Here is a 115,343-nt window from a genome sequence, read left to right on the forward strand (position 1 = left end):
CCTTTCGCTGGGCGCTGGGTTAACGCTGCAACTCTATGCGATGAGCGGCAGATATGGAGAGCATGGTCTGAGCAAAAGAATAGCGCAGCGCAGTATCCCCAAAGTGATCAGCAACCGCTCCAGAAAGGTTTTTATCACCAATGATAGAAAACAAATATAGCAGCGAGGTAAATACCATAATAAATAATCAATATAGAATGTGCAGATGGAAAAGAGGCTCGAAGATTTATTACCGATTATGGGTGTGGAAAAGGACGCTATCCTTTCAAAAAGCGGGGATATCACCATCTGCTACCAGGTGGAGCTGCCCGAAATATTTACGCTCTGTAACCAGGACTACGAAGCGCTTCACAATGCCTGGATCAGGGCGCTGAAGGTTTTGCCCGACAACACAGTTTTTTGTAAACAAGACTGGTTTATCGACAGCAGCTACAGGCCCGACTTTAGCCGCGAAGATAAAAGCTTCCTTGCGCTCAGCAGCGAACGCTTCTTTTTTGAGCGGCCGCTTCTGGATCACAGCTGCTATATCCTTCTGACCAAAAAGCCGGATGGCAGAAAGCTATCGAGCTCACTTTTTTCCAATTTGACAAGGGCCAGTATCGCGCCCGACCAAACGCTGAGCGAGGAGATGTTTGATAATTTCGAAGACGCCTGCGGTCAGTTCAAAAGCATTATTGAGGCCAGCGGCTTTGTAAAGCTGGAACGAATCGGCCAGGATGGTCTTCTAAGCACAGCAGACGGTGCGGGCATTATAGAGAAATATTGCAGTTTGGCAGATCAGGCCGGGTTCATCCGCGATATGCAGCTGAAAGGCGGAATTCAGATCGGGAATGATCACGCCCAGCTCTACACGCTGGCAGATGCCAAGGATTTACCTTCACTGTGCGGGCCGAGGGTAAACTATGATAAATACAGCACCGACAAAACCAAGTTCAGTATCGGGTTTGCCTCCCCTGTCGGCCAACTGCTGCCGTGCAACCACCTGTATAGCCAGTACATTTTTTTGGAAGATGGTCAGAAAGCCATACAGCGACTGGAAACCAAAAGACTCAGATTGCAGTCGCTGTCAGCGTACTCCCGAGAGAACAGTATCGCACGGGATGCGGCCAATGATTTTCTGAACGAAGCGATCTCAGAGCACAGAATGCCTGTCAAGGCACACTTTAATGTGCTGGTATGGAACGATCAGAAAGAGAAGCTGAAAGAAATCAAAAACCTGGTATCTGCCGCGCTTGCGCAGATGGATGCGTCTGCCAAACAGGAAACGGCCGGCGCTGCCCAGATTTACTGGGCAGGCATTCCAGGCAACGCGGCTGACTTCCCGATGAATGACAGCTTTGATACATTTGCCGAGCAGGCCTGTTGCTTTCTGAATCTGGAGACGGCATACCGAAGCTCGAAAAGTCCTTTCGGCATCCGGCTCGGCGACCGTCACAGTGGAAAGCCAGTCCATGTGGATATCTCAGATGAGCCCTGGTCAAACGGGATTATTACCAACAGGAACAAGATCGTGATCGGTGGCAGCGGCTCTGGTAAGAGTATGTTTATGAACCATATGCTGCATAGTTACTTGCAGCAGGGCTCGCATATCGTGATCGTCGATGTGGGCCACAGCTACAAAGGGCTCTGTGATATGGTAGGCGGCTACTATTTTACGTACTCTGATCAGACCCCGATCCGGTTCAACCCCTTCTTTATCGAAGAGGGCGATATGCTGGACACAGAGAAAAAGGAAAGCATTAAAACGATGCTGCTTGCGCTTTGGAAACGCGATAACGAGGAGTTTAAACGCAGCGAGTATGTAGCAATCTCCAATGCACTTACTGGTTACTACGAATATCTGGCGCAAAATCCTGATATATTCCCCTGCTTTGATTCCTTCTATGAGTTTCTGTATGTCGAGTTCACCCAGATACTTGAAAAAGACCGGGTCAAGGAAAAGGATTTTGACATGGACAACTTTTTGTTTGTGCTCCGCCCCTACTATGACGACGGCGAGTTTGCCTACCTTCTGAATGCGAGAGAGAACCTGGACGTACTTAGTCAGCCATTCATCGTCTTCGAACTAGACAAGGTGAAGGACCACCCGATCCTATTCCCGGTAATTACTTTGATTATCATGGAGCTTTTTATTTCCAAGATGAGAAAGCTCAAAGGGGTCCGCAAGGTGATCTGTATCGAAGAAGCCTGGAAAGCGATTGCCAAGGCGGGCATGGCTGAATTCATGAAGTATTTGTATAAAACAGTCCGTAAATATTTTGGGGAAGCGGTTACTGTTACCCAGGAGGTGGACGATATCATCTCCTCTGATATAATCAAGGAGGCGATCATCAATAATGCGGACTGCAAGATCCTTTTGGACCTTAAAAAGTTTCAGAACAAGTTCGAAGACATTCAGGCTGTACTGGGTATGACTGACAAAGGACGCGCGCAGGTATTGTCTGTAAACAAAGCCAATGATCCCACAAAACGCTACCGCGAACTTTACATTGAGCTGGGCAATTCAGTGATGAAAGTCTACCGTTATGAGCCTTCTCCACAGGAATACTACGCCTACACAACCGAACAAAAAGAAAAAGTGCTCGTCGAGCAGTACGCGCGAAGATACGGCAGCATCCAAAAAGGCATAGCGGCGCTGGTCGAGGATTTAAATCAATAAACCAAAGAATTGATTATGAGAAAATACATCAGGATTTTTCTGCTGTCGGTTTTTATTGTCATCGCCGGCGCCCCGATGCAGCGGGCAGAGGCAGCATGGTGGGAAGTGGTCCGACAGGTAATCATCAGGGTCATCAAAGCGATTGATCTGGGCATTCAGCGTCAACAGAATAAAATTATCTGGCTTCAAAATGCGCAGAAAACCCTGGAGAATACCATGTCAAAACTACAGCTGGATCAGATCACAGAGTGGACCCAGAAGCAGCGGGATCTGTACAAAGAATATTTCGATGAGCTTCAAAAAGTCAAATCGCTGATCACCTACTACAAACGCATCCGTGATATCTCTGACAAACAGTACCGGTTGGTGCTCGAGTACAGAAGAGTCTGGTCCATTGTGCAGTCTGATAAACATTTCACGCCTCAAGAGACAGGCCACATGGGAAGGGTCTACAATGGGATACTTTCAGAAAGTGTCAAAAACATCGATCAGATCACACAAATCGTCAAAGCCTTTCAAACCAGTATGACTGATGCGAAAAGAATTGAGATCATCGATGCAGCTGCCGAGCGTACAGAACGTAATTACAGTGATCTGATCCGGTTCAACAACCAGAACATGACCTTGAGCTTGCAAAGGGCCAGATCAGACCGCGACGCCCAGGTAGTCAAAGCGCTTTACGGTCTGCCATAAAAATGGAAATCATGAAACGAATTGTTCTGGTTTTAACGCTACTGACGGCTCCAAAAACAATCAGCGCGCAGGTAGTCAAGGAAATATTCCAGCAAAAACAAACGCAGATCGAGTATCTGGCCAACCAGATTGCAGCCCTGAAAGTGTACATCGAATTCCTGCAGAAAGGCTACAGAATCGCTGACCAGGGCCTGAGTCTGATCGGACAGATCAAAGATGGCGACTTGAAGCTGCACAGGGATTACTTCGCATCGCTAAAAAAAATAAAGCCTATCATCAGCACTGATCCCAAAGTCAAGGACATTGCTGATTTGTATGCGCTCAGCTCCGGCTCGTTTACCGGTAGTCTGAGCAAAGCAAGGGCGAAAGGGCTTTTCACCCAGCCGGAGATGGACAACATGCAAAGGGTCTATGACAGGCTGATGGATGACTGCTCGAGCAAGTTTGACGAGCTGGCCTTGGTACTGCAGCCAGGCAAGCTGGAAATGAAGGACGATGAGCGCATCAGGCGGATTGATCAGATTTTCGTCGGTATGCAAAACAATTACAACTTCAGCAAAGGCTTTGTGAATGCAGCGCTTGTGATGGCGAACTCCAGAAAAACGGCTGCTGATAACGGTGCCATCATCGAAAAGACAATCAACCATTAACTTTTTAAACTCATGAAAAAGATACTTGTACTTCTTTTTATTCTCGGCGTAGGACTCATCAAACCGCCCGCGGCAAAAGCGCAGGCCCAGGAGATCGCACAGCTGGTTTTGAACATTGAGAAACTATCTCAGTTCAAACAGATCCTGGAAGATCTCAAAAAGGGTTATGACATTCTATACAAAGGCTATAACACGATCAAAAATATCAGCGAGGGTAACTTCAAGCTTCACAAGGGATTTTTAGATGCGCTGATGAAAGTCAGCCCTGCTGTCAGAAACTACCACAAGGTATCAGGGATCATAGACAAGCAGATCATGCTGATCCGGCACTACCGGAGCACCTACGACCGCTTCAGAGAGGAAGGCAATTTCACTGAGGATGAGCTGGCACACATGGGAAGGGTTTACTCGAATCTTGTAACGCTGAGCCTTCGCGGCATCGATGAGCTCACGACAGTAATCACGGCCGACAAGCTGCGCATGTCAGATGATGAAAGACTCAAAGCGATAGACGGAATATATGAAGAGATGGATGAAAAGCTGGCGTTCTTAAAACACTTCAATGCCAATGCGTCTGTACTTTCAGCGCAGCGTGCCAAAGAAAAACATGACGCGGCTACGATGAGTCAGGTCTATGAGATTGAGCAGTAACAAGCACAAATAAATCACAAATTTATGAAAACTCATTTGCGTATCACGCTAACCGTGATCATGGGTATCCTGTTGTCTGAAGCTGCACGAGCCCAGGGCGTAGCTGGCGAGATCAAGGGACTGCAAAGCGTACTGGATCAGCTTTACAATGAGATGATCAGCCTTAGCAGTCAGCTAATCAGCGTCGGGCGCGGTATTGCAGGTTTTGCAGCGCTGTGGTATATCGCCTACCGTGTATGGCGTCATCTGGCAAGCGCAGAGCCTATTGATTTCTATGCACTGCTGCGCCCGTTTGTGCTGGGTATGGCTATTCTTTTATTCCCGTCCTTTCTGGCGATTATCAATGGAATTCTTAAACCAACCGTTACCGGCACTGCCGCGATGGTACAGGGGTCTAACAAAGCGATTGCGCTACTATTGAAGCAAAAACAACAGGCCTTGCAAAAAACAGATTTCTGGCAAATGTTTGTCGGCGAGAGTGGACAGGGAGACCGTGAAAAATGGTACCGCTACACGCATGGGGAAGAGCCCTCGGGGGAAGGCACGTTTGCTTCCATTGGAAATGATGTGAAGTTTGCCATGTCAAAGGCGATGTATAACTTTCAAAACTCTGTCAAAGAGTGGATGAGTGAGGTGCTGCAGATTCTTTTTCAGGCGGCTGCGCTCTGTATCAATACGCTGCGCACCTTCCAGCTGATTGTACTTGCCATTTTAGGGCCACTGGTGCTGGGGATCTCGGTATTTGACGGCTTTCACCACTCACTCAACGCCTGGATAGCGCGATACATCAACGTTTTCCTGTGGCTTCCAGTGGCTAATATCTTCGGCGCGATTATTGGTAAGGTGCAAGAACAGATGATCAAAATCGATCTGAGCCAGATCCAGTCCACGGGCGGCACGTTCTTTTCCTCAAAGGACACAGCCTACCTGGTGTTTCTTATCATCGGCATTGTTGGCTACTTCACGGTCCCCTCTATTACCAACTTCATTATCAACGTAGGTGGCGGGGGCGCTCTGGGACAAAAGATCACCAACATCACCGGCGGGGCTATTGGCTCTTTTGCTTCGAATTCTTACCAGACGGGCAGATCGATCGCTGCTGCCCCCGGACATTTTGCAGATGGCTACTCAGGTACACATGCCGGTCAGGGTATAAGCGGCGCTATCGGCAGGACAGCAGGCTATCGCGGAGCCTATATGGCAGACAAGATTTCGGGCAACAGTAAAAACGATTCTTCAAAATCATAAATGATAAGATCATGTTTACAAAAACCAAGAACATCGATACCGCATTCAGACACATACGGCTTTTTACAGCGGTCTGCGTGGTTGGAAGTATCCTGTTTTGCTGCTTCACGATTTACAAGAGCTATGAAATGGTCAGTTCTATTCAGGGCAAGATCTACATTCTGGCCAACGGCAAAGCGCTTGAAGCTTTTGCAGAAGAGCGTAAAGATAACGTCCCGGTGGAAGCGCGAGACCATGTCAAGACCTTTCACAGACTTTTTTTCACCCTCTCCCCTGACGAAAAAGCGATACGAGAGTATGTGGGAAAGGCGCTGTATCTGGCCGATGGGACAGCGAAAAAGCAATATGATAACCTGACAGAAAGGGGTTTTTACACCGGCATTATCTCAGGCAACATCAGCCAGGATATCACAGTAGACAGCATTCAGGTAGAGACGGCCAACTACCCCTACTTCTTCCGCTGTCATGCCACGCAGTTGATCACCAGAACGACCAGCGTTGTATCAAGGAGCCTTGTCACAGAAGGTTATTTGCGCAATGTGCCGCGCTCTGACAATAACCCGCACGGATTTCTGATCGAAAGATGGCTGACAGTCGAAAACCACGATATCAAAATCCAAAACAGATAAAGCTCAATTAAACCTAAAATTGTATGAAGTACATAGACCAAGTCTCTTCACAAAATCCACCTAAGCCCTTCAAGGCTTTTTTCCAAAAGTGCTTTAGGGATCTTCAGCAGCTGACAGCTGGCATTCCTAAGGCCTGTAAAATAGCAATCAGCCTTGTGGTTTTCATGGCGCTGGGTGTCTGCTGCGGAAAGCTGATCGCAGATGGCTTCTACGGAGAAAAGCTAACAACCTTTTACATCGGAGAAATCATGTTGCCCGAAAGTATCAGTAGGGGCCTGCCAGCGGATCAGCCTTTGATCAGCTTGCGCGAGTACGAAAGCGTGATAGATTACCTGGACTATCTTGACAGTCTGAAAACAGCGCCGTATGGAAGGGACAAATACGATAGTGTAACAGCTTCGATACCGGGGCTACAGGACAGTCTTCTTTTGATTCAGCATATGTACCTGCGTCAACCTTGAAACCAAGAAACATCTTAACTTATTCAAAACAATCATCATGGAACAGACACATTCAACCAGCTATCAGCGCAAGCGAAGGCTGTATGCAGTAATACCCGTGCTGGTACTCCCCTTTCTTACGTTCTTATTCTGGATCCTGGGAGGTGTAGACAGTGAAAAGACCGGTCCGGCTCAACAGCCTACAGGTTTCAACTTCAATCTACCTGACGCTTATCTGGATGATAAAGCGCCGCTGGACAAGCTTGGTTTTTACCAGCAGGCAGAAAAGGACTCACTGCAGCTTGCTGAACTGATGAGAAGTGATCCTTATTATCACGACAGCCTTCCCTTCCATCCAGGCCTGGCCGACAGCAGCAAACTATTAGGACTTCCTAACAAAAAGTTAAATCTCCAATCCAGTATGAACCAGGGCTTGGCGAGCAGCAGCGAAGACGCTCAGGATCAGAAGGTCTACCAGAAACTTCAGCAGTTGCATGCGGTGATAAGCCAGCAAGAAGATCTGCCAGAAAAAACGCTTCAGGATGATCTGCCGACGCTGCCTTCCAGACAAAGCATTGCCTCCCACCCGGACATAGCGCGGTTGGAAGCGATCATGCAAGGCGCTGAAAATACCGGTGCGGGCACTGATCCCGAGCTTACTGAGCTGAATGGCATGCTTGAAAAAATCCTGGATATCCAGCATCCCGAGCGGGTGTCAGACCGGCTCAAACAGGTTTCAAACCAGAACCGCGGACAGGTGTTCGCCGTCTTGCCAAGCGATCATCCCACGCCAATTACCACCCTGGATACTGGGTCAGAGCCGGTATTGGGCCGGATAGAAACCGGGTTTTATTCTTTGGAAGAAACTATCACTGAATCAAACAAGAATAGGAACGCGCTGCAAGCCGTGGTTCACCAGACACAGGAACTGGTCAACGGCTCAACTGTCAAATTGCGGCTTGTAAGTGATGTGTACATCAACGGAATACTGATACCCTGTGGCCACTTTATTTTTGGGACCACCTCATTGGACTCAGAAAGGCTCAAGGTCAATATTACTAGTGTCAGATACCAAAACGCATTGCTGCCTGTAGCGCTGAGTGTCTATGATCTGGACGGGCTTGACGGCATACATATTCCAGGCGCGATCACGCGTGACGCTGCCAAGCAGTCCTCAGAGCAGGCCATCCAGTCGCTGGGCTTACCCAGCTTCAACCAAAGCCTTGGCGCGCAGGCAGCTAACGCCGGAATTGAGCTAACCAGAAACATTCTCGGCAAAAAGATTCGGCTGGTCAAAGTAACCGTCAAAGCAGGTTATCAGGTGCTGCTGCGTGATCAGAATCAGCCCGAAAATCTTTAAAGCACCCCATTAATAAGTTTGAAACAGAAAAGAAAATGAAAAACACGAAGTCAAATTTAGCCACAATCCTATTGATCTTTTTTTCAGCGAAGCAGGTTTTTGCACAAGATCAGGTACCCACTGTGATAGAGCCCTACCGGATCGAAATCACAGATCAAAAAACAACCAACCTTGTATTTGCCCGCAGCATACAAAGCGTCGATAAAGGTAGCCTCGCGGTGCTGGCTCAAAAAGCCAAAGGGGCAGATCACGTACTTCAGATCAAGGCTGCCGTGGAAAACTTTCAGCAGACCAACCTGACTGTGATCACCTCCGACGGGAAGCTGCACTCCTATCTGCTTGATTACGCTTCGAATCCCGCTCAACTCAATTTCGTTTTTGCTAGCTCGGGACCTGAGCGGGCCTCACAACCAAATCCATCGGTGATTGAATCGAATGCTTCCCAGGTTGCCGATCTGGAAAAGACTATTAAAAACATAAAAGACGCGCATTTCGGAATCCGGTTGGCTCTTGACGGGATTTACACTGCTCAGGATGTACTGTATTATCAGCTCGCGCTGAAAAACACGACACAAGTTGGCTATGATATAGATCAGCTCAGGTTTTTTATCCGCGATAAAAAGACTTCTAAAAGGACTGCTATTCAGGAAACCGAGATTATCCCTATGTATGCGCATGGCGACACACATCAACTGCCGGCCGAAAGCGAAGCAGTGCTCGTATTCGCGCTACCCAAACATACCATTCCTGATCAAAAAAAGCTGGTCGTGCAGCTCATGGAGATGAACGGCGGCAGGCATCTGAGCCTTGAAATATCTAACAGGACCATCATCAGGGCCAGGACGCTGAAAAGTGCTGCCACACCCGAAAAGTAAATAGTGCATTAAACAGTTTTCAAACTTTTAAATCAATAAATCATGCAAGAGAAAAACCTGAATTACCTCAGGGACCAGATCAAATATACTGGCTTTGGAGAAGGGCTTGAAGCGAAGCTGAAAGAAAATATGCAGCAAGGCAAAGACAGTTTTCAGTTGCAGCACCAGACCAAATTCGGAAACGATCACGCGGACGCGACGCTGCACTTTCGCAAGTCGGCAGAAACAGACAATTACTTTTTTAACAAGTATGATTTAGCTGTTAAGCCAGAGGGTGCCAAAGACGCCGTTAAACAAAGCTTTCACATTGGCTATGATAACAACATCACACTAAAAGAAGGTTACAATCTGCTATCTGGCCGCTCAGTACACAAAGAAATGGCTAAGCTGGTTGAAACGGATACAGTTGGAAGCAAACGTCTGGAGCCGAAAGGTGAAAAGTACAACACCTGGCTTAAACTGGATATGACAGACAAAGATCAGAGCGGCAACTTTAAGATCAAGCAGTACCATCAGAACTACGGCTTTGATCTGGAATCGGCGCTGGCTAAATACCCGATTAAAGAGCTTGGCAATGCCGATGACAAATCCCGGCTAATGGATTCGCTGCAGAAGGGCAACCGTCAGTCGGTTACCTTCCTTGTAGAGGGAAAAGAAGAGAAACGCTACATCGAAGCCACGCCTCAGTTTAAAACCATCAACCAGTTTGACTCAAACATGCAGCGCACTGGCTTTAAACGGACTCATTCTGAATCAAAAGCAAACGGCCAGCAGCAGACCACAGGTGAGCAAACAGAATCTGCCAATGAGAAGATAGCTGCAAAACAATCCGCGGGTAAGCCAGACACAGCAAAGAAAAAGCCATCTAAGCGTAAAGGCCGAACGGTTGCATAAGACTTGCTGAAAAGATTAACTGAACTATTTAACCAACAACAGCTTATGAAACAGCCAGTAAACCGGATTGAAAACGAGATGGAAGCCTGGCTTGCCAAAGAACAGCGGTTTGCGAAACTGTTCTCGGCAGATATCGTCAAAAGCAGCGATTTTCAAAAAGAGAAAATTGCCTACATGAAAGGCATCCAAAGCAGATACTCAACCAGGCAACTCAATGCTGACGAGCAGCTTTCGCTCCGTGTACTGAAACGCGAGAGCAACAGGATCGAAAAGCAGCTGTATCCGAATACCTTTATTCGCTTGATCAGAAAAGGCTTTAACGCATCAGTTAAACTAGTTGCAGACATAAGAAAAAAACAGTTGCAATCTGCAAATGAGCGCTTTCTTCAAAATCAGATAAGTGCCATGGGAATGAGTGAAATGACAGGCCGGTTACGTGAGCACCTGGCAAAAGGTGAAGACCGTTTCAATTTGCCAGTGAGCCGCTATAAAAACGAAAATCAGCGCATGGATTACGACTTGTCATTTGCAAGGAAGGCCAATGGCACCTACCAGATCGAAAGCTTCAAAGTAGCTATGAAAGATCATCAAAACACAGAGAGCCGGCATCATAAATTTGACGGAAACGGTATCACTGCATCACAGGCCAGTAATTTGGTAGCCGGAAGAGCAGTTCAAATCAAAGACAAATGGGTTCAGCTGGATTTAAACGATAAGGATACGGAAGGAAATTTCAAAATGAAAGCATTTCATTCCGGCTACGGATATGATCTTGCCAAAGCAGTAGCAAAGCTTCCTTTAAAAGAGCTCAAAGATGAGCAGTCCAAGCAGAAGTTAATGGACGCTTTGGCTAATGGAGAGCGGCAAAACGTGACAATCAGAGTCAATGGGAAGGATCGGCCGCTTTCTATTGAAGCGAACCCGCAGTTTAAGACCATCAACATCTTCGACGATCAAAACAAGAAGATCAGCTTGTCAGCAGCCCTACAAAAAGAAGTTAAAATACAAACAAGACCAACCCGCACGATCCGGCTTGGTAAAAAATCAGGCGTAGCGGTCGGTTAAAACGAAGCGGTATGAAGCAGCAAGTTGAGCCACTTTCAGCATTCCTTCTAGCTATAGGAAAAGATCCCAGGATAGGCCCTATTCATATTGCGCTATTTACCGTGCTATATAACCAGTGGGTAACCCAGTTCTACCCGTCGGCGATCCATATTGTGAGCTATGAGATCATGCCGCTGGCAAAAATTGCAAGCCGGGTCACATTTCATAAAACGATTAAAGAGCTGGATGCCTACGGCTATCTACGGTACGAGCCGCGGTTCAACCGGAAAGGAAGTCAGGTATATTTTGAAAAATAACACTGTAAAATCAAAGAGTATGGTAGTAGAGATGGTAACAAAAGAAGATTTACAGCAATTTCGAATGCAGCTGCTTGATGACATCAGACAAATGCTGCATACCGGGAAACAAACAGAGCAATCCGAGTGGCTTCGCAGCTCAGAAGCCAGGCAAATACTGAAGGTATCGCCCGGCACGCTCCAGAACCTGAGAATAACCCGGGAGCTGAAACCCACAAAGATCGGCGGGACGTATTACTACAACCGTAGTGAAATCATGGATCTACTCAGTGGAGAGGCGTCTGCTAAAAGAAGGAGGCTATGAACGGATCTATCGTTAAATCATTGAGCGCTCTTTCAACTGACAGCAGGATCACTGTCTGGCACATCGGCATGTACAGCGCTTTTATACAGCTCTGGCAAGCTAGCGGCTGTCAGAACCCGGTGCCCATCACCCGAAAGAAAGTGCTCGCGCTGTCACGTATCGGAAACATTGTGACTTATCACAAGTGCATCAAAGAGCTGGTTTTGTTTGGGTATATTGACTACAAACCTTCCTATAATCCGTATACTGGGAGCCTGGTTTACCTGAAATCCATCTAGCTTATTAGATGGAGAATATCCAAGGATCAACGTCGTATTTCCGGTATCAGGAATTCATTAACATAATCTTAGTTATACAACAAAACATACTGGCTGACTGTCAACCTCTTTCAGTAGCATTTGAACCATATGCTAAGCTAATCAAGTAATTTTTTTATAAAAAAAGGGATAATTTGGATAGGTCCATGCACTAAGGCTATAGAACGTTCTTTAAAACCGTCAATTATTCTAGACAAGTTGCTGGCTTAAAAGAAGTTTGCGCATAAGGCGAAACTGCGCATTGGTGTTTCGCTTCCTAAAAGCCTATTTCTTTATGAAAGAAATTTTTTACCATGCATGGAGAGCAATTGTGCTATGCAGTGCGATGCTTCTTCTGGCTATGAATGTTTCTGCTCAGGGCCGCGTCCTGACAGGTAAAGTGAACAGCTCATCAGGACCAGTTCCAGGAGTCAATATTTTACTGAAAGGCACGCAAGTCGGCACATCAACAGATGCTAATGGCGATTTCAGTATTAATGTTTCTGGCACAGAGCCAGTTATTGTAGCTTCATCCATTGGATACAAAGCACAAGAAGTTCGTGTCGGTAATCGTTCAGAAATCACTATTACATTAGAGGACGATATCAGCGTGCTGACTGAAGTGGTAGTAACTGGTTACACGACTGAGAACCGCAGCCAGGTAACTGGTGCGGTATCCACTGTAAAGCCCCAGCAGTTGCAGGTGGTGCCTTCTTCCAATGTAGAGCAGCAATTACAAGGGCGAGTATCAGGGTTGACGGTCATTTCAAATGGCCAGCCGGGCACTTCGAGTCAGATACGTATACGGGGCTTCGGTTCTTTCGGCGGAAATCAACCTCTTTATGTGGTGGATGGCGTACCTACACAAAGTATTCAATTTATCAATCCAAATGATATTGAATCGACAACCGTACTGAAAGATGCTGCCTCTGCTTCTATTTACGGAGCACGCGCCGCAGCAGGCGTAATTGTTCTAACTACTAAAAAAGGCCAGAAAAAAGCACAGAAGCTCTCTGTAAGTTATGACGGGCTATATGGATTTACCAATCCCGGCAAAGGTCAACAGGTACTCACGCCGCAGGAGCAGGCGGACTGGACGTGGCAGGCCCGAAAAAACGATCTATTTCAAAATGGTATGCCCATTGGCCCAAACAGTTTTACAGGCATTGCAAACGGACAATATGGCTCTGGCCAAACTCCGGTCTTGCCTGATTACTTAATTGTCGGTAATCGTGTTGGGCAGCCTGCTTCGGCTGTAAACTTGGAAACCGAGCGTGCCAAATACAATGTCAACCCCGCGAATGGGCCCTATTACATGGTGATGGCCGCCAATAAGGAAGGTACCGACTGGTATAAAGCCATCACCCGCAATGCGCCGATGACACGCCATACGCTCGGACTTTCGGGCGGCTCGGAGTTCAGCCGATATTATGTTGGTTTCGGCATGCAGCAGCAAGACGGGATCGTGATCAATAACAAATTTTCACGCTACACCTTCCGCGCCAATACAGAATTTGATCTGAGCAAGAAACTGCGTTTGGGCGAAAATATCCAGCTTGCTTACGTAGGCGCTACCGGCTTACAGGGAAATTCCGGAAGTGCACTGGGAAACAGCACCAACAACAATTCTAGCATTGCTTCCGATGAAAATGATATTTTGTCAGCATTTAGGATGGCACCGATTATTCCTGTTTACGACGCATTTGGTGGTTATGGCGGCACCGCCGCGCCTGGTTTTGGGAATCCAAGAAATCCACTCGCTAGCAGGCAGGCTGCTGCCAACAACAGCAACCGGACTATATACGGCTTTGGAAATGCTTATCTCGAATATGATCTAATGCCTTCGATTACTTTACGCAGCAGCATTGGCGGCACTTATTTTAATAATTACAACAACAGTTCATCCCGAGCTACCTACGAGAATTCGGAGAATATTGCCAATTTTAGCTACAATGAATCAGCTGGTTTTGCGCTCGCCTGGACATTTACAAACACGGCGTCTTTTAAAAAGTCATTCGGGAAACACGATCTGAACATTCTAGGCGGAATTGAATCCCTTAACACCGGTGCAGGAAGGAATATCAACGGATCAGGTCTAAACCCATTCTCAACAGACCCTGACTACGTGACATTGAGCACCACCACGCCAGGAACTACAAGACAGGTAAATAGCGGCCTTTCAAAGGGCAATAATTTTTACTCTTTATTCGGACAAGCCAAATACGTTTATAGTGACCGTTACATTTTGACGGCTGTTGTTCGGCGAGATGGTTCCTCACAATTTTCACCCAATAACCGTTTTGGCGTATTTCCTGCATTCTCGGCAGCCTGGCGCTTATCATCGGAAGACTTCATGAAGGATATCAACTGGGTGTCCGATCTGAAAATCCGTGGCGGCTACGGACTAATGGGTAATTCCAATTACCTAAGCTCGACGAACCAATTTAGTCTGTATGCTTCTAATGCTGCAAATGGTTACGATTTAGGAGCTACAAACAACACGATATTGCCGGGATATTTCACCAGCCAGATTGGTAATGCAGATGCAAAATGGGAAACAAGTGTAACTTCCAACATCGGCATTGACGGCGCATTGTTCAACAACAAATTGGAAATAGTTGTAGATTTCTGGCGTAAGGATACCCGTGATCTTCTTTACCAGCTTGCATTGCCGGGTGTGGTAGGCGTTCGAGCCAGTGCTCCATTTGTGAATATTGCCAGCATGCGAAACCAGGGAATCGATCTTTTGCTGACCAACCGTGGAAGGGTAACCGGAGATCTGAATTATGAAGTAACTGCGATCGGAAGTTTTCTGAGCAACAAAATTACCGCCATTGCTCCACTTGTGCCTTACTTCAATGGCGGGGGAACACGTCTTGGAACTCCCGTAGTACGTAATCAAGCGGGGCACACGCTTTCCGAATTCTTTGGTTACCAGGTGGAAGGCTTATTCAACAGCAAGGAAGAAGTAGCCAGTTCGCCCACACAAGCCGGTGCGGCACCGGGCCGCTTCCGCTTCGCCGACCTGAATAATGATGGCAAGATCGACGATGCCGATCGAACATATTTAGGCAGCCCGGTACCTAAATTCACAGGTAGTATCACACTCGGATTGTCTTATAAAGGCTTTGATATCAACACAAATGTGTATACTTCTTTGGGTAATAAAATTTTCAATAACCAACGCTGGTTTACAGACTTTTACCCTTCATTCACAGGCGGTGCCCTCAGCACACGGGTGAAGGATTCCTGGCTTCCTGACCGCACAGACACCAATGTGCCAATCTTCGAAAGTGCAGGTAATTTCAGCACTAACACCCAGGCCAATTCATACTACGTAGAAAATGGCTCTTACGCCAGAATGCAGTACTTAAATCTGGGTTATACTTTTCCTGCAGCAGCTATCAAACGCATTGGGATGAACCGCCTAAGAATTTCGGTCTCGGCTACAAACCTGTTTACTATTACCCAATATTCAGGACTTGATCCTGCGGTAGGCGGCTCTTCCGATTCGGCATTTGGGATCGACGTGGGCAATTATCCGGTAACGCGCGGGTATAATCTGGGATTGAGTTTTACGCTTTAAAATAGTACTAATCATGATTAAAAAACATATTCATAAAACCTGGGCAATCATGCTGCTGCTGACCTTCTGCAACAGTTCCTGCTCAGACAAGTTCCTGGAAGTTCCGGCTACAGGCCAGCTTTCCGAAGCACAGCTCAATTCAAAAGCCGGCATTGAAGGCTTACTCGTGGCAGCTTATGCCGAAACCAACGGTCGTGGTTTCCGCCGTGTGACAAGTACATTCAACTGGATGCGTGGTAGTATCTCTGGAGGCGATGCCAACAAAGGTTCCAATTCCGGTGACTATGGCGATTTGATTCCGTGGATGACTTACCAACTTTATCCTAGTCTGGGCGATATTGGTCAAAAATGGAATGCTATGTATGAAGGTATCAGCCGCGCCAATGCAGTGCTGCGCATTTTGCCAAAAGCGGGAACGGATGTTACCGAAGCCGATAGGCAACGGATATCAGCGGAAGCCCGTTTTCTTCGTGCTCATTACTATTTTGACTTAAAGCGCATGTTCAATATGGTTCCGTATGTAGACGAATCCCTGACTTATGGAAACGGCATTGAAAAGGTACAGAATAACGTGGATATCTGGCCGAAAATAGAGGCTGATCTTGATTATGCGTATAAAAATCTACCCGCAACCCAGTCGCTTGTCGGTCGCTGCAATAAATGGGCTGCGGCTGCCTATCTAGCGAAAATTTATTTGTACCAGAAAAAGTATCAGGACGCAAAGGTGCTCTTTGACGAAGTGATTGCTAATGGTGTGACCAGCGGAGGGTTGAAATATGCATTGGTTATCAATTATACGGATATTTTCAATGCTGCGAAGGAAACTAATTCCGAATCGGTATTTGCAATACAAGCTGCGGCCAACACCGGTAGTACAGATAATGCAAACACGGATCTGGGATTAAATTACCCGTACGGTTCCAGCGCGCCAGGCGGTTGCTGCGGGTACTTTCAGCCAAGCTTTGAACTGGCCAATTCATTCCGCGTGAATGAGCAGGGTTTACCCTTGCTAGACGGATCTTACAATGCAGGTGCTAATCAGCTGAAAACCGATCAGGGGATGACATCGGATCAGCCATTCACACCGGATACAGCGCCTGTGGATCCGCGTCTGGACTGGTCCGTCGGCCGCCGTGGCATTCCGTTTCTTGATTGGGGTGTGCATCCGGGCTACTCCTGGATCCGTGATCAGAGTTTTGGCGGACCGTATTCACCGAAAAAATTTATCCATTATAAATCACAGGCCAAAATTCTTTCTGACGCGACTGCTAGCACAGATACTTATTCGGCGATCAACTACAATATAATCCGCTTTGCTGATGTGCTTTTAATGGCGGCCGAGACTGAGATTGAGGTAGGGACATTACAAAAAGCGCAGAACTATGTTAATATGGTGCGAGAAAGAGCGGCCAACAGAGAAGCTTGGGTAAAAACTTCCGATGGTAAAAACGCAGCAAATTATGTGATAGCTCCTTATTCTGCGCCTTGGACGGACAAAGTTGCCGCCCGCCAGGCAGTTCACTTTGAGCGCAAGCTAGAACTTTCAGGCGAAGGTCACCGCTTTTTCGACTTAGTGCGCTGGGGAAGTGCAGAAAAGGTACTCAACGACTTTTTGAATTATGAGAAGGTAAAACTGCCTGTAGCTTACAGCGGAGGCAAATTCACCTCTGGCCGAGATGAATTTGCGCCTATTCCGCAAACCCAGATTGATTACCAAGGTTCGGACATTTTAAAACAAAACCCAAATTATTAAGGTATGTTTGGTGGAGTTAACAATAGCAGGAGAGATTTTCTGCAAAACATTACATTAGGCATCCCGGCATTGGGACTTGCGCCCGCACCTTTTGAAAAGAAGGGTGCGGCGCAAGCGCCCCGGGCCGATACCGTCCGGGCTTCACAAAACCTGGCCGTGGTGGAAACTGAATATGGTAACGTGCGCGGCTATGTGCACGGAGAAACTTACAATTTTAAAGGTATCCCCTACGGAGCGACCACGGCCGGCAAAGCCAGGTTTATGCCGCCAGCCAAACCAGTCGCCTGGAAGGGAATCCGAGATACATTCACTTATGGTCCTGTCTGTCCGCAAAAACCTAACAAAGGCTGGGGGATGGAAGAGTATGCGTTTCTTTATCAATGGAATGATGGTTTTCAGGGGGAAGATTGCCTTCGACTAAATATCTGGACACCGGCTGTTAATGATCATAAAAAGCGCCCCGTAATGTTCTGGATACACGGTGGGGCATTTTTCTCAGGCTCAGCGCAGGAGCATCCTTCTTATGATGGTGAAAATCTGAGCCGGCTGGGTGATGTGGTAGTTGTGTCGGTCAATCACCGGCTCAATACCTTTGGTTTTTTGCATCTGGCTGACTATGGTGATGCCTACGCGCATTCCGGCAATGTGGGTATTCTTGACCTTGTTGCGGCGCTGGAATGGGTTCGGAACAATATTACCAGTTTTGGGGGCGACCCCGGCAATGTGACAATCTTTGGCCAGTCTGGCGGGGCAGCCAAAGTGACCACGCTGATGGCAGTACCTTCGGCGAAGGGACTTTTTCATAAAGCGATATCTCAAAGCAGCTCCACTGTACAAGTGGCCACTACCGAATATGCAACCGGACTGGCTAAGCTGGTCCTGGATGAATTACAAATTAATAAATTCAACATTGACAAAATTCACCAATGCTCCGTTCAGCAGATTATTCAGGCCGGTATTGCTGCTGAGCAAAAGTCAGGGACACAATTCCCAATAGGAGTCGGCCGCGCGGGCTGGCAACCGGTGGTGGATGGAAAGACAATTCCGGCACATCCTTTTGATGCCGTTGTGCCGGAGCATTCCGCACACATACCGATGCTGATCGGCACCAACCGCAATGAGGCCTCTGCCAGCATTAATAATGCGGCGATGGAGTCGCTGGACGAGAACGGATTGCGTAAAAAGCTCTCCGAACGCTTTGGCGATAAAGGCACACACGTGTACGAAACCATGCGCAAAGTGCATCCGAATGTGAAGCCGGTGGAAATCCTGTCCTACATTTCTCCTTATAATCCGCTGGCTTACCTTCAAGCTGAGCGCAAAGCGCAACAAAATGCCGCGCCGGTTTACCTGTATATGTTTGCCTGGCAGACACCTGTATTGGATAATCGCCCCCGAGCTTTTCATTGCAGCGAGATCCCATTTGTATTTGCCAACACAGACCGTTGTGACACAATGACCGGCGGCGGGGATGCGGCCCGCTCGCTTGCAGAGAAGATGAGTAAGGCCTGGCTCAACTTCGCCCGTACTGGAACTCCTTATCACTCAGGGCTGCCTCAGTGGCCGGATTTCTCAAAAAAGAACGGAGCCATGATGGTATTTGATAACCAAAGTGAAATCCGGGTAGATCCGGATGGCGAAGCCAGGCGATTACTAGAAAGGATATTTTACAAAAGAGATTTTTAAAATAGGTCGACTTGGATTGACCAAATAATTATGAGAAAATTACTTATCCTATTTCTATTTCTGAAGTTGGGGACTTGGTCCTGTCTTGCACAAAGCAAACCGCGAGTCCTTATCTTCAGCAAAACACTTCGCTACTACCATGAATCGATTCCCAATGGTATACAAGCGATTATTAAACTAGGTCAAACCAATGGTTTCGAAGTAGATACCACCAAAGATGCTGGTCTGTTTAATGATAAAAACCTTAAAAATTATGCAGCAGTCATCTGGCTTTCGACGACTGGTGATGTGCTAAATGCAGATCAGCAAGAAGCTTTCGAGCGCTACATTCGCAGCGGGCACGGGTATGTCGGCATTCATTCGGCCTCAGCTTCTGAGAAAGAATGGCCTTGGTTTGGAAAGCTTACCGGAGCCGTCTTCACTGGTCATCCGCCTAATCCCGTTCCAGGCGTAGTACATGTGACCAATCGTAAAGATGCTTCCACCAAACACCTTCCCGAGAGGTGGCATTGGACAGACGAATGGTACAACTTCAACAAGCGCGTCGCGGACGTGGAAGTCCTTTTTTGCGCCGATGAAAAGACCTACGAAGGAGGTACAGAAGGAGATTATCACCCCCTTGCCTGGAAACATGAATTCGACGGCGGGCGGGCATTTTACACGGCTTTGGGCCATTTGCCCACCGCCTATGACGATCCGTTTTTTCAAAAACATTTATTAGGCGGTATCCAGTACGCGATTGGTAAGTATTAACCTTTTCTTTATGAATTTTTTAAAATTAAAATCTGGCTCCGTTCTCCTTTTGGGCGCATTGTGGCTGCTTTACTCTGCCATGATCACCCAACCATCAGCCGAGCCTGTGAGGGTCCTGATTTTTATCAAAACAAAAGGCTGGCATCACAGCTCTATTCCATTTGGAGTTAAAGCCATTCAACAGCTCGCGCATCAGCATCATTTCATAGCCGATACCACTTCGGATGCCACAGCATTTACAGAAAGAAACCTTAAAAGATATGCGGCGGTCATCTGGCTGAATACGACCGGAAATGTTTTGAATGGAGAGCAACAAACACAATTTGAACGCTACATACAGGCTGGCGGCGGGTATGTAGGTGTTCATGCTGCGGCCGACACCGAATACGACTGGCCCTGGTACGGGAAACTGATGGGGGCTCATTTTGCTAGTCATCCGCATAATCCTAATGTCAGAAAGGCAATGGTGCAGGTGACCGACAAATCACATCCTGCTACTTCATCGCTGCCTGAGCATTGGGAGCGCACCGACGAATGGTACAACTACAAATCGTTTTATTCTGGCATCAAAGTGCTAGCCGAACTGGATGAAAATTCTTACGAAGGCGGCACCAATGGCACCAGGCACCCGATCAGTTGGTACCATAGTTTCGATGGAGGGCGCGCATTTTACACAGGAAATGGACATACTGACGAAAGCTTCAGTGACCCAGCTTTTTTGGATCATTTAATGGGCGGTATCCGCTACGCAATAGGTGAAAATGTGAAACTAGATTATAAAAAAGCCTATGCAAAAGTAACACCGGAGCAAAACCGTTTTATAAAAACGGTCGTTGCCAATGATCTTAATTCACCTATGGAGCTGACCATTGCTCCTGACGGCAAGGTTTACTTCACGGAGCTTTTTGGAAACCTATCTGTCTTCGATCCCCAATCTGGTAAAACCAGGCTGATCCATAAATTCCCGATTACAAATATGGGCGGCACTGGTCTGATCGGCCTTGCGCTAGACCCTGCATTCGCCCGAAATCATCATCTCTATCTCTACTACGCGCCGGCTGGGCTTACCGAAGAAAACCTGGCATTTCAGCTTTCGCGATTTACATTATCTAATGATTTTGCCCTTGATCTTGCTTCTGAAAAAGTGCTATTAAAAGTTCCTGTGCAGAAAAACAGCGGGTCGCATCATGGCGGCTCGCTGGCATGGGACAAGAAGGGTAATCTGTACCTTTCGACCGGCGATAGCTCCACACCTTTTCCTTCTGGCGGATATTCACCGATGGATGAGCGGCAGGGAAAGGAGTTTTACAGTCAGGACTCGCAACGCTCTTCTGGCAACACGAATGATTTTAAAGGGAAAATTCTGCGCATTCATCCGGAATCTGACGGAACGTACACAATTCCGGAAGGCAATCTGTTTCCAACAGGTACCACGCGTACATTACCGGAAATTTATGTCATGGGATGCCGGAATCCCTACCGCATTGCTGTAAATCCGAAAACTTCCGTTTTATATTGGGGAGACATTGGTCCAGACGCGGGCAGAGATGGAGTGCAGGGTCCAATGGGTTACGATGAATTCAATCAGGCCAGAGCGGCAGGGAATTACGGCTGGCCCTACTTTTCGGGAAATAATTCAGCTTATGCCAAATGGAATTTTGCGACAAAAACATCCGGGCCCAAATTTGATCCAAAAGCACCTTTTAACAATTCGCCAAACAACACTGGATTAAACCAGTTACCTCCCGCGCAGCCAGCGATGATATGGTATCCATATTCAGCCTCTGAGGAATTTCCCGAACTGGGCATAGGAGGAAGAAGCGCGATGGTCGGAGAGTTTTACACTTTTAACCAAAAATCAAATAATCCTTCCATGTTTCCTGATTATTACGACGGCGCACTTTTCGTCTTTGATTGGATGCGGAATTGGGTAATGGCTTTGCGGTTTGATGAGCAAGAAAATTATCTTCGTAGCGAACCTTTCATGGCAGCAAATGGGGATTTCCGTCGCCCGATAGATTTGGCATTCAGTGAAGACGGTGTGATGTATATGCTTGAATATGGATCTGTCTATGGTGCCGACAATGATGATGCCCGGCTTGTAAAAATCGAATACAACACAGGCAACCGCCCACCGGTCGCACAAGCGTACATCGTGGACTCTGCGCGGGAAGCTTATGTGGACAAAACGGTTTTTTTGACATCCGAGCGCAAGGATTTTCCGATGGCAAAACAGAAGAGCGGCCAACCGCCTCTTCGCGTCTCGTTCAATGGCAAAGCAAGCAGCGATCTCGACGACGACGATCAGATCACGTATCAGTGGCTTTTTGACGGCAAAACAGTGGGCAGCACCAAACCTAGTGCTACCTACATCTACAAAAAACCAGGCGTGTACCCGGCCATATTGCGCGTTACTGATAAGGCAGGTTTGACAAGCTCAGATACAATGATTGTTCGAGTCGGAAACACTCAGCCTCAGGTACGTATTGCTGGAAGTTCCAACAAATCTTTTTTCTGGGATGATAAGCCTTTCAGCTATAAAATAGATGTAAAAGACCGGGAGGATATCAAAACGGATCCAAAAAGGGTAAAGGTGACCATGCGCTATAATCCCCAGCCCGAAACGCAGCACAACCTGATCCCCGAAAATGTTAACTCTTTATTGCAGGAGCCTGAGCCACTCGGAAAAAAGCTGATGGCCGCCAGTGACTGCCGCGCCTGTCACACGGTGAACCAGCCCTCGGTTGGTCCTTCATTTACCAAAATTGCGAACCGGTATAAGGAACAAAGCGGCGCCACTGAAGCTTTGGTCGCAAAGATTATCGACGGTGGCGGAGGAAATTGGGGACAAGAGCACATCATGAGCGCTCACCCGCAACTTTCATCGCAAGACGCACAGGAAATGGTGCGCTACATTTTCTCCATTACCGATCAGAAAAAGGCAGTAACTGCATTGCCTGTTCAGGGACAGATAAAGCTAGCCGAACACCCTGCGAGCGACCAGAAAGGGCAGTATACCATTGTGACCTCATATCGAGATAACGGTGGAAATCAGGTAGGTCCGCTGACAGGAGTTGATGTGGTAAAATTGCGGAACGCAAATGTCAAACCTGCATTCGCAGATGCTTACAAAGGCTTTGCCCGTTTCCGCGATAACCTTTCTCAGGGCGGACACAAATCGTATATACTTTTGAAAAACGTTGATATGACGGGCATTAAGCGGTTTGTTTATGAGTATGCGTCTGCCGGACAACAGGGCCATATTCAGGTGCGTATAGATTCGCAGGCCGGACCGGTGATCAGCACTGTGGTGTTCGGCCCGACAGGCTCATGGGATACTCTTCAAAAGCTGACCGGCACCCTAACAAAACCGGTTACGGGGAGACACGACATCTACTTTTTTGCAATCAAACCCGATAAGCCGAATGACGAGATATTAAAACTAACCAATATCCACTTCGAGCAATAATAAATGCCGTGCGATCAATAGAATGGCTAAGATTACTTTCCAGTCATAGGTAAGTTCTTTTAAACTGGCAAGCGCCTTGTAAATCAGCTTATAAACTGAACCAGGGGTAAGTCCCATGGTGGAGGCAATTTCTTCGGTGGAGAGGCCGCTGTAATATTTAAGAAAAATGATCTCGCGCTGGCGGGTTGGTAACTTTTGGATAAAACCTGACAAACCTTTCGAGATCATTTCTTCTTTTTGAAGTTCTACCATTTGTTCTTCGAAGGATTCTTCGGGCAGATCGAAGTCATGCTGTACAAATTGCCGCTGCTTAGTGACACGCCTCAGCAGCTCGCGTCGAAGTGCCACAAGTAAATAGGCTTTCACAGATGAGACGGCTGGAAGTTTATTGGCATTGTTCCATATTTGCACAAACAGGTCTTGCACGGCGTCTTTGACCAATTCTTTATCAGTGATTATCCGGTAGCCGTAGTTGTGAAGCGCCCGTGAATAACACTTATATAGCCACTCAAGCGCATGATGATGGTTTTCTTTAAGAAGCGACCAGTACAATAATGCTTGCTTATCCTCAGGATTTGCATGGTCCTCACCAGAAGGTGTTTGCCGGTCCTGATTAGTTTTCATAAGCATTTCGACGCAGCAACATCCTGCGTTTTGTACAATTAATTATTTATATAAGTAGATTCAAAAATACCGATAAATAAATTAGAAAAAAATATCTTTCTATATTTATAGATCTGTTTGGTCGAGCATCTTTCGGAAAATCAATCAGAAAAATTTACAAATTTAATATGCAGTCTTACCAGCGTTTTTCGATCCAGGATTTTGTAGCAGACGACACATTCATCAAGTGGGTTAATGATCCTGATGAATCGTCCGATGCATTTTGGCATCAGTGGCTCGAGCAACATCCTGATAAACGGCCGGATTTGGAAGAGGCGGCTCACATTGTCAGGAAACTCGCACTGCAACAAGATGTTTTTGACGAACAGGAATTACACGCTAATTGGGAACGCATTAGTGCGAAGACTACAAATACACCAAGTACCATTACAAAAACGCCGGTACAGCTACTATCCTATGGTCGCTGGTTGGCTGCTGCAAGTGTTGCAATATTTTTGATCGCAGGCTTGGCCGTATGGCAATATACACGCCCTGTTTCCTACAACACAGTTTATGGAGAGCTCAAAACGGTGAAGTTGTCCGATGGCTCTCAGGTGACGTTAAATGGAAATTCTAAAATCGTCTTCGCACGTGGCATTTTCAGCCGAACCCTCGATATTGAAGGAGAAGCATTGCTAAAAGTAACGAAAGAAGAGACTTTGGGCAGATCGGTTGGATTTTCAGTTCATGCTGGCCGTGTGGCGGTGCATGTGCTGGGGACGGTTTTTAATATCAATCATCGCAGACGGCGGGTAGAAGTTATGCTCGCGGAAGGTAAGGTCAGATTGGAAACGCCAGAACAGCAAATGCTGCTGAATCCCGGACAAAAAGCGACATTAGGTGCAAATGCAAGTCAGTTAGTTAAATCTGCGGTTAATATAAAGAGCGATACTACCTGGTTAAGCAGCAAGTTACTTTATGAAGGCGCTACCTTGCAATCTATCTTCGAAGAACTGGAAGACGGCTTCGGCATTGTTACGCAGGTTAGTCGGCCAGATATCCTGAAAAAACGCTTTACGGGTTCGGTATCCACGGATTCTATTCAAAATTTTTATAACCAGCTCGGGGAGATTTATCATTTCCAGGTTCAGCCAGTGAGAGGTGGTTTTCTATTGAAATAATCATTTTACAAAAAATGAAAGTAATGCAAGCACTGGAAATGTGTCAAGTGCGATTGGTTTTTACTTTACTGCTAGTTGTTTCCAATCTTACCGATTTATACGCGCAGGAGGAAAATCTAGCCAGCACGTTACGCCGTTTTGCTGCTACATTTCAGGTTACTTTTAATTATGACACCGATTTGGTAAATGCAAAATTGGGTTCGTTGCAAAACTTTAACAAAAATGATAATCCGGATCAGGTTCTGCAAAAAATCCTGAAGCGACACAACATTCGTTTCAGGCGCAGCGGAAATGTTTACATTTTATATCAAAACAAAAAAGACTCGCCTCAGATTGAACGGAAGACCGGGCAGGCCTCAACCCACGCCGGGCAAACAAGAGAGGTGACTGGTAAAGTAACTGATAATCAAGGAAAACCATTGCCTGGAACTTCTGTTTTACTTAAAAATACATTTAACGGCACCATTGCAGGTTCTGACGGTGCGTTTATTCTAAAAATAACCGAACCGGGAGGAATATTAGTATTTAAGTCTATCGGCTACGAATCGATGGAAGTATCGATAGACAACGAACAAACAATTCTTGTGCAACTGGCCGAAGATCCGCACCTACTAAATGAAATGATCGTCACCGGATATTTAAGCGAGGAGAGGCGTAAGTTCACGGGAGCAGTTTCGACAGTTAGAATACAAGACTTGATGAGCGTTCCGTCAGCAAATGTGGAGCAGCAGTTGCAGGGTCGCGTTGCCGGCTTGACACTCATTACAAATGGTCAGCCTGGCACTTCAAGCCAAGTGCGCATTCGTGGATTTGGCTCTTTCGGTGGGAATCATCCTTTATATGTAGTTGATGGAGTGCCTACGCAAACGATCAGTTTTATCAACCCTGCAGATATTGAATCGACTACAGTATTGAAAGATGCAGCTGCTGCGTCTGTTTATGGAGCGCGGGCCGCGGCGGGGGTGATCGTCATCTCGACTAGAAAAGGCAGTAAATCTAAAAGCGGTATGCGGATCAGTTATAATGGATTGTACGGAGTAACCACCAGAGGAAAAGGTCTATCCGTGCTCTCGCCTCAAGAGCAGGCTGAATGGACCTGGCAGGCTCGACGAAATGATATTTTCCAGACCGGCGGACTAGTTAGCCCAAGCAGTTTTACCGGTCTTGCAAATGGTCAGTATGGTGCTGGCGAAAATCCCATACTACCGGATTATCTTCTGGTGGGGAACCGTTCAGGACTGTCAGCATCGGCTGTGGATCTTAATGCCGAGCATCTGAAGTACAATGATGATCCGAAGGCTGGAGCGTATTATCTGGTTATCCCTGCCAACCACAAGGGCACCGACTGGTTCCGGGCTATAACCCGCAATGCAGCGCTGATGCGCCATTCGTTAAGTTTCTCCGGTGGAGGAATGCAAAATAGTTACTATATAGGGGCGAGTTATCAGAAGCAGGACGGAATGGTGGTCAATAATAATTTCAATCGTTACACATTCCGTGTCAATACAGATTACAGCATCAATAAAAAAATCAGGATCGGAGAGAACCTTCAACTCGCCTATATTTCAACCACTGGCCAGCAAGGTAATGTAGGCAGTTTTTTGGGAAATAATCTGAACAATAATCCAAGCGTTTCTGCGGATGAAAACGATATTCTTTCAGCATACCGGATGGCACCTATTATTCCTATTTACAATGCATTCGGAGGATATGCTGGCACGGCGGCTCCGGGGTTCAGCAACCCTCGGAATCCAGTAGCCAGCCGAGAAGCAGCAGCCAACAATTTTAACCACACCGTTTTTGGCTTTGGTAATGCTTTTTTAGAATACGATATCGCCTCCTTTCTGACATTCAAAAGCAGTATCGGTGGTACTTATTTTAACAACTACAAAGGTACGCTGACGAGGTCTACCTATGAGAATTCTGAAAACATTGCCAATACCACTTATGGCGAAGCGTCAGGCTTGGGGCTCGCATGGACTTTCACCAATACTTTGCGTTTCAACAAACAATTCGGCAAACATGAAATCAGCGTCCTCGCTGGTATGGAAGCCTTAAATACTGGTGCAGAAAGAAATATTAGCGGTTCGGGAATCAATCCTTTTTCTACTGATCCTGCATACATTACACTTAGTACAACTATGCCCGGATCCGTTCGCCAGGTCACTAGCGGGCGCTCGATGGGCAATCTTTTTTATTCTCTTTTCGGGCAAACACGGTATATTTTAAAAGACCGTTACATTGCTACGGCGGTATTAAGACGCGACGGTTCCTCACAGTTTGGTGCAGAAAACCGGTTTGGGATTTTTCCGGCATTTTCGGCTGGCTGGCTGATTTCCTCCGAGCATTTTATGCAAAATATCGATTGGGTTACGGAACTGAAATTTAGTGCTGGTTACGGGAGAATGGGAAGTTCCAATTATCTGAGCTCAACCAATCAATACAGCTTATATCTATCTAATGCTGCTAACGGGTATGATCTAGGTGCAACGAATACCAGTATTGAACCCGGTTATTATAACAGTCAGATCGGAAACCCTCAAGCGCGCTGGGAGACAAGTATTACCTACAATGCTGGTTTTGACGCTTCATTTTTCGGTAACAAACTGGAAGCGATTATAGACATCTGGCGAAAAGAAACGCGAGATCTTCTTTATCAGGTACCCATTCCTGGTGTGGTTGGAACGAGGGCGAGTGCACCTTTTGTCAATGTAGCAAGGATGAGAAATCAGGGAGTGGATCTTACGCTAGCTACTAAAGGTGGAGCAAATAGAGATTTTAGCTATGATGTGCAGATATCAGGGAGTTTTTTACAAAACAAAATCACACGCATTGCACCACTGGTACCTTATTTCACTGCCGGAGGTACACGGCTCGGAACACCCGTGATCCGCAATGAGCCCGGGCATTCGCTGTCGTCGTTCTATGGTTACAAGGTAACAGGCTTGTTTCAAAATCATCAAGAAGTATCATCAGCAGCAGTTCAATCGGGCGCTGCACCCGGGCGGTTCAGGTTCAAGGATGTGAATAATGACGGTAAGATCAACGACGCTGACCGAACCTATCTCGGCAATCCAATCCCTAAGTTAACAGGTAGCATCCTAGTTAAGCTTAAATACAAAAGCTTCGATGTCAGCACTAGCTTGTACGTTTCGCTAGGTAGCCAGATCTTTAACAACCAAAGATGGTTTTCCGATTTTTATCCATCTTTTACTGGCGCATCTATTAGCAACCGTGTACGCGATTCCTGGCTACCAAACAAAACAAACACAAAAGTACCAATATTTGAAAGTGCTAGCAATTTCAGTACTAATACTCAAGCCAATTCCTACTATGTAGAGAATGGATCTTATGCAAGACTGCAGCATTTGACGCTCGGTTTTACAATTCGCAGACAAGGTGCAAAACCTTTGTTTAATAATGATCTTCGTATAATGGCTACTGCATCTAATTTATTCACTTTCACTGCGTATACTGGCCTGGATCCCGCTGTTGGAGGTATTTCAGATGCTGCATTTGGAATTGATGTCGGAAACTACCCTGTGACTCGAGGATATAGCATTGGAGTGAGTTTGAATTTCAACTAGCATTCCTGTTTCTTCCACCTGATTGTAAGTGAAATGATTTAAAATTTAAGAAATGTCAACGTAAATAACTCAAATTTCAAATTCAAGTTATATCTAACAATTATAATTAACCAAATATGGAAAGACGTGTGGCGCTGAAAAATATGGCCGTGGCCATGGGCGCAATGGTAGTAATGCCAGCCTGGGCATCGGGTTGGAACACAAAGGCAGTATCGGCAGTAGGATACCTGGATGCCGGAAGAGCCGAAACACTGGCCCTGGTAGTAGAAACGATCATACCAAAAACAGATACACCTGGCGCTCGTGAACTGGGAGTAGGTGGATTTGTGGAGAAAATGGTGAAGGATTGCTACGATACAAAAGCGCAGGCAGGCTTATCAGCAGGTCTTGATGCGGTGGAGTCAATCAGCAAAAAGAACTTCAATAAAAGTTATGCAGATCTTACCAAGCAACAACAGCTCAGCCTCCTGGAAGGTATAGACAAAGGCAGCGACGCTGATCTGAAAGGATTCCTTGGATTGATAAAAAATCTGACGATTCAGGGTTATACTTCTTCGGAATATGTAATGACAAATATTACGCACTATGAAATGATTCCAGCAAGATATCATGGATGTGTGCCTGTGAAAAAATAATGCATAGGGTTTGGGGTAAAGGGCAGAGGGTATAAGACTTAGAACCCATGCCCTCTGCCCCTGACCCATTTCCCTTACAAAATGGCGAATTTCAATATAGATAGTAAAAAAGCGCGTACCTATGATGCCATCGTAATCGGCTCAGGTATCAGCGGAGGATGGTCGGCGAAGGAGCTGACTGAAAAAGGACTAAAAACACTGGTGCTGGAAAGAGGGCGTGATGTGCAGCATATTACGGATTACCCTACTACCAACATGATGCCCTGGGAGTTTGAACACAGGGAACGTTTGCCGCGGGAAATTACGGAGGCAAACCCGATCGTGAGCCGTTGCTACAATTTCAAAGAATCGTCTCAGCATTTCTTTGTGAAGGACAATGAGCATCCGTACGTACAGGATAAGGATCGCCCGTTCGACTGGATCCGCGGATATCAGGTGGGTGGTAAGTCTTTGCTTTGGGCACGACAAACTCAGCGCTGGAGCAAATACGATTTTGAAGGGCCAGCCCGGGATAACTTCGCAGTAGAATGGCCTATTGGTTATGACGATATTGCTCCATGGTACAGCTACGTAGAAAAGTTTGCAGGCATTACCGGAAATAAAGACGGGATAGATGCACTGCCGGATGGTGAGTTTTTGCCGCCTCATGATCTGAACTGCGTTGAGAAATATTTCAAAGAGCAGGTTTCGAAGCAGTATAAAGACCGGCATATCATCATCGGAAGAGCTGCTCACATTACAGAACCGAAACAAATACATCTGGACCAGGGCCGCGCGAAATGCCAGCACCGTGTGATGTGTGAGCGTGGATGTCCTTTTGGCGGGTATTTCAGCAGTAATGCATCTACGATGCCGTGGGCAATGAAAACCGGTAACATGACGCTGCGTCCGCATTCTGTTGTGCATTCTGTAATATATGATGATAAAAAACAGAAGGTGACAGGCGTACGGGTGGTAGATGCGAATACGAAAGAAATGATGGAGTTTTATGCCAATATCATTTTCGTTAATGCAGCTGCACTGAATACCAATCTGATATTGATGAACTCGGTGTCATCCCGTTTTCCGAACGGCTTAGGAAATGACAACGGTTTACTTGGTAAGTATATCGCTTTCCATAATTATCGAGCTGCGGTTTCTGGCGAATATGAAGGCTTCCTCGACTCGACTACGGACGGAAAAAGACCAAACAGTGGCTACATTCCCCGGTTCCGGAATTTACATCAGCAGGAAACAGATTTCTTACGCGGGTACGCAGCAGGATTCGGTGCAGACAGACGCACTTATTCTGACAGAAGTGGATTTGGTGAATCACTGAAGGAGAATCTGGCCCAGTCTAAATATGATAACTGGAGTGTGGGATCTCACATGATGGGGGAAACGATACCGAAGGAAAGTAATTACGTGGCGCTGGAGAAAGATTTAAAAGATCCTTTCGGAATTCCTCAGATGAAGATATCGGTTGCATATGACGACAACGATGAGAAGATGATTAAGGATTACATGACACAAGTGAGTGAAATGTTTGAAAAAGCAGGCTTCAAAAATATTCGTACGCATGACAATGGCCGTAACCCTGGAAACGACATTCATGAAATGGGTGGTGTTCGTATGGGAAAAGATCCTAAAACATCATTACTGAATAAGTGGAACCAGCTTCACGCAGCGAAGAACGTGTTCGTGACCGACGGAGCTTGTATGACTTCAACGGCCACACAAAATCCATCGCTAACCTATATGGCCCTTTCTGCTCGCGCGGTGGATCATGCAGTGAAGGAGATGAAGGCAAAGAATCTGTAACGCCCAAATAATAGTGAAGTACACCTACAACAGTCAGCTGATTATGGTTATAGACTATTCATGATCACATTAATAGTATTTCCGACGTTATTGCCTAGCCATATAACCTCGGAAATACTACCTCTTTTTCGAAGCGGTAAACATTGATTATCAAAATGTTGTTTCTAGACAAAAATTCTTTTGCCTACATAATGTTCTTCTAAAACAAATAGGAGTATTCAGACGTACATTTCTCTTTTTGCCTTAGTTATTTGAATTTTTCTCAATCAGCTTATTATGCTAAAGACTGTGAAGGATTGTGATATATATTGGTATTTTATTTCTTCCTAAGAACCGGACATATTTAATATAACGTTTAGTTATACAACAATGGATAACGCTCGATCAAATCCTGTCCGCACACTTCTCGTGCTGATGACCATAAATTCTCCAACAAAAGCAATTTTAGCATTTACTAGACAAGCACCTTCATTCAGCTCCATTTGGCGAGGTATTCCTGAAAAGACGTCTTAAAAATTTCCCCAACCGGAATCTCCGCATCACCTATGTGAACAACATTATTTCCAATCTTGTCAATCTTATTTAAAGCTACAATGGGTTAAATTAAAAGATTGAACGAAAAGTACCGCGGGTCCGATAGAGCTATTTTTTTAGTGAGACCTTTGCTACGTGTAAATCTCACCGTCATCTTTGAATATTGAAGAGTTTTAAATCTACCTTTTCTCAAACATGCTCTCCCGAAATGGCTGCCATAAAAGCAAAGGCGATTTGCTTCCAACTATATGGATGCTCATATTTGCTCCATATATGGCTTTCAAAAGGCTAGTGGCCATTTATATAGAATCTTTTGGCCTAACCCACTTATAGTTTTCGAGACTGCGTCAAATTAAAGCTCGAATGAACTGCTCATATGGCTGGGGCATGTCGAACCACCGTAAATTATCAGTGAAGGCCAGCACGATGATAAACGAAGTTGCTATCCCGATAAGCGCAATACTGACGGCCACTCCCTTCGATTTTGTCTTCAAATAATGAATCGCGGAAACGTGCAAACTGATTGAGGCCACAGCCAAAAAGTAATACGGAATAAAAATTCTGGTTGCAGGATAGTAATTAAGCCCAGCCGCTGCAAAATAGAAATTGGTGTCCAGGTGCTCAATATATCGCGCCGAAAGAACAGCCCCTACGTGGGCAATGAGGAAAAATGAAAGGTAAAGGCCGGAATACACCTGGATCTTCTCGGCAATAGCCTGAGCATCCCGTTTGTAAATCAATCTGATGCCAGTAACAATCTGAAAGAAAACGACCAGTAATAGCAGTGTTTCTACGACCGGATGCCTATACACGAGCCGGAACTGGTCCATGATCTGGATATGCTTTTCTGGTCCGTCGAGGGCAAAGAGATGGTTTAGTAAATGAAATGCTATGAAAACCGACAATGTAACACCGGATATGTAATGCAGGGATTTTACCAGTGCCCTTCTATCGTTTTGAATGTTCATGGGATACACAATTGAGGTTGTTTAAAAGCACGGTCGGTAATAGCTGCCAACCGTGCACGATCAAGACAATCTAAAAACTGCAAGGTTGTCAGGCCTGGGGCGAAAGGGACCGAAGATACTCCTCAAACCGGGTTTCACCCAGGTACGCATTTCCTTCCGGTACCAAGGTCGATGCCGGTACTGCCAGGCCGAAATATTCACTGCTGTCGTTGGCGATCACCGATTTGCCTGCATCATTTGCCTTCACATAAGCTTCCACAAATTCATTCATGGCCCCACGGACTGGGCCCGCGATTTCGACAATTCCATTCGCAGGTTCAGCTATCGCGAAACGGGCAATGAACAGCGCCACCTCCTCGGCAGCAATGGGCTGGAAATCGAGCTTCGAAACATGAACTTCATCCCCTTGCGTGCCTCCCGCGGCAATGGTTGGTACAAATTCCTGGAATTGCGTACTGCGGACGATAGTATAGGGCACACCGGAGCTTTTTACCAGGTCTTCCTGGATCTTCTTCGCCCGCATGTACCCCATGCCTTCCATCAGGTGCGTACCCACAATGGATAGGACTACATGGTGTTTGATGCCTGCATTCAATTCAGCCGACAAAATGTTGCGGCCCACAGTCTGAAAAAACTGGATGGCCGGACCATCCTCAAATGAAGGAGAATTGGAAAGGTCAACGACCACATCCGTATTTTCCAATGCATCCGAAAGCCCCTCACCTGTGAGTGCATTAATACCGGTGGAAGGTGATCCTGCTATGACAGTATGGCCAAGCTGGCGAAGTTTTTTAGTGACGTTGGAGCCGATCAGGCCCGTGCCACCAATGATTACAATTTTCATGATTTTATTTTGCTAATTGTTTGAAATGAACAGGCTTGCTTATCCGTTAATCCAGTCGCTGAACCGGATTGCGCCAGGGTAAAAATCACCCTGAGGAACCAAAAGAGATTTGGAGATTTCAAAGAACATGTACTTATTCTCGTCATTGGCTTTCAAACGCTTTTCCCCGCCTTTAACAGAAAGGTACTGGCTTACAAACTCGTTCATGGGCGCCTGGTCTGGCCCTGCGATTTCCACTGTCGTATTTTTTGGTGCTTCCAATGCGAGCCGGGTAACCAATGCCGCCACGTCTTCTGCCGCAATGGGCTGGTAGTCCACGGTGGAAATGTGGATGGCCTCCTCGTCGGATTGCACCGCAATCAAAGTTGTGATATGTTCGTGGAACTGCGTAGCGCGGATGATCGTGTACGGGATACTGGATTCTTTGATAATATCCTCCTGCTCTTTTTTGGCGCGCAGATAACCGATGTACAAAGCCCGGTCGGTTCCTACGATCGATAGTACCAGGTGATGTTTAACACCGGCTGCAATTTCTGCCGCAACCAGGTTCTTACCTGCTGCACGGAAGAAATTGATCGCAGTATCTTCCTCGGGAGAAGCCGAATTGGAGAGATCGACAACCACCTCGGCATCTTTCATCGCATCCGCAAGGCCTTCGCCTGTTAGTGCATTGATGCCCGTCGAAGGAGCGGCCACGACTACCTGATGGCCCAACGCCCGCAGCTTTTCGCTAACCTTCGACCCAATTAACCCCGTACCGCCTACAATTACAATATTCATGATTCTGAAATGTTTAAGTTTAAAATCTCATAGATGATTCTAAACCTACCATTTCAATGCCAATTATTTAACATACTGGTTATCAAACACATACCCAAACCAAACATCTTTCATTTTCACCGTATTTGGTGAAAACATCAAAACAGTCATCTTATTTGATGAGAATGGACGAAATGGCCCAACTGGTGAAAAGCTCAATGAGCGTAGTAATCGGCCTTTGAAATGCCGAGCTTTCGCATTTTGGAATGAAGGGTATTACCGGGGAGCCCCAGTATCTCCGCAGCACCTCCGATGCCGGAAATTTTGCCACCGCACCGCCGCAATACTTGTATGATGTGCATGCGCTCGACTTCTTCTAATCGTAAATCGGATGGCATCGTCTGATCATCGGCCGTTGCTCCTGTCGCTTGCGGCAAGAAAAACTCGGTGATCATGGGACCTGTAGCCAGTATCACCGAGCGCTCAATGAGGTGTTCGAGTTCACGCACATTGCCGGGCCACAAATAGGCCTGCAATTGCCTAAGTGCATTAGCTGAGAGTTTCACGGTTTTCTTGCCTACACTTTTGCTGAATTTTGACAGGAAAAATCCGGCAAGGCTTTCGATATCCTCACGGCGGTCTCGAAGCGGTGGAAGCTTGATAGGGAATACATTTAAACGGTAATACAAATCTGAACGGAACCGGCCTGCTTTCACTTCCGCTTCCAGGTCGCGGTTGGTGGCCGCGATGATGCGGACGTTTAATTTGATGGTGGCTTTTCCCCCGACACGTTCCATTTCCTTTTCCTGCAAAACCCGCAGCAGCTTCACTTGTGTTTCCAGCGGCATTTCGCCGACCTCGTCCAGAAACAGCGTGCTGTTATTGGCCAGCTCGAATTTTCCGATGCGCCGCTCGACAGCTCCGGTGAATGCGCCGCGCTCATGGCCAAACAACTCGCTCTCGATCAGGGTCGCCGGCATGGCCGCGCAGTTGACCTTGATCATCAGCTTTTCTTTGCGGGCAGACGCGTTATGCACGGCTTTCGCGATCAGCTCCTTACCAGTACCCGTCTCGCCCAGCAGCAGTACCGTAGAATTGCTTTCAGCCACTAAGGAAATCAGTCGGTATATCTGCTGCATCGCCTCACCACCGCCGACAATCTCCTCAAAATCCCTATTGAGCTGCTGCTTGAGATAGTCATTTTCGTCTTCCAGCTGTTTTTTCAAACGCAGTATCTGTTCGTGCGCAAGCACATTGGAAACCGCAGTCGAAATCTGGGCGCAAATCCCTTGCAAAAGCGGACCGCTGATCTGTTCACCCAGCAACCAAACCATTCCCAGGTTCTGCTCGCCCAATCTCAGCGCCGATGCATAGACAGTATTAATCGCGCGCTGCTCACGCTGGATGGAAAGTTTCAGGCACTTCGCTTCCAGGTTTTCATCAATATCCAGCAAAATCGGCTGGTTGCTTTCGAAGACGAGTTTTATATGCTGCTCATTGATATTTAAAGAGTAAAATTCTTCGTGCTCAAATACCTCAGTTTCCTGGAAAAACTGCCGGTCGAAAAGGTAAGGTCGCAGCGTTACCTGGTCTTCCGCCAGTAGGTACATCACAGCGATCCGGGTTTGAAACAGACCCTGCAAAACATACGAAATCACATGGTCCAGGTCAGATTTAGATTTAACACCGGTAATATCATTTGAAAACCTGAGCATCAGCTGCTGCTCAGCCTGGCGGCGCAAAATTTCTTCATTGCCCATAATGTTGCCCATCGCAATGGCAATCTGCGAGCATATGCCCTGCAAGATCGGAATGTTGATCTCGTCGATGCTCAGCCAAAGCAGACCAATGTTGGTATTGCCGTTTCGCAATGCAATGCCGACCATTGTTTTGAAACCCATGTTTTCCCAAAGATCCAGATAGGACAGATCGTAGCCTCTCTGCAACTCGAGACCCACATTGAAAAGCAACGGAATGTAACTATCCAGAATGCGGTTTTGGAGCCCGTCATTGATTGGATACTTCTCGGAAATCACCCGCTCCAACAATGTGGGATCGAATGCAGAAGCACCGGTATCGTACAGGTAGGCAGACATTGTCAGCCCATCTTCATTGATCTTGCGGATCACATATCCTCCGTCAGGGTTAAGCTTCCGTAGTGCTGTTTTAACGACAATGGCCAGGTCTTCCCGGCTCCGAACAGCCGTCATATCATTGCTAAAATCAAGCAGGAATGACTTTTCATTTTCCTGTTGCAGGATTTCTTCGTTTTTAATAATGTTGGAGACCGCGCTTGACAATTGCGGGGTGATCCTTTGGACGATGTCCTTGAATTCTTGCGAAAACCCGTCTTCCTGATCGGTGTAAATATGGATAAATCCAATCGGCTGGTTACCGGTACGCAGCGTAGTCATAAGCACATGTCTGATACCTTTCTCGAAATTTACCCGCAGGAACGCCGGGCTTTGCGGGGCATCTACAATATCGGCGAGAAAGAAATCAACAGGACCATCGGCCGCCAAAACGGATTCGATGAAAGGCTCGTCAAGCGGAAAACACGCCTTGACCATATCACCATATTCGGGGTGGTCCTTAATGGCTGATGCACGGTGATCAAGTAAAAATGGCTTGTAGGTCTCATCCTTACGGTCAATCAAGGTCACAATCGTATGCGTAAAGTGCATTAATGACTTGATCCGCTCCGAAAACAAAACGATCAAGTCATTCTTGTCGCGCACTTTGGTGATATCGTTGCCCAGATCAAGCAGCAGTTGCCGTTCCCATTCAAGATTTGTATAGTTATTTTGATCGGGGTTCGAGAACTGCTTCATCTGTAACAGGGATATTTATATTTAAGTTAATTTGTCAACCTTTGGGTTAAATTAAAAGATTGTGCAAAGAGCCACGGGCCTTATCGTCTCTTTTTTAAGAAGCCCTTGATATCAACACCACTATACTTTAAAATCTTGTAAAGCGTAGGTTGGCTTTTTATTTTGAACATCTCTCTAATTTCATCCGTACTCCGGCTGTTCTTTTCATAAATCTCTTTGACTTCAGGGGCAATTTTACGGTAACGCTCACTTAAACCTTCCGGCCTTCCTCCGGATCTGCCCCTAGCTCGGGCTGACTCTAGACCTGCCTTTGTTCGCTCGCGGATTATGTTGCGCTCATGTTCGGCCAGCACACACATAAATTGAAAAAACAGATTACCGGTCGCTGTACTGGTATCAATAGATTCAGATAGTGATTTAAGATTTAATCCCTTATTTTTCAATTCTTCGATCAATTCGATGAGCTTAATGGTACTTCTTCCAAGCCGATCCAGCTTCCATATTACAATGGTGTCACCAGGCCGGGCATATTCCATCAATTTTTCAAAATTCGGCTTGGTAGCCTTTACTCCGGAGACCTTGTCGGTAAAAACCTGCTTGCATCCTTCTTTTTTTAGGGCGTCCAGCTGAAGGTCAAGGTTTTGTTCCTGGGTAGAGACTCGGGCGTATCCTAATTTGATCATTTTATATACGAAACTTAATAAAATCAAATATATTACATTTAGTTTAATTACATGGCAATATAAATAAGTAAATTCTAAAGAATATCCAGGTGTAAACTTCATCGATAAATTGCATATTTATTTCAACATTAAATTGCCGAATCCATAGGGGTCAAAATTGAAGATCACCCTACCCGATTAGCAGACACTTTCTAGCGGCTTCAACAACCTCTTTGGTTACTGTTTGCAGCTTATTTATTTCCATAATCCTGCATATCTGACTAAATATACGATCAATCAATCTAAAATTGCCGCCGGTGATTCGTATGATAGTATTCATTGCTTCATAGTCAGCAAAATACTCCGGATCATATTCTTTACCCATTTTACTCCATATTTTAGGAAACACAAACCGCATTTCATCTTCTCCCAGGGATTTATACTGATGGGCAAATCCAATCCGGGAGAATAACTGGGGATATCTCGAAAGTCTTTTCTCAAAGCCAGGCATACCAATTAGTACCAATCCGAAATTTAAATCATCATACATATTCCTGACTTCTTCCAGACTATTAAAACTAAGTCTGTCTGATTCATCAAGTATAACTAACGGGCAAAAAGAATTTGCGTACTTGACTCGTACTCCTACATCCGTTATTCCATTTGCTTTTGCAACGGATGAACCATAACCAAAGTAGCGCCGGTGTATTTCATGTCTAATAGTCTTTGGTGTATTGGTAACAGGGACAGTGGCAAATACACCTTTGCAAATTTTTGCCGTTGAACTATTCTCTAAGGATATATCACTGACAAGGTTCTCAGAGGTTAATTCTTCCCTCCATTTAGTATAATATGAAGCAGCCAGTGATTTGCCAACCCCAGGTTCTCCGTAACAGACTCCTATATAACGGTAGTCTACACATGAGTTAACAAATTCCTCAAACCTTTTAAATTCCTGCGTGTGAATAAATGAAGACAGAAACTTTCCCGGAATCTTTAAATCATTCATCTTCATAAATACGAAGTTTAGATGTTATCGGCTCACTGACTACGGATTGCTTAGGAGATGATGGACCTTTCTTGCCTGTAATACCCTTAATAAAGGCTTTTGACTGTCTGAGCTGATCAAATAAATCCTTTTTTACAGAGCTTCTGGCTGCTTTAATCTCTTTAAGGCTGATAGTCATGTCAGAAATATCATGACAGACAGCTTTGCATAAGAAATTATCCTGATAGTAGACTTTTATCTCACCCAGATCATTAGGATCATATCGGATAGTTACGGTTTCACCAACAAACGCTGCCAGAACTATTGAGATGTATCTCATGCCATGGAAGCGGATGCCATCTCTTTGGACTTTACGTGGCTTTTGAATGTACAATAGTAAAAGATCAAGTTCTTCAAATGAGTCCGGCATTTGAGGCAAAAAGCCTTCTGACCATCTTTGAAGGGGCGAAACGCCAGTTGCCCTATGTATTTGCTGGTTGTAATTTGACACTATATATTGCTTTACAGCAGAATTGAGCTCCGTAAAAGTCAACTTTGGTTTAGAAAGAGGTTTGCCATTTTGGCTGTAACCAGGTAGTGTCGCTAGAAGCGTATCATTCAATGTTCTAAAAAACCTTTCAATTTTACCACGGCCTTGTGGACGGCCCACGGCTGAATTGAAGTGACGAATCTTTAAATTGACACATACCTGTTGAATATGTACTGACATGAAATCAGTGCCATGGTCAGTGTAGAGAATCTGAGGTATTCCACAAATCTGCCAGCATGGTTCCTCTTTTCTGGAAATTGCCTGTCTTAATGCCAAAGCGGTATTTATAGAGCTTGGAGCTTCTACTGATAATAGAAATCCTGCAATCGCCCGGCTATAATCATCCAATATAATAGTAAGCCAGGTTTTTACTTCCTTTCCATCGCTATCCAGGACATAAATGTCCAGCTCTGTGTGATCACATTGCCATATTTCATTAGAGGCCTTGCACTCTCTACGATAAATCATTTCAAATTTTTGTTGGTAAGCTTTAACACCTTCATGAGATAGCGTCAACAAAGCCGGCTTAATCTTACGTACAACATTATATACTGTTGTATAGGAAGGGGGCTTTTGATTGGTTTGCTCAGCTAACAAAACAATTTTCTGATAGATAGCCGTAATCCTCAGTTTGGGTCTGAGTAAAGCGAATCCGCCGATCAGCTCTTGCATTTGCGGTGACATACACTTTCGCGTTCCCTGGTCTTTTCTTTTCATATGATCCAGTCCGGGAAGACCCAGGTCTATAAATTTTTTCTTCCAGTCACGCAGAGTCCGCACCGGTATATTGTAAGTCCGGGATAATTCTGTTATAGAAACATCCTGATTGAGTGATGGCAGAATAAGTTGATACTTATCCCATGAAGTTCGCTTTGCCATAACAATTGGGGAGAAAGTAGCAGAAAAAACATTATAAAATAAACGTTCATATAAATAGTAAGGATAATTTAGTAAAAAGGTTTTAATATTACGATGTTATTATTATAAAATAAATTCGATAATAAGGTTTTCATCTAATCACTCAAAAATGCCTCGAAATATTGCCTATTTACGTGTCTCAACCCTGGATCAAGATCTAGAAAAGAATAAAGCCGACATACTGCACTTGGCCAATGAGAAAAATTTAGGAAAAGTCGAGTTTGTCCAGGAAAAGGTTTCCGGAAAAGTTTCATGGCGTAACCGCAAAATCGGGCCGATCTTGGACGAACTTAAAAAAGGAGATGTCATTTTACTTAGTGAGTTTTCCAGACTTGGCAGATCCATGCTTGAAGTAATGGAAATCATTTCCATCGCGATGCAAAAAGGTATCCGGATCTATACTGTGAAAGGTGCCTGGCAACTGGACGACTCGATCCAGAGTAAAGTCATGGCGATGGTTTTTGCAATGGCATCAGAAATTGAAAGGGACCTGATTAGTAAGCGCACAAAGGAATCGCTAGCCGCCAAGAAACTTTCTGGGATTAAGCTAGGTAGGCCGACTGGCCCAGGCAAAAGTAAACTTGATCAATTTAGACCAGAGATAGAAGCCTTGCTTCTCAGTGGTTCGAGTCAGAAGTATATTGCAGATCGTTACCGGGTGACGGAGGCCACTTTGTCAAATTGGATTAAGAAAAACGGTCTAAAAAAATATCAACGAGCTGCTTGAGGTCGAACCAAGAAATTCTTTGAACTTCTGATACATGCAGCTTCCACTACGACTATATGAAGAACCGATATCAGGTACTATATTCTTTGCCTACATACGGACCGTTGTACATCCAATAGCATCTGATGGAAAGCAATTTTATTTAGAGGGCTTTGTAGTACGATTTTATAGGTGGGATGCTTCTGAATGGGTAGCAAACTTTGAAGTCACAGCACCATAAAGCAACCAGTACTTCCAGCCATTTTCAAACAGCAATGCCACGTACATTAGCCTGCGCTCCATGTATCCGGCTGATCGAAAAGGTGGCTAGCAGTTCTCTTTACAAATACACTTTTATCGTTTCTAATTTATTTGTCCAGCTCAACCTGTCTGACAATTAATTTTAAATCTTTTATTTCCAAATTATTTTTGTTGTATCCAAGTGTCAATGTTCGAATTAATGCAGATATTATCTCGTTATAAGTCAAAGTTTGCTTAGGAAAAACAAAAGGATAAATAAGCCCAAGTCCTTTATAAATGAACCTTACGTTTTTTTGCGCTTTCAACGGAATAATAAATCCTGGCCGGAAGCTGTAAGCAGCTTTAAAATGTAGCTCATTTAATGCGTTCTCTGTCCTGCCTTTGATCCTTGCCCACATTATTTTTCCATTTTCCGAACTATCGGCATAAACTCCCGACAAGTAAAAGAAAACCATATCAGGATTTAAAAAGACAAGTTCCTTTGCAAACATGATTGTGGTATAAAAAGTGATGTGGTTGTATTTATCCTCGCCCATACCAAAGGAACTTATCCCTGCGCAATAGAAACAGCCATCATAGCCAGTTAGTTGTTCTCTATGAGCAGCTAAATCTGTAAAATCTTTTACAATAAGTTCAGAAAGTTTGTGATGTATTAACGGAGAAGCTCTTCTATTTACCATCAATACCTCGGTAATACTAGGGTGATCAAGAGAAGCCAGCAAAACGCCTTCCCCAATCATTCCTGTGGCTCCCGTAATTATTATTTTCATTTTCTTATTTTCGTTACTCATCAGCGTTCAATCATTTTCCAAAACATAGAGAATGTATCCTCCATGATTTTATGCTGTTCTTTTCTGGTGAATTTATTTGACGAAAGGTATTGATTTACACCAAATACCTGATTACTGATCAACATGTACAATAAATTTACATCCGTGTCAGCGATCTGTTGCTCCTTGATAGCCAGACTAAAAAGTTGCAATACAGGAGCTATCTGAGCCGAAATCTCATCGCCCCCAATTTTTTTCAGATAAGGAGAATTAGAGAATTGCGCCAGAAACAAAAACTCGTTGGGACTACGGAGCGACCAATTAAGTGATTCTTCGTAATACGTCTTGATAGCTTGCTTTGTTGAATTAACTTCTGCCAATGCAACATTTATACTTTCTGCTGCCAGTCCTTTTAATTTTAAGTAGAGTGAAATGATCAAGTCATCTTTAGTCGGAAAAAAATAAAATAAAGTCCCTGTTGCTATCCCTGCCTCCTTTGCAATTTTACTTGTCGGTGTATCATTAAATCCTTGTGATACAAACAATTCCAATGCGGTTTGAAGTAGTTTTTCCCTTTTATCCATAGATTAAGATTATTTTGAATGCAATCGAAGTATATAAAACACATATATACCCCGATTGCATTCCTAATATTACTGACTATTACTTTATATCGTCCATCGGGCCACAGAATAGTTCATTCACCATAATGGTATCCAAATATTCATAAAGTCCGCTAATTAAGCCATCCTTAAAGGTTAAAAGCAACATCACATTGTTTTCGTAAATACGACCATCCTTTCGCGTTCCCCGAATATGAACATAAAGTGCTGCCCGCTCCTGATCTGCCGTGATAGATTCAAGCGTCATTTTCATTCCCTCCGGGAATCGTTCTGCTACCGTGCCCCATAATTTTGCCTGGTTTTCTCGTGATTGGTAACCTCCAAATGGCCAAGATCCATCACCACTTAACCAATAAACACAATCAGGCATTTTTAATTTGGCCATTTCATCGAAGTTTCCGACCACCATTGCATTGAAATATTTTTCTGCTATTTCTTCTGTTTTCATGCTTCTATAATTTAGTGACTGGTTAGTCAGTCAATGCAAATGTACAATAATTTATTTGCCAACAAAATCTGCAAGGCTTTTTAAAAACTTCTTACACCGGATTGCGTTGTTCTACCTTGTTGCTACTATTTGTGACTCAATGCTGCTACTTCCAGCAGTATATGATGTGCAAATTTGTGGAAAACTGGACGCAGTTAAAACCTGGCACGTTTTGCATTTCCATGCCACGCGGCGCGCAGGATTTTGTCTTTAAAAGACTCACTGTTAGCTCGGTAAACAAAACGGCGCTTTTTAGAATGACTCAACGTATTATATGAGCCTTACCAAATTGTGGCCAGTGATGTGTTGTATGCAAATCAGGAAAGCGAATGCAGGTCATGGAAGAAAAAGTTGGTTTATAATCTTAACACGGCAAACAGACGGTAGCTTTACCGAATTTCTACAAGTAAACTGAGTTGCATATGGCCGCTTGGGCTAGGCTTTTTAATTGCCGTTAAACGTGCTCTATCAATATTTAATCAAATCCGAATCATCGGTCAAGAAGTGGAAAGGAGGCTTTGGTGCTTACCGATCGAATTACGATTATTCCACTGTTTGATTGAATCTGTCAGTGCAAAATATCTGTGTTAAAACAGTGCAAAACAATTCTAAAACTCACACCACACAAAATCTGGTCAAATAATAATCGAAACAGATTCAAATCCAATAATATTATGTATTTTTAGGATTCAAATCCAATAGTATGATAAGAAGATTGCTTCAGGCAAGCATAGAACAAAGGTTATTTAAAGGAAAAGCCATTCTACTATTTGGCCCCAGGCAATCTGGTAAATCCACATTAGTGGAGTCATTTCTTACTGGGAAAGACTTCATGTACCTCAATGGAGATGATTCAGATGTCCGGGAAATTTTAACCAACACTACAGCTGCCAAGTTACGACTAGTCGTCGGCAGCAAAAAAATTCTATTTATTGATGAAGCTCAACGTATACCCAATATTGGCCTTACACTTAAACTATTTACAGACCAGATCAAGGATGTACAAATAATCGCGACAGGATCGTCCGCCTTTGAATTATCAAGCAAGGTAAATGAGCCGCTTACGGGAAGAAAGTATGAATTCATGCTGTATCCGCTGAGTTTTGCCGAAATGGTGCAGCAAAATGGATTGATACAGGAAAAGCGTCTTATAGAGCATCGCTTGATCTATGGCGCCTATCCAGAAATTGTGACAAACCCGGGAGAAGAGAAAGAACTACTGAAACTTCTTGCAAGCAGTTATCTGTACAAAGATCTATTGATGCTGGAGCAAATCAAGAAGCCCCTACTTTTGGAAAAGTTGCTAAAAGCACTTGCCCTACAGGTAGGAAGCGAGGTCAGCTATCAGGAAATTGGTCAAACAATAGGTGGTGACAGTAAGACTGTTGATAAATACATTGATTTACTTGAAAAAGCATATGTTGTATTTCGTCTTCCTGCGTTAAACAGGAATGTTCGCAATGAAATCAAAAAAGGTAAAAAAATTTACTTTTATGATAACGGAATACGAAATGCAATTATCAATAATTTCAAACCCGTTACATCAAGAACGGATGTTGGTGCTTTGTGGGAGAATTATATTATTTCAGAACGCATAAAATATCTGCAATATAGTGATATAGACGTAAACTCATATTTTTGGCGTACAACCCAGCAGCAAGAGATAGATCTTATAGAAGAGCACGGAGACGAGCTATCAGCGTTCGAGTTTAAATGGAGCGCAAGAGAAAAACGACGCTTTCCGCAAACGTTTACAGATAATTACGCCGGTGCGAAAACCTTTATTATTTCTCCCGATAACATGGAAGAATTTTTGTTAGGATAATTGATTATAACAATGACCTGATTTAGAATAACTATACGATTAGACGATACTGACAATGCGGTCATGAAACAATCGATGAGAACATCGATAAGGAATGCATTAAGCCAAATCACGTACGTTGGCATTATTTTACCAATTAAATTATACTTAAAATACTAATTTGTCAAATTATTTAAACATCTGCGAATAAAGCTTGCGTTTGCTCGACCAAGTTTCTAAATTAGCCAATGGATTGATTACTTACTGACAGTCAGAATATTACAAACATATTTAATGGGAATTTTGATGCGTGGGAGAATCGTGGGAGGTCAAGAAAATAGATTTGATAATTATTTCATTATCAAATAGTTACCAAACTTGTTCGAATCCCTCTCTCTCTGCTGATATTCCTACCAAAACATTCAAAACCCCGTTTAAATCACTTAAACGGGGTTTTTTGTTTTTCTGCAACTATCAAAATCTGCAAAATTTCCCATAATTAATTAGCAAGATCATGGAAGTTTTTTATTCGACGAAAATCTCCCACGATCAGGCACGTAATTTACTGATTACAAAGATGTTTGTCAGATTTACATCTTTACTTTTCAATGTATCAATCCGACATTTGTTCATCTTAAACATTTTCAATTACGTTAGAAACAAGTTTCGGGTTAATTTTTTTTTGATAAAGCCACGCCCAGAAAATGCAGAAGGTACTCACTCCCTCTATTGTTATATTAATGTAAACCTATTGTTATATTAATGTAAACGGGTCAGCCAAGGAAGTTTCATTGAAACATTTATGGCATCTATCCATGTGAAATATCAGAGCCGGGTCTGCAAACGGTAGCAAGACGCAAAGACTTTGAATGCCTATACAGATTCAATTACTTCAAAGATCTACCTTTCAGCTCATGCAGCAAGAATGGTAGTTAGTAAAAATGGCGCTATGACTGCATTCTTATTTGTCGCAAAAACAAGACTCAATAATCACTATATTTGGCTATGTGGGTTTGAAATGGCTGGTTAAAGTCTTTTTAATGGAATGTAAATCGCTGATGAAATTACTAGATGATTAAGGTAATGAATTGTTTCATAACCTCTTGAAGGAGCATGGTGCAAGACACCTTATCATCGAAAGTCATATTTTCTATCACCATTGAGGGAAAGAAGAAACAAGTGTATCATTATAGAAAGCACTCAGTCAAAAAAATCTACAATCAAATTGATATGAATATTAAACGGATTATTTCAATATTTTCACTATTGGCAAATATTTACTACCACGGACTATGGTTATTTATATATCAAAATTACGCTAGCCACGAATCACGCTTAGATGCATTTTCAAGGATGCTACGTCTCCCGATCTCAATTCCTGATATCTCAGTATTATTATTGATAATGTCTGTTGTGAGTATATGGGCTATACAATTATTGAAAATGAAGAACTTAGTCAAGGCTACTTAAATACTATTTGTAGGTTTGTTTATTTGGCAATTGTTGTAATTGGGGACAACTTTTATTCCAATCAAGAGAGCAGTTAATAAAACTCATTAAGTCCCGAAATGCCGGACGGTATTACGCTCTTTAGTTAAAAAGGCTATACATACAGTGATTGATTATTGTCTGATTGCCTTAACAATATACATAAAAAGCTCCTTTTGGGATGTAGAATTGAAAGCCTGATGAAACCTCCTTCCATTCATCATATAGTGATTCATGTTCTGCCCAATCGGCATACGACCTGGTTACCTGGTTGTTGTAAGGATTGTGCCAATGTCCATCTTTTGAGTACTCTCTATTTATAATGGTAATTTGTATGAGGGTGAACTGAAATCCTGCTATCGTGGCGCACTACTTAACGCACTAGAGCAGTAATTTCATAGCAGTGCAATCGGACATTTTGCAACCAAAGAGTGCATAAATACAATCGGTTCAATTCTATGCCTCTGTTACGGATAGAATCAATACCACGTAATCCAGATCTTTGTATCGCTGGAACTAACTTCAAATAAGGAAAAATTAATTTCCACTTCATATCAGCCTTATCTGGCTGTCCTACCTTCGATTCGAAAATAAAAACGAATCATTTCAACAAAGAAAATCATGAAAAAATTAGCATTAGCTGTCCTGTTTATCTCCGGATTAACAGCTGGCTCAAACGTTTTTGCCCAAAATCCTGGTCTGATTGCCCCGCCGAAACTAGCCGGACCAGCAAAAAAAGGCCCCGGACATCGGCCACCACATGCAGGTCAGCCGGCACCTGGTGAACCAGGGCTTCAGGCTGTAAGAACAATAACCGGAAAGGTTGTCAAGTTGAGCGCAAATGACGACTTCACTTTTGATAGTTTTTATATGATCAGCGGAAGCGATAGTGTACTGGTAAAATTTCCTGCACACATGGGATCTCAGATTTCCCCACTCGTCAAACCGGGCAATCAGATAACAGTATCTGGTGTTTCGGAAAATCCTGGATCAGGAACCAAAGAAATGAAAATGGTAAGTTTAACAGCTGGCAGTAAAACGCTGACAGATAATCCACCAGCCACGCCAGTGACACCAGCACAGGAAACCATAGTGACCGGAAACGGTAAGGTTACTTCTTTACAAACAGATCGGGAAGGAAGAGTGAATGGTGTATTTACAGATGACAAAACGGTACTTCATTTCCCTCCACATGTTTCAGGGTGGTTGGGAGATACGATAGCAAAAGGTACGGCCATCTCCTACTCGGGAAGTCAGAAAAATAAAGAGCAGGGAGAAATTTCTTTGGAAAATTATAAGGTAATCCGCTGCAACACGATCACCGTGAACGGACAGCAGTATCTGGTTCGATAATTTTTAACAGAAACAGACAGTAAAGTCACTGTCTGTTTTTTCCCACTTACTCAAATGAGCAAATACATTTCAACCATAGGACTGCTGGTCCTTTCCAATGTCTTCATGACATTAGCCTGGTATGGACACCTTAAATTTTTCAGTAAAGATGGTGGGCACTCATCAACACCGTTGTGGATGATCATACTTCTGAGCTGGGGTCTGGCATTTTTCGAGTACTGTTTTCAGGTGCCGGCCAATCGTATCGGATCTTCGGAAACAGGCGGCCCTTTTTCACTGGTGCAGCTGAAAATTATTCAGGAGGTTATTACCCTTATCATTTTCATGATATTCTCGGTTACGTTTTTCAAGAATACGCAATTCACGTACAATCACCTGATTGGCTTTGCCTTACTCGTGGGTGCGGTATATTTCATCTTCAAAGCGTGACCAGCGGGTCCAAATCCCAATCTTTACGAGGACTGGATTTTATCAATTTTACGCTGGCCGATGTTCGTGATGGAATCGGACCATTCCTGGGAATCTATCTGCTATCTGCCCAGCACTGGAATTTAAGAGATATTGGTATCGCTACATCCATTGCCACCTTTGCAGGCGTACTTACACAAACACCTGCCGGGGCATTTGTTGACCGCTTTAAAAACAAGAAAAGGATCGTTTCCTTTGCCAGTGTAATCATCGGATTAGGAACACTGCTTATCCTGATTAAACCTAGTTACATTGTTGTAATAATGAGTCAGGTAATCGTTGGCGTTGCTGCTACGTTCATCGCTCCGTCCATCGCCGCGATGACCCTTGGCCTTGTCGGATACAAAAAACTGGAACAGCGTACGGGACGAAACGAAATGTTCAATCACGGTGGAAATGTAACCTCGGCGGTCATTTCAGGATTGATTGGCTATTATCTGGGATTACAGGGAATATTTATTTTCACCTTATTTCTTTCCTTCGCGGCCGTCTATTTCCTTTGTTTTATCGATAATAACGAAATTGATTATCAGCTTTCAAGAGGTAGCTTTTCGGAAGAAAAAACACATTCTCTGAAATCATCTTCCGGTGTTATCACAAATCCACTCTTCCTTATTTTTACAACATGCTGTGTACTCTATCACTTTGCGAATGCAGCCATGCTTCCCCTGGCAGGACAATATATCGTGTCTGAAAATAAGGTAAATGCTTCCGTTTACATGTCGGCGTGCATCGTTATTGCCCAGCTGGTTATGGTACCGACCGCAGCCTGGTGCAGTCGAAAATCGACAAGCGGACGAAAATGGCTGATGCTTGTTTGCTTTGCCGCTTTGCCCATCCGCGGGATACTTTATACCATAAGCCCAAACCCGTACTTTATTACATCCGTGCAAATCCTTGACGGACTTTCAGCGGGTATTTTTGGGGTTGTGAGTATCCTCATTGTTGCAGATCTGACGAAGGGTTCAGGCCATTTCAATCTGGCCAACGGAATTTTGATCACAGCTGTTGGCCTGGGAGCATCGCTCAGCAACGTTGCAGGAGGATACATTGCGAACTTGTTTTCATTCCGCTACGCTTTTTTGTTTCTTAGTGCCGTAGCTGCGATGGCATTTGTCATATGCCTGCTATTCATGAAGGAAACTTACGATACTGACGCACAGTGAATAAGATATTATCAAAGTCAAAAACAATAATCCTGCTGCCGGTCATTCTGGGAGCAGGATTATCGTGGTATATCTTTCAAAAAAAAGAACCAATTCTACTGGACAATCGATTTCCTTCCGAAGGCCCAATAGCGGCTGAACAAGTCAAAATCAACGGGACCGTTATTAAATACGGAAGCAATCGTGAAGGTGATGTTGATAAATTACTGTTATCATCAAACGAAAAAAAAATCTGGCTGCATTTTCCTCCGCATACAGCAAAGCTGGTAACAACAGTGGCTGTCATCAACAAACAGGTTGAAGCACTGGCAGAGCAAAAAAGGCCTCTTCACAAAGAAAATCCTGGCGAATTGTATGAACTTAAATTATTGACCAATAACCTTTTCCAAACACAAGTGAATCTTGAAGACATCCCGGCACCGGCTCCTAAAAAGGGGATAGAAATTAAAATAGAAGGAAGTCCTTCGCTTTACAGCAACGAGAATACTTTTCTGCTTTCCGGAAAGATGGTCACACTACCACCACACATGGCCCGTGAATTATTTCCTTTAATTAATCAGGCAAAAATAATTACCGTAAAAGGCTCTATGCGCGATTCGACCGATGGTTTTTTATCGGAGTCGGGTTTGCAGGTTGTAAAACCCATTTCCATAAAGATCGATAGTGTGATTTATAAAATACGCTAACGCCAATACATTCACATGAAAATATTAGTGGTTGAAGATGAGCAAAAACTGGCCGGATTTATACATCAGGGACTTCAACAGGCCGGTTATCTGGTGCAGATTTCAAACAATGGTTCTGAGGCGCTTAATAAAATAGCTTCGGAAACTTTTGATCTGATTTTACTGGACCTTATGCTACCGGGAATGACGGGAATAGAAATTCTTAAAAACATGAGAGCCTTTAACATTTCCTGCCCGGTTATCATATTGAGTGCCCTCAGCGGGACTTCACAAGTTGTCGAAGGCCTGGACCTTGGAGCTGTCGACTACATCAAAAAACCTTTTGAATGGGATGAGCTGCTGGCACGGATCCGGATTTTACAGCGTAAAATTTTTACCAATGAAAGTACCAGAATTCGCATAAACGATCTCACCATTGACCTGATGACCAGGCAGGTTACACGTTCTGAAACCCAGATTACACTTACTGCCAAAGAATTTGCATTGCTGGAATATCTGATACGCAATATTAATAGAGTAGTGAGTAAAAATCAGATTCTGGAAAATGTCTGGAATATGGATTTTGATCCGGAAAGTAATATTGTTGAAGTATATATGCACCAGCTTCGCAGGAAAATTGACAGAGGTTTTGACAGCGCGCTCATCCAAACGGTTGTGGGTGTGGGATACAAATTAACCGGCTCAAAATCTTCACTGTGAAAGCACGTGTCCCCTACCCTTTTTACGCCAGCCTCAGGTTCCGGTTCGGACTTATTTTCGGATTTGTTTTCCTAAGCTTTTTATTGGCAACCGGTTACGTACTTTATACAAACGTAAAACGTCAATTTGAGAAAAGCTTCGCCGCGAGGTTGCAGACCCAGGGAAATCTGATTCTTCAGGAAACCGAAATCAATCCGCTAACTATTCCCCTACCCACATCCGGAGAATATTTCAGGCTGATTTATGATGCCAACAATAGAAATGACACACTATTTAACAATCTTCCAAAATCATTCAGAAAGACCGTACAACAAACTGATTTCTTACTTTGGCGATCCGAAGAACTCTCAAGAAATCTCGAGACTGGCGGAGCCATACGGCTCTTATATGTAGTTTCAGCGAATGAATTGGTTCAAGACATGAACAGGCTTCAAGTCATCCTATTTATATATTTTCCCGTATCATTCTTAGCCGCTTTGATTATCGGATACTTTCTTTCCGGTTTTCTGCTACGTCCGATTGAAAATATTGTAAATAAAGCCAATGATGTCAGCCTGCAAAATAAGATTAGTTTGCTCGAAGAACCCAGTGTAAATGACGAAATCCACAAATTGACAACCTCACTGAATCAAATGCTGCTCAGAATCCAAAAGCAGGCTCAATATCAAAATGCATTTTTCGCATCCGCTTCACATGAACTCAGGACTCCTCTAAGCGTCATGCTGACCGAATTGCAGACTTTGCAAAATGACCAGACACCAACTGCTTTCAAACCCATAGTTGACAATCAAATTGTAGAAGTTCAGCGTCTAAGCAAATTGGTAAATGATTTTTTATTGATGAGCCAACTTAGAGCAGGAATGCTGATTTGCAATAAGGCTATCGTCAATTTGCCCGAAGTTGTGATGGAACTTTTAGAGCGGCAAAGAGGTAAGGCTCTGCTAAAGCACCAGATCTTCAAAATAGAACTCACACCGGAAGAAGGAGAATTTATCATCAACACTGACCGGTCCCATCTGATAAGTATCCTATTGAACTTACTGGAAAACGCCATCAAACATGGTCAGCCGGAATCCACGCTCCACATCAGAATCATTGAAATAAACGATGATATTTCGCTTGAAGTTATTAATTCTTCACAATCTGAAATAGAGGATCTGACAGTGCTCACGAATGAATTTGAGAAACAGGATTTATATAGTGACGGGTTTGGTCTTGGACTGTGGATTGTAAGCAGGCTCACTCAAATAATCGGCGCAGAATTAAAGATTTCCTATACTAAACCGAATTTCACTGTAAGACTTCTCTTTAAGAAGAAATGCTTTGAACAAAGTTTGTGACTGTTTGGTCTGGGTAAGAATGTCATACCTAAATTTTCCTTATTATGTCAGATCAAATTTTCTGAACCATTTTTCCTTTTCAATTCCGCCAAAAGATTCAAATGCTGTTTTCTCGTTGCAGCATCAACAGCATAAGCATGCTGACTGGCAGAAGTCGCGTACATAATCTCATCAACAATAATGGGGTTACACTGACTGGCGCGGGTTCCTGCCGCATTGTCTTTAATGGCCAACTTCCGGGCCGGTTTTAACTGACTTACATTCGAAACATTGATCTTATCCAAAGGCGAGTAGTTGGAGCTGGCCGCATCTGCCTTATAGACGGACCACGTTCTGTCTTTCTCGTTCTGCCCATGCGCGCCTGGTGCATAAAAGACATAGCCTATCAGCAAGAAGACCGGAAAAGTCCAATTGCTCAACTTCATTTGATTCATTTGTAATAAATTTATTCTATGATAGATTGGCAAATCCTTGTTTAACCTTAAACCTTGTGCTTTAATAGCTTATCCAGCGTAACAGGATAATCACGTACCCTTACACCCGTAGCATTGTAAACCGCATTAGCGATTGCCGCTGCGACGCCGCAAAGTCCGAGCTCCCCTATCCCTTTGGCTTTCATCGGCGACATGGTCGGATCGATATCTTCCAAAAGAACAACCTCCTGATAAGGGATATCTGCGTGAACAGGGACTTCATAGCCTGCCAGATCATGGTTCACAAAAAAACCTATGTTTTTGTCAACGACCATTTCCTCCATCAATGCCGCGCCAACACCCATGGTCATTGCGCCAATCACCTGGCTTCGAGCTGTTTTGGGATTAAGTATTCTGCCAGCGTGGCAAACAGCAACCATCCGTCGGACCCTGATTTCGAACGTGTAGGCATGGACCGCGACTTCGACAAAATGTGCTCCAAAAGTCGTTTGAGCAAATTCCTTAGAAAGCTCCCCGTAAGTGATCTTGTCCTGAGCTATCAGATCTCCATTTCTAGCAGCATCACCCAGTGCAAAGCTGCGATCACCTGCACTAACCTTTCCATCGGAAAACTGCGCCTTTTCCACGTCTAGTCCGAGCTGATTGGCGACTGTTTCCCTGAGTTTCACACAGGCCGCGTAGACGCCCGAAGTAGACGAAGCTGCTCCCCATTGCCCGCCCGAGCCGGGAGATTCCGGAAATGATGAATCCCCTATTCTGACGGTTACCTGATCCAGCCCAACTCCCATCATTTCGGCAGCGGTTTGCCCGATAATGGTGTAGCTACCAGTACCAATATCTGTCATATCGGTTTCCACAGTGATCCTGCCACTTTTGTCAAGTCGGACTCGTGCAGCTGATTTGGCAATAGGTGCACCCCGAATTGCAGAGGCCACGCCCATTCCAATCAGCCATTGCCCTTCCTGTATGCTGCCAGGTTTGGCCTGACGCTTCTCCCAGCCAAACTTTTCAGCACCTGTTTGCAAGCACTCTATAAGCTTGCGGGTCGAAAATTTCCTTCCTGGTTTTTCGGGATCTTCCTGTGTATCGTTCTTAATCCTGAATACAACAGGGTCTATATTAAGCTTTTCTGCCATTTCGTCCATGGCGATTTCCAACGCCATCATGCCTGGTGCTTCGCCCGGAGACCGCATCGCGTTTCCTTCCGCAAGATCCAGAACGGCCAGTTTCAGCCGGGTCAGCCTGTTCGCACCAGCATATAAAAGCCGGGTTGATGCAGTAGCTGGCTCGGTTCTTCCTCCCGGCAGGTTGCCCGACCAGCTTTCATGACCAATGGCTGTTATCCTGCCATCACGATCAGCCCCGATGCGGATTCGCTGAATGGTTTTGGGCCGATGAATCGTATTATTAAACATCAAGGGGCGCTGCAACGCCAGTTTAACCGGACGGCCTGCCGCCCTCGCTGCAAGGCTTGCTGCTACCAGATCTGCAAGTACTGTACCTTTCCCGCCGAAGCCTCCGCCAATGTACGAAGCGATCAGCCGGATGTTTTCTTTGGGTATTTGGAGAATGTTGGCCAGGTCACGCACGCCCCAGTTCATCTGCTGAATGGAACACCAGCAGGTAAGCTTGTCTCCCTCCCATTTGGCAATGGTCGCATGAGGCTCCATCATGGCATGGGCCTGATCTGGTGTGGTATAAGTCTGATCCAGTTTGACATGAGCTATTTTGAAAGCACCTTCAAAATCACCGGTTAAGGTTTGTGGCGGCGGGCCAAACTCAGCGGGTGGTGGGGTTTGAGCAGAATCTTTGGCAGCTTCCAAATCAAAGCGGCCGGTTAATTTTTTATAACCCACTTTCAAAAGGGACGCTGCATAACGTGCCTGCTCAAAAGTTTCCGCCACAACAACGGCAACAGCCTGATGGTAATGATCGATCTGCGGGCCTGCCAAAAAGCGGCTCACATAAAATTTGCCTGTCTGCAATGGTCCAGCGTTTTCGGCCGTGACAATAGCCAGTACACCTGGTGCTGCCTTCGCAGCCGACTGGTCAATCCTAGTGATTGTCCCTTTTGCAATTGCCGAACCTACAATATATCCGTAGGCGGGATTGGTCACTTCTTGATGATGTTCGTAAGCATATCTTGCGGTGCCTGTTGTCTTCAAAGGGCCTTCAATGCGGTTAGCAGGTTTGCCTACAACTTTAAGCTGGTCAATCGGGTTGATACCTGCAGGTGTTTCAAATTTCATATCAGCTCTTGTTTTCTGTTAAAATGCCATCAATGGTGCGCTCTACAAGGGTGAGCTTAAAAGCATTTTCATTGGTAGGTCTGGCCCCTTCCATGAGCCTGGATGTAAATTCTGTTGCACCTGACCGGATCAATTCCTCGGCAGAAGGATTACGCCACGGTTTGGGCGCTACACCTCCAAGCGCAATGCGTCCACTGCCATTTCTGAATAAAATGGCCGCTACCGAAACAAGTGCAAATGCATAGGAAGCCCGGTCACGTACTTTATGGTATACATGAATGCCACCAATCGGCGCAGGTAATACCACAGCGGTGATCAGTTCATTTTTTTCCAGCGTTGTTTCCAAATGTGGCGTTTTGCCAGGAAGGCGATAGAACTCCGAAATCGGGATCTGACGTGTCTTCCCGTCTGGTTTTACGGTTTCGACCATAGCGTCCAGCGCCATCATGGCAACCGCCATATCACTCGGGTGCGTGGCAATGCAAGCGTCACTGCAACCAATAACAGCCAACTGACGGCTGAAACCGGCAATCGCAGCACATCCACTTCCGGGTGAACGTTTGTTACATGGCTGGTTGGTATCGTAAAAGTATGGGCACCGCGTACGTTGCAGCAGATTACCTGACGTGGTGGCCTTATTACGCAGCTGCCCGGAAGCACCGGCAAGCAGCGCCCTGGACAAAATAGCATAGTCTGTCCGTACCCGTTCATCAGCGGCAAGGTCCGTATTACGGACCAATGCTCCGATCCTGAGCCCGCCATCATTTGTTGGTTCAATTTTGTCAAGTCCGATCCTTCCGATATCAATCAAATGGGTAGGCGTCTCGATTTGTAATTTCATCAGGTCAAGAAGGTTGGTGCCACCGGCCAGAAATTTAGCGCCGGGTTTGCTTGCTGCTATGACGGCCTGAGCGGGCGTTTCCGCGCGCTCGTAGGTGAATGGTTTCATGTAGATACAGTTCAGGTTTGAAGAGAATTGGCTGGAAAGTTGATGTCAGCCTTTTGCCCCGGCAACTTCTGCGGCAGCCTGTGCAATGTTGGCGTATGCGCCGCAGCGGCAGATATTTCCGCTCATTCGTTCGCGGAATTCAGCATTACCAAACACCATAGGACCTTTCAAATCAGCACTCACATAGCTGGGCACTCCCGCTTTTATTTCTTCCAGAACAGCTACCGCCGAGCAGATCTGACCGGGCGTACAATACCCGCATTGGTATCCATCATGTTTAATAAATGCAGACTGCATCGAATGAAGATTTTCAGGTGTTCCGATGCCTTCGATTGTGGTAATAGAATCGTCCTGATGTTGTAACGCAAGAGACAGACAAGAATTAATGCGTCTTCCGTTTACGAGTACTGTACATGCGCCGCACTGCCCGTGGTCACAGCCTTTTTTTGTGCCGGTTAAATGCAGGTGTTCCCTAAGCGCATCCAGTAAGGTTGTGCGGGTATCCATTTCCAGGTTAACCGCTTTACCATTTACCTTGAAAGACACCCCTGCCGACTCCACCGGAGTTACAGTCGGGCCAACCGGAGCCGCCTCAGAACCTGTCACTTTGGTAATCGCAAGTGCAGCAACGGCTATTGCACTTCCGGCAAGCATTTCGCGGCGGGTGATACTGCCCAACTCATTTTCATTTTCCATATCCTCCCTTTTTACTTACATATTAAAAAGTGACTTCACTGACAGGCAGAAACCCACAAGCCGTACATCTGACTATATTCAGCCTTTACTACTCCATTTTAGCTTCCTTGATAATATTGATCGCATTGGATACTCTTGGAAATCCAACGTAGGGATATAGCTGGATCATCGCTGAAAGCAGTGTCTCTTTATCGTTTCCAACTTTCAGATTCCCTACCACATGGGAAGCCATTTGCCTTTCGGTACCGCCCATTGTTGCCAGTGCGCAAAAAACCATCAACTCCCTCGTTTTCAGGTCGAGCCCCTTACGCGTGTAAAAGTCACCAAAACACAGCTCGGTCAATACGCGCGGAATCGCGTCTGCAAATTCTGCCGGCAGTGCAGCCATATTCTGCTTGATACCATCACCGTATAAAGGCACCTGAATCTCTGCCCCCTTTTCCAACCGGTTTTGCCCAGTTACCGTCCCCTGGGTCTCTAAGGGCAGCTTGATTCCCCTGCTTGTAAATACCTCGTTGATTGTCTCAACTGCATTGAGCACTTTGGGAAAACCGATGAAAGGCGAAAATTGATAGATTACTTCCCTGATTTCAACCGGCGTAACGCCAACGTTGAGAGCGGCATTGGTATGTGCTTTCAGCTGCGGTAAGGTTTGGTTGACAGTAAGGGCGGTGATCGTGACCAGCTCGCGCGTCTTGTCGTCCAGGTTTCCGATGTAAAATACCTCTCCAAAGATGAACCTTTGCAGGATATCCATCAGCTCGGGATCCGTTTTGCTAGCGGTAATCTCTTGCATAAAAAGCTCCTTGTATTTCTTTTGAGCCCTGGTGATACGGCTGGTATCAGATGATGTATTTTTGGTTTGCGCCATAACCGTTGCAATCGTAAGTGTAAATAAGACGGGTAGTAAAAAAATCCTTTTCATGATGAAATCAAGGTGAAAGTGTATTACAAAAAGCCCCTTACTATTTCCGACCAGCTGCTTTCTCAGCTTAATTCAGCGAGCGGTATTCCAGCGGCGATTGCCCCACAAGTTGTTTGAACAGACGGGTGAAATGCTGCGGATACTTAAAGCCTACCCCGTAAGCAATTTCGCTGATAGACTTGTTGTTGTCCAGCACCATGACTTTGGCAAGATCAATCAGTTTGAAATGAATGTATTCCTGGGCGGATTTCCCAGTCTCTTTTTTGACCAGATCGCCGAAATAATTGGGTGATAAGTGTAGCTCGTCAGCACAGTATTTTACTGTGGGAAGTCCCGTAATCTGCGGTTGGCCCGATTGAAAGTACTGATCTAGGAGTTCTTCAAAACGCGTGAGGATATCCTTATGCACATGATCACGGGTGATAAACTGACGGTCATAAAACCGTACGCAGTAATTCAGAAACAATTCAATATTGCTGACAATCAGCGTTCTGCTATGTTTGTCAATGGCATGTTGCAATTCGTAGCTGATCTTTCTGAAACTTTCCAGAACTGTCTCCCGCTCACGGTCTGACAAATGAAGCGCTTCATCAACTTCATAGGAAAAGAAATTATAGTCCCTGATGTGCCTGCCCAGCGCTGTGCTACGAATCAGATCGGGGTGAAAAACCAGCGCCCAGCCCGTTGGCTGTAACATTTGCCCCTGGTCCTCCATACCAAATACCTGCCCGGGAGAAATGAAGAGCAGAGTGCCATCCTGGTAGTCGTAATGTTTGCGTCCGTAACGCAGCTCACCGCACTTAAATTCTTTTAGGAAGACAATGTAAAGCTCTGAAAGATATTGGGTTGCCTGAATGGGCGTCGAAAGTGACTGATCCAGTACACTTACCAATGGGTTTAAGGTTTTTTGGCCTCTTTCACTGTTAAACTGTGCTACACTCTGCATTGTTCTGATCTTTTCCATCGCCTTGATTCTGATGTTTTCCCAAAGCTAAGGCATCGTTTCCAAACATTTGACGCTCAGCTGTGAAGTCCAGTAAAACGGGTAAGCAAAACCGTAATTCCGGTAAGTGTGCTGCGGAAAAATTCAGGGACATTTGTCATAATATCAACAAAAGCAACATGCTATGAGGTTACCATCAATATTATTATCCACACATTTAATCATAGCTATGCCTTTTATGTCTGCTGAACTGAAAGCACAGAAATCTACCGACAGCATCAGTGCACCAAAGAAGTATCAGGCCAGGCCGCCAAAAACGCAGCCGTTTGGAAAAGAAGCATTTCAACCTTCAAAAAAAACAGAGATTCGCTGGCTGGGACTGGGAGGATTTTTGATCAATAGCAGGGGAACAACCATGATGGTGGATCCTTTACTGGAAGGGTTTGATATGCCCATTTTAATAGATTTCCCAATTAAGACCATGGACGTTCCCCATTTGGATGCCGTGCTGATCACCCATAGCGATAACGACCATTTTAGTATTCCAACAAACAAAAAGTTGGCTGCTGTCACCAAAGCTTTTCATTCCACAATCTACGTCGATTCGCTAATGAAAAATGAAGGATTTCCCTCATTTGGACACAACATTGGTGAGGTTTTCCATATGGGTCCGGTTCGCATAAAGATGCTACCCGTTGACCACGCCTGGCAAAATGCTTATAAAGGAACAAGTACAAGATTTTTTAAAAATGAGGATTGCACGGGCTTTTGGATCGAAACACCCGACGGGAACATCTGGGCTACGGGCGATAGCCGCTTGATTCCTGAGCAATTGACCATGCCCACGCCTGATGCCATTTTCTTTGATTTTTCAGACAGCGAATGGCATTTCGGGTTGGAGGGCGCTATTAAGCTCGCCAATGCTTACCCAAATACACCCCTTCTGTTGTGTCATTGGGGGTCTGTGGATGCACCAGACTTTGCTCCTTTCAACGGTGACCCCAAACAACTTGAAAAACGAGTGGTTAATCCGCAGCGCATTCAGGTATTGGCACCAGGCCAGCCGTTCACGCTTACACGTTTAAAAAAATAGTCACGAACACAGCAGTTTAAGATTCTCCTAATCAATATATATACCATGAAAAACAGAACAGCATTTCAATTTGCCATTTCATTTTTTCTCTTCACTTTTTTTTAGCCCCGAAGCTAGCGCACAATCCCAACATACAAATGAAGTTTTTTCTAAAGGAGAAGCCGAACCTTCTAAAAATTTCCGCGGAAAAGTTATGGCTTCAAAGCAGAGCCGATGACGCACATTTCCGTTAATTCAAACACCGAAAACGGCGTGAGATGCCCCCCCTATAATATATTCTTAAAATCCGGACAGACTAAGATCAATGTAATAGTGAGCGCTCATGTTGTGCGTCGTATTGGTATACACAATGCCGTAATAATAATCCTCATTGGCCCATTTACTTTTATCGATAGCTCCCTTTGTTGGAATATTATTATCCGTAGCTCCGCCTATTATAAGTGTACGCGGGATAAAATTGGGCATGCCCACATAATTTGTGAATACACCAACATTGGTAAGGCCTTTATGTTCTCTCACATCGGTAACGATCACTTTCGAAAAATCAATATCCTTAACTGTTTCAGGCCGGTGTCCAGTGCTCTTTTTAACCAGAAATGTGTAAATCACACCATCATCCTTTACATGACGTATGTCTATATATGCATTAAGTGTATCCCCTTTTGCATACCCCTTATCGGCTATATCCATGTAACCCCTGTTCAGAATATATATGTAACTTTTACCAGCAGCTGCTTTTTGTAGCATAAACGAATAGAGTTCGGGTAGAACCGGCAACTTTTCAGCACTGATCAGCTCAATAGGATGCTTTTCTTCCTTCACACTACCGTTTTCATCTTTCACACGTATGATGAAGTCGTAGTTTCCTTCCGGTGCATCCTGTGGAATGCTGAAATGCTTGTGGACATTGGTATTTTTGGCCCCCTTAAATTCTACCCAGGTCACATCGAAAGACCAGTCTTTGGAATAGGTTATCTCAGTTTTTTGCTTGATCAAAACCTGAATGTCCACAATGCGCGTCGCTGCTACTACGTCCATGTCAAAATGAAAATCCCTGCCGATGATGCCTTTCCCATTATTACCAGAACCTATTTCCAGATTTTCGATGGTGGCAGTAGGTGGTTCCGGTGATACTTTTTCCTCATCATTACAGGATAGCTGTGAAACAGAGAATAGAAGCAGCAACAGATATTGAAAGTGCTTAAAAAAACTAAGTTTTCGATTGATAACTGATTTGTATATGAAGGCCATATTATTAATAATTGTTGTTAAACAGATCGTTTGTCAAAATCCTACTAAAGCAGGGATTAAGAAAATACCAAAAGTGATCGAATGACTTCATTTGAATGGTTCAAGGTTGTATTAGACTACTTGATTAACGTCCAGGCAGCACTTACGGACTGGTGGCCAACTGAAGTGAATTTTGTGGTAAAAATCCTATTTCAGTCGTAGTGGCAAGCATACGACAATACGAATGAAATAGGATTTACTTTTAATTATTGAAAGGATATCGTTACGGGAATTGACTTAAAGGTGCTTACATTGTAAGTGGTATTGTGGTAAAGGATGACCAGGTTATACTGACCTGACTCCCAAGCTTTATCACCGGTAATTTCATTTCCCAAAACATCTTTACTATCGCCAATCGTGATATCATCCCCACCCCAAACTCCGTTGACATTTTTAAGTGTCGAAACACTTGAAGCCGGTGCCAGACCTGTATGCTGGGATTTAGCAACAATAATTACCTTGCTCATATCGAGCTGACTCACAGTTTCGGGGAAGTAACTGAGTCTGCGTTTAACCAGGGCAGTATACAACACACCATCACCTTGTATTTGCTTAACCTGCGTACGTGCCGTGAACTTATCTCCTTTTTTGAAAATCAGCGGATTTTCCACATAGGTATTCATGTAGTAAACCATCGTGTCATTCCTAGAAAATATGTCCCGGTCAACGTATGGGTCCACCGGCATGTTTGCCGCATCGTTGATCACTAAATCTTCCTTTATCTCAAGCTTTGTTCCATTTTCGTCATCTACGATAAACAAGAAATCATAGGTTCCTTCCGGCGCCCCTGCAGGGATGGTAAAGTGTTTGTGCACATTCGTATTTCGTACGCCTTTAAATTCCTCCCAGGTCATCTCCATTTTCCAGTCCGCAGAATAAGTAGCGGATGACTTTTGCAGGATTTTAACCATTACAGAAGAAATTTTATCCCCTGCTATTACATCAGCATTCAAATGAAAATCTCTTCCTCTTATAGCCTGCTTGTTGTTGGCGTAGCCGATCTCAATATTTTTGGCAGTGGGCCCGGCGGGTGCAGGTTTATCATCATCGTTACAGGCAGTAAAAAAACCTGCGAAAAGTAACAGAAGTAGAATTTGTTTTAAATGCAGTCTCATGTTAATGTTTAAAAAAGTGAAAGAAAATCCATTGTTATTGAGCTCATAAACCTGCTTGCTTATACAGGAGGTTAATTAGCCATAAGCCTGCTGTTACTGAATCTTTATACTAATCCCCCTGATCGTCTGCCATCCCTCATTGTCCGTCAGGCGGATCATAAAGTGGTAATCTCCCGGATCTACGTTGGCCGGTACCTCAATCTCCTGAGAAGCTGTATAGGTTCTCAGATTTTCAGGGATATCATAGCTTTTGATCATAAGTAATGGACTGACCGGTTTTTTCACCGGATCCGTGTCACAGTCGTTTACCTCTGTACTGTGCGTATGGTGATCGAAATTGTGGTGAATATCCAGACTGTACGACCCCAACTGTACATTATCGGAAAAAGTCGATTTGAATGTAAATTTCTCTCCTCTTTTCACCACGCTGCATTGCACTGGAAATGTGCCGGAAGCATTCGCATCAATCACCGGATATTCAGTATCGATCGTTGGGTCATCCTTCTCACAGGCACCAGCTAGCAATGTGATTGCTGCCAGCAGTAGAAACTGTCTGATTTTTCTCATACTATTTGAAATATTCCTGCCTTATTGCCAGTGGCGTTTATATCATTTATTTTTCATGGCTAATATGCAAGAGCTTTATTTATCGAAGTGCTCTTCAAATTCATTTTCTTTACCTGACTGGTCGGTTACTTTCAAGTGCACATGGTAATGACCTGCAGGAGCAGCAGCGATATCTACATGCTTGTGAAATTCAAAAGCGGTCTGGCCTACCATCGCAGCATCTTTGAATTCGAATTCTTTCTCCCAGCCACTGCCGTGCACTTCCACGGTAACAGCCGCGATTTTGTTGGCAGCAGCAATACTGGCCTCCAGATGAAGGCCCTTTCCGGCATCTTCAATTTCTACTGAAAAGCCGGTTACAGCAGGTAATGTTGGATCTTTAATGACTTGCAAGTCAGATTCAATTTCTGCAGTATTACCGTTTTTGTCGGTTACAACCAGATGCAGATGATAGCTACCAACTGCTGCGTCCGCTGGCACATCTATATGTTTGTGCAACTCTGCATTTTTAAGTCCGGCAAGCCCCTCAGTATAAATGGTGTCCAGTTCCCAGCCGTTGCCATTTTCAGGATGAATTTCAAGATGTACGCGGTCTATGCTACCCGGAGCAACAATCTGCGCTTCAATGTGAAAATCGCTGCCGGCCTGCGCCTGTTTATTGTTTGCCGAACCTATTTCCACATCGGTAATAGTTGGTGCAGCTATATCTACATCATTGTCGTCGTTACAAGCAGTAAAGAGTGTTCCGGCTAGTAGTAAAGCCAATATTGAATTGATTTTCATGGTGTTTGATTTATGTTAATTATTGGTTCTATAGGATTAATTAGGTGTTGGCCTTCACTTTAAAGCTGAATGGGATTTTTACTGCCAGTATTACATTACGACCCGCTTCCGGCAGGCCAATCAGCCTGTAAAAGCTTGTGTGATTCAAGTAACGGGTGTTGAAAGCATTTTGAATCTGCAAGCTGACCGACATGGACTGCTGCCCGACTTTTACATTGCCGCCTGCAGAAAAACTAAGGACTTGATAAGCCGGTGTTGGCCGTTCAGGAGGAACGATCCGGTTTTGACGGGCTGCCAGCCTGCAATCGATCGTAAAATAGACACCACTCACCAAATCGTCCCAGCGCGGTTGGTAACTGAGACTGACAAGTGCTGATGCGGGTGGCGAAAAGGGCAGTGCATATCCCCGCTTGGCACCGGAAAGCTGCCGGGTATACAAATATTCTCCTGCCAGCGCTGCACTCCAATAGTTGAGAAAAGTATAGTCTACTTTCAGTTCAGACCCATATCGTAATACGCGGCTTTGCGCATAATTAAATACCTGATTGCCCGCTCCGTGGAAGTAATCATGACTGGCTGTCGGGTTCAGATAAATATAATTGGGAAAATAATTCAAAAATGGCGTAACCTGAGCTGACATGCGACCCGTGTTGGTTCCAAGTCCCAGGTCGAGCTGATAGGACTTTTCGGCAGACAAAGAGGGGTCTCCCCTTTCATATCGAAAGTAATGATAGTTAACCCCGTTAGCAGCCAGTTCCTTGGCAATCGGCATTCTGAAACCAGTGCCTATATTGAATTTCAAAAAGGATTGACCCGGTGTATAGTTGAGTCCCGCAGACCAGTTGACACTATTGAATGTGCGCGTGATCGCCTCTGCGCGGGTCAGGCAGGTGCTGTTTCCTGCTTCGGGGCGTGAAGTGAACCAGTCTTTATATTCGTGGATATTGACGTTGCCGTAATCATAACGAATCGCTCCCTGCAAAAGCAACTTATCGTTCACTTTGATTTTATCAAATAAGAAGGCACCTGCACTGGCCTGAGAAAAAGCAGGGATCAGAAAACCCCAGCCGCCAATGTTATTCTGCTGGTGCTCTCCGCTCGCTCCGATAGTTATCGAATGCCTGTTCAAAATAAGCTCGTTTTTTACATTTACAGAAAAGACCTGTTTATCGTATTCACGCTCCAGGGTTTCAGGCGCCAAATGTTCGGTCGGGTACACTGGTGGCATATAGCCGTGATTGACGTACTGACTATGCTCTTGTCTGAAATTATGCTGGTAACCCAGTTCAACATTCAGTCTGTTTTGGCCGTATCGAAGTTCACTTCTGTTGATGAGCTTTGTGTGTGAGACCTGCTGAGAAGGAAGCAGAATATCTCTCGATGAACGATCATGCAGGTCCAGATCTACGCGTCTGGGCTCCAGACCATGCGCATTTGCAAAAAAACCACTCTTACTATATGTATGACTCAGGTGAAATATGGATTGGAACGGTGCTGTGATCCAACCGGTTCGCAGATGCAGGTTACGTTCCTGCCCCGCCGTATTCCTGAGCCTGTTCTGGTGCAGGGGTACTGCATAATCGTAAACATAGATCATATCTGCGGGCACCCGGAAGTCGCCGTATTGCTGGATGGTAACTCTGGCATCAGCAAATAGTCGGTCTTTGCGACCATACAGGTTGAATGAACCTCCATACTGACCATTGTTATTCTTCCCAGTCAAATCAACGGATCCACCTGCTGAATTTGGCGCTGGTAAAACAGCGGGTTTGATGTTTATAGCACCTCCAATGGCCTCGGAACCATATAGGAAAGCCGCCGGACCTTTGATGATCTCTACCCGTCCGGCTGCAAATTGGTCGATCTCAAGAGCATGGTCGGCTCCCCACTGCTGGCCTTCGTGACGCACTCCGTTTTCTATCACAACAACCTGATTAAACCCTAGCCCACGGATCAAGGGCTTGGAGCCTCCTGAACCTATACCAATCGTTTTCACACCTGGTAGTTTTTCCAGTGACTGCATCAGGCTTCCACCCATATTACGTCTCAAATAGTCGGCGCCAACGATGTCAATACTGAGAGAGACCTGCTGCTGAAGCAACTGTTGATAATTTTCTTTGACAGTAATCTCGTGTAACTGTCCTTCGTCAACTTGCATTACCAGATCTGTAAGCACCAAAGATTCTGATCTGAACGTCACAGGCCTGTTTTGTGTCTTAAATCCTACAAAGGAGATAGTCAGATTGTATTCGCCATGTTCAACCAAATCAAAGCTAAACATGCCATCGGCATCCGTCACAGTGGTCAGATTTCCTGGCTCAAGTGTGATACCAGCACCAACCAGTGGTTGATCTATACCATGAATGATCTTACCTGACAAAGCCTGTCCCGAAAGCATAACAGGCTTTATGATCAGCAATAAGAATAAAGGAGCCAGTAGAATTATTCTCTGCATTTAACAATATTTCCGGCAGACAAAACGCCCATCATTATGAAACAATGTTGCAAATAAACCATTAACCAAATGATTATGCAACAACGTTGCAATTTTAATTTGTCAATAGTTACATCTTAGTTCTATAAAGCGGCCAATTTTAATAAGTGGAATGCACAATTCATCAGCCGGAACAAAATCCCAGCTGCTACCACATCGGCGATTTGGCTACCCATGTTGAGAGAAAGAATAGCAATAAAATTCCAGGGAGATGAAGCGTTAAACTCTATTTAGTAACGATTCAGAAGTAATTTCCCGATGTCTTCAACAGGAAACAAATCGCTGTACATAGAGAATGGGAAGTCTGCTTCAGGCTACAGTTGCCAGTGTTTCACATTCTGAGCTTAACATCATGAGATACAGGAAATAGTAAAGTCCGTCGTGTAAACTCACTATTTCCCGTATCTTATGTTTTTTACCATCATTGAATCTTGTGGTGCAATACAACATCGAACGTACCACTGAGCCTGACATTTTAAACTGAATATGCAACAATCATTTTTTAAAGGAAGGTGCAATCTATCAGATCGTCTTAACTATTGGCAGAGATGCCTGTTAATATCCATTTTGGAGCTTATCTACTGTTGCTTTTGTTCCATCCGCTAAATGATCTACACTTACTTTGGCTTTATCCGCATACACATCAACAGTTCCTTTGGCCTGCTGAGCAACATGCTCCAACTTACTTTTAGCCTCATCAACGGCTATTGCAGCATTTATCTTGGTGTCTTCCCAATGCTCTCTTAACTTATCTTTTTGTTGATCTGCCAGATCCTTCAACTGCTTACGAGTTTCATAGCCTGACTTTGGTGCAAATAGTATGGCAGCCAAAGCACCAACAGCAGCGCCAACCAACAGTCCTAGGGCGAATCCGCCATCCGAATCTTCCGTTTGATATTCCGAGCTCATATTTTTAAATATTTAGATGAGCTCGTATGAGAGCTAAAAACGTGCCAGCAATAAAGAAGGCTTCTTTATAAAGCTATCTAAATCTTTAATTGCATTTTTAAATGCAATTAAAGATGACAGCCTGCAACCGATACACGCACAGATTGAAGTTTAAACCATGGCATTACATGGACGGTTACATCTGGCGTTATTTTAAAATCCAGCTTACGGCACATACCTATTTTGGTATTCAATCCTCAAAAGCAAGTCATCCCCTATCTCTATCCGCTGACGTTCGTCAGTACGAATGCCAATGAGCCAAAGAATTTCTCCATCCGCATTGGTGAGGACTCGCACCCGCTCCTTTTCAAACTTTGAATACTTGGCGTTGATTAATATATCACTGACCTTCTTCCTTCTTCCCTTCATACCAAATGGACAAAAGACATCTCCAACCTGCCAGCTACGCACTTGTAGAGGGAAATTTAATCCTTCCGGTTTGAGATAAATGACGTTGCAGTTCTTATCTGGTTCCACAGGTCCGGTTACTTCCTGAACCAACAGTTTCGCATTACCCAGATCAAATTCTCCAACACCTTCAATATACGTCTGAGTAGTATTACTCAAAACAGGCTTGTTTCTGACAATAAGATAATCCCTTTCTATCAACAACTGATGCGTTTCTGAGTAAAAAAATGCTCCTGATTTACCATTCAGCGCGATTATAATCTGCTTAGCCTGAAGATATGAGAAACCATATTTTTCCATCACCGACCAAAGCAAATATGCCGCATCTGGTACATTATTGAGTTTCGCCTTAGGGATCCACACTTCTCCGGAAGCTCTTTCTTCACAGTTTTTTTCCCAATCAGCTAAATATTTTTTTAATAGCGCATCTGCAGATCTGATTTTTTCTGAGGTGATCTGAAAAGTATCTTCCAACGAAGGATTCAACTGTTTTAAAACAGGAATTACAGTTTTCCTGATCAGGTTTCGCTTGTAATCTACCGAATCATTGGATACATCCTCCCGCCATGCCAATCCGTGTTCTCGGGCATATATAAGTATTTGTGCTTTATCCGCAAATAGCATCGGTCGCAGTAAATTCCCCTTAGCTGGATGTATACCTGTAAGTCCGGAAATTCCCGTCCCCCTCACCAGATTGAGCAAAACTGTTTCCAAAGCATCATTACCATGGTGTGCAGTGGCTATCCATCCCAGCGTCTCATTCCGTACTTCTTCAAACCATGCATAACGCAAATCTCTGGCAGCCATCTGAGTCGATATACCATTTTGCTTTGCAAAACTTTTTGTCTCAAAATTTCTAACATGAACAGGAAACTGGTACTTATCTGCTACGTCCTTTACAAAGGCTTCGTCAGCATTAGAATCTTCACCTCTTAATCCAAAGTTACAATGAGCAATTTCTGCCTTTAATCCCGCAGCATGGAATAAATCCACCATCACTATTGAATCTACCCCCCCACTTACTGTAAGTAATGTAGGCTTACTCACAAGATCAACACCAAGCTGGTTAATAAAAGTTAAAAAAGAAGTTAACATATCCCCGTGGAACTTTATTGATGTAATTTTGGCATATTCATTATAGAAAAAAGTCTTTTCGCATAAGAATAAATGATCAGAACAGTGCCTTTACGCTATCAAAGGTAAAGGAAACCGAAGCAACATGAATAAAAAAATATATAGCAAAGCTTGCAACCCTTTTAAACTTTTACGCGTCATGTTTATCAAAGACAATATGTATAAACTGGCGTTCTTTGTTTTACTGTTAAGTTCGTTACCATCTGTAGCACAGAGGGTTTCAAAGCCCACGCAATCTGCTCCGGGCGAAGATCTGGTTGAAATTATCAAATCGGATGAGCTTGAGATTATCAATGAAAACGGCGTAGACAGCAGAAGGGTTATCAATGGCATTTTTAAACATAAGGGAGCATTTTTACATAGCAATCTGGCGATACAGAATATCAATACCAATGTCATTGAAGCTTATGGAAATGTAAAGATTGTACAGGGTGACACCGTAACCGTCACCGGTGATACACTTTTTTACTATGGCAATACGCGAATGGCCATTGTAAGCGGTCGTAAAACTGTACTTAAGGATCAGAAGCGAACACTCACCACCCGAAAAATCGAATATGATATGGCCAATGGAATTGCCAATTATAAACAGCCAGGCCGAACTGTGGATGAGGAAAACATATTAACAAGCCAGGAAGGGTTCTATAATACAGCCACGAAAGAGTTTACCTATTATAAAAAAGTAAAGCTGGTCAATAAGAAGTATACACTTACAACCGATACGCTGCTCTATAATTCACTGACCAAATGGTCAGATTTTTTCGGCAAAACCAAGATTGTTAATAAAGACGGAACTGTTTTGGGAACCAAGGGCAGATACAATACTGAAACAACCCAATCGTCATTCAGTACGAGAACCACTGTAGACAATGAAACGTATACGCTTACTGCGGACTCACTTGCGGTAGATGGTAAAACAAACAATGGTCAGGGAAAAGGGAACGTGGTTATTGTTGCAAAAAAGGACAACACTGTGCTTAACGGTGATGAAGGTTATTACTGGAAAGATGCTGGTTTTTCGAAAATCTTTGGTCATGCATTTGTCAGGAATGTGGTATCCAACGATACGCTCTTCATCAGAGCAGACACATTATATTCATATGAAAATCAGCGGGATAGCACAAGGAAGTTAGTAGGAAATAAAAATGTATTCATTTATAAATCCGACTTCCAGGGAAAGTGTGATTCTATTAACTATAACACAGCTGATTCGGTAATCAGGTTCTTTCAGAAACCAATTCTCTGGAGCAATCAGTACTATCAGATGGAAGCCGACACCATTACTGCCTTTTTGGTAAATAATGAGATTAACAGGATGTTACTAAGAGGTAAAGCATTCGTAATAACTGAGGACACACTTGTCAAGCAATATAATCAAGTGAAAGGTCGGACAATAAATGCATATTTTGAAGCCAAAAATGCACTTAAGCAGGTTCTGGTTGATGGAAACGGCGAAAGTGTATATTACGCTATTGATGATAAACAAAAAATGATCGGGCTTAACAGAGTGATTTGTGGAAGGATGAATCTCCAGTTCGAAGAAAATCAGGTAAGAAGAATTGCTTTTGTAGGAAAACCGGATGGGCAATTAATTCCACCAACCAAGATAAAACCACAGGAAAGACAGTTGGACGGATTCAACTGGCGTATCAGCGACAAGCCCACACGCGGCAAAACAATGTGGTTAGAATAAAAATGAGTATATAATGCTATCCGGCCCTAATGGGCACGATTTTTTGATTCAGAAAATAAACATGACTACTTGCACAATATATTTTGAAAATACATATATTTCTATATATTTTTGTAATATAATTCCGTCAGGAATACAGAGCGAGGGGATGTTCCTATTTTAAAGTTATCGCAGAACCTGAGCTATGAAAAAAACTATACTTTACTTAATGACAATTGTAATGTTGGCCTGGCAGGGGCTGGCAGCCCAATCGGTTCCTACGGGTAGCCGACTGAACATGACAGCTACGAAGAAAACTGATTCTGCTGGAAATCTACCATTTACCACCAAACCATCAGGCCTTACCTACAAGCCTTTGTCTTTACAAAATCCAAAAGCTCTGAATAAGTTTTACAGAACATTTTTGTTTTCTAATACTGCTGCGTCTGAAAGTACCGGCGTACAGGAAGTAGAACTTGTCACAAAGAACATTGAGAAAAAACTGGTTACTGTAGAGTCTGCCATTAAGGCAGAGGAACAACTTTATGCCAGTGACGTAATAACCGTATCTAACATCTATCCCAATCCTGCCAGCGAACGTGCAGAGCTGGATTATAATATCACAGGAGACCTGAGAGATGCCAAGGTTATATTTTACAACGTATTGGGAACAAAAATGAACGAGTATGTATTGAACAAGAACAACCGGAAACTTACCGTAGATACCACTGTGATGCCCACGGGATTATACTTTTATCAGCTTTCTCTGGAGGGTAAAAAGGTGGCAACAAAGAAAATGCTTGTTCGTCATCAGCAATAGTACTTTTAAAACACTTTATTCAGCTACCCTTTCGTTATGGATGGTGTAGCTTTTTTATTACCTTTGCGGTTATATGCGAAAAAACAGTCTGGCAAGTTATTTCTTGCTTATTATTACAGTATTAGTCATTACTTCCTGTAGTAAATTTTCCAAATTACAGAAGACAGGTACGGACCAGCAGAAGTACGATGCCGCAATGACCTATTATAAGAAGGGCGATTTTTATCGCTCCGGTTTACTTTTTGAAGAGTTAATTCCTCTTTTGAAAGGTAGCACAGAATCTGAGCTTGCTCAGTTCTATTATGCGTATACCCAATATCAGCAGGGTCAATACAACACGAGTCAGTTTCTCTTTAAGAAATTCTACGATACGTATGCACGTAGTGACTTCGCTCAGGAGGCGCTTTACATGCATGCCTTTTCGCTTTACAAAGATTCTGCTCCATTTAACCTGGACCAGGCAAGTACTTTTACTGCAATTTCATCCCTCCAGGATTTTATTAATACATATCCTGATAGCCCATTCCGTGAAGAGTGTACAAAATTCATCTTGGAGCTAAGATCGAAGCTGGAACGTAAAGCTTACGAAAAAGCGAAATTATATCATAAAATCAGTGATTTTAATATGGCATCATTGAAATCCGCTGTAATTTCAATTGATAACTTTAAGAAGGATTTTCCAGATTCTAAATACAATGAGGAGCTGGCATTTTTGAAGGTAGAATCACAATATAATCTTGCTTCGAACAGCTTTTACGATAAACAAAAGGAGCGATACCAAGAGGTTGTTAAGTTCTATGAAGAATTGGTAGACAAATATCCATCGGGCAAGTATGTTCGCGATGCAGAACGGATGTTCGATAACAGTAATGACCAGATTGGACTACTTGCCAAGGCAGAAGCAGAAAGAAAGCTGCTGGAAGCAAAACCTGACACAGGCAGCGGAACAAAACCGGCCAAGGTTACCGCTCCGGTGACAACAGAAACAAAGGTTCAGAATTGATCTTTGTTGACTCAATTAAGTTTTAAAAATTTAAACTATATCCATTAAGTAAGCATGGCAACGAATCCATCCATCATTACCCGCGATACCGACAAGATCGCGGATGTAACAGGAAATCTATATGAATCAGTATCAGTGATATCTAAAAGAGCTCGTCAGATATCAAGCAAAATGAAAGAGGAATTGAACAACAAACTCGCTGAATTTGCATCAGGTGTTGACAATCTTGAAGAGGTTTTTGAAAACCGTGAACAAATTGAAATTTCTAAGTTTTACGAGCGTATGCCGAAAGCGGGAAGTATCGCTATTGATGAATTTATCGATGGAAAAACGTACCACAGTCTGCGCGACAACTCAGAAGAATAGTTTCTGATATCTATTAAGACCAGCCGTACGAATAAGCACTTATTTATACGGCTGGTTTTCTTTTATAGCCAATTCCTAAAAGCAATAAGACATTGAATCTTCAGGGAAAAAAAATAATTTTGGGAGTAACAGGAAGTATAGCTGCTTATAAATCGGCATTACTGGTTCGTCTGCTAGTAAAGGAAGGAGCCGATGTTCAGGTCGTGATGACGCAGTCAGCAACCGAGTTCATTACTCCTCTCACACTGGCCACTCTCTCCAAGAGGCAAGTCCTTACCTCATTTGTCAACGAGAGCACTCACCTTTGGAATAACCATGTTGAGCTGGGATTGTGGGCCGATGCAATTATTATCGCACCGGCTACGGCCAAAACTTTATCGCGACTTGCTAACGGCCATGCAGATGATCTCTTGACTACCATTTATCTTTCTGCACGCTGCCCAGTATTTTTTGCACCAGCTATGGACGTCGATATGTTTTTACATCCTTCTACCTCCAATAACATTAAGGCTTTGGTGTCATACGGGAATCACCTGATAGCACCTGGACACGGCGAGCTTGCGAGTGGGCTGGTTGGAGATGGCAGACTTGCAGAGCCGGAAACCATTATTTACCAGCTTAGAAAATTATTTACCTTCAAAAGAGTCGCCCAAGGCAAACGCGTATTGATCACAGCAGGCCCCACTACAGAACCCATTGATCCGGTCAGGTACATAAGTAATCGCTCATCGGGAAAAATGGGTTATGCGATTGCACATGCTTTTGCAGGAGCCGGAGCTCACGTTACCCTGATCAGTGGTCCCACTTCACAGAAAATTGCGGATACTGATATACATGTTGTTCATGTTCAAACGGCAGAAGAGATGTTCCGGGCAACGCAAGCCAACTTTGAATCCAGTGACCTTGTTATATTTTCCGCTGCTGTGGCTGATTACACAAGTGAGCATGTTGCCAGTCAAAAGATAAAAAAGCAGGAATCAGGGATGGTTCTCAATCTAAAAAAAACACCGGACATTGCCGGCACACTTGGATCGCAAAAGAAATCAGGGCAGTTGCTTATCGGCTTCGCCCTGGAAACTGAAAATGAGCTTGAATATGCAATCGATAAAATGCAGCGAAAGAATCTGGATTACATCGTCCTTAATTCTCTCAATGACGCAGGTGCCGGATTTGCACACGATACCAACAAAATTTCCGTTATTGATACAAACAAAAAAGTAAGTCATTTTACCCTAAAATCCAAGGATGAGGTGGCTCAGGATATTCTTGATATTGTCCTGAATAAATGGAGTGAAGTATGAAAAAATATACGTTTAGTTTCGTTTTGTGTTTAGGGCTGGCCTATTCAGCAATAGTATCTGCACAATCAGCACTGTTCACCGTAACAGTTAATTCTGATCAGCTTTTCGCGCAGCAAAAAACTGACCCGCAGAGCATGACTCAGTTACAAACTTATATCAATGACTTTCTGAATAATACCAGATGGTCAAATGATGTGTTTGCAAAAGAGGAAAGAATCAAATGTAAGTTGAATATAAATTTGATTAAGTCTGTAGCACTCGGTAGTTATGAAGGAAATGCGCAGCTGGTCATATCAAGACCGGTGTTTAATTCAAATTATGAAACAGTGCTTTTTACTTATGTAGACAGAAACTTCAACTTTAACTTCCTGCCGGGAAATCAGCTCTATTTCAACGAGGCGAGTTTCACAGATGAGCTCCCTTACTCCCTTGCATTTTATGCCTATCTGGCGCACATCTTCGATTACGATTCTTTCAGCAAACTTGGAGGAAGCCCATATTTACAGAAGGCATTCAATATTTCCAACCAAGCCAGAAATGGTTCGGGCAACCGGCGGGCCTGGGATAACAGTACCAATAATACAAACAGTCGGTACTCACTTATTGAAAATCTAATGAGCCAGCAGTTTCTCCCATTTCGCGAAGGGATGTACAGCTATTATAGAGAAGGGCTGGACGTGGCGACACAAAACCCTGTTCAAACCAGAACCAAGGTATTAACAGTATTAAACACGATTAAGGAAGTATCTCTGTCCCGTCCCGGTAGTATTGTAATCAATTCATTTTTCGATGCGAAATCTGATGAACTATGTAAAATTATGGTAGAAGGGACTACCGAACAAAAAAAAGAAGCTTATGCAGTTCTGGTAAGTCTGGATCCTTCCAAAACACAATTATACCAAAGGCTTAACCAATAGAAAAGTCAGCAATGAGCAAAAGACTGATAAGAATCCCGGGCACGGATAGCTATAGTAAACTTAGCAGATTACAGCATAACGAGATCCATGTCGTATTGCGTAATGGCGTTACGCACCTAGGTAAACTGCAATCAATTACGCCAGATACACTAACCATACTGGATTCGCGGGACCACTTACATATTCTTTCGATAGACCTTATACACGAAATCATATTGGATACTACCGCCAAACTGGAAGAGATTGTAAATAAATAGTTGCCTCGCCGTATTCGGTTTTTGATTGAAAGATATCGTGGTTATATTCGAATCAATTAAGGAAATCCTTATTTACAGAAACAATCAGCGTACATACACGCCCTTCATTTGATTAACCTAAAATGCTTTCTAATTTACTGATCAAGAATTACGCTTTAATCAAGCAATTGGAAATGACGCCCGATCCTGGTTTGAACATCATCACCGGGGAAACAGGAGCAGGTAAATCCATCATGCTTGGTGCCATTGGCTTATTACTCGGCAACCGTGCTGATGCAAAATCTTTATTCGATTCCAGTGAGAAGTGCATCATTGAAGGAACCTTCAATCTGGCAGGATACGATATGGCACCAAATTTTGAAGAAGAAAACCTTGATTTTTCTGATGATTGCATCATTCGGCGTGAAATATCCGTTTCCGGCAAATCCAGAGCTTTCATTAATGACACCCCGGTAAACCTGGAAACACTTCGTAAGATAAGCAGCCAGTTGCTCGACATACACTCTCAACATGATTCCGTCATGTTGGGAACCAATGAATTCCAGTTAAGGGCTGTAGATGCATTCGCAGGCAATGGGGATTTGCTGGCAGACTACCAACACCGATATCAACAATACCGGGATGCGGCAAAGTCATTGGAACATTTGCAAAATGAAGCATCACGACTAAGAAGGGAGTTCGATTTTGATCAATTTCTTTTTCAGGAAATTAATGCTGCATCTCTGGTCGCAGGAGAACAGGATAGTCTCGAACAAGAACTGGCTATTTTAGAGAATGCTGTGGAGATTCGTGAAAAGCTACAGGCAGCATATACCTACCTCGATAGTCCTGAAGGTTCTGTACTCGAATTATTAAAGATAGCTGTTAACTCACTTTCTCAGGCAGCCAGGCTGGTTCCTGCCTATGATGGATTACATCAGCGCGCGCAAAGTGCGTTGATTGAACTTCGGGATCTTACAGATGAGATAGATAGTGCGAATTCATCCGTTGATCTTGATCAGAATCGCACGGAGATTGTGCGCGAGAGATTAGATTTAATTTACCTCCTTCTAAAAAAGCATCAGCTGACAACGATTGATGAACTGATAAAACTAGAAGATACCTTACAAAAAAAGTTGAATACAGTGCTTAATCTGGATGAAGATCTGGCAGCTGCTCAACGTAAGGCAGAATCGAGTCAGAAAGCAATGCATGAAAGCGCAAAAAAACTATCAGCCCGAAGGCATAAAGTCACAGCGCAGATAGAGTCACTGCTGCTCGAAAGACTAATAGAATTAGGTATCCCTAATGCGTCTATTTCTATCCGTATCAGTGAAATCCTTCCCTCCCCCAATGGAATTGATTCAGTCATCTTTCTGTTTAGCGGCAATAAAGGTGTTGCACCTCAAGAGCTCAAACAAGTTGCTTCCGGAGGAGAATTTTCCCGCTTAATGATGGTTATCAAGTATATACTGGCAGATAAACGCAAATTACCAACCATCATTTTTGATGAAATAGACACGGGTGTATCAGGTGAAATTGCTAAGAAAATGGCTAAAATGATGCATAACATGTCAGAAAAACATCAAATAATAGCCATTACACATCTTCATCAAATCGCAAGCAGTGGTAATAGCCACTATTTTGTCTATAAAGACCATTCATCGGAAAAGACCGTCAGCAAAATTAAAAAACTATCTATGAATGAAAGAATCATGGAAATAGCCCAGATGATTGGCGGACATAACCCGAGTGAATCGGTGTTAGACAATGCCCGTGAGATGATCCAGAAAAATTAACTCAGTATCTATTAACCAAAAAACCTCCGTGTGATTATGAAAAATCTTATACCGGCCCTAATGATTGCATGTACGTTACTAAATTGCTCCAGCAACAAAGAAAAAGTGCACGAACTTGAAGGACAAGTGCTTACAATGCATGATGAAGTGATGCCGAAAATGGATGAAATTATGTCTTTAAAAATTCGGTTATCTAAAAAGATTGTAGAATTAGATAGTCTGCAGAATGAAGGAATTACAGGAAATAATCTGGCAGAAGAACGTACCAAGGCGGCAGATCTGAATCAAAAACTGAATGAGTCGGACAGGGCAATGATGAGCTGGATGAATGAATATCGCGGAGATTCAGCCAAAAAACTTAATCACGATGATGCCATTGTATATTTTGAAAATGAGAAAACTAAAATTGAAGAAGTAAAACTAGTCACTCTTAAAAGTATAAACGAAGCAAAATCGTTTTTGGACAAATAATTATGAATTTAGTAAAAGTAACCTTTACCATCAAATCAATACTGTTAACCTCTATTGTAGCACTGGGAATTGCCAGTTGCGACAATGCCGGAAAGAAATTACCAATTCTGGGAGAAAGGGACTGGACCACTAAAACGGTAGATGGTAAAGAAGTAGTAGATACCATTTACAATACCATTCCGCCGTTTTCTTTTGTGAATCAGAACGGTGACACTGTTACAGAACAAATTGTTAAAGACAAAATTTACATCGCAGATTTTTTCTTCACCACTTGTCCGACCATATGTCCGGTTATGAAGAAACAAATGCTGACGGTATATGAGAAATTTAAGGATAATCCCAGTGTAATGATTTTGTCTCATACGATCGATCCTGATCATGACACTCCATCTGTATTAAATACATTCGCGAAAGATCTTAATGTTACTGGTACACAATGGCAGTTTTTGACAGGTCCGAAAGAAAAAACGTATGAGCTCGGCTTAAAAAACTATATGGTCGTAGCCAAGGAAGAAAAAACAGCAGAAGGCGGTTTTCTACATAGCGGAGCATTTATTCTTGTAGATAAAGACAAGCACGTGCGTGGCATGTATGATGGCACTACGGAAGAAGGAACAAAAAGGCTGATTGATGATATTCAGACACTATTGGACGAGTATAAAAAATGAGCTGCTCCCATTTTTTTAACGGGCTTATCAGCAAATCGCTAAAAGCCTTTTTTCTTATCGTCCTTCCATTTATTTACTCCTGCCAAAGTTCTGATGAACTGAAGTCGGAGCAATATTTCGTGGAAGGTTATCAATTGTATAAAACTTATTGTACGAACTGCCATCAGGATGATGGAAAAGGTATGGCTAACCTCTATCCTCCGCTTCAGGGGTCATCAATATTGACAAACAAGGAACTGATGTCATGTATTATCAAACATGGCATGAGCGATACAATTCTGGTAGCAGCAAAAAAGTTTAGCAGGCCAATGCCGGGTAATCCTAAACTAACTGAGCTTGAAATTGCAGAAATTGTATCTTTTGTAACTATGAAATGGGGGAAAGACAGTACGCATACCTCCATTAAATTAGTTCAGAAATCGTTGGCTGAGTGCGAAGATCAATAACTCAGGGAACTCCTGAGAATTTATATATACCGGTTGCCTTTCTGAATTTAATACGGGTAAAGTCCTGCTCCGCGTCCATGCCCACCGCTTTGGTTATCTCCGACGTTCTGGTATTTCTGACAGTAAGCGGCTTATCTGTAAATACTTTTTTAGTAACAGGACTCCAGCTCAGTTCGGAAGTTGTGAGTGTTTCTTCTGTCTGAGACTTAATTACCTTCACATGTCCTTTTACTATATAGACATTCGTAGCATGATCGAAGCGTCCAGAGTCGGCACGCAAATGGGTAATGATTGCTCCCGTTGGATCGAAAAAATTAATGTTGACTGTGTCCGGGAATATTTTATTCTGATTGCCGTAAGTCATAGACAGCGGTGTTACCATCTGAACTTTCGGTAAACCCTGCTCAGTATATCTTATTTGCACATTATTCACGATCTCTGTGGGCCCTTCATACAAAGCTCCTATCTTCTTTTCGTTTTTGTTGCAGGAAAAAGATATACCGGCCAGACCAGTTACAACGAGCACTGCAAAAAGTCTGTTCCAAAATAATTTTTGCTCCCGATAAACGCTTTGAGATACCGCTGACATCATGATGCAGTTTAATCCAGCTTTTGCTTCTGGAACCACCTTTCAAGCAGCGTAATTCCTAACACAGCCCTTCCATAGCGCTCTCTGACTGTTCCGGTACTTGTGACACCTCGCTGGCCTCCCACAAAGGCAATTGAAAGGAAATTTTGATAACCATATCCCATCGGGAATGTAAAACCAAGGCTGATATTCGTATCGTTTATACCCTTTCCATTGATAACGTATGGACTATTACCATGACTAAATCCAACACGATACCGGACACGATCAAAATAATTAAGCGATAGGAAACGCGGCAGGTATTCCACCCCTAAATTCATACGGCTCACATTCTTTAAACCATCATTGGAAGAAGTTCTGAATCCGCGGTACTGTGACCATTCCTGCCTGTTGTAATCTGCAGATATTACAAGTTTAAGAGGCCATTCCAGGCTCATGCCAACCTGATACTGCGTAGGTACAGTAACTGCCCCTGATAGATTATTACTAAGCGTATCTGTAGCTCCTGGTAATACAAATGAATCCTGGCTCAGTTCTAATGTTCTTGTCTGTGTACCGTTTAAATCTGTTTTGAAACTGTATGCTCCTCCCAGATTAAGGTTAAGCTTATTGTCCTTTTTTATAGGTATTCTCACTGCAACACCAGCACGTGCTCCAAAGTCCGAATACGCTATCCTGTCATTAATACCCACCAAATAATCACTACTTGTTCCTGAGGGGATCATCACTTCTGATGCCTTTCTCACATTTCCAAAATAGTAAGATGCTTCAAGACCCAGGCTGACATATTTACCTAGCTGGTAACCATTGGTAAGAGAAGCTTTGTTTATACCACCCTTTCCTGAATTGAAATAAATGGCCTGATCAGCCGTTCCGGGTATAACTCTGACGGAAGTATTTTCAAAATCAACAAAACTGTATGGTTTCAGACTCCCTCCCAATGTCCATCTTCTGCTTACAGGAAATGCCAGAGATACATAAGCAAGATTCCCACCAACTGTTTGCTGCTTATTACTACCTGAAACAATATCCTTATACTGACCAATCAAACCGATGTCCAGGGTTGTATATTTATTTCTGGACCATAGTGCAGGATTGAGATTGTTGATCTGAAATCCATTTCCAGTACTAACTCCCGACTGCCCCATTCCGACGTTGTCAGAAAAACCATCACCATATAACTCTCCGATACCCAATGATGAATAAGGTGCATTGCCTAAACCCTGGCCATTTACCTGAACCGGTGACAAAGCATTAAAGCCGAAGGTGAATGCAACCGCGAGTATTCCTATTCTTTTATAAAGCGACATTATATCTTAAAATTCTGTTCAATCCAATTAATACCAATTCAGGAACTGCAAAGATGGTCGGTTTCAACCTACTTTCAAAAAATGGAACGTCCCCACCACATACAACTACACGTAAATCCGGTGATATGTGGCGATAACGGCTAATTATTCCTTCAATTTCTGCCAACATTCCATTCATAACCCCACTCTCTATCGCTCCTCTTGTACTTTTTCCAACCAATTCCGGCTCAAAAACCGGCTCCAGCTGAGGTAACCTACTAGTAAACGTATGTAAAGCAGCGAATCGCATTTTCACCCCCGGAGATATTGAACCTCCCTGAAAACTTCCCTTTTTATTCAGATAGTCGTAGGTGATGCACGTACCCATATCTATTACCAAAAGGTCATCCTTCGGGTACAGAGATTGAGCACCAACGGCCGCAGCAATTCTATCCGCACCCAGTGTCTCCGGTGTGTCATAGTTCTTTTGAATAGGCAGTGGCGTATCTGGTGATAAATCCATGATTTCAATATCTTTTTGCAAAGCTTTCATGAAATCCTCTACACTATTTCCTACAGATGAAAAAATGATTCTTTCCGGCTCTTCCCGTTTTATTTCGGCGATCATGTCAGGCCACGATAATCCGGTCTGATATCGCATCAGGCTATCATTTTCAAACCATCCGACTTTGGCATATGTATTACCTGCGTCAATCGCAATATTCATAATGGTGCAAAAGTCTTATTTTCCTGTGACAAAAGCTAGTACGCTAATAACTATAATCCACTGTAATGCCTTAAATTATGTTAAAAGATCCGTGGATTATTGAGAATCAATGCAAGGTATATGTGAATGTTTTTTTCACAAATTTGCACTTAACAAAATTTTTATTACCTTCGCCCAACAAATCCTCAACTCAATATTGAAGTTCTGTTATCCATCTCCCGATAGCTTTCAGCGTTTTTCAAGGTTATTAGGTTCTTACCAGCGTTTTCAATACTCCATTTGAGTGTATTTAACTAACTTTTCAAGTTGATCCATCATTTTTTCCTGGCCGGTAAAGTCATTCACTTGGTCTGAATAAATTCTGATACAGCCATAACACTTACGTGACCACAAGGTATGCGTTCTCAAGAAATATCCATTTACCATTCACAAACTCATTATCCGACAGGTAAAGTACCTCTTTGCCTTTTATTTTCTGTATGCTTACAATTGATGAACTGAACCTTAAGCTTCTCTCAGAGCTTAAAGAAATTGCCGGAAGCCTCAATATTCCAGACTACGCTAAATTACCTAAAAAGGAAATAATTAACCGTATCCTCACTCAGCAGGATTCGGCAAAATCTGCTGAACCAGAAGCTATTTCCTCACAGGATGATGAGCCGAAGAAAAAGAGGGCCAGACGTGCGACTCCTGGTGAAACAGCTGAACCTAAAGCAGCATCCAGTCGTCCGGTCAGACAAAGGAAAGAAAATACAAATCCATTTTCGTCATCCGCTCCACTTTTTGACAATCCACAAAATGCCAAAGAAACAGTTGAGCCAGCTACGGCTGAACCTGTAACTGAAAACAAGGCAAGAAATCTGGATGTAGCTCACGAAGATGACTCGGAAGATGACACTTTGAATGACCTTGGAAAAGAGGAAGTAGTTGACACCGTTCCTACTTCTGAATCTGAAAAACAGGAAGAACCCCAGGCTCCTGCTCCCTCTGAGTCAAAGATATCTGAAGAAAGACCTTTCAGACAACCAAATGAACCTCAGGAACGCAATTCCCAACCCAACATATCACGAGAAGATCCTTCTTCCAAAATCAAAAAAAATTACAATAACTATGTACGTGAATTCGACGGACTTATTGTAAATGAAGGTGTTCTTGAAATTATGCAGGATGGCGGATATGGATTCCTAAGATCTGCAGATTACAACTATCTGGCCAGTCCTGATGATATATACGTATCACCTTCTCAGATAAAACTTTTTGGTCTGAAAACCGGAGATACAGTTCGCGGGCAGATACGACCTCCAAAGGAAGGTGAAAAATATTTCGCTTTGCTTCGTGTTGAAACCGTAAATGGCAAAACAACGGAAGAAATACGTGACCGTATTCCTTTTGAATATCTGACACCATTATTTCCGGACGAATGTCTGAGACTCAGTTCCCGTCCGGATCAATATTCAACACGGATTCTGGATTTGTTCGCTCCGATTGGAAAAGGACAAAGAGGGATGATTGTTGCTCAACCTAAAACAGGTAAAACTGTTCTTTTAAAAGAAGTAGCCAACGCAATTACAAGAAACCACCCGGAAGTTTTTCTTCTTATTTTGCTGATTGATGAGCGTCCGGAAGAGGTTACCGATATGCAGCGAAGCGTTCGGGCTGAAGTAATTGCATCTACTTTCGATGAACAAGCTGACCGCCACGTAAAAGTAGCGAGCATTGTTCTGGAAAAGGCAAAACGAATGGTGGAATGTGGCCACGATGTGGTTATCCTGTTAGATTCTATCACAAGATTAGCCCGTGCATACAATACAGTAGTTCCTTCATCTGGCAAAATACTTTCAGGTGGTGTTGACGCAAATGCGCTGCACAAACCAAAACGTTTCTTCGGAGCTGCAAGAAATGTAGAAAACGGTGGCTCACTTACAATTATAGCAACTGCTCTGATTGATACAGGTTCCAAAATGGATGAAGTAATCTTTGAGGAATTCAAAGGTACCGGTAACATGGAACTTCAGCTTGACCGTAAGCTGTCTAACAAACGTGTATTCCCTGCCATTGATGTGATGGCTTCCGGTACACGCCGTGAAGACTTGCTTCTGGATAAAGAGACACTTAAAAAAGTTTGGATTCTCAGAAAACATATGTCCGACATGAATGCAATGGAATCCATGGATTTCTTGCTCGAACACATGAAAGGGACCAGAAATAATGAAGAATTCCTTATTTCAATGAACCGATAGTTATTTCGGTAAAGATTTTAAAGCAGTTTGCTCAATGGGCAAGCTGCTTTTTTTGTTAGGCACCACCACGCATGAATATCGCGGAAAATTCATAATGTGTGACTAAATAATTAATTTTAAGTCAGATGTCTGAATCAACCTCAGGAGGAAAATATGTCTAACAGGAAAATATGGTGGTTGCTACTGGCTGTATGGATCGCTGGTTCTGCCTACTGGCACGTATGTCGTATTAAACAATTGTGCGATGCTCAAGCAATCGTCCCGCAGAATTCTTCAATTTTCCCTGTTGTTGAACCTCTGGTTATTACCGACAGTTCCAATCTGAAACTGCAGGCTCACGGGAATTTTGCTTTTGCTAAAAATGAGGCTACTCCAAACTTATCATCTGTATTGCCGGAAATGGATTCTGTGTTTAAGTATCTTTCGGAAAAAAGGGATAAACGATTAGTGATAACTGGAGATTTTTCTGCTTCCGAAACCAACAAAACTATTTTTGCGAATCCCGGAGAAGCCAGAGCAGATGCAATCAGACAATGGTTTCTGGCGAAAGGCCTTCCTGACTCACTTATTATTGTTAACAGTAATGAAACAGAGAACATAATTTTTCAGCAGGATAGCGTGTATGGAGGAGTACACGTGTATGGAGGAGTACATATGAGCTTCAGGAATATAGGAATAGTTGCCGTACCCGCGAATACGGGTCAGCCCGAAGCAGATCTTGCGAACAAGGAAAAGTTTGAAAGCATATTTAAACCCATTGATCTGTATTTTCCAACAGCAAGTTCTGAATATATCAAAACCGATCAGAATAAACTGTTTATTGTTGAAGCAAAAAAATTTCTTGCCAAAAATACGAGTAAAAAACTTTTACTCACCGGCCATACAGACAATGAAGACAGCGCTGAATGGAACCTGATGCTTTCCCGAAAACGAGCCAACTATGTAAAAAAACAATTTGTAGCTCTCGGATTACCTGCTAACCGAATTATTACACAAGGTAGAGGAGAATCTGAACCAAAAGCATCCAATGAAACAGCAGAGGGTAAACGAGCCAACAGACGTGTGTCTGTTGTCGTTAAGTAATAATTCTCAAAATAATAACTATGATTGATTTAAATCCACTCAATGACCCGGATGCATTATGGCAACATTTGCTGATGATCGCCGGAGCTGCGGTAATTGGCTATATAATCGGCTATTTTTCTGCGGCAAAGAAACGGCGCCTGATACAGAAAAGATTGGCTAAAATAAATACCGATCTGGATAGTTGCCTCCTCGAAAAACAATCGTTTGAACATAATGCAATCCACAGTACCTTTACCACTTTACCGGTTAAAGATGATCTCAAAATTATTGAAGGAATAGGAAAGATTATGGAAGAGCTGCTGAATGATGAAGGTATCCACAATTTTTCTCAATTAGCAGCAACGGCACCTGATGAGTTAATTGCTATACTTAGAAAGAACGGAAGCAAATTTCAGATGCACGATCCACGAACATGGCCGCAACAGGCAGCACTAGCTCATAAAGGCATGTGGGACGAGCTCAAAGAGTTACAGAGCTAACTTAACAAATGACGTCTCGAGTCCTGATCCCAAATTAAAATCCGCATAGACCATGTCATTATCAGAGATAACACCATTTTCCCGATCTTTTGCATTTGCAGAGATCATTATCATACTCGTGATTGCAGCAGCATTAGGATACCTGCTTGCCCGTCTTATTACAAGGTCTTCAATCATTAGCATTGAGGAAGACATTTTAGAAAAACAACTTAAACTAGCCGAATGCCAGTCAACCCTGGTCAGGCCTGCGGTAGTATCCGCAGATATACCTATCAAAGGCGCTTCTAAAACAGTATACCCAGTTGAAGAGCTAAATTCAGGAGTTCGGCAAGATCTTCAGGTAATAGAAGGAATCGGCCCTAAGATCCAGGACATTTTAAATAAGAATGGAATATACAATTATGCACACCTTTCCGCCATTCCGGCTGTACGCATAGCCAGGATATTACATGCTGCAGGACCGCGATTTCAAATGCATGACCCTACCAGCTGGCCGGAACAGGCGGCTCTGGCCCATGAAGGAAAGTGGAACGAATTAAATATTCTGAAAGAAAAATTGATTGGAGGAAGATAAAAAGGAAGAGCCGCTCTCAGCAAGGAAAGCGGCTCTTTTGTATACATTCTTTTATCTTAAAGTGTTGTCACCGTTCTCTGAATGAATTTGGTAAGATCACTTCCTGTCAACAGACCCTGCGAAAGTAGTGCAAGATCATAAACCTGCTTAGCAAGTGATTTCTGTTCCTCTTCATTTTCCGTTTGCAAAACTTTACCGATGATCGGATGATTGGCATTCAATGAAACTGTGTACATCAACGGCATATCGCCAAACATAGATCGCTGTCCGGACGTTGCCTGCATATCTGTCATACGGCGCATGAATTCAGGGAAAGTTATCACCACCGGCAACTCATCGACCGGCATAGCTTCTACAGCAATGTGTGCACTTTTTGAGCCAGCTATTTCTTCAAAAAGCTTCTTAGCCTTTTCCTGATCATCTGCAGACAAAATACTTTCCAGCTTCACGTCCTTCTCGATCAGCTTATCTAGCGTATCTGCATCTACACGCTTCACAGATGTTTTTTCTAGCTTCTGCTCCAAAGCATTAATAAAATGTGCATCAATTACACTTGTCAGAGACAGAATATCATAACTACGCTTTTTTGCTGACTGGATGAAGGCATCCTGTTTTTGCTCATCAGTGGTATATAGCCAGATCTGTGTGTCATTTTTGTCAGTCTGGTTTTCCTTCACCAGATCGCTGTATTCTGAGAAAGTGAAGAATTTACCATCTACGTTTTTCACCAAACAGAAATCTTTGGCTTTTTCGTAGAACTTCTCATCGCTCACAATACCATATTTAACAAACAGACCGATGTCATCAAACTTCGCTTCGAATCCTTCACGATCATTTTTAAATATCTCAGCAAGTTTATCACCAACCTTACGTGTAATGTAACCGTTAATTTTTTTAACATTACCATCAGCCTGAAGATAACTTCTGGAAACGTTCAACGGAATATCGGGAGAATCGATCACACCGTGTAGCAATTGAAGAAAATCAGGAACAATATCCTTTACTTCATCGGTAATGAAAACCTGGCGGCTATACAACTGAATTTTTTCACGCTGTCCCTGGAAATCGTTTTTCAGTTTCGGGAAATAAAGAACTCCTGTAAGATTGAATGGATAATCCACGTTCAAGTGAATCCAAAACAAAGGATCTTCACTCATTGGATAAAGCTCCTTATAAAAAGCAATGTAATCTTCATCTTTCAGCTCAGATGGATTTTTGGTCCATATAGGGCTGGTATTGTTGATTATTTTATCTTCAAACTCGATTTGAATAGGAAGGAATTTTCCATATTTTTCCAGAATGCCGCGTAAACGGTACTCGTCCAGAAATTCTTCCGAATCTTCAGCAATGTGTAGTACAATATCAGATCCTCTTTCAGCCTTTTCGGCAGAAGCAAGTGTAAATTCGGTTGAACCGTCACACTCCCAACGTACGGCTTCTGAATCATCCTTATAAGATTTTGTGATGATCTCCACATTTTTCGCAACCATATAGGCTGAATAAAATCCGAGACCAAAGTTTCCGATAATTTTGCCTTCGTCTCCTTTATCTTTATACTTTTCAACGAATTCAGTAGCTCCTGAAAAGGCAATCTGATTGATGTATTTTTTGATTTCATCGGCAGTCATACCGATACCATTATCACTGATGGTAATGGTTTTGGCCTCTTTGTCAAGCTTCACAACTACTTTCAACTCCCCCAGCTCTCCATCAAACTCTCCATAAGAAGAAAGTTTTTTCAACTTCTGAGTTGCATCAACTGCATTCGATACAAGTTCCCTCAGGAAAATTTCATGATCTGAGTAAAGGAATTTTTTAATGATCGGGAAAATATTCTCGGTGTGTATACTTAAATTTCCCTTTTCCTGAATCCCTGTCTCCATATTCGTCAACGTTTGGTTTAAAATTTAGAAATAATTTGCCTCTTGCAATACTCAATGAAAATATGCGTTCCATTAGCAATCGAATCCGGCCGGGCTGACAGATTGTCATAAAATCCTTTGCCTCAATATTAAATCGGTATCTTGTTAACTGTAAGTGTTTTTCTTAATATTGCGACACCAAATCTTATTCTGAACTGAATATCTAGACTATCCAATTACGTATGAATCTTGTTAAAAAATTTATTGCCGGTTTTCTTTTGTTTTCCGCAGTTTCGGCCTGCACAACTATGAACTCCGTTCCTCTTTCTAATTACACCGTATTTACGGAAGATTTGAGACGTGATCTTGAATCAGCTAATATTCCATTGGAAAAAGTTCAGTTTTTTAATGACAAAGCCATTAACATACGTCGTGAAGTATCTGATCCTAATGATATTAAGGTAAATCCGGAAGGACAAATTACCATGAGCAATGGTAAAAGTATCCAAACCATCAATGTGCTTCCATTCACTCCTGGGGTTGCCTTGGGTACAGCAGATGGAGTCATCCATGTTTCATGGGATGATACCCAACAAGATCAAAAAGGAATGAAATTTAATCTGAGTGGTCAGAACTATTTTCTGGATGTACTACCTAACAACAAGTTCGATTATAAAGAGCGGACTTTTGATCTTCAGGGTGGAAACGGAACACGTTTGTTTGTTAAAAAAGACCTTTTGAAGCAAGTGAAAAACTCTCGTGAAACGCTTAAAGGTAGAAAAGTAGGAAATTAACTCCGTAGTAAAATATAGTGGAAGGTCTGGCTCTTACAACCAGACCTTTTTTTGTTAATTCAGGTTAAAGCCCCGATCTTTCCCTGCTGTCGACTTGTGAATGATTGTTGAGCTCTGAATAAGACCAATAAGAATAAGACCAATGATGATAGCCAGTGCAATCTGAAGAAATGAAATCAAACTGAAACTTGCCATATCGCTCTTTGTCTCCTTCATCAATTCCTGCCCTACCCTGGACTGAATTGTTGTCAGCTCGTTCAGATTGTGAATAGTACTTTGGAATGTTCTGGCACCTGCACCTTCAAAAAGTTCTTTTCCTGCCGCTGGATGCCCGGATATATAGAGATTGATGATAACCTTCTCCAGCAATGCATATTCAGCAACCCTATTCTTAAAAGCGCCCAAACTTTGCGCTTCCTGATCCACCAGATACGTTTTTTCAAAAGCTCTGATCAATGAATCTATATGATTATTGTGCACATTCAGTCCTGTGGCTATTTCCTCCGAGCTACACACTTCATCAGACAACAAAAACTTTTCAAGCGAAAGTCTTTTTCCGTAGAGGTTTTCGGTGAGATAAATAATATTGGTTGCAGGTATGAGCCGATCCTGATATATGGATGAAAACGACTTGTCAATGCCCTCCATATTCATTCGGGATATTAGTGTAGCACCAACAATCATACACATCATCCCACCTAATATGATTGCTGTTTTGAATTTTTGCTGAATAACAAATGACCACTTCATAAATCGAGTCCTGGCTGATATACAAATGTAAAGTACAATAAATCCATGAAATAAATACACAGCCAATTACAATCTGTTTATTATCTGGCACGAAATTGATCCTTGCAACTGTAACCTGATTTCAAATTGTGAAATAATGGTTCAATTGTAGTTACTTTGACTATTCTGATTACAGCGTTATTGCAATACTTTTAATTTTATGAATGTTTTAGCCATTGATTTCAGTAAGGTGCACCAGATTCAGTTATTCGGCATCACCATTCTGGAACCTTCTTCTGTTTTATCCAGTCTGATGATGACAGCCGTCTGTGTTTACGGATTTGTGAAGCTCAACCAAATGGGCAGAACACACAGGATGTATAAACAAACGCAGTACTTTTTCCTGTTTATGGGTTTGGCAACGGCAATTGGCGGAATATTGGGACATGGCTTTTTATACCTCACAGGCCAGCCTGGAAAAATCCCTGGCTGGTTTTCAAGTATGATCGCGGTAGCACTCTTTGAACGCGCTGCCATCTGGCACGTCAAGCCACTCCTCTCTCAAAAAATAGGAAAATACCTGGGATGGCTTAACTATATAGAACTTTCAATCTTTTTCGTACTTGCCCTTGTGACCCTTAACTTTATCGTTGTGGAGGTACACGCTTTCTACGGACTTTTTCTGATGCTATGCCTGATTGAAATTTATGTATACCGGAAGAAGAATGATCCGGGAAGCCGTTATATTTTTATCGCCACCTTCCTGGGTGCGGTATCTGCCGGTTTCCATGCATTAAAATTCAGCTTCGGTCCCTGGTTCAATTACAATGACATCGCCCATATTCCGATGGCACTATCCATCTATTATTATTACCTGGGAGCCAGACATATGAGATACTATGGTGATGATTCCGTTGAAAAGCATTAGCGTTGTGGTAAGGTATTCGTATAACATAAAAGTCCTTCGCTGATATACAACGAAGGACTTTTATATATATCAAAAAACAGAATTTACTTATTTGGCTGTGGTGTGTAACGCAGATATGGCTTCACGATGTTAAGACCTTTTGAGAATTTTTTCTCAGCATCTTCAGTACTTACAGCAGGAACTACAATCACGTCGTCGCCGTCAGCCCAGTCAGCAGGCGTAGCTACTGAATAGTTGGCAGTTAACTGCAACGAATCTATGACACGAATAATCTCGTTAAAATTGCGTCCTGTGGATGCAGGGTAGGTAAGTGTAAGCTTAATTTTCTTATCCGGACCAATCACAAAGACAGAACGAACTGTTGCTTTTTCACTTGCATTCGGATGAATCATATCGTACAATTCTGCTACTTTGCGTCCCTCATCTGCAATAATCGGGAAATTGACTTCGGTATTATTGACTTCATTGATATCCGGAATCCAACGGTTGTGAGAATCGATATCGTCTACACTCACCGCCAAAACTTTCACGTTACGTTTTTCAAACTCACCCTTAAGAAGAGCTGTTTTGCCAAGTTCTGTGGTGCAAACTGGTGTAAAATCCGCAGGGTGAGAAAACAGCAATCCCCAGCTGCTACCCAACCATTCATGAAATTGGATCTGCCCCTGTGTAGTGTTAGCCTCAAAATCAGGGGCTATATCTCCAAGTCGAAGTGACATAATTTTAAGATTTTAAATGAAACAATAATCTATTAAACTTATAGAGTTTAACACAAATTTAAATAATTAGTTTCATTATAGGGGAATTCTCATGTGAGAATCTCAGAATTCCTAAAGGTGCTGTTTACCATCTGAATGGCTTACAAAATGAAGTCAATCGAAACAATTTTTTCCTAATCTCAATTAGATTAACTATTTTGAACAACCGCCTTCATATTAAATCAAGGCTATCCAAGATTATGAATTCCCATTCACCTGTTTATCTTGACAACAACGCCACCACACCCATGGATCCCCGTGTGCTGGATGAAATGCTACCCTATTTCCTTGAAAAGTTTGGTAACGCTGCAAGCCGAACCCACGCTTACGGGTGGGAAGCAGAGGAAGCAGTTCAGCATGCGAGAGAAAACATAGCGGCTATACTTGGTGCTACTCCAAAAGAAATTATTTTTACCTCCGGTGCTACCGAAGCAGTTAATCTGGCTTTAAAAGGAGTTTTTGAAAGTTCAAGTCAAAAAGGTAATCACATCATTACGGTTCAAACAGAACACAAAGCAGTTTTAGACACCTGTCTGAGCATTGAAAAGAAAGGTGGCCGTGTTACTTATTTGCCTGTAGACAGAAACGGTTTAATTAGTTTGGAGGAGCTTGAAGCGGCAATCACGGAAGACACGCTGCTGATTGCTGTGATGTACGCTAACAACGAAACCGGAGTGATACAGCCTATCGCTGAAATTGGTAAAATAGCTGCCCGACATGGCATACATTTCTTTACCGACGCCACGCAGGCTGTCGGTAAAATTTCTGTAGATGTACAAGAGAATCATATCGACATGCTCGCTTTGAGTGCTCACAAACTATATGGACCTAAGGGCATAGGCGTACTTTACGTCAGAAAAAATGGTCCTCTTCTCACTGCCCAAATTGATGGCGGCGGTCATGAGCGAAACCGGAGAAGCGGTACGCTGAATGTTCCGGGAATTGTAGGACTGGGAAAAGCATGTGAACTGGCGGAAAAGGAACTGATGTCAGAAACCGAACGTCTACTTGGTTTACGTAATCGCCTGGAAGAAGGATTGAGTAGTCTGAATATTCTTATAAATGGTAAGCCTTCCGTCCGACTCCCGCATTGCACCAACATTACTTTTCCAGATGTTGATGGTGAAAGAATGATGCTGGAGGCCTCTGGCCGGATCGCATTTTCACAAAGCTCAGCCTGTACCTCGGCAACTATTCAGCCAAGTCATGTGTTAATGGCAATGGGTCTTCCGGTACAAATTATTCATAACACTTTCCGGTTCAGCCTGGGCAGATTCACTACTTCTGAGCATATTGATTCGGCCATAGCAGTCATTTCTAAAATTGTAAAAGCACATTATAGTGAAAGAAATTAAGGATATCATCCAGGCATATGAGGCTGCAATTGTAAACCAAAAGCGTATGGCTTTGGCAACGGTTGTTCATGTAGAAGGCTCTTCGTATCGCAGGCCTGGTGCGAGAATGCTCGTTACTGATGATGGCCAGCTTACCGGCGCTATAAGTGGTGGTTGCCTCGAAGGCGATGCCTTAAGAAAAGCGCTTTTGGCAATTTCTCAACAAAAGAACAAACTTGTAACCTACGACACGACTGACGATGACGACAATACTTTAGGTGTACAATTAGGCTGTAATGGCATAGTACATATTCTGTTCGAGCCTATCCATCCGGAACAGATAAATAATCCTATTGCATTGTTGAAACGTGCTTCTGCCAGAAGACAGAATGCGGTTTTACTCACTTTGTTCTCCCTGACCGCAAGGAAAGATGATCAACCTGGAACCTGCTGCCTGTACCTCGAAAAAGAAAATACCTCAGAATATAGTGTAGCTTCCATTGTAAGTGAAGATACTTTTCATCCCGAAGTTGCCTACGCACAACAGATTCAAGACTCATTTTTTAAAGGTTTTGTTATTGACGGACGAGATCTCACAGGCTTTGTGGAATACCTCAAAACACCTCCATCCCTCGTTATCGCCGGTGCTGGCAATGACACCATTCCCCTTATGGAAATGGCGTCTGTCTTGGGTTGGACCATCATTATTGTAGATGGCCGGAACAGGCATGCAACCCGGCAGCGTTTCCCGAAAGCTTCACAAGTATTGGTATCCAAAGCCAATGAAGTCCTGTCACATATCTCGCCCGACGAGCAAACCTTTTTTGTGCTGATGACACATAACTACAATTATGATATTGCACTTCTGAAAGAGCTGATTGCGTTGGACATCTGTCCTTATATAGGAACACTCGGACCTAAAAAGAAGCTTGACAAGATGTTTGCCGAGCTAGAACAAGAAGGGGTTACCATAAATGAGAATCAAAAAAGCAAAATTTTCGGACCAACCGGACTGGATATAGGTGCAGAAACTTCTGAAGAAATTGCACTTTCTATATTAGCAGAAATCAAAGCAGTAATGAGTAACAGAGCCGGAACTTCTCTGAGAGAGAAATCCGAACCGATTCATAATAGATCTGGCCAAAGTCTGGATTACTCTAATTCTGTAGCTGAAGGGTTTCTCTGTGCCATACAAAATCCGATCTGAAAATTATGGAGGAAGAGCAGCATTTCGGAATGCTCATATTGGCCGCAGGTAACTCATCGCGACTTGGCGAACCTAAACAATTGCTTCAGTTCAATGGGAAAACTTTGCTTCGTAACGTAATTGATGCAGCTTTTGAAACACCCCTTTCTCCTATTATGGTAGTTACAGGTGCTAATCACGAACTTATTTCTCCTGAAGTAGACCCTTCATTTGCTTTGATAGCCCATAATGACCAGTGGCAGGAAGGAATGTCTTCATCAATACGGACAGGTATAGCAGCACTCAAAAACATCTCTGCTCTTCAAGGTGTAATCCTGGCCGTAAGTGATCAGCCATTTGTAGATCGGGATTTATTTTTAGCGCTTATTCAAAAAACCAGATCGTCCGGAAAAGGTATTGTTGCCAGTTGTTATGACAATACACTCGGCACACCCGTTTTGTTTCATAGACATTATTTTGATGTGCTACTCGGATTGAAAGGTACAGAAGGCGCAAAAAAACTGATGAAACAATTTGCTGAAGATGTCGCCTCGGTTCCGTTCACTTTGGGTGGAATTGACATTGACACCCAGGACGATTACCGCAAACTTACCAGTCAATAATAATTATTTTTCGTTCCCAGAGACTCAAAGAGTGAAAGTAAGAAGGACCGAGATACCAAAGGCCCTGTGCATTCCTATGATCTCACAGCAACCCTGCTTAACATGCCAATCCATAACAGGACCATAGAAGTTGGGTTTAATAAAAACCTTCTTATTCATTAAAAGTGAAGTATTCAAAAAATAGTTAATGAAAATTTTGGAATGTCATCTCATGCGCCTACATTTACAGTGTACTATATAACTAATACACTAAAACATTCAAAATATGATCCGACTGGACAAGGTTACTTTTGGATACAGCAAGCATAAAAATCTGTTTGAAGATTTATCACTAGAATTGCGACCGGGTCATATTTACGGATTACTTGGTAAAAATGGTGCTGGCAAATCCAGCCTTTTGCGAAATATGGCAGGTTTACTATTTCCGGTAACCGGCAAGGTAAATGTCAATGGTTACGAACCACGGAAACGGCAACCTGCTTTTTTACAGGACCTATTCTTTATTCCTGAGGAAATATACTTACCATCAATCACCATTACTGACTACCTAAAAACACTGGCACCATTTTATCCGAAATTCGACGAAGGGCAGTTTCGTAACTACATAGCAGAATTCGACATTCCTGAAGAGAATAAATTGACAGGAATGTCGTACGGACAAAAGAAAAAGGTACTTACCGCATTTGCGCTGGCCACCAATACAAGGGTTTTACTAATGGATGAGCCGACAAATGGCCTCGATATTCCATCAAAAAGTCAGTTCCGTAAGATTGTGTCTTCGGCTTTAGAGCCCGACCGACTGATATTGATTTCAACACACCAGGTAAGAGATCTCGACAATCTCATCGACGGTATTATTATTCTTGAAGACAGTGAAATTCTAATTCAGCATAGCCTGGAAATCGTTTCGGAGAGATTGCATTTTGGCACCTTATCCAGTGTAGAATTTGATACAAAGGTTTTATACTCCGAACCATCACTTCGCGGATACAAAGCAGTGTCCGAAAATCTAGATCGCGAGGAAAGCCGTGTAGACCTTGAGCAACTTTTTAATGCGGTGATAGAAAATCCTTCCCGAATCAAACAAATTTTTCAGTCATGAAAACAATCCTGATTCTCGTGCTTATACTGATCACCTTACTGATCCGCAACAACATACCAGACATGATTCCAGAAACATTTATTATAACCCTACTGAAATGAACCAAACATTTAATCTTCATCGTTTCCGGCTATTACTAAGGCTTGACTTAGCGGAGAAAGGGAAAAATTACTTGCTAATGGGTGGGATGTTAGTCGCGCTTCTGCTTGCGATGTTGCTGCCAATCATCTTATACGATGGCTATAGTGAACTTCTGCTGATACTTCACGCTTTGGCACTATTTATGGTTGTCATGTTTGGCGGCAGCCTCTACACTTCTTATGCTTACAGCCAGTATGGCCCAGCTGACACAGGAATAGCAGCCATTATGATACCGGCCTCACAATTCGAGAAATTTCTGATTTCTCTTTTAATCAATTTGCTGTTCATTATTCCGGTTACCATTTTCTTTGTGAAATTTCATTATTGGTCGGTTGAATTTGCCAATAGCAAACTTCCTGTAAATGCTCGTAATTACGCTCCACTACCGATTGGTATTATGAGATACTTTATTTATCTGCATATAATCATTCAGGGAGCAACTATTTTGGGGTCCATTTATTTCAAAAAACTGGCATATGTCAAAACTGCAGGAATTGTATTTGTATTGATCGTGTTTTTTGCCCTTGTTAACCTCATGCTCATCTATCAGTATACCTCAGATCCTTCCAGGGTTGTAGCTTTCCCTTTTGGAAGCTGGCAAATCTATTACTATAAATTGAATCAGTATTATAATCTGGATTATACAGAATCAGTCAAATCGCTGGTTTACCTGTTTCCGCCGTTCTTCCTTTTAAGCACATGGTACATCTGCTATGTGCGCCTGAAAGAAAAGGAGATATAACTTAAATTTTCATGGAATTCAAAGACAAACAATCCATATACCTTCAAATCGCCGATTACATCTGTGAACAGATATTATTGGTAAAATGGCCGCCCGGTGAACGTATCCCATCAGTGAGGGATCTGGCTTCTACTATGGAGGTGAATCCCAATACAGTGATGAGAACTTACGATTTCCTCCAGGGCAAGGATATCATTTTCAACAAGAGAGGCATTGGATACTCTGCATCAGAAAATGCGACCGAGCTGATCCTGGCTTACCGCAAAGAAAGGTTTATTGAAAACGAACTGCCCGAATTTTTCAAAACAATGTATCTGCTGAATATCAGTATGGAAGAATTGCAGAGCCGGTACGAGGCATTTGTAACAGAGGTATATCCAAAAACATTATAACCGACAACCCGATGAAGAAGAGTAATATACTTATCCTTTGCCTGATCGCATTTTCATTTCTGGCTATGATCGGTTCAGGACTTTCGCTCAAATCACAGTTTAACAAAATTGACAGAAAAGACCCTTTTTCCGGCTTCAAAAAAACAAGCTTAAAGAGTTTCAGGTACGTCAGACTTTCAGGTAACTATTTTGGAGCGACGCAAATTGAGCCGGGAGATCAACCGCAGATTAAAGTCATTACTGGTAGTACGTCTGAAGGAGAACCGCGGGTAACCTGGAAAATTAGTAACGACACTTTGATAGTAAGCTATAAACATGAAGATTCTCATAAACTTCCATATAGTCCGAACTTACTATCTATGACCCCAAACGTTTTAATAATAACACCAAGACTATCCAGCGTGACATCCCATGGAATAATAGCCAGAATAAAAGGATGGACTGCAGATTCATTATCGATACAGCAAAAGGGATTTGGCATTGTTCTTCAAGACAACAATTTTAAAAGTCTGTCCACAAATTTATACTCAGGAGCACATCTGGAAATTGAAGGGAAGAATCATTTTATACATTCAGTCATCACCTTGAAAGATTCAAGCTCCATGAGCACAACAAAAGACGTTTTTCAATCTCTTCGCGTAAAAGCAGATAGTACTGCACAGATTGCTTTACCTGGAAGTGCGCTCAGAAAAATGACAACATTATAATTTGCATTTATTAGCCATTCAATATTATAAGTTCTCCTATCTCCCAGTTCTGTCCCAGCTATGTCGCAATTTCCATACAAAAGCTATATACTACTGAGTGCGCGTGTACTTTTGGCCTGGACGTTGTACCGGTACGGTTGGGCAAAGCTGACTGACGACCAGTTTGGAGTGGATGATAAAACGATGAATATGGCCTTAAAAGACGTCGATCTGTTCCGGCTTTCCTGGTATCTGGCAGATCATCAACCATTCAAGGCATTTATTGGTGCTTCTCAGATTTTTTGTGCGTTGCTACTGACATTTAACAGAACCGTCATTTTCGGAGCTTTCCTGTCTATCCCTATCTGGTTGAATATTCTGGTTTGGGACCTCACTTTCATGGGTAATATGGCCGTTGCATTTACATTCCGTCTTTCTTTTTATCTTATACTAACCGCATGGATTATATATCAACAAAAAGACAAACTTATTCCTGCTGTATTGACGATAGCCGAAGTGAGACAGCATAGGAAATTCCCAATTTGGGCTTACGTTTTACTGCCAGCAGCGGCAATAGGAATTGAAATTGCAGGAGCGTTACCCAATGCAGTTTTAAATTATTTCCGGTAGCCAAGAAGTCGTCTTCTGATGCTCACTTAAATTCTCTAATAATATTTGCAGTCTCAAACCACAAGGATTGATACCTTTGTGACTGATAAATTGATTGGAATGAGTATCATTGAACATACCGCCGGAGCAGTAACAACCGGTGCAACTTACTTGCTGACCGACAGCCGCCAGATTTCGTTTCCTGCACAAAGTATATTTTTTGCCATTAAAGGTCCTCGCCATGATGGACATGTGTTTTTACCGGAACTCTATCAAAAAGGTGTCAGGGAATTTGTCCTGGAAATAGCCTCATTTACGCCTGAACTTCGGACTCTTACCGGTTCTTGGAATGACGCTAAAATATGGGTAGTCGCATCCAGTATCAAAGCGCTGCAAAAGACAGTTATTGCGCATAGGAATCAATTTTCCTTACAAGTAATTGGTATTGTCGGAAGCAATGGAAAAACAATTGTAAAAGAATGGCTTGCACAGTTGCTGGCTCCCGGGCAGCGCGTCGTTGCAAGTCCGAAAAGCTATAACTCACAGATCGGCGTTCCGCTTTCTGTCTGGAATATCACACAGGAAAACACACTTGGCATTTTTGAGGCCGGTATTTCACAGGCACATGAAATGGAGTACCTCCAACAGATTATCCAGCCATCAACAGGTATTTTTACCAATATCGGCTCTGCGCACGACGACGGTTTCCGGAGCAGAAAACAGAAAATAACTGAAAAACTCCGACTATTTACCAAAGTTCAAAAGCTGATCTATCGCAAAGATTATACGGAAATTGACGAAGAAATCAGCCTGATATTGCGGCCTGTTAATCCTTTTCTTAAAACGATCAGCTGGGGTCTTGCCAACGGTGCCGACGTGCAGGTGAGTTATACTTTTAAAAGAACAACGACGCTCATTAGTATACAAGGCACGTTAGGTTCACATCGGTTTGAGACCGTTTTCAGAGATGAGGCCTCGCTGGAAAATCTGGTTCACTGCCTGGTATTCATGCTTGATTTTGGTATACCAGCAACTGTCATTCAGCAAAGGATTGAGGTTCTTCGACCGGTTTCAATGCGCCTTGAACTCAAGGAAGGAATTAACCACTGTTACATTATTGACGATGCGTATAATAATGACCTACAGGGACTGTCGATGGCGCTGAACTTTTTAGGTCAACAGGAACAACGAAAGCTAAAAACTGTGATACTTTCGGACGTATTGCAAACAGGGCAAACGCCTGCTGAACTTTATAGTATTATAGCCCGCTTACTCAAAGAAAAAAACATTGATCGTCTCGTAGCAATTGGTTCTGAGATCACCAGTCAGGCTGATTTATTTCAGATCGGGCAGAAGGACTTTTATCCCGACACAGATTCCTTTCTAAAAGATTTTCCTTACGCCAGTTTGCATGACAATCTGGTCCTGGTAAAAGGAGCCCGGCCATTCTCGTTTGAAAAGATAGTACATCGATTACAGCAAAAAGTACATGGAACTGTTCTGGAAATTAATCTGGATGCACTCACGCATAATCTGAATTTTTATAAGTCAAAAATCGGATCAGAAACCAAAATAATGGTGATGGTGAAGGCATTTGCCTATGGAAGCGGCAGTTCTGAAGTAGCATCACTATTACAATATCATCGGGTAGATTATCTGGGCGTAGCATATACAGACGAAGGAGTTGCATTAAGGCAATCCGGCATCACCTTACCTGTTATGGTCATGAACGCCACACATCCCACATTTGATCTTCTATGGCAATACAAATTAGAGCCTGAGATTTACAGCAGGACTATATTGAACGAATGGATTGCCTACACCCAACAACGAAATGATCCATCAGACGCTCCGGCTGTACACCTGAAACTGGATACCGGAATGCATCGGCTTGGTTTCACTGAAAACGATTACGACTGGTTGGTGGAACAATTGCAACTAAATCCTGCAATCAAAGTTTCATCCATTTTTTCCCATTTGGTAGGAGCAGATGAGGGCGAACACAATGAATTTTCAAGATTGCAATACGAGAGATTTGTAAAGGGTGCGGCACTTATTCAAGCTTCTATTGGCTATCCGGTCACCAGACACATTCTTAATTCGGCAGGCATAGTACGCTTTCCGGAATACAAGCTGGATATGGTACGGCTAGGTATTGGCTTATACGGTGTAGAAGCGAGTAGTCGCCAGCAAGATGCACTCCAAACTGTTGGGACGCTTAAAACTGTTGTTTCACAAATCAAATATCTGGCAGCCGGTGAAACAGTAGGTTACAGCCGTAAAGGACAAATTACCCATAACTCAGCAATTGCCACACTGGCAATCGGATATGCTGATGGTTACGACAGAGGGCTTGGAAATGGTGTTGGGAAAGTATTGGTAAACGGAACACTATGTCCGACTATAGGCAATGTTTGCATGGATATGACCATGGTGGACGTTACCGAAGCGGATGTAAACGAGGGAGATGAGGTGATTGTATTTGGTAAAGAACGACCTATCACTGACCTGGCAAAAAGTATTGGTACCATCCCTTATGAGATTCTTACCGGAATAGGTGAGCGTGTTAAAAGAGTTTTTTATAAAGAATGATACAAATAGGAAACGCCTTTAGCATAGCTATACTAAAGGCGTTTCCTATTTGTAATACTACTCGGTAACCGGTGCTGTTTCCTCTTCTGTTTCGCCTTCCACTTCCGGACTTATCTCTTCCTCCTTCGTTTCCTCTTTTACAAAAAGCCTGGTTTGCATTACATCTTCCAATTTTACATCATAAAAGGCTTTATGAATGTTAAGTGGGGCATCGCCTTCTTCCACCTCACATTTGATATAAGAACCATCTTCCTGCATTTCATATGCATTTACATTGTCCTGCAAACTGAAATACAGAATATGAATAGCCTGTTGCCTTACCCGGGTATCAACCAGCTTGAAGAGTGACTCGATACGCTTGTCAAAGCTACGTACCATCGCATCTGCACTGCCGCCATACACGACTGGATCACCTTTTTGATGAAAATAAAATATTCGGGAGTGTTCCAGAAAATCACCAACGAGTGAACGTACAGTAATATTCTCACTCAGTCCTTTACGTCCCGGACGCAGACAGCAAATACCGCGTACAATCAGCTGGATGGGTACACCCGCCTGTGATGCCTGATATAACTCCAGAATGATATCTCTATCTTCCAAAGAATTTATTTTAATGCAGATACCACTAGGTAAACCTGCTTTTGCATTCACCGCTTCCTGTTGTATCAGTTCGATAAGCGTCGAACGCATATAACGCGGTGCAGTAATCAGATTTTGATACTCTGTGGGCATAGAGTGCCCGGTTATTACATTGAAGAATTCTGAGATATCATGGGTGTACTCTTCATTCGATGTAAGTAAACCGGTATCTGTATATAATCTCGATGTATCCTCATTGTAATTTCCACTTGAAAGATGTGCATAACGAAGTACGCGGTTTCCTTCATTTCTTACGATCAGGAGTAGCTTGGTATGCGTCTTAAGCAAGCCAATACCATAAATCACAAAACACCCTGCTTTTTGTAAGCGTTGGGCTTCTTTAATATTATTTTCTTCATCAAAGCGTGCCTTCACCTCAAAAAGAACCGCCACGTGCTTTCCATTTTCAGCCGCATGTAACAAAGCTTCCGTCACTCGTGAATTCTTGGCAAGCCTGTAAATGGTCAATTTAATAGAAAGTACCTTCGGATCTTCTGCAGCCTGTTCTAATAACTGAAGTACGGGTTCAAAGTTGTTATACGGATGATGAAGCAAAATATCCCGCTCCTTCATCACTTCGAAAATATCGGGAATCCGTTCTCTTTCCAGACCCAAGGGTGGAACAGATGGATGTACACTTGGAATCTGGTCCTTGAATTCGGGATGTTTGATGATTCCCCACAAAGAGGTATAGTCAATCAGCCCTTCTATAGGAAATACATTGTGATCATCAATTTCCCATCTCTTCTTGATCAGATTTAACAAATCAGGATTGATATCAGCCTCTACAGAAACCTGAACCACCCTTCCTAAACGACGGTTCTTGATCTTTTGCTTGATCTCATCGATAAAGTCGGATTCAACATCGTCACTTTCTTCCAATGAGAAATCGCCATTACGGATAATTCTGAAAAGGTTTGTGGACACAATATCTACGTTGCGATACAGCTTATGTATGTATGCCCTCACGATCGCTTCAATTGGCAAAAACAATACTTCCTCTTCTCTTTCGATTACGTAAAAACGTGGCAGGTTTAAAGGTAATTGCACAAATGACAGTTTCCGGTCTTCCTCGGAATCCGTTCCTTTTACCTGAGTAATAACACCCAGAATCAGCACCTTGGCCAGCAAGACGGGAAATGCATGGGTATAGTCAAAAAGCATCGGCGTCAGCATGGGATAAACCGTCCGCTCGAAATATTCCTCGACATCATTTTTTTCGCCATCTGTTACTTCATCCAGTTTGATGATTCTGAAGCCGTGGCGGGAGAACAGCGGTACAAGATGGTTGGTGTAACATTCATTCTGGCGACGAACATAGTGATGTAACTCCCTCATCATCAACTTACGAAATGGAATTTCCCGAAGTCCTGAATAGTCAAGCCGCTCCTTGCCAAAATCAAGATAGTTGTATAAACTGCCAATTCTTATACTGAAAAATTCATCCAGATTCGAGGAGGTAATCGCCAGAAATTTAAGTCGGTCAAATAAATTTCTTTCTTCATCAGACGCCTGATCCAATACGCGATCGTTAAATTTCAACCAACTCAGATCTCTGCTTATAAAATCGCTTTGCTGAACAAGGGTATTGGCCTTTTCTACAGAACTGGTAAGTTTCGTATCTTCCATAGCAACAGGCTCTTTAGGATTCTTGAAAAAAGAAAAGATATTACTAAGTCTACCTCTCTTCTCATTACTGTATATAGGATCTGATGGGCCGGGCATATATAATTCTATTTAAAATCAACGATAGCGTATGAATATACGAATTCAACGAAAGTACAAACCTATTCTTTTTGTTGATATGAAGTTTTTGTTAAATTTCATAAAAAAACGGATGACTGTTTGATCAGTCATCCGTTCAAATCTTGTGCCGGAGCTAATCGCTACACGTCAACACGTGCATACTTTGCATTTTTTTCAATAAATTCTCTTCTTGGACCAACCTCGTCGCCCATTAGCATAGAGAACAGGTGATCTGCCTCAGCGGCAGATTCTATAGAAACCTGTTTCAGACTTCTATGATCAGGATTCATAGTTGTATCCCAAAGCTGCTCGGCATTCATTTCTCCAAGACCTTTGTAACGCTGAATACCAACCAGGTCTTCTCTGCCTGCTCCTAATTCTCTTACAGCAACCTCACGATCTGCTTCAGTCCAGCAATAGCGTTCTTCTTTACCTTTTTTAACAAGATACAATGGTGGTTGCGCAATATATATGTAACCGTGATCAATCAGAACTTTCATATAACGGAAGAAGAAAGTCAGAATGAGGGTTCTGATGTGGCTACCATCAATATCCGCATCCGTCATGATAACGATTTTATGATAACGAAGCTTATCAATATTTAAAGCTCTGTCATCTCCATCCTTACCAATTTGCACACCCATTGCGGTGAACATATTTTTAATTTCTTCGTTCTCGTATATCTTGTACTCCTGTGCTTTCTCTACATTCAGGATCTTACCTCTCAATGGCAAAATTGCCTGGAATGCACGGTTACGACCTTGCTTGGCAGTACCGCCGGCAGAGTCCCCTTCGACAAGGTATAATTCACAAATAGCCGGATCCGTTTCCGAACAGTCAGATAGTTTACCAGGCAAGCCTGTTCCTGTCATCACATTCTTCCGTTGTACCATCTCACGCGCTTTCTTAGCAGCAATACGCGCTTTTGCAGCCAGAATTACCTTATCGATAATTACCCTCGCTTCTTTTGGGTGTTCCGCAAGATAAGTATCCAGCATTTCCGCCACGACCTGGCTCACAACGCTCACTACCTCAGAGTTACCCAACTTCGTCTTGGTTTGGCCTTCAAACTGAGGCTCAGCCACTTTTACGGAAATAACCGCTGTAAGCCCTTCGCGAAAATCGTCTCCGCTGATCTCAATTTTCTCTTTAGCGAGAATACCTGATTTCTCTGCGTAGTTTTTAAGTGTACGGGTCAATGCAGCTCTGAATCCCTGGACGTGGGTACCCCCTTCTACTGTGTTGATGTTATTCACATAAGAAAACACATTTTCGGCGTAGGAAGTATTATACATCATGGCAATTTCCACAGGAACTGATCCTTTGGTATTTTCCATGTATATAGGTTCAGGGATCAGTGCCTGACGAGTTCCTTCCAGATATTGAACGAACTCGTTCAAACCTATTTCAGAATGAAATTCTTCGCTGCGGAATTTTCCTTCTTCATCTTCTTCACGCTTGTCAATAAGAGTAAGCTTAATACCTTTATTCAGGTATGACAACTCACGTAATCTTGTCGAAACAGTTTCGTATTTATACTCTGTTACCGTAAAAATAGTGGCATCAGGAAGGAAATGGATGATAGTCCCTGTTTTTTCAGACTCGCCAATAACGCGTGCCGGATACAGAGGCTTGCCTTCACTGAATTCCTGTTCGAAAACCTTTCCTTCGCGGTGAACTTCCGCTCTCAAGTGTACCGACAACGCATTTACACAAGAAACCCCTACCCCGTGCAAACCTCCGGAAACTTTGTATGTATCCTTATCGAATTTACCACCGGCGTGAAGTACAGTCAGAACAACTTCAAGTGCCGACCGTTTCTCCTTAGGGTGCATGCCTGTAGGGATACCACGACCATTATCCGTTACGGTGATAGAATTATTCTTTTCGATAGTGACGTCAATGGTATCACAATACCCGGCCATCGCCTCATCTATGGAGTTATCGACAACCTCCCAAATCAAATGGTGAACACCTTTAAAACCTGTGTCACCAATGTACATCGCCGGACGTTTACGAACCGCCTCTAAACCTTCAAGAACCTGGATGTTTTCGGCTGAATAAGAATTCAATTCTAGCACTGCTTCGTTTGACATATATTTTGTTTTACCCGAGAATAAATGAGTATTTAAGCCATTTTATAACGTGCAAAGTTACGCTTTTTTTGTCGTTTAACCTAGTGTTTGTGTATACGAAACAGGGGAAGTGAAATACATTATCACAGGAAAAAAAGTGATTATCCCTGAATATACAATAAAACCTGAAAATGAAGCATTTACCTATCAGAATTATATACTCCCGACTTTTAAGCACTATGAACATGAAGCACCATGAGCTTATCTAACAGAATAAATTCTGTTAGATAAGTGAAGATTCTGATCCACTTTATGAAATGTTATTGCACCCTTTAAGTCAATGTCAAGAACGGCCAGATGGTAAGTTCCTGGATGAAGATCGTCAGGCCTGAAGAACACATTAAATCCGGGCTTGTAGTATTTACCTTCAGTAAGAATCACCTTCCGGGCCTCAACCTTAGGATTGCCGTTTTTAAGATAAACTTCCCCTGTCACAGAATCCCATATGACAAGATAGCGATCCGTAAAAAATGGTTTGAATGCAGGTAGCTTACTGCCTGATAGATAATAGTAACGCTCATATTCTCCGGGCTTCCCATCCAATTCCATCACTTCCAGAAAGGCCTCGTATCGTTCCGCTGCCGCAGGACTATATTTAATCAAAGAATCTAACGTATGCTGGGTGACAGGAGGAGCTGGCGGACTAAATATGCCTTTTTTATATGCTGGGCTCATGTAAAAGTCGGCATTTTTCAACAGTTGCCGCGGGACAGAAAACATAGAACGAGTATAGCGCCAGTTATATAAATCTGCCTGATATTCAGTCTTTTTCTTAGCAACTATGGTTGTATACGTGTAGAATGAATAAAACCAGTAAAATACTGAAATGCCAATCATACTTATCAACATAGCGCGCTTTCTGAATACCGGAAGATAGTTGAGAAGAAAAATATAGAAGATAACGGTCGACATACAGGTATAAAGCTGGAAGCGACTTGTGATGGTAGTACCTGCCCATGACCGAAAAACGGCAATGACTAAACTTGTTATGAAAATAAATACCAGCAGCGAAAGCAATTCCAATGTACCGGGTTTCAGAGGTAAAACATCGCTTTTATAATATTTTACTATTCTGGCAAGAAGTAAAAAACCGGAAATACAGATGACTATTCCGAAGAGTGTGGACCAAAGCTCCACCTGGCCCCATAGTGACACCTGCGAACCTATAAAGCCGAACAGTGAGGTTATAAATATTTCTGCATTATCCGGCAAACGCATAGCTTGCCCGCTTTCATAACCGATCAGGTATAGACCTAGTGAGGCGAACATGGCCAGAACTACAATTCCCGCTTTCTTAAAATCTTTAATACACAACAAATAGAATACGATTGCAGGATAGGACAATATGCCATTACCGTGAGTGAATGTCGCCAGGAGGCAGCAAACGATCGCCAGTGAAAGAGATAAATTAGTTTTCCGGGCAGCGAGAATAAGAGCCGTAACTGTGAATGCCGTCAAAAAAGTATGCTGCATTCCATTTAAAGCCCAACCGGAAATGTCGTGATATAAAGGATGAAAATACAAAAACAGAGCGGGCAGGAAATAATAAACCTGCAACTGTGTTTTTCGGAACTGAAGATATAAAAAGTAAAAAATATAGGTAATATTGACGGTAACCAGAAACAGATAAAACCGGAAGTTGAGCGTACCTGTGATAGCATATTCAACTAATGCAATAAATCTGGGAATGACTGCCTTGTGATCATTAAAAGTTCTGAAAAGCTCCCGGACAAGGTCTAACGCACCCAGATTTCCCTCGGTGATGGTTTGTATGAATTGAATAAGGAGAAAATCATCCTGAAAAGGAAAATTTACAGAAAAGAAATAATTGTAAGAGACGTAAAGCAGAACAATCAATAATGATACTACCCAGGCTAGCTTTTCTTTCATAATTCATTGCTTTGACATGCACGCAGATTCGGGCCTGTAACCATGTGCGGTGTCAATAATCGTTAGATAGAGTTTGTGGATTTAATTTACCAATTTGGGAAAATTTTAATAGTAAAAATTCTATACCAACACATGTATCAGTTATAATGTAAGTATCCCACAACCAGAAATGCCCATGAGGATAAAAACCTGACTGACATTAATCTCACTTCATTAATTTACTATTTATCAGAATATTAGATAGTTATTCTTAATCTACGGCTGAATGTTTCAAGGCATCTAATTTATTGAATTAAACCATTTATCATCCTGTATAGCTTGAAAAGTTATCCTCTTCGTCCAAACGTGCAGCTCATAACCATGTAAAAACAACACATTCTATCTCATATCCAGTGCCATTCATCCAGCAAGCTACTACACGAAACAACCCTGCTCTCCCCACATAAAGGCGCAAAATTATCGCTATTTACTTACTGCTTTATATGTATAAACGGTATACGGAAATACAGAATGAGCGACCACTTTGGCCACCAGACAGGCGATCACGATTGGAATGAATAACAGGTAGTTATCCGCTATAGCACAAACCAGGAAAATTGCGGTAAGTGGTGCATGTATACTCCCGCTTAAAACAGCTGCCATGCCAATCAGCATAAAGTTCACAGGGATCACATTCAAGTGAAAAAAGTGATTGAGTAAAGTTGCCATAATCAATCCCAGAAATGCACCCATAAATAAACTTGGGGCAAAAACTCCCCCGTCACCGCCTGCACCTAAAGTTACTGAGGTAATAATAGGCTTTAGTGCCAATATCATCAGTAAAGACGCCATCACCAGCATCGCGGATTGGGTTGTCAGTTTGGTGAGATCTCTGATGCCTGCGTAACCCTCCCCATACAAACTGGGAAAGAAGAAAATGGTAGATGAAATAATAAGTGCCCCCAGCCCTATTTTAACGTAAGTTTTAGGCAATGCAGCAAAATAATTTTTAAAAAATAGCACACTTCTGGTTAAATAGACAGAATAAAAGCCAGCAAGAATACCAAGCAGTATGAAGTATGGGAAAGCATGCTGCTGCCAGCCACTCACCTGAAAATTAAAGATCTGATTAAAGAAAAAGAATCTTGTCAACAAATAAGAAGCGAGCACCGCAGTGATCACACTTGCCGAATGCAGCTTACTCTTGCGTTGCGTAAAAACCTCAAATGCAAACAAAAACCCTGCAATGGGTGCATTAAATAGTGCAGTTACCCCAGCAGCCAAGCCCGCACACACCAAATCTGTCCTGTACTTACGCAAGAAATTTACTTTTCTGCTCGACAGAGCTCCCACGGAAGCTGTGGCCACAACAGTAGATACCTCAATACCTGTGGAACCCCCAAAAATGACAGTGAGAAATCCATTGAAATAGTGCGATGGTATTTTATAGGATGGTAACGTAAAATCATTTTTGTTGATCGTGTCCAATACTTCTTTAATCCCTTTATTTGCTTTATTCTTGAACAGGTATTTGCGGAGAAGGTGGATAGTAGCAAGACCGACCAAAGGTAGAAGAAATATGAGATATCTGTTCAAATGCATCTGGTGAAAAAACATCTCCTGGTAATGTTCTGTCATTACTTTCAAAGTGTCAGCAATAAGTGCGGACAAAATACCTGTTAGTGCTGCAGCCAGCAACACAGCTCCTACTCTTTCTGCCTTCTTCCTTCTGTAAATTCGATTTGTCATAATCTTCTTTCTTTACTAACGGTATCTTCTTGCCCAGAGCTTATACCAATTTTTATTAGCGGGATAATTGCGATGGGCAGCCCACTTATTCACCATTACCGCTACCAGCAGTAATATCAATACGCCACTTAGTACCGGACTTAAGACATACAGGTAACCAAGACTTGTAATTTTCTCAGATCCTATATTGGCTATAAGAGCTGTAGCACCGCCGGGAGGATGCAATGTCTTTGTGATTTGCATAAAAACAATGGAGAGTGAAACTGCAAAAGCCGATGAAAGCCATACTTCATTGGGAATGATGTAATGTACAGTAACACCTACGATAGCACAAATCACATGTCCTCCAATCAGGTTCCTGGGTTGAGCCAGAGGGCTGTTTACAATCCCATAGATTAGAACCGAAGACGCTCCGAAAGAGCCAATCAGAAAGACGGTGTCAGTATCACTAAAATTTTCTCGGTTAAGAAGACCAATTAAGCCTATACCGAGAAAAGAACCAATGAAAGTCCAAACATGATCTTTGAAGTCGACCAAAGTCTCTTTGTAGACAACATAACGGGCTATACGCATGTGTTTTCTGAAACGTTTTTTCAAAACTTAAAATAATTATATTCTCAAACTCCTTTTAAAGAACCCGTCAATAACGTTTATGGTTCTTTCTTTATAAATTTAGATGATAAAATTATCGCTAATTACCTATAGCCACATTTTCACCTTGCAAAAAAGTAAAGGAGAATATAAGAATTGAAGCCGTGGTATATCTTTTATGTCAGTTAAAAATCTATATTGGGGGTATTGAGAAAGCTGTTTCAGCACCAGCATGAATTATTTAGACGAATTTAAAAAGTTTTTATCCAGCCATTACCTCTCCACAGGTGTAAGATTGACCTTCGGAGCTGTCATCCCTAGTCTTATATTTCATCATTTCGGCATATTAACTGAAATGATAGCTTTCCCGCTAGGGACACTACTTATTGGAACTACCGACAACCCCGGCCCTTTTCACAGGCGTCGCAACGCATTGATGATTGCTATCCTTGCCTGTTTTATCGTTGCTTGCATCACCGGCTTCCTCCGACACATACATTTTATTGTATTTGCAGAAATTATTGTATTCGGCATTTTATTCTCACTCATCGGCGTATATGGTAACAGGGCAAATAGTATAGGGCTTATCGCCATGCTGGTGTTTGTATTTAATATCGACGACCACCTCAGCGGAGATGCTGTACTGCGCAATGCATTGATCTTTTCAGCCGGTGGCATTTGGTATTTGATACTGTTCCTCATCATTCAGACTCTGCGTCCTTATCTCTTGCTTCAGCAGTTATTGGGTGAAAATTTTGTTGAGCTTGGAAAACTGCTTTCTATTAAAGCCGGATATTATTTCGCCAATCCGAAATATGATGACCTGTTTACGCAAATGATACACCAACAGGTGATTCTGCGGGAAAATCACGAAATGCTACGGGAAATCATTTTCAAGACCCGTGAATTGGTTACCGAATCAACCAACAAAAGCAGAATTCTTATGCTGATGTTTCTTGATAGTATTGATCTCTTTGAAAGAATTCTAAACTCTCAGCAGAACTATGCCAATCTGCACAGAGCCTTTGATGATACCAAAGTGCTTCGCCTTTTCGGAACTTATATCAATTGGCTTGCCGGAGACATTCAGCAAATCGGATTGGCAATTCAAAGCGGTTTCCCTTCCCATTCCAGACATGACCTCGACGAAGCATATAATAAATGTCAGTCGGCTTTCGAACGGACCCGACGGGACCGCATGACACATGAGAACATGGAAGATTATATCATGCTCCGGCAGATACTGAATAGCTTGCAGGATATCACTGAGCGTATCAAAAAACTGCATAGAGCAACCACTTATGATGCGTCGCTGAGTAAGGAATACCATGTTAATTTTGGAGTTGACAATTTCATACCAAAGCAGGAGTACCAACCTCAGACGCTGATTGACAACCTTTCGCTTAAATCAAGTCATTTCAGACATGCATTACGGGTAACACTGGCACTATTAATCGGCTACACCGCATCACTCTTCTTTGATTTCGGGCATGGATACTGGATCCTGCTTACGGTGGTCACCATCATGAAGCCTGCATTCAGTATAACAAAGCAGCGTAACCTTTATCGTATTGCAGGCACAATGGTGGGAGCTATATCCGGTTTTCTGATTCTTTATTTTATTCAAGACGGAACAGCTCTTTTCGTTTTGATGATGGTAGCCATGGTATTGGCATATACCTTCATTAAAATCAATTACTTTGTTGCTTCAATCAGCATTACCTTATATGTTCTACTCTGGTTCAATATTCTTAATCCTGCTCATATCACGGCAGTACTGCAAGATCGGGTCATAGATACAGTCATAGGATCTGTCATCGCTTATTTTGTTTCCTCTTATGTCCTACCTGTCTGGGAGCATTCACAGATTAATCAATATATCAGAGAAGCATTAAATTCGAACAGAAAATATTTTGACATTGTGGCTGCTAAGTTTGCTGGCAGACCGTTGGATGTGAATGAAATGAAAGTACACAGAAAAGATGCCATCATAGCCCTTGCGAATTTGTCAGACAACTTTCAAAAAATGCTGTCTGAACCTAAGCGTCGTCAGCTCAAAATGGAAGAGTACCATCAGTTTGTAGCTACAAGTCATATGCTTACCTCCTACATTGCGTCCTTGTCCACCTATGCTCAGAATAATGCCCAAACTGACTACACGATGGAATTCGAATTGATGATCCGGCAAATCGATCGTCAATTTCAGGCGGCTACTGACATGTTAAATGGAACTATTCATGGTAATCTGGATATTACCCGGGAGTCACTCCCTCAAAATCAAAAGCTGATTGAGTTACTTAATAAACGAAAAAAAGAAATCAAGGACATCGGTATTGAGCTTTCAGCGCAGTCGCCGGCCCGAAAAGCATTGTCAGAACTAAAAACCATCAACGGACTTTTTGAGTTAATCAGTACCATTACCATTGACGAAATTAAAATCGTACAAAAGATAGTAGCTGCAAAGGCATAAAGCTATCAAACTACAATACATATATGTTATCAGGAACGGAAAGAAAAAATATCGCAACTGGACTTGCGGTTGCCATTGTACTCAAACAAGACCAGCGATCAGGAAAACTTACTCACGGAATTGTGAAAGATATACTGACTAAATCAGCAGTACACACCCATGGTATCAAAGTAAGGCTTACAACAGGAGAAGTGGGTAGAGTCAAAGAAATAGAAACAGAGGATTTCTAAAACAAAAATGATAATCATGAAAGTCCACACAACTAACTACGCCAACACTTTTATAGAAGTGGCTGAGGACAGTACGGCTTCAGGCAGTGAAGTGCCGCCTGTAAAAGGAGACAAAAAAACGATTGCCAATATGCAGTTTGAGCTTATTAGCCGCCATCCCTATCAGTTCACCTCAGACGATATTCTTTTTAAAATCTTTGCAGAGAAAAAAGATCTGAGCGAAAGCGAATTGGAAGAAGCGCGAAAGGAGTTCTTCAGTAAAGGGCAAGCCTGTTTGAGGGCATCGCCTCTACCCAAAAAATATGGTTGGGGTATTCACCACGATAGTGAGGGCAAAGTGGCCATGTACGGCTTAGAAACCGAAAACTACGAAAAACTTAAAAATGACAAGACAATTCGGACAGTTAAAGCAATGAGATCTGCAAAGGAGAAATAATGGCATACTTTTGGAGATAGATATTTCAAACAACATTATGAAAACCATGAAATCGCTATTTTCAGTAGGAGTTGCAGCAATCCTCCTAACCAGCTGTAACAGTGAGTCTAAAAAGCAGGAAGCAGCTTTGAAATCAAAGCAGGCAACCATTGATTCTATGCAGACTGTGATCGCAAAACAGGCCATAGTTGACTCTATGAACAATGTAATGGCAGAACGCGAGCGAGAATTGGAAGCACAACGTGAGGAAAACAACAAGCAGGTTGTGGCAAATAACAACACGGCTCAGGCAAGGTCTACCGCACCGGGGAAGAAAAAATGGAACCATACAGCTAAAGGAGCTGTGGTAGGTGCGGGTACGGGAGCTGTCACGGGAGCAATTGTTAATAAGAACCGCGCAGAAGGTGCTCTGATTGGAAGTTTAATTGGAGCTGGCGTTGGCGCAGGTACCGGAGCAGTGGTTGACGGTCAGAAGAAAAAGAAAGCCAGAAATAACTAGGCCGATTGTAGATACATCATAAAAGACTATTCATACACAAAATGAAAAGGGATTAGCCACCGGTCAATCCCTTTTTTCTATATTAGCATAATCACTACTTGTGCCTCACAACCTCATATGCAGTCCTTTTTAAAGCTTTTGCAAATTCTCCCGAAACTTGCTCAGGCCGAAATTTCAGTTTTTCCGGATTTTCGTTAAAGAGCACTGAATACCACACCAGTCCTCCGAGATAACATCCCGCCTCATTGGCATGGTTTGCATCAAAATCCAGTTTTTTACTATTGTTGTATTTGTAGCCTACGTGAAGGGAATTTTTCTGTTCCGGAAGATCAGGATAAATCGCGCTTGCTATATCAAATTTCGAGTCAGCTATATAGGCTGTTGCGGGATTGGAATTTACTTGCCAGAAAGCATCGCCTACGGGAAAAAGTCCTATACCCAATTCCGTCGCAATTTTGTGATACGCAACCCTGGACTTTCCCCACATCTCCTTTGCATCAGAGGCAAATTGATTGTCGGATACCTGGGTAAATTTTTTAGCATCTACGCGGTAAGCCCATGTTTGCTGCATGATAATCTTCGCGTCAGGCTGTATAGATTTTACAAGATCAACCAATCTCTTTGCATAAGGCATATAAGTAGTAGAATCACCCGAGTTCATCGAGTTCTGCTGGATGGTAACTACATCCCATTTTCCAGCAGACAGTAATTCCCTCAAAGATTTACCATTGTACGCCTTGCCTTTGGGATCATCCGGGTTCTTTTCTGCAGCCTCGGCAATGTCCCAATGGCGCTGCAGCGAACAACCTCCAAGTTCCGCACGTCCTATTTTCAGTGAATGTCCACCCTCTTCCGCCAGCTTAGAGAGGTATCTGGTAGCATTTTGTGAAAAGCTGTTACCAATCAAAAATAGTCTGAGTGAATCTCCCTTCGTTGCCATAGATCTGGCTTCTCCCGATTTAAATAATACCAGAACAAATAGTAAAAGAAGGCTGATTATCGTTTTTTTCATTTTTAATTCTTACAGGTTTAGTATAAATTCATTTTAGGCTTAATACATAAAGCATTCAAAATACAATTCTACGGTTCATGAAAGGTAAATGAAAATCATTTAGTACAATTACAGCCTATACATCACAATGCCATGGAAATAAGAAAACATCAGGAAAGTGACCGGCCAGCCATTATGAAGATTATGCAGCTTAATACGCCGGAGTATTTTTCACCAAATGAAGAAAAGGACCTCATTTACTATCTGGATAAACACGCCGAAAATTACTTTGTTGCAGAAGAAGATGGCGTTATTCTGGGCTGCGCCGGATTCAATATTTCCCAGGATGGTCGCATCGGAGCATTATCGTGGGACTTCGTGCATCCTTCTGCGCAGGGAAAAGGTATTGGCTCTGCCCTCACTCTTTATCGGTTAAACGAAATAAGAAAAATCTCAACAGTAAAGATTTTTTCGGTCAGGACTTCCCAACTAGCCTATTCCTTTTATGAGAAATTTGGGCTTGTAATTAAGGAAGTTGTGAAGGACTACTGGGATACAGGTTACGATTTGTATCACATGGAAGTGGATATCAACCTTGCCGGCCGCAACAAAAGTATCTCGTAAAACAAAAGCCGGGAATCTGTCGAAACCCGGCCTGTATATTCCAATGAGGACTACTTTACTTCTTCGTAATCTACGTATTCTCCTCCCTGAAATCGGGAATTGCTAATATCCGGTGGTACATTATCGACACGTACACCTGTTTGTTTCGCACGTTGTTGCTGTGCCTTATATTGTCTCTCCTGCTCCTTTACCAGTTTACGACCTACCAATAGGTGAAATATAAATCTTCTAAAAACTGGGACGAAAGCCAGCAGAAGCATAAATACAAAAAGAATATTCAGTATAATTTTCATCTTTCAATGGTTTATTCCTTTTTCTATAACGTAAACCTCGCACTAAATAGCACACGAATATAAGCAAATCCTGTTGAAAGACCCAATTCGGAGTTGAACGGATAAAATCCGTGTTTCAACGAATACATTGCTAAACTTCAACCGTATTTTTCGCCTCTTTGTCTGCCACCTGCGCTATCGCTTTCGGTCGTAAAATTAACCTGAGTGATTGATCATACGTTACGTAACTCCATATCCAGTTGATAAGCGTCAGTACTCTGTTTTTAACACCAACGATAGACATCAGGTGAACAAACATCCACGTGAGCCACGCAAAGAAGCCCTGAAATTTCCAAAACGGAAGATCCACTACTGCACGATTTCGACCTACTGTTGCCATCGACCCAAGATCTTTATATTCAAACGGAACTGCCTTCTTACCATCCAGCACCCTCCAGACATTTCGCGCTAAAGCTTTCCCTTGCTGCATAGCAGGCTGCGCCAATTGAGGATGACCATTTTCCCACTTTCCTTCAACCATTGATGCAACATCTCCCATTGCGAAGATATTATCATACCCTTCAACCCTATTGTAGCGATCTACCTTTATTCTCCCTCCACGTACAATCACCTCAGGATTCAGACCATTCAGAGGACTGGCTTTGATACCTGCTGCCCAAACGAGATTGTCAGCCCGCAGTTTCAGTCCCTGCTTGGTAACAACATGCTTTCCGTCAAAACCGGTAACTACCTGACCTGTATGTACGACTACACCCATGTCTTCCAGATACTTTTTCGACTTTTCGGAAGACTCTTTCGACATGGCCCCAAGCAACTTATCGGCACCTTCAAGCAAGTGAATCTGCATTCTTGAAAAGTCAATTTCCGGATAATCCTTTGGAAGAATAAAGGAACGCATCTCAGCAAGTGTTCCGGAGAGTTCCACACCAGTCGGACCACCACCTACGACCACTACACTCATCAATCCCTCGCGTTCGTCGTCCGTGATGGCACAGAGGGCATCCTCAAAGTTCTGTAGAATGCGATTCCGCAATCCAATCGCCTCAGATACCGTTTTCATGGGGATAGCTCTCTCTTCAATTTCCTTCATGCCGAAGTAATTCGTAACAGCTCCCGTGGCTATCACCAGATAGTCATAGGTTATTTCTCCCAATTCGGTATCTATAGATTGGCGATCCGCATTAATTTTCAGTACTTCTGTAATGCGGATATGTACATTCTTTTTCGATTGAAATACTTTTCGTAGCGGAAAAGATATCGCACTTGCTTCTAAGCCCGCCATAGCCACCTGATAGAAAAGCGGCTGAAACTGATGAAAGTTATTTCTATCTATTAAAACAATCTGTAAGTCGTCTCTCTTGGCAATTTCACGTGCAAGTGCCAGGCCACCAAAGCCTGCACCTACAATCACCACTCTTTTAAAATTAGTATCTGGAATATTAGGTAACATATATCTATAGGTTATTTCCAATCGGGCCGGTTAAAATAACCATACCCGAATTATATGACCGCATTTGCACTCTCGATAATACGCTCATAGTAAGACTCATAATGTGGCAAAATACGGGCAACATCAAATTCTTTCGCTCTTGCCAGCGCATTCGCCTTAAATGTAGGCAGGTTGTCGTCATGCAAAATATAAGCTGCATTCTTCACCATGTCGTCAACGTCTCCTACATCACTTAAGAATCCGGTCACTCCGGATAGATTTAATTCCGGAAGTCCACCGGCATTGGAAGTAATTAAGGGCACCTCGCATGCCAGTGCTTCCAGTGCTGCCAGTCCAAAACTTTCCGACTCAGATGGCATCAGAAATAAATCCGCTACAGACAAAACTTCCTCAATGGCATCAAGCTTACCAAGG

At 43.1% G+C, this 115,343-nt stretch carries 103 protein-coding genes (2 of these 103 only partly in view); 64 read left to right on the forward strand and 39 right to left on the reverse strand.

Annotation, left to right across the window (positions count from 1 at the left end; all coding sequences use genetic code 11):
* The 20 genes from AC1XUE_RS15560 to AC1XUE_RS15655 form a co-directional block, all read left to right on the forward strand.
* Nucleotides 1-160 carry the 3' portion of a DUF4133 domain-containing protein gene (locus AC1XUE_RS15560; RefSeq protein ID WP_483356902.1) on the forward strand. It extends 170 nt beyond the left edge of the window, so only the last 160 of its 330 coding nucleotides appear in the window; its start codon lies beyond the left edge, outside the window; its stop codon occupies nt 158-160.
* Nucleotides 161-205: 45 nt separating this feature from the next.
* Nucleotides 206-2,659 carry a TraG family conjugative transposon ATPase gene (locus AC1XUE_RS15565; RefSeq protein ID WP_483356903.1) on the forward strand — a complete coding sequence of 818 codons (2,454 nt, stop codon included), beginning with the start codon at nt 206-208 and terminating at the stop codon, nt 2,657-2,659.
* Nucleotides 2,660-2,674: 15 nt separating this feature from the next.
* On the forward strand, nt 2,675-3,352 hold the full coding sequence (locus AC1XUE_RS15570; RefSeq protein ID WP_483356904.1) for a conjugal transfer protein TraI: 678 nt from the start codon (nt 2,675-2,677) through the stop codon (nt 3,350-3,352).
* Nucleotides 3,353-3,363: 11 nt separating this feature from the next.
* Entirely contained in the window at nt 3,364-4,002 is a 639-nt protein-coding gene (locus AC1XUE_RS15575) for a hypothetical protein (RefSeq protein ID WP_483356905.1), read from the forward strand.
* A gap of 12 nt (nt 4,003-4,014) precedes the next feature.
* Entirely contained in the window at nt 4,015-4,653 is a 639-nt protein-coding gene (locus AC1XUE_RS15580) for a TerB family tellurite resistance protein (RefSeq protein ID WP_483356906.1), read from the forward strand.
* A gap of 24 nt (nt 4,654-4,677) precedes the next feature.
* Nucleotides 4,678-5,901 (forward strand): conjugative transposon protein TraJ, encoded by a 1,224-nt coding sequence (gene traJ / locus AC1XUE_RS15585; RefSeq protein ID WP_483356907.1) that lies wholly within the window; start codon nt 4,678-4,680, stop codon nt 5,899-5,901.
* Nucleotides 5,902-5,912: 11 nt separating this feature from the next.
* Nucleotides 5,913-6,530, forward strand: a complete 618-nt coding sequence (traK, locus tag AC1XUE_RS15590; RefSeq protein WP_483356908.1) for a conjugative transposon protein TraK — start codon at nt 5,913-5,915, stop codon at nt 6,528-6,530.
* Nucleotides 6,531-6,553: 23 nt separating this feature from the next.
* Nucleotides 6,554-6,991, forward strand: coding sequence for a hypothetical protein (locus AC1XUE_RS15595; RefSeq protein ID WP_483356909.1), 438 nt, complete (start codon nt 6,554-6,556; stop codon nt 6,989-6,991).
* Between the two features lie 37 nt (nt 6,992-7,028).
* Nucleotides 7,029-8,330 carry a conjugative transposon protein TraM gene (gene traM / locus AC1XUE_RS15600; protein ID WP_483356910.1) on the forward strand — a complete coding sequence of 434 codons (1,302 nt, stop codon included), beginning with the start codon at nt 7,029-7,031 and terminating at the stop codon, nt 8,328-8,330.
* Between the two features lie 35 nt (nt 8,331-8,365).
* A complete protein-coding gene (gene traN / locus AC1XUE_RS15605; RefSeq protein WP_483356911.1) occupies nt 8,366-9,205 on the forward strand; it encodes a conjugative transposon protein TraN in 840 nt (279 codons plus the stop codon).
* A 42-nt stretch (nt 9,206-9,247) separates the two neighbouring features.
* Nucleotides 9,248-10,099 carry a hypothetical protein gene (locus tag AC1XUE_RS15610; protein ID WP_483356912.1) on the forward strand — a complete coding sequence of 284 codons (852 nt, stop codon included), beginning with the start codon at nt 9,248-9,250 and terminating at the stop codon, nt 10,097-10,099.
* Nucleotides 10,100-10,144: 45 nt separating this feature from the next.
* Entirely contained in the window at nt 10,145-11,164 is a 1,020-nt protein-coding gene (locus AC1XUE_RS15615) for a hypothetical protein (protein ID WP_483356913.1), read from the forward strand.
* Between the two features lie 11 nt (nt 11,165-11,175).
* Nucleotides 11,176-11,460 (forward strand): hypothetical protein, encoded by a 285-nt coding sequence (locus tag AC1XUE_RS15620; protein WP_483356914.1) that lies wholly within the window; start codon nt 11,176-11,178, stop codon nt 11,458-11,460.
* A 64-nt stretch (nt 11,461-11,524) separates the two neighbouring features.
* The gene (locus tag AC1XUE_RS15625) at nt 11,525-11,764 is read left to right on the forward strand and encodes a helix-turn-helix domain-containing protein (RefSeq protein WP_483356915.1); all 240 of its coding nucleotides are present in this window, start codon (nt 11,525-11,527) and stop codon (nt 11,762-11,764) included.
* Nucleotides 11,761-12,042, forward strand: coding sequence for a hypothetical protein (locus AC1XUE_RS15630; protein ID WP_483356916.1), 282 nt, complete (start codon nt 11,761-11,763; stop codon nt 12,040-12,042). Before AC1XUE_RS15625 ends, AC1XUE_RS15630 begins: the two co-directional genes overlap by 4 nt.
* 313 nt (nt 12,043-12,355) lie before the next feature.
* Nucleotides 12,356-15,646: a SusC/RagA family TonB-linked outer membrane protein gene (locus tag AC1XUE_RS15635; RefSeq protein ID WP_483356917.1), complete on the forward strand. Its 3,291-nt coding sequence runs from the start codon at nt 12,356-12,358 to the stop codon at nt 15,644-15,646.
* A gap of 13 nt (nt 15,647-15,659) precedes the next feature.
* Nucleotides 15,660-17,399, forward strand: a complete 1,740-nt coding sequence (locus tag AC1XUE_RS15640) for a RagB/SusD family nutrient uptake outer membrane protein (RefSeq protein ID WP_483356918.1) — start codon at nt 15,660-15,662, stop codon at nt 17,397-17,399.
* Nucleotides 17,400-17,402: 3 nt separating this feature from the next.
* Nucleotides 17,403-19,085: a carboxylesterase/lipase family protein gene (locus AC1XUE_RS15645; RefSeq protein ID WP_483356919.1), complete on the forward strand. Its 1,683-nt coding sequence runs from the start codon at nt 17,403-17,405 to the stop codon at nt 19,083-19,085.
* 66 nt (nt 19,086-19,151) lie between these two features.
* On the forward strand, nt 19,152-19,838 hold the full coding sequence (locus tag AC1XUE_RS15650; RefSeq protein WP_483356920.1) for a ThuA domain-containing protein: 687 nt from the start codon (nt 19,152-19,154) through the stop codon (nt 19,836-19,838).
* Nucleotides 19,839-19,848: 10 nt separating this feature from the next.
* Complete coding sequence (locus tag AC1XUE_RS15655) at nt 19,849-23,307, forward strand: ThuA domain-containing protein (protein ID WP_483356921.1); 3,459 nt, start codon at nt 19,849-19,851, stop codon at nt 23,305-23,307.
* Here the strand turns inward: AC1XUE_RS15655 and AC1XUE_RS15660 are convergent.
* Nucleotides 23,281-23,931 carry an RNA polymerase sigma factor gene (locus AC1XUE_RS15660; RefSeq protein WP_483356922.1) on the reverse strand — a complete coding sequence of 217 codons (651 nt, stop codon included), beginning with the start codon at nt 23,929-23,931 and terminating at the stop codon, nt 23,281-23,283. The genes AC1XUE_RS15655 and AC1XUE_RS15660 overlap by 27 nt on opposite strands.
* 167 nt (nt 23,932-24,098) lie before the next feature.
* Between AC1XUE_RS15660 and AC1XUE_RS15665 the strand changes: the two genes are divergently transcribed.
* From AC1XUE_RS15665 to AC1XUE_RS15680, 4 genes are all read left to right on the forward strand, one after another.
* The gene (locus AC1XUE_RS15665; protein WP_483356923.1) at nt 24,099-25,091 is read left to right on the forward strand and encodes a FecR family protein; all 993 of its coding nucleotides are present in this window, start codon (nt 24,099-24,101) and stop codon (nt 25,089-25,091) included.
* Nucleotides 25,092-25,105: 14 nt separating this feature from the next.
* Nucleotides 25,106-28,678 carry a SusC/RagA family TonB-linked outer membrane protein gene (locus tag AC1XUE_RS15670; protein WP_483356924.1) on the forward strand — a complete coding sequence of 1,191 codons (3,573 nt, stop codon included), beginning with the start codon at nt 25,106-25,108 and terminating at the stop codon, nt 28,676-28,678.
* A 116-nt stretch (nt 28,679-28,794) separates the two neighbouring features.
* The gene (locus tag AC1XUE_RS15675) at nt 28,795-29,313 is read left to right on the forward strand and encodes a gluconate 2-dehydrogenase subunit 3 family protein (protein WP_483356925.1); all 519 of its coding nucleotides are present in this window, start codon (nt 28,795-28,797) and stop codon (nt 29,311-29,313) included.
* A gap of 81 nt (nt 29,314-29,394) precedes the next feature.
* The gene (locus tag AC1XUE_RS15680) at nt 29,395-31,113 is read left to right on the forward strand and encodes a GMC oxidoreductase (RefSeq protein WP_483356926.1); all 1,719 of its coding nucleotides are present in this window, start codon (nt 29,395-29,397) and stop codon (nt 31,111-31,113) included.
* An 881-nt stretch (nt 31,114-31,994) separates the two neighbouring features.
* Here the strand turns inward: AC1XUE_RS15680 and AC1XUE_RS15685 are convergent.
* The 7 genes from AC1XUE_RS15685 to AC1XUE_RS15715 form a co-directional block, all read right to left on the reverse strand.
* Nucleotides 31,995-32,615: a hypothetical protein gene (locus AC1XUE_RS15685; RefSeq protein WP_483356927.1), complete on the reverse strand. Its 621-nt coding sequence runs from the start codon at nt 32,613-32,615 to the stop codon at nt 31,995-31,997.
* Between the two features lie 88 nt (nt 32,616-32,703).
* Complete coding sequence (locus AC1XUE_RS15690) at nt 32,704-33,459, reverse strand: SDR family oxidoreductase (protein ID WP_483356928.1); 756 nt, start codon at nt 33,457-33,459, stop codon at nt 32,704-32,706.
* Between the two features lie 39 nt (nt 33,460-33,498).
* Complete coding sequence (locus tag AC1XUE_RS15695; protein WP_483356929.1) at nt 33,499-34,239, reverse strand: SDR family oxidoreductase; 741 nt, start codon at nt 34,237-34,239, stop codon at nt 33,499-33,501.
* A 194-nt stretch (nt 34,240-34,433) separates the two neighbouring features.
* Nucleotides 34,434-37,049 (reverse strand): sigma-54-dependent Fis family transcriptional regulator, encoded by a 2,616-nt coding sequence (locus AC1XUE_RS15700; protein ID WP_483356930.1) that lies wholly within the window; start codon nt 37,047-37,049, stop codon nt 34,434-34,436.
* A gap of 80 nt (nt 37,050-37,129) precedes the next feature.
* Nucleotides 37,130-37,732, reverse strand: coding sequence for a recombinase family protein (locus AC1XUE_RS15705; protein WP_483356931.1), 603 nt, complete (start codon nt 37,730-37,732; stop codon nt 37,130-37,132).
* 169 nt (nt 37,733-37,901) lie between these two features.
* Nucleotides 37,902-38,726, reverse strand: coding sequence for an AAA family ATPase (locus AC1XUE_RS15710; RefSeq protein ID WP_483356932.1), 825 nt, complete (start codon nt 38,724-38,726; stop codon nt 37,902-37,904).
* A complete protein-coding gene (locus AC1XUE_RS15715) occupies nt 38,713-40,128 on the reverse strand; it encodes a transposase (protein WP_483356933.1) in 1,416 nt (471 codons plus the stop codon). The genes AC1XUE_RS15710 and AC1XUE_RS15715 overlap by 14 nt, the downstream gene beginning before the upstream one ends.
* A gap of 148 nt (nt 40,129-40,276) precedes the next feature.
* On the opposite strand from AC1XUE_RS15715, the gene AC1XUE_RS15720 reads away from it, so the two are divergent.
* Entirely contained in the window at nt 40,277-40,894 is a 618-nt protein-coding gene (locus tag AC1XUE_RS15720) for a recombinase family protein (protein WP_483356934.1), read from the forward strand.
* A 347-nt stretch (nt 40,895-41,241) separates the two neighbouring features.
* On the opposite strand, the gene AC1XUE_RS15725 is transcribed toward AC1XUE_RS15720, so the two are convergent.
* The 3 genes from AC1XUE_RS15725 to AC1XUE_RS15735 all read right to left on the reverse strand — a co-directional run bounded on the left by AC1XUE_RS15725 (nt 41,242) and on the right by AC1XUE_RS15735 (nt 42,975).
* A complete protein-coding gene (locus AC1XUE_RS15725) occupies nt 41,242-41,925 on the reverse strand; it encodes an NAD-dependent epimerase/dehydratase family protein (RefSeq protein WP_483356935.1) in 684 nt (227 codons plus the stop codon).
* Nucleotides 41,925-42,488: a TetR/AcrR family transcriptional regulator gene (locus tag AC1XUE_RS15730; protein WP_483356936.1), complete on the reverse strand. Its 564-nt coding sequence runs from the start codon at nt 42,486-42,488 to the stop codon at nt 41,925-41,927. The genes AC1XUE_RS15725 and AC1XUE_RS15730 overlap by 1 nt, the downstream gene beginning before the upstream one ends.
* A 79-nt stretch (nt 42,489-42,567) precedes the next feature.
* Nucleotides 42,568-42,975, reverse strand: coding sequence for a nuclear transport factor 2 family protein (locus AC1XUE_RS15735; protein ID WP_483356937.1), 408 nt, complete (start codon nt 42,973-42,975; stop codon nt 42,568-42,570).
* 742 nt (nt 42,976-43,717) lie between these two features.
* Between AC1XUE_RS15735 and AC1XUE_RS15740 the strand changes: the two genes are divergently transcribed.
* The 7 genes from AC1XUE_RS15740 (at nt 43,718) to AC1XUE_RS15770 (ending at nt 52,018) form a co-directional block, all read left to right on the forward strand.
* Nucleotides 43,718-44,839 carry an ATP-binding protein gene (locus tag AC1XUE_RS15740; RefSeq protein WP_483356938.1) on the forward strand — a complete coding sequence of 374 codons (1,122 nt, stop codon included), beginning with the start codon at nt 43,718-43,720 and terminating at the stop codon, nt 44,837-44,839.
* Between the two features lie 2,088 nt (nt 44,840-46,927).
* Nucleotides 46,928-47,659 (forward strand): hypothetical protein, encoded by a 732-nt coding sequence (locus tag AC1XUE_RS15745; RefSeq protein ID WP_483356939.1) that lies wholly within the window; start codon nt 46,928-46,930, stop codon nt 47,657-47,659.
* A 54-nt stretch (nt 47,660-47,713) separates the two neighbouring features.
* Nucleotides 47,714-48,088, forward strand: a complete 375-nt coding sequence (locus tag AC1XUE_RS15750) for a DMT family protein (protein WP_483356940.1) — start codon at nt 47,714-47,716, stop codon at nt 48,086-48,088.
* Nucleotides 48,085-49,293: an MFS transporter gene (locus AC1XUE_RS15755; protein ID WP_483356941.1), complete on the forward strand. Its 1,209-nt coding sequence runs from the start codon at nt 48,085-48,087 to the stop codon at nt 49,291-49,293. Before AC1XUE_RS15750 ends, AC1XUE_RS15755 begins: the two co-directional genes overlap by 4 nt.
* A complete protein-coding gene (locus AC1XUE_RS15760) occupies nt 49,290-49,979 on the forward strand; it encodes a hypothetical protein (RefSeq protein WP_483356942.1) in 690 nt (229 codons plus the stop codon). The genes AC1XUE_RS15755 and AC1XUE_RS15760 overlap by 4 nt, the downstream gene beginning before the upstream one ends.
* A 15-nt stretch (nt 49,980-49,994) precedes the next feature.
* Complete coding sequence (locus AC1XUE_RS15765; protein WP_483356943.1) at nt 49,995-50,678, forward strand: response regulator transcription factor; 684 nt, start codon at nt 49,995-49,997, stop codon at nt 50,676-50,678.
* Entirely contained in the window at nt 50,675-52,018 is a 1,344-nt protein-coding gene (locus AC1XUE_RS15770) for a sensor histidine kinase (protein WP_483356944.1), read from the forward strand. Before AC1XUE_RS15765 ends, AC1XUE_RS15770 begins: the two co-directional genes overlap by 4 nt.
* 47 nt (nt 52,019-52,065) lie before the next feature.
* Here the strand turns inward: AC1XUE_RS15770 and AC1XUE_RS15775 are convergent, their stop codons facing one another.
* The 6 genes from AC1XUE_RS15775 to AC1XUE_RS15800 form a co-directional block, all read right to left on the reverse strand.
* Nucleotides 52,066-52,452, reverse strand: a complete 387-nt coding sequence (locus tag AC1XUE_RS15775) for a hypothetical protein (RefSeq protein ID WP_483356945.1) — start codon at nt 52,450-52,452, stop codon at nt 52,066-52,068.
* A 47-nt stretch (nt 52,453-52,499) separates the two neighbouring features.
* Nucleotides 52,500-54,701: an aldehyde oxidoreductase molybdenum-binding subunit PaoC gene (paoC, locus tag AC1XUE_RS15780; protein WP_483356946.1), complete on the reverse strand. Its 2,202-nt coding sequence runs from the start codon at nt 54,699-54,701 to the stop codon at nt 52,500-52,502.
* A gap of 1 nt (nt 54,702) precedes the next feature.
* A complete protein-coding gene (locus tag AC1XUE_RS15785; protein ID WP_483356947.1) occupies nt 54,703-55,650 on the reverse strand; it encodes an FAD binding domain-containing protein in 948 nt (315 codons plus the stop codon).
* 45 nt (nt 55,651-55,695) lie between these two features.
* Nucleotides 55,696-56,346, reverse strand: a complete 651-nt coding sequence (paoA, locus tag AC1XUE_RS15790) for an aldehyde dehydrogenase iron-sulfur subunit PaoA (RefSeq protein WP_483356948.1) — start codon at nt 56,344-56,346, stop codon at nt 55,696-55,698.
* Nucleotides 56,347-56,434: 88 nt separating this feature from the next.
* Nucleotides 56,435-57,271: a carboxymuconolactone decarboxylase family protein gene (locus AC1XUE_RS15795; protein ID WP_483356949.1), complete on the reverse strand. Its 837-nt coding sequence runs from the start codon at nt 57,269-57,271 to the stop codon at nt 56,435-56,437.
* A gap of 67 nt (nt 57,272-57,338) precedes the next feature.
* Nucleotides 57,339-58,235 (reverse strand): helix-turn-helix domain-containing protein, encoded by an 897-nt coding sequence (locus tag AC1XUE_RS15800; protein ID WP_483356950.1) that lies wholly within the window; start codon nt 58,233-58,235, stop codon nt 57,339-57,341.
* A 163-nt stretch (nt 58,236-58,398) separates the two neighbouring features.
* Here AC1XUE_RS15800 and AC1XUE_RS15805 point away from each other — a divergent pair, with 163 nt between their 5' ends.
* On the forward strand, nt 58,399-59,307 hold the full coding sequence (locus tag AC1XUE_RS15805; RefSeq protein ID WP_483356951.1) for an MBL fold metallo-hydrolase: 909 nt from the start codon (nt 58,399-58,401) through the stop codon (nt 59,305-59,307).
* 279 nt (nt 59,308-59,586) lie between these two features.
* On the opposite strand, the gene AC1XUE_RS15810 is transcribed toward AC1XUE_RS15805, so the two are convergent.
* From AC1XUE_RS15810 to tilS, 7 genes are all read right to left on the reverse strand, one after another.
* Nucleotides 59,587-60,558, reverse strand: a complete 972-nt coding sequence (locus AC1XUE_RS15810; RefSeq protein WP_483356952.1) for a DUF4625 domain-containing protein — start codon at nt 60,556-60,558, stop codon at nt 59,587-59,589.
* A 245-nt stretch (nt 60,559-60,803) separates the two neighbouring features.
* Nucleotides 60,804-61,712 carry a DUF4625 domain-containing protein gene (locus tag AC1XUE_RS15815; RefSeq protein ID WP_483356953.1) on the reverse strand — a complete coding sequence of 303 codons (909 nt, stop codon included), beginning with the start codon at nt 61,710-61,712 and terminating at the stop codon, nt 60,804-60,806.
* A gap of 93 nt (nt 61,713-61,805) precedes the next feature.
* The gene (locus AC1XUE_RS15820; protein ID WP_483356954.1) at nt 61,806-62,279 is read right to left on the reverse strand and encodes a DUF4625 domain-containing protein; all 474 of its coding nucleotides are present in this window, start codon (nt 62,277-62,279) and stop codon (nt 61,806-61,808) included.
* A 75-nt stretch (nt 62,280-62,354) separates the two neighbouring features.
* Entirely contained in the window at nt 62,355-63,062 is a 708-nt protein-coding gene (locus tag AC1XUE_RS15825) for a DUF4625 domain-containing protein (protein WP_483356955.1), read from the reverse strand.
* Between the two features lie 40 nt (nt 63,063-63,102).
* The gene (locus AC1XUE_RS15830; protein WP_483356956.1) at nt 63,103-65,517 is read right to left on the reverse strand and encodes a TonB-dependent receptor; all 2,415 of its coding nucleotides are present in this window, start codon (nt 65,515-65,517) and stop codon (nt 63,103-63,105) included.
* A 594-nt stretch (nt 65,518-66,111) separates the two neighbouring features.
* Complete coding sequence (locus AC1XUE_RS15835; protein WP_483356957.1) at nt 66,112-66,465, reverse strand: YtxH domain-containing protein; 354 nt, start codon at nt 66,463-66,465, stop codon at nt 66,112-66,114.
* Between the two features lie 204 nt (nt 66,466-66,669).
* Entirely contained in the window at nt 66,670-68,007 is a 1,338-nt protein-coding gene (tilS, locus tag AC1XUE_RS15840; RefSeq protein ID WP_483356958.1) for a tRNA lysidine(34) synthetase TilS, read from the reverse strand.
* A 178-nt stretch (nt 68,008-68,185) separates the two neighbouring features.
* Here tilS and AC1XUE_RS15845 point away from each other — a divergent pair, with 178 nt between their 5' ends.
* From AC1XUE_RS15845 to AC1XUE_RS15895, 11 genes are all read left to right on the forward strand, one after another.
* Nucleotides 68,186-69,739, forward strand: coding sequence for an OstA-like protein (locus tag AC1XUE_RS15845; protein ID WP_483356959.1), 1,554 nt, complete (start codon nt 68,186-68,188; stop codon nt 69,737-69,739).
* A 208-nt stretch (nt 69,740-69,947) separates the two neighbouring features.
* Nucleotides 69,948-70,538 (forward strand): T9SS type A sorting domain-containing protein, encoded by a 591-nt coding sequence (locus AC1XUE_RS15850; protein WP_483356960.1) that lies wholly within the window; start codon nt 69,948-69,950, stop codon nt 70,536-70,538.
* A 73-nt stretch (nt 70,539-70,611) separates the two neighbouring features.
* Nucleotides 70,612-71,541, forward strand: coding sequence for an outer membrane protein assembly factor BamD (locus AC1XUE_RS15855; protein WP_483356961.1), 930 nt, complete (start codon nt 70,612-70,614; stop codon nt 71,539-71,541).
* Between the two features lie 54 nt (nt 71,542-71,595).
* A complete protein-coding gene (locus AC1XUE_RS15860) occupies nt 71,596-71,907 on the forward strand; it encodes a DNA-directed RNA polymerase subunit omega (protein ID WP_483356962.1) in 312 nt (103 codons plus the stop codon).
* Between the two features lie 92 nt (nt 71,908-71,999).
* On the forward strand, nt 72,000-73,208 hold the full coding sequence (gene coaBC, locus AC1XUE_RS15865; protein ID WP_483356963.1) for a bifunctional phosphopantothenoylcysteine decarboxylase/phosphopantothenate--cysteine ligase CoaBC: 1,209 nt from the start codon (nt 72,000-72,002) through the stop codon (nt 73,206-73,208).
* Nucleotides 73,205-74,125 carry a type IX secretion system protein PorD gene (gene porD / locus AC1XUE_RS15870; RefSeq protein ID WP_483356964.1) on the forward strand — a complete coding sequence of 307 codons (921 nt, stop codon included), beginning with the start codon at nt 73,205-73,207 and terminating at the stop codon, nt 74,123-74,125. The genes coaBC and porD overlap by 4 nt, the downstream gene beginning before the upstream one ends.
* Nucleotides 74,126-74,136: 11 nt before the next feature.
* On the forward strand, nt 74,137-74,382 hold the full coding sequence (locus tag AC1XUE_RS15875; protein ID WP_483356965.1) for a hypothetical protein: 246 nt from the start codon (nt 74,137-74,139) through the stop codon (nt 74,380-74,382).
* Nucleotides 74,383-74,504: 122 nt separating this feature from the next.
* Nucleotides 74,505-76,160: a DNA repair protein RecN gene (gene recN / locus AC1XUE_RS15880; protein WP_483356966.1), complete on the forward strand. Its 1,656-nt coding sequence runs from the start codon at nt 74,505-74,507 to the stop codon at nt 76,158-76,160.
* A gap of 36 nt (nt 76,161-76,196) precedes the next feature.
* Nucleotides 76,197-76,631, forward strand: a complete 435-nt coding sequence (locus AC1XUE_RS15885) for a viral A-type inclusion protein (protein ID WP_483356967.1) — start codon at nt 76,197-76,199, stop codon at nt 76,629-76,631.
* Between the two features lie 2 nt (nt 76,632-76,633).
* Complete coding sequence (locus AC1XUE_RS15890) at nt 76,634-77,299, forward strand: SCO family protein (RefSeq protein WP_483356968.1); 666 nt, start codon at nt 76,634-76,636, stop codon at nt 77,297-77,299.
* Nucleotides 77,296-77,745, forward strand: a complete 450-nt coding sequence (locus AC1XUE_RS15895; RefSeq protein ID WP_483356969.1) for a c-type cytochrome — start codon at nt 77,296-77,298, stop codon at nt 77,743-77,745. Before AC1XUE_RS15890 ends, AC1XUE_RS15895 begins: the two co-directional genes overlap by 4 nt.
* 1 nt (nt 77,746) lies before the next feature.
* Here the strand turns inward: AC1XUE_RS15895 and lptC are convergent, their stop codons facing one another.
* Genes lptC through AC1XUE_RS15910 form a run of 3 tightly spaced genes read right to left on the reverse strand, consistent with a single transcriptional unit; the run spans nt 77,747 to nt 80,350 of the window.
* Nucleotides 77,747-78,337, reverse strand: a complete 591-nt coding sequence (gene lptC, locus AC1XUE_RS15900) for an LPS export ABC transporter periplasmic protein LptC (protein WP_483356970.1) — start codon at nt 78,335-78,337, stop codon at nt 77,747-77,749.
* Between the two features lie 8 nt (nt 78,338-78,345).
* Nucleotides 78,346-79,644: a BamG family beta-barrel-assembly machinery protein gene (gene bamG / locus AC1XUE_RS15905; protein WP_483356971.1), complete on the reverse strand. Its 1,299-nt coding sequence runs from the start codon at nt 79,642-79,644 to the stop codon at nt 78,346-78,348.
* Nucleotides 79,631-80,350, reverse strand: a complete 720-nt coding sequence (locus AC1XUE_RS15910; protein WP_483356972.1) for a type III pantothenate kinase — start codon at nt 80,348-80,350, stop codon at nt 79,631-79,633. The genes bamG and AC1XUE_RS15910 overlap by 14 nt, the downstream gene beginning before the upstream one ends.
* Before the next feature lie 479 nt (nt 80,351-80,829).
* On the opposite strand from AC1XUE_RS15910, the gene rho reads away from it, so the two are divergent.
* The 4 genes from rho to AC1XUE_RS15930 all read left to right on the forward strand — a co-directional run bounded on the left by rho (nt 80,830) and on the right by AC1XUE_RS15930 (nt 84,729).
* Entirely contained in the window at nt 80,830-82,590 is a 1,761-nt protein-coding gene (gene rho / locus AC1XUE_RS15915; protein WP_483356973.1) for a transcription termination factor Rho, read from the forward strand.
* 153 nt (nt 82,591-82,743) lie between these two features.
* Nucleotides 82,744-83,673 carry an OmpA family protein gene (locus AC1XUE_RS15920; RefSeq protein WP_483356974.1) on the forward strand — a complete coding sequence of 310 codons (930 nt, stop codon included), beginning with the start codon at nt 82,744-82,746 and terminating at the stop codon, nt 83,671-83,673.
* Nucleotides 83,674-83,693: 20 nt separating this feature from the next.
* Nucleotides 83,694-84,155: a hypothetical protein gene (locus AC1XUE_RS15925; RefSeq protein ID WP_483356975.1), complete on the forward strand. Its 462-nt coding sequence runs from the start codon at nt 83,694-83,696 to the stop codon at nt 84,153-84,155.
* A 52-nt stretch (nt 84,156-84,207) separates the two neighbouring features.
* Nucleotides 84,208-84,729: a hypothetical protein gene (locus AC1XUE_RS15930; protein ID WP_483356976.1), complete on the forward strand. Its 522-nt coding sequence runs from the start codon at nt 84,208-84,210 to the stop codon at nt 84,727-84,729.
* 56 nt (nt 84,730-84,785) lie between these two features.
* Here AC1XUE_RS15930 and htpG read toward each other — a convergent pair whose 3' ends face one another.
* On the reverse strand, nt 84,786-86,612 hold the full coding sequence (gene htpG / locus AC1XUE_RS15935) for a molecular chaperone HtpG (protein WP_483356977.1): 1,827 nt from the start codon (nt 86,610-86,612) through the stop codon (nt 84,786-84,788).
* 221 nt (nt 86,613-86,833) lie between these two features.
* Here htpG and AC1XUE_RS15940 point away from each other — a divergent pair, with 221 nt between their 5' ends.
* Entirely contained in the window at nt 86,834-87,385 is a 552-nt protein-coding gene (locus AC1XUE_RS15940) for a hypothetical protein (protein WP_483356978.1), read from the forward strand.
* A gap of 54 nt (nt 87,386-87,439) precedes the next feature.
* Here AC1XUE_RS15940 and AC1XUE_RS15945 read toward each other — a convergent pair whose 3' ends face one another.
* Nucleotides 87,440-88,135 carry an MCP four helix bundle domain-containing protein gene (locus AC1XUE_RS15945; RefSeq protein WP_483356979.1) on the reverse strand — a complete coding sequence of 232 codons (696 nt, stop codon included), beginning with the start codon at nt 88,133-88,135 and terminating at the stop codon, nt 87,440-87,442.
* A gap of 199 nt (nt 88,136-88,334) precedes the next feature.
* On the opposite strand from AC1XUE_RS15945, the gene AC1XUE_RS15950 reads away from it, so the two are divergent.
* Complete coding sequence (locus tag AC1XUE_RS15950) at nt 88,335-89,042, forward strand: DUF6962 family protein (protein ID WP_483356980.1); 708 nt, start codon at nt 88,335-88,337, stop codon at nt 89,040-89,042.
* A gap of 83 nt (nt 89,043-89,125) precedes the next feature.
* Here the strand turns inward: AC1XUE_RS15950 and AC1XUE_RS15955 are convergent, their stop codons facing one another.
* A complete protein-coding gene (locus AC1XUE_RS15955) occupies nt 89,126-89,761 on the reverse strand; it encodes a peroxiredoxin (protein WP_483356981.1) in 636 nt (211 codons plus the stop codon).
* Between the two features lie 239 nt (nt 89,762-90,000).
* Between AC1XUE_RS15955 and AC1XUE_RS15960 the strand changes: the two genes are divergently transcribed.
* The 9 genes from AC1XUE_RS15960 to AC1XUE_RS16000 all read left to right on the forward strand — a co-directional run bounded on the left by AC1XUE_RS15960 (nt 90,001) and on the right by AC1XUE_RS16000 (nt 99,207).
* Nucleotides 90,001-91,155, forward strand: coding sequence for a cysteine desulfurase family protein (locus AC1XUE_RS15960; RefSeq protein WP_483356982.1), 1,155 nt, complete (start codon nt 90,001-90,003; stop codon nt 91,153-91,155).
* Complete coding sequence (locus tag AC1XUE_RS15965) at nt 91,142-92,341, forward strand: XdhC family protein (RefSeq protein WP_483356983.1); 1,200 nt, start codon at nt 91,142-91,144, stop codon at nt 92,339-92,341. Before AC1XUE_RS15960 ends, AC1XUE_RS15965 begins: the two co-directional genes overlap by 14 nt.
* A gap of 5 nt (nt 92,342-92,346) precedes the next feature.
* Nucleotides 92,347-92,943 carry a nucleotidyltransferase family protein gene (locus AC1XUE_RS15970; protein WP_483356984.1) on the forward strand — a complete coding sequence of 199 codons (597 nt, stop codon included), beginning with the start codon at nt 92,347-92,349 and terminating at the stop codon, nt 92,941-92,943.
* 265 nt (nt 92,944-93,208) lie between these two features.
* Nucleotides 93,209-94,045, forward strand: a complete 837-nt coding sequence (locus AC1XUE_RS15975) for an ABC transporter ATP-binding protein (protein ID WP_483356985.1) — start codon at nt 93,209-93,211, stop codon at nt 94,043-94,045.
* A gap of 97 nt (nt 94,046-94,142) precedes the next feature.
* On the forward strand, nt 94,143-94,928 hold the full coding sequence (locus tag AC1XUE_RS15980) for a hypothetical protein (protein WP_483356986.1): 786 nt from the start codon (nt 94,143-94,145) through the stop codon (nt 94,926-94,928).
* A gap of 11 nt (nt 94,929-94,939) precedes the next feature.
* Nucleotides 94,940-95,320, forward strand: a complete 381-nt coding sequence (locus tag AC1XUE_RS15985) for a GntR family transcriptional regulator (RefSeq protein ID WP_483356987.1) — start codon at nt 94,940-94,942, stop codon at nt 95,318-95,320.
* 11 nt (nt 95,321-95,331) lie between these two features.
* Nucleotides 95,332-96,027 carry a hypothetical protein gene (locus tag AC1XUE_RS15990; protein ID WP_483356988.1) on the forward strand — a complete coding sequence of 232 codons (696 nt, stop codon included), beginning with the start codon at nt 95,332-95,334 and terminating at the stop codon, nt 96,025-96,027.
* Nucleotides 96,028-96,087: 60 nt separating this feature from the next.
* A complete protein-coding gene (locus AC1XUE_RS15995; protein WP_483356989.1) occupies nt 96,088-96,636 on the forward strand; it encodes a DoxX family membrane protein in 549 nt (182 codons plus the stop codon).
* 99 nt (nt 96,637-96,735) lie between these two features.
* Nucleotides 96,736-99,207 (forward strand): bifunctional UDP-N-acetylmuramoyl-tripeptide:D-alanyl-D-alanine ligase/alanine racemase, encoded by a 2,472-nt coding sequence (locus tag AC1XUE_RS16000; protein ID WP_483356990.1) that lies wholly within the window; start codon nt 96,736-96,738, stop codon nt 99,205-99,207.
* Between the two features lie 57 nt (nt 99,208-99,264).
* Here the strand turns inward: AC1XUE_RS16000 and ppk1 are convergent, their stop codons facing one another.
* The 5 genes from ppk1 to AC1XUE_RS16025 all read right to left on the reverse strand — a co-directional run bounded on the left by ppk1 (nt 99,265) and on the right by AC1XUE_RS16025 (nt 107,942).
* Nucleotides 99,265-101,571: a polyphosphate kinase 1 gene (gene ppk1 / locus AC1XUE_RS16005; RefSeq protein WP_483356991.1), complete on the reverse strand. Its 2,307-nt coding sequence runs from the start codon at nt 101,569-101,571 to the stop codon at nt 99,265-99,267.
* Between the two features lie 161 nt (nt 101,572-101,732).
* A complete protein-coding gene (gene gyrB, locus AC1XUE_RS16010) occupies nt 101,733-103,688 on the reverse strand; it encodes a DNA topoisomerase (ATP-hydrolyzing) subunit B (protein ID WP_483356992.1) in 1,956 nt (651 codons plus the stop codon).
* Nucleotides 103,689-103,928: 240 nt separating this feature from the next.
* A complete protein-coding gene (locus AC1XUE_RS16015; protein WP_483356993.1) occupies nt 103,929-105,617 on the reverse strand; it encodes a hypothetical protein in 1,689 nt (562 codons plus the stop codon).
* A gap of 462 nt (nt 105,618-106,079) precedes the next feature.
* On the reverse strand, nt 106,080-107,345 hold the full coding sequence (locus tag AC1XUE_RS16020; RefSeq protein ID WP_483356994.1) for a chloride channel protein: 1,266 nt from the start codon (nt 107,343-107,345) through the stop codon (nt 106,080-106,082).
* Between the two features lie 15 nt (nt 107,346-107,360).
* The gene (locus tag AC1XUE_RS16025; protein ID WP_483356995.1) at nt 107,361-107,942 is read right to left on the reverse strand and encodes an HPP family protein; all 582 of its coding nucleotides are present in this window, start codon (nt 107,940-107,942) and stop codon (nt 107,361-107,363) included.
* A gap of 226 nt (nt 107,943-108,168) precedes the next feature.
* Here AC1XUE_RS16025 and AC1XUE_RS16030 point away from each other — a divergent pair, with 226 nt between their 5' ends.
* Genes AC1XUE_RS16030 through AC1XUE_RS16045 form a run of 4 tightly spaced genes read left to right on the forward strand, consistent with a single transcriptional unit; the run spans nt 108,169 to nt 111,571 of the window.
* On the forward strand, nt 108,169-110,406 hold the full coding sequence (locus AC1XUE_RS16030) for an FUSC family protein (RefSeq protein ID WP_483356996.1): 2,238 nt from the start codon (nt 108,169-108,171) through the stop codon (nt 110,404-110,406).
* Nucleotides 110,407-110,429: 23 nt separating this feature from the next.
* The gene (locus AC1XUE_RS16035; protein WP_483356997.1) at nt 110,430-110,636 is read left to right on the forward strand and encodes a YwbE family protein; all 207 of its coding nucleotides are present in this window, start codon (nt 110,430-110,432) and stop codon (nt 110,634-110,636) included.
* Between the two features lie 16 nt (nt 110,637-110,652).
* Complete coding sequence (locus AC1XUE_RS16040; protein ID WP_483356998.1) at nt 110,653-111,072, forward strand: DUF6157 family protein; 420 nt, start codon at nt 110,653-110,655, stop codon at nt 111,070-111,072.
* A 37-nt stretch (nt 111,073-111,109) separates the two neighbouring features.
* Complete coding sequence (locus AC1XUE_RS16045) at nt 111,110-111,571, forward strand: glycine zipper family protein (protein WP_483356999.1); 462 nt, start codon at nt 111,110-111,112, stop codon at nt 111,569-111,571.
* Nucleotides 111,572-111,665: 94 nt separating this feature from the next.
* Here the strand turns inward: AC1XUE_RS16045 and AC1XUE_RS16050 are convergent, their stop codons facing one another.
* Complete coding sequence (locus AC1XUE_RS16050; RefSeq protein ID WP_483357000.1) at nt 111,666-112,583, reverse strand: DUF4886 domain-containing protein; 918 nt, start codon at nt 112,581-112,583, stop codon at nt 111,666-111,668.
* 132 nt (nt 112,584-112,715) lie between these two features.
* Here AC1XUE_RS16050 and AC1XUE_RS16055 point away from each other — a divergent pair, with 132 nt between their 5' ends.
* On the forward strand, nt 112,716-113,186 hold the full coding sequence (locus tag AC1XUE_RS16055) for a GNAT family N-acetyltransferase (RefSeq protein ID WP_483357001.1): 471 nt from the start codon (nt 112,716-112,718) through the stop codon (nt 113,184-113,186).
* Between the two features lie 50 nt (nt 113,187-113,236).
* Here the strand turns inward: AC1XUE_RS16055 and AC1XUE_RS16060 are convergent, their stop codons facing one another.
* The 3 genes from AC1XUE_RS16060 to bshA all read right to left on the reverse strand — a co-directional run.
* On the reverse strand, nt 113,237-113,479 hold the full coding sequence (locus tag AC1XUE_RS16060; RefSeq protein WP_483357002.1) for a DUF4834 domain-containing protein: 243 nt from the start codon (nt 113,477-113,479) through the stop codon (nt 113,237-113,239).
* A gap of 130 nt (nt 113,480-113,609) precedes the next feature.
* Nucleotides 113,610-114,929 carry an NAD(P)/FAD-dependent oxidoreductase gene (locus AC1XUE_RS16065; protein WP_483357003.1) on the reverse strand — a complete coding sequence of 440 codons (1,320 nt, stop codon included), beginning with the start codon at nt 114,927-114,929 and terminating at the stop codon, nt 113,610-113,612.
* A gap of 50 nt (nt 114,930-114,979) precedes the next feature.
* Nucleotides 114,980-115,343: the 3' portion of an N-acetyl-alpha-D-glucosaminyl L-malate synthase BshA gene (gene bshA, locus AC1XUE_RS16070; RefSeq protein WP_483357004.1), read on the reverse strand. The gene runs 773 nt beyond the window's last position; the window shows 364 of its 1,137 coding nt (coding positions 774-1,137); its start codon lies off the right edge, out of view; it ends in the stop codon at nt 114,980-114,982.

This window comes from Dyadobacter sp. HNCC25DJ187, assembly GCF_056895255.1.

Excerpts from the sequence above, each read along its gene's own strand:
- AC1XUE_RS15950 (WP_483356980.1), top strand. The coding sequence starts at position 88,335 with ATGAATGTTTTAGCCATTGATTTCAGTAAGGTGCACCAGATTCAGTTA.
- AC1XUE_RS15735 (WP_483356937.1), bottom strand. The coding sequence starts at position 42,975 with ATGAAAACAGAAGAAATAGCAGAAAAATATTTCAATGCAATGGTGGTC.
- AC1XUE_RS15970 (WP_483356984.1), top strand. The coding sequence starts at position 92,347 with ATGGAGGAAGAGCAGCATTTCGGAATGCTCATATTGGCCGCAGGTAAC.
- AC1XUE_RS15830 (WP_483356956.1), bottom strand. The coding sequence starts at position 65,517 with ATGCAGAGAATAATTCTACTGGCTCCTTTATTCTTATTGCTGATCATA.
- AC1XUE_RS15745 (WP_483356939.1), top strand. The coding sequence starts at position 46,928 with ATGAAAAAATTAGCATTAGCTGTCCTGTTTATCTCCGGATTAACAGCT.
- AC1XUE_RS16035 (WP_483356997.1), top strand. The coding sequence starts at position 110,430 with ATGTTATCAGGAACGGAAAGAAAAAATATCGCAACTGGACTTGCGGTT.
- AC1XUE_RS15825 (WP_483356955.1), bottom strand. The coding sequence starts at position 63,062 with ATGAAAATCAATTCAATATTGGCTTTACTACTAGCCGGAACACTCTTT.
- lptC (WP_483356970.1), bottom strand. The coding sequence starts at position 78,337 with ATGATGTCAGCGGTATCTCAAAGCGTTTATCGGGAGCAAAAATTATTT.
- AC1XUE_RS15930 (WP_483356976.1), top strand. The coding sequence starts at position 84,208 with ATGTCATTATCAGAGATAACACCATTTTCCCGATCTTTTGCATTTGCA.
- AC1XUE_RS16000 (WP_483356990.1), top strand. The coding sequence starts at position 96,736 with ATGAGTATCATTGAACATACCGCCGGAGCAGTAACAACCGGTGCAACT.
- AC1XUE_RS15710 (WP_483356932.1), bottom strand. The coding sequence starts at position 38,726 with ATGAAGATGAATGATTTAAAGATTCCGGGAAAGTTTCTGTCTTCATTT.
- AC1XUE_RS15635 (WP_483356917.1), top strand. The coding sequence starts at position 12,356 with ATGAAAGAAATTTTTTACCATGCATGGAGAGCAATTGTGCTATGCAGT.
- AC1XUE_RS15655 (WP_483356921.1), top strand. The coding sequence starts at position 19,849 with ATGAATTTTTTAAAATTAAAATCTGGCTCCGTTCTCCTTTTGGGCGCA.
- AC1XUE_RS15875 (WP_483356965.1), top strand. The coding sequence starts at position 74,137 with ATGAGCAAAAGACTGATAAGAATCCCGGGCACGGATAGCTATAGTAAA.
- AC1XUE_RS15820 (WP_483356954.1), bottom strand. The coding sequence starts at position 62,279 with ATGAGAAAAATCAGACAGTTTCTACTGCTGGCAGCAATCACATTGCTA.
- AC1XUE_RS15565 (WP_483356903.1), top strand. The coding sequence starts at position 206 with ATGGAAAAGAGGCTCGAAGATTTATTACCGATTATGGGTGTGGAAAAG.
- AC1XUE_RS15765 (WP_483356943.1), top strand. The coding sequence starts at position 49,995 with ATGAAAATATTAGTGGTTGAAGATGAGCAAAAACTGGCCGGATTTATA.
- AC1XUE_RS15595 (WP_483356909.1), top strand. The coding sequence starts at position 6,554 with ATGAAGTACATAGACCAAGTCTCTTCACAAAATCCACCTAAGCCCTTC.
- AC1XUE_RS15740 (WP_483356938.1), top strand. The coding sequence starts at position 43,718 with ATGATAAGAAGATTGCTTCAGGCAAGCATAGAACAAAGGTTATTTAAA.
- AC1XUE_RS15975 (WP_483356985.1), top strand. The coding sequence starts at position 93,209 with ATGATCCGACTGGACAAGGTTACTTTTGGATACAGCAAGCATAAAAAT.
- paoC (WP_483356946.1), bottom strand. The coding sequence starts at position 54,701 with ATGAAATTTGAAACACCTGCAGGTATCAACCCGATTGACCAGCTTAAA.
- AC1XUE_RS15750 (WP_483356940.1), top strand. The coding sequence starts at position 47,714 with ATGAGCAAATACATTTCAACCATAGGACTGCTGGTCCTTTCCAATGTC.
- AC1XUE_RS16020 (WP_483356994.1), bottom strand. The coding sequence starts at position 107,345 with ATGACAAATCGAATTTACAGAAGGAAGAAGGCAGAAAGAGTAGGAGCT.
- AC1XUE_RS15855 (WP_483356961.1), top strand. The coding sequence starts at position 70,612 with ATGCGAAAAAACAGTCTGGCAAGTTATTTCTTGCTTATTATTACAGTA.
- AC1XUE_RS15800 (WP_483356950.1), bottom strand. The coding sequence starts at position 58,235 with ATGGAAAAGATCAGAACAATGCAGAGTGTAGCACAGTTTAACAGTGAA.
- AC1XUE_RS15960 (WP_483356982.1), top strand. The coding sequence starts at position 90,001 with ATGAATTCCCATTCACCTGTTTATCTTGACAACAACGCCACCACACCC.
- AC1XUE_RS15720 (WP_483356934.1), top strand. The coding sequence starts at position 40,277 with ATGCCTCGAAATATTGCCTATTTACGTGTCTCAACCCTGGATCAAGAT.
- AC1XUE_RS15610 (WP_483356912.1), top strand. The coding sequence starts at position 9,248 with ATGCAAGAGAAAAACCTGAATTACCTCAGGGACCAGATCAAATATACT.
- tilS (WP_483356958.1), bottom strand. The coding sequence starts at position 68,007 with ATGTTAACTTCTTTTTTAACTTTTATTAACCAGCTTGGTGTTGATCTT.
- AC1XUE_RS15570 (WP_483356904.1), top strand. The coding sequence starts at position 2,675 with ATGAGAAAATACATCAGGATTTTTCTGCTGTCGGTTTTTATTGTCATC.
- AC1XUE_RS15630 (WP_483356916.1), top strand. The coding sequence starts at position 11,761 with ATGAACGGATCTATCGTTAAATCATTGAGCGCTCTTTCAACTGACAGC.
- AC1XUE_RS15850 (WP_483356960.1), top strand. The coding sequence starts at position 69,948 with ATGACAATTGTAATGTTGGCCTGGCAGGGGCTGGCAGCCCAATCGGTT.
- AC1XUE_RS16045 (WP_483356999.1), top strand. The coding sequence starts at position 111,110 with ATGAAAACCATGAAATCGCTATTTTCAGTAGGAGTTGCAGCAATCCTC.
- AC1XUE_RS15690 (WP_483356928.1), bottom strand. The coding sequence starts at position 33,459 with ATGAAAATTGTAATCATTGGTGGCACGGGCCTGATCGGCTCCAACGTC.
- AC1XUE_RS16060 (WP_483357002.1), bottom strand. The coding sequence starts at position 113,479 with ATGAAAATTATACTGAATATTCTTTTTGTATTTATGCTTCTGCTGGCT.
- AC1XUE_RS15685 (WP_483356927.1), bottom strand. The coding sequence starts at position 32,615 with ATGAACATTCAAAACGATAGAAGGGCACTGGTAAAATCCCTGCATTAC.
- AC1XUE_RS15985 (WP_483356987.1), top strand. The coding sequence starts at position 94,940 with ATGGAATTCAAAGACAAACAATCCATATACCTTCAAATCGCCGATTAC.
- traJ (WP_483356907.1), top strand. The coding sequence starts at position 4,678 with ATGAAAACTCATTTGCGTATCACGCTAACCGTGATCATGGGTATCCTG.
- recN (WP_483356966.1), top strand. The coding sequence starts at position 74,505 with ATGCTTTCTAATTTACTGATCAAGAATTACGCTTTAATCAAGCAATTG.
- AC1XUE_RS15995 (WP_483356989.1), top strand. The coding sequence starts at position 96,088 with ATGTCGCAATTTCCATACAAAAGCTATATACTACTGAGTGCGCGTGTA.
- AC1XUE_RS15835 (WP_483356957.1), bottom strand. The coding sequence starts at position 66,465 with ATGAGCTCGGAATATCAAACGGAAGATTCGGATGGCGGATTCGCCCTA.
- AC1XUE_RS15730 (WP_483356936.1), bottom strand. The coding sequence starts at position 42,488 with ATGGATAAAAGGGAAAAACTACTTCAAACCGCATTGGAATTGTTTGTA.
- AC1XUE_RS15615 (WP_483356913.1), top strand. The coding sequence starts at position 10,145 with ATGAAACAGCCAGTAAACCGGATTGAAAACGAGATGGAAGCCTGGCTT.
- AC1XUE_RS15860 (WP_483356962.1), top strand. The coding sequence starts at position 71,596 with ATGGCAACGAATCCATCCATCATTACCCGCGATACCGACAAGATCGCG.
- AC1XUE_RS15910 (WP_483356972.1), bottom strand. The coding sequence starts at position 80,350 with ATGAATATTGCGATTGACGCAGGTAATACATATGCCAAAGTCGGATGG.
- AC1XUE_RS15675 (WP_483356925.1), top strand. The coding sequence starts at position 28,795 with ATGGAAAGACGTGTGGCGCTGAAAAATATGGCCGTGGCCATGGGCGCA.
- traK (WP_483356908.1), top strand. The coding sequence starts at position 5,913 with ATGTTTACAAAAACCAAGAACATCGATACCGCATTCAGACACATACGG.
- AC1XUE_RS15895 (WP_483356969.1), top strand. The coding sequence starts at position 77,296 with ATGAGCTGCTCCCATTTTTTTAACGGGCTTATCAGCAAATCGCTAAAA.
- AC1XUE_RS15680 (WP_483356926.1), top strand. The coding sequence starts at position 29,395 with ATGGCGAATTTCAATATAGATAGTAAAAAAGCGCGTACCTATGATGCC.
- traN (WP_483356911.1), top strand. The coding sequence starts at position 8,366 with ATGAAAAACACGAAGTCAAATTTAGCCACAATCCTATTGATCTTTTTT.
- AC1XUE_RS15580 (WP_483356906.1), top strand. The coding sequence starts at position 4,015 with ATGAAAAAGATACTTGTACTTCTTTTTATTCTCGGCGTAGGACTCATC.
- AC1XUE_RS15810 (WP_483356952.1), bottom strand. The coding sequence starts at position 60,558 with ATGGCCTTCATATACAAATCAGTTATCAATCGAAAACTTAGTTTTTTT.
- AC1XUE_RS15725 (WP_483356935.1), bottom strand. The coding sequence starts at position 41,925 with ATGAGTAACGAAAATAAGAAAATGAAAATAATAATTACGGGAGCCACA.
- AC1XUE_RS15700 (WP_483356930.1), bottom strand. The coding sequence starts at position 37,049 with ATGAAGCAGTTCTCGAACCCCGATCAAAATAACTATACAAATCTTGAA.
- AC1XUE_RS16015 (WP_483356993.1), bottom strand. The coding sequence starts at position 105,617 with ATGAAAGAAAAGCTAGCCTGGGTAGTATCATTATTGATTGTTCTGCTT.
- AC1XUE_RS15665 (WP_483356923.1), top strand. The coding sequence starts at position 24,099 with ATGCAGTCTTACCAGCGTTTTTCGATCCAGGATTTTGTAGCAGACGAC.
- AC1XUE_RS15845 (WP_483356959.1), top strand. The coding sequence starts at position 68,186 with ATGTTTATCAAAGACAATATGTATAAACTGGCGTTCTTTGTTTTACTG.
- paoA (WP_483356948.1), bottom strand. The coding sequence starts at position 56,346 with ATGGAAAATGAAAATGAGTTGGGCAGTATCACCCGCCGCGAAATGCTT.
- AC1XUE_RS15575 (WP_483356905.1), top strand. The coding sequence starts at position 3,364 with ATGAAACGAATTGTTCTGGTTTTAACGCTACTGACGGCTCCAAAAACA.
- AC1XUE_RS15785 (WP_483356947.1), bottom strand. The coding sequence starts at position 55,650 with ATGAAACCATTCACCTACGAGCGCGCGGAAACGCCCGCTCAGGCCGTC.
- AC1XUE_RS15885 (WP_483356967.1), top strand. The coding sequence starts at position 76,197 with ATGAAAAATCTTATACCGGCCCTAATGATTGCATGTACGTTACTAAAT.
- AC1XUE_RS15625 (WP_483356915.1), top strand. The coding sequence starts at position 11,525 with ATGCAGCTGCTTGATGACATCAGACAAATGCTGCATACCGGGAAACAA.
- AC1XUE_RS15980 (WP_483356986.1), top strand. The coding sequence starts at position 94,143 with ATGAACCAAACATTTAATCTTCATCGTTTCCGGCTATTACTAAGGCTT.
- AC1XUE_RS15940 (WP_483356978.1), top strand. The coding sequence starts at position 86,834 with ATGAATCTTGTTAAAAAATTTATTGCCGGTTTTCTTTTGTTTTCCGCA.
- AC1XUE_RS15890 (WP_483356968.1), top strand. The coding sequence starts at position 76,634 with ATGAATTTAGTAAAAGTAACCTTTACCATCAAATCAATACTGTTAACC.
- AC1XUE_RS16065 (WP_483357003.1), bottom strand. The coding sequence starts at position 114,929 with ATGTTACCTAATATTCCAGATACTAATTTTAAAAGAGTGGTGATTGTA.
- AC1XUE_RS15660 (WP_483356922.1), bottom strand. The coding sequence starts at position 23,931 with ATGAAAACTAATCAGGACCGGCAAACACCTTCTGGTGAGGACCATGCA.
- AC1XUE_RS15640 (WP_483356918.1), top strand. The coding sequence starts at position 15,660 with ATGATTAAAAAACATATTCATAAAACCTGGGCAATCATGCTGCTGCTG.
- AC1XUE_RS16030 (WP_483356996.1), top strand. The coding sequence starts at position 108,169 with ATGAATTATTTAGACGAATTTAAAAAGTTTTTATCCAGCCATTACCTC.
- AC1XUE_RS15805 (WP_483356951.1), top strand. The coding sequence starts at position 58,399 with ATGAGGTTACCATCAATATTATTATCCACACATTTAATCATAGCTATG.
- AC1XUE_RS15775 (WP_483356945.1), bottom strand. The coding sequence starts at position 52,452 with ATGAATCAAATGAAGTTGAGCAATTGGACTTTTCCGGTCTTCTTGCTG.
- AC1XUE_RS15715 (WP_483356933.1), bottom strand. The coding sequence starts at position 40,128 with ATGGCAAAGCGAACTTCATGGGATAAGTATCAACTTATTCTGCCATCA.
- ppk1 (WP_483356991.1), bottom strand. The coding sequence starts at position 101,571 with ATGCCCGGCCCATCAGATCCTATATACAGTAATGAGAAGAGAGGTAGA.
- AC1XUE_RS15695 (WP_483356929.1), bottom strand. The coding sequence starts at position 34,239 with ATGAATATTGTAATTGTAGGCGGTACGGGGTTAATTGGGTCGAAGGTT.
- AC1XUE_RS15945 (WP_483356979.1), bottom strand. The coding sequence starts at position 88,135 with ATGAAGTGGTCATTTGTTATTCAGCAAAAATTCAAAACAGCAATCATA.
- porD (WP_483356964.1), top strand. The coding sequence starts at position 73,205 with ATGAAAAAATATACGTTTAGTTTCGTTTTGTGTTTAGGGCTGGCCTAT.
- AC1XUE_RS15795 (WP_483356949.1), bottom strand. The coding sequence starts at position 57,271 with ATGAAAAGGATTTTTTTACTACCCGTCTTATTTACACTTACGATTGCA.
- AC1XUE_RS15955 (WP_483356981.1), bottom strand. The coding sequence starts at position 89,761 with ATGTCACTTCGACTTGGAGATATAGCCCCTGATTTTGAGGCTAACACT.
- AC1XUE_RS15705 (WP_483356931.1), bottom strand. The coding sequence starts at position 37,732 with ATGATCAAATTAGGATACGCCCGAGTCTCTACCCAGGAACAAAACCTT.
- AC1XUE_RS15815 (WP_483356953.1), bottom strand. The coding sequence starts at position 61,712 with ATGAGACTGCATTTAAAACAAATTCTACTTCTGTTACTTTTCGCAGGT.
- AC1XUE_RS16055 (WP_483357001.1), top strand. The coding sequence starts at position 112,716 with ATGGAAATAAGAAAACATCAGGAAAGTGACCGGCCAGCCATTATGAAG.
- traM (WP_483356910.1), top strand. The coding sequence starts at position 7,029 with ATGGAACAGACACATTCAACCAGCTATCAGCGCAAGCGAAGGCTGTAT.
- bamG (WP_483356971.1), bottom strand. The coding sequence starts at position 79,644 with ATGTCGCTTTATAAAAGAATAGGAATACTCGCGGTTGCATTCACCTTC.
- htpG (WP_483356977.1), bottom strand. The coding sequence starts at position 86,612 with ATGGAGACAGGGATTCAGGAAAAGGGAAATTTAAGTATACACACCGAG.
- AC1XUE_RS15645 (WP_483356919.1), top strand. The coding sequence starts at position 17,403 with ATGTTTGGTGGAGTTAACAATAGCAGGAGAGATTTTCTGCAAAACATT.
- AC1XUE_RS15670 (WP_483356924.1), top strand. The coding sequence starts at position 25,106 with ATGAAAGTAATGCAAGCACTGGAAATGTGTCAAGTGCGATTGGTTTTT.
- AC1XUE_RS16040 (WP_483356998.1), top strand. The coding sequence starts at position 110,653 with ATGAAAGTCCACACAACTAACTACGCCAACACTTTTATAGAAGTGGCT.
- AC1XUE_RS15620 (WP_483356914.1), top strand. The coding sequence starts at position 11,176 with ATGAAGCAGCAAGTTGAGCCACTTTCAGCATTCCTTCTAGCTATAGGA.
- AC1XUE_RS16050 (WP_483357000.1), bottom strand. The coding sequence starts at position 112,583 with ATGAAAAAAACGATAATCAGCCTTCTTTTACTATTTGTTCTGGTATTA.
- rho (WP_483356973.1), top strand. The coding sequence starts at position 80,830 with ATGCTTACAATTGATGAACTGAACCTTAAGCTTCTCTCAGAGCTTAAA.
- AC1XUE_RS15990 (WP_483356988.1), top strand. The coding sequence starts at position 95,332 with ATGAAGAAGAGTAATATACTTATCCTTTGCCTGATCGCATTTTCATTT.
- AC1XUE_RS15925 (WP_483356975.1), top strand. The coding sequence starts at position 83,694 with ATGATTGATTTAAATCCACTCAATGACCCGGATGCATTATGGCAACAT.
- AC1XUE_RS15920 (WP_483356974.1), top strand. The coding sequence starts at position 82,744 with ATGTCTAACAGGAAAATATGGTGGTTGCTACTGGCTGTATGGATCGCT.
- gyrB (WP_483356992.1), bottom strand. The coding sequence starts at position 103,688 with ATGTCAAACGAAGCAGTGCTAGAATTGAATTCTTATTCAGCCGAAAAC.